Source organism: Spiroplasma endosymbiont of Nebria brevicollis, assembly GCF_964030895.1.
Lineage (GTDB): Bacteria > Bacillota_I > Bacilli_A > Mycoplasmatales > VBWQ01 > Spiroplasma_E.
Genome location: NZ_OZ034986.1, coordinates 230,685 through 346,027, shown reverse-complemented (window position 1 = coordinate 346,027; position 115,343 = coordinate 230,685). Strand labels below are relative to the sequence as shown.

The window sequence follows — 115,343 nt, the reverse complement described above, 5'->3', positions numbered from 1 at the left end:
TTACAAAACAAACAACCCCCTTCCCATCATTACTAGCAGCAACTAAAGACCAAACAGTAATGACTATGAACAATGTCAGTGGTGATATTGTCGGATTTTGAACTCCTAAATTTGCTAGTGCGATCGGTGTTTCTGGTTTTCATAGTCATTTTATTAGTTCTTCTAAAACGCAAGGCGGTCATGTTTTTAATATAATTAGTAACAAAATTAATATTGAAATTAGCTATTTAAATAATATGGAATTACAATTACCAACAAGTAATAGCTATTTACAATATGAGATTGCTGAGAATGATTTACAAGATGCAATTAAACAAGCAGAATCACAAAGAAAGTAATGATTATATAAAACTATATGTTAGAATAATAATATGGAAAGATTGCTTAGCGTGTTAAAACAAGGTAGGTAGTCTTTGTTTTATTTAAATAAATTTGTAATAGGAGTTAAATATGAATTGATGAACAGTAGTATTAATTATTAGTGGTGTTTGAGCGCTTATTGGTTTTATAACAGTAATTATTATTTTAAAATTAAAAAAAGTAAAACCTATTGTACAAAAAGTCATTAATTATCATCTTAAAATATTACTACAAAATACTGTGGTTACTAAAAGTAGCAACTATAATTATCATTTAGTAAAAAAAGGTAAAAACATTGAGGATGCTTTGTTATTTTTACAATTTAAGTATGAAGTTGCTGTACTTAATCAAAATAATCAACAAATGATTAATTGAATAGCTGACATTAATTATTGTTATTTATTTAACCATAATCATCATCGTTTTACTGTTACTAATATTTTAAACCATGGTATTAAACATCATATTAATATTTTAAAACCACTACATTGTTTAAAAAAATTATTTGATAAGTGTCATAATAAAATGAATAATGATAAACCCTGTCAAAAACCAAAAAATCAGAAAACAGCAACTAATGGCCTTAATAATCATTACCAACATAATTTTAATGAAAATGCTATTAATAACTTTGCATCAACAGTTAATTATCAAACACAAAATATTCATCATAACGCCATGTAGTAAATAATATAATTAATAAGTGTTATACTTAATATAAGTGTGACATTAAAAGAAAGAAGGAGTATTATGTTTAAAGACACAACAATCTTCAAAGATTGAAGGTTTTATTTTAAATTAGGATTTGGTTTCCTATTTACTATTACTTTATTATATGGATGACTATCTCCCATTATCAATGGTATTCCAGTTAATGATTCGCAAAAAAATGATGCTGTTAATTGAAGTTGGTTTACACAAGATAAAGGTGATTTTAGTTTAAATTACTTATCATTCTTTACCATTCAAACCAATATTTTAGTGGCCTTATGATTTGTGTTTGGTGCAATATTTCATAATCGTGAAGGTAAAGCTGATAGTCGCTGATTTGGTCATTATATGACATTAGGAATAACTACTTTTATTGCTATTACTGGGATTATTTTTAACACTATGTTATTACCTGCTTTGCACAAAGATATTCACGGTTTTTATGGATGATTTACTAATGTTATTCAACATATGGTTTGTCCAGTAGTAACAGTAATTTATTTTGTATTTTTTATGAAACGTGATCAAGCATCTGTCTTACCAACAAAACTATTTTGAAAAAAATATTTATGAAGATATTATGCTTATCCTCTTATTTGAGCAGTAATAATGTTAATTCGTGGGGAGTTTCGTCATAAAGCTGGCAAGGTATGAGCTTATCAATATTTCTTTTTAAATATTCATAAGTCTTCATTTGGCATACCAGGTGTGGTATGATTACTAATTGCTGCAGTCTTTATTACGTTAATTGTTGTTGGGATTTCTACTTTATTTAACACATTTACTTATCGTCAAGTAAATAAAAATAATCAATAACTATAGACAAATTTGTTTTTCTTTTCTATACTATCTATAAACTAAATATAGTTTTTAACCTATTGCTTTATTTTAAAGTAAATAGGTTTTCATTTTGAAAAGGAGAATAGAAAACAATGCTTACAAGAAGTCAAGAAAAATTAACAAATGAAGAAATTTTAATTCTCAATGGTTTTAATGAGGTACTTAAAAGCCATAGTTTGACCTTTAAAGAAGTAAAATTAAAAGATACTATTACAAATGAAAATTTAGAAATACCAGAAGTATCAAAAATAGAAGAAAGTAATAATAAATATGGTTTTAAAGCATGAGAAATAGAAATATTTGATAAAATTATTGAATATGAAGAAGAAGTTGAAAATATCAAGGAAGAACATAATTACTCCAAGCCTTTGTCATTAAAAATTAACTAATACAAGAAAACGCCAATTAGAGCGTTTTTGTCTATTGAATGTTATATTTTGAATTAAACTAAAGTACCTTCTTAAAAAGCATTTTAATTTAATACTTGCTACACTCTCAAGCATTAACCAGATAATTAAACAATATCTCAACTTTGATAACCATCACTACTATATTTGTTAACACTTTTAATAATAATTTTACTACCACTATTTAATGTTAAATTTTTAACATAATAATTACAACTAGTAGTTTCACCTAAACGGTAGTAGTTACCATCTTGTTGTAAATAAATTTCATAATAATCAATATTTTCTTTATTAATGGGATTAACATCTCAGTTTAATCTAACACTTGTTAAATTATCACGAGTAATAGCATACTCACTAGCAAGTTTCTTAATTGGTGGAATAATGTCATCTTTACTATTACTGACACTATCAGGACAATTAATTCGTAACTCACCAACATCAAAAGTAACAGGTGTTGTTGTAATACGATTATGAGGTTTAATATCTAATCCTAATTTAGCAATCTTAGTATTAGTAGGGATTGTTAAAGAATCTAAGTTGACAGTCATACTAACTCAGCAGTTACCATCATCACTATTAACAGGTGCTAATGAATGATAACTACCATCATCAAAAGTAACTCCTAAGTTGACATCAAAATCACTATTATGATTACCACTAACTTTGTATTTTCAATTAATAATTTTTTTATTATTACTATAGTTAGTACCCATAATATTTCATTGTTTTTCACTATTAAATTTAACAGGTAAAATTTTACCATTTTGATCAAAACCACCACCTAATGCTAACGCATTACCTTTACGATAAGCATGATAGTAATCATAAAAACCAAAGATATTTTTATCATTATCATTAGTAGTGCTATCTTTAATATCTCATTTGTAGGTAGGTGTCGTATCAGCAAGGCGGCGATTATTTCAAGGATAATTATTAATTTGTTTACCATCATCATTTACAAAGATTTGACCGTTACCTGTCGAAAAGTTAGTTTTAAATTGTTGTAAAGCATGAACAACATTATCAAATAAAACTGTATTTTCTAATTCCTTATCCCCAATACCATAACTTAAACTACTAACATCAGTTTTTGGTAATCATGAAGTAGTGCCTTTATCATCATTACTTAAATGACGATTGTGACCAGTATAAACCATATCATCAAGATAGTTAGCATAAACTGTGGCATATGTATCATCAGCGATGGTAATTGGATGACCTAAATTTTCTAAATACATACGTGCCAAATCAACAGGAGTTGTTGAAGCAAACATACTTATGGAATTAATATCTTGACCACTAAATGTTCATTTATTGTTTTGATAATCATTTTGTTCTTGAATCGGGTCATGATAACGATTGCCAGCACTGTCAAAATGTTCTTGTGTTAACTCATTAATATTACGAGTTCCCATTCGTGTTTTATTGTAAAAAATTTGACCCCCTACTCAACCACCAAGATTGTATAAATTGTACGTATCAAACTTGTTATATTGCCGATGATTAGCATTTCACTGGGCACTATCATTAGGATAAGTATAGAAATCTTGTAAAAAACGACCAGTAGCAGCTTTTGATAAATTATCAGCTTCGCTATCTAAGAGTTTACCATTAGATAGATATTTTAGATTACCATCATTTTTATAAGTAATCATTTGTAAGTTTTTAATCGATTCATCACTACTATTTTTAGTTTTGTTTGTAAACTGTCGGACAATATTGATCGAGTTTTGACTATCCATAACTAAACCATTGGGTGAACCACCATTAGGTTCATTATTATAAATTCAACCATCAAATCCCATATATTTAGCCATGTTAATTAACACATCAACAATTAAGTAATTACCATTGTTGTCAGTTTTAACATAATCTTTTAAATCACTTTTACTTAAACCATGAAAACCATCTAGGAAAATGGTTCCCAAAATTCTTGTGCCATTAATATGGGCTTGGTTAATATCATCAGCAGCAGGAGGGACAATAATCCCTTCATTAATTGCACCAGCTCATGCAACAAAAGTATCAACATATTGTCAATTATTAAAGTTATAATCAAAAGTACGTTTCGTACCAACTATGGTATTAGCACCACTAGTTGTTTTAACGCTTAACCCTAAGTCAAGTGTCTTGAGGTTTTCATTTTGGCTATTAACTCATTTGGCAGCAACTTTTTTAGTCGCAAGTAATGGAACATCACTTTGGTTATATTTAGCATCATGGTCAGTAGCAGGACTTCAATCAAGAATACTATTAATCGGTTCAAACATTTTATTTTTATCAGTTTCACCAAAATCTTTTCGCTCGTTACCATTAGGTAAAAATGCTGAGTTTAATGGGATACCAGTAACTGCTTGTTTTTTAATGCCCGTATCATTTTTGAAACCAGTATTAAAATTATGATAATCAAGATAACGCTGATTATGTTTAATATTAATATTACCCATATTAGTGACATTATTTGCTTCATTAACAACTTTTTGGTAATTAGAACCGTAAGGTTCTTCAAGACTTCAGTCATAATTAGGTAATGTACTTAAATCAATCCCTAAAAAATCAAAAGCACAACTAATAGTCAAGGCAGGGGCAGTTAAAATGCTAACTCCTAATAGCGCATAAATTTTCTTTTTCATAATTTTCTAACCTCGATTGTTTCAATTAAACGTGAATAATGAAGCAATGTATAAACCAATGCAATAAGTGATTCCACCAAATAATGGGCCATAAATGTTAGCAAAGCTAATAGTTGCTAACTTGGAAGTAGGGTTATCAATAAAGTAATTAATATTACCTACTGAGGAACTATAAAACACTGTCCATACGCCATATTTTTGAGGAATTAAATAACTAATATAAACCACAAATGAGGACTTAGAAGTAATTGTGGGACTTAAAAATAAATCTGATAGCATAATACAAGCACAGATTATTAAAATGGTTAAACTTTGACACAATGATAAATTTTTAAAAGCACCAGCAATTAGAGTAGCAATTCCAATTCCTGACAAAGTAACAATACTAGCAGCAATAAAAAAACCAAATCACGATACAAATACCTCACTAGCACTCCCATAACTAAAGAAACTAAAAGTTTCTAGAAAAACATTACTAGTACTACTAATTAAAGGTGCTATTCCTAACATCAGACATGAACCTAAAAATATTGAAGACATTCCAAGTAAATAACCAACAATTCAAATTGATAAAATAAATTGATATTTACTTGTCCCAATAATATGAATTCGTTTTAAAAAGATGGAAGCTTTTCATTCTGAGATTAAAGTATTAAGCAAGATGGTAATTCCAAACCCAGGAATTAACAAATAACCAGCAACAATGGGAGGTAACAATTTATTAATACCACCAAATGATTGGAAGGTATAAATAATTAATAATAAGGCAATGGGAATTACATAAACATAAATATATGTTCGTAAATTTTTAAAAATGGAAGCCAATAACAAACTTAAGTTTTTACCTAAGAAAATATTAAACTCTTTATAGTCTTTCTTGAATTGTGGTCAACGCAAGATGGGCAAAGTAAATTTTTTGGTTTTAATTTCTGAATTATCACTACCATTCACTTGTTGGTTATTGGTTTCTGGTTTAGATTTTTTCAACTTACTAAGTATTTTCATTGTCAACCTCCTGCATCTCATAATATGTACGCATAAATTTACGAACTGTACCAAATTCTTTTTGAATTTCTGTTAAGGATTTATCGTGGATGATATTGCCTTTTTCTAGTAGAATTACACGTTGGCATAATGCTTCAACTTCCTCAGGAATATGGGAAATCATTAGCAAAGTTTTGTTATTATCTTGCAAGTAAGTTTTGAAAAAATTAATTAATTTAACTTGCATTTTCAAATCTAAACCAGTAATTAACTCATCTAAGATTAAAATTTCAGGAGCATTAATAATCGACAACATGGCATTAAAACGTTGTTTTTCACCACCTGATAAATTATTTAAATCTTTATTAATAATGCTAGCAATGTCAAAAATATTAATGAGGTTAGTGACAGGTTGGGTCTTTCAAACTTTTCGTCCCACATAATATTTAATGATTGATTTGGGAGTTACACCTTTCGGTCAATATCCTTCTTGAAATTGCAACCCAATCCGTTTTAATTTTTCTTGGTCACTAAAGATTTTAATAGTACCTGTACTTGGCGGAGTTATATTAGCTATTAATTCAATCAGCGTTGTTTTACCAGAACCATTAGCACCTAGGATAGCAACTCGTTCACCACGAAAAATATCAAGATTAATGTTATTAATGATGACTAATTTTTTAATGCGTTTAGTTAGGGAAGAGATTTCAATTATTTTTTTCATAGTAAAGATGATTATACGCAAAATAAATAAAAATACAATTATAATTTAATTTTACAATAGATAGAATGATTGATGGGATACATGTTAAGGTTAGAGAAGATAATAAAGTTACTTCTAAAGTATTATGTCTTTAGTCTTTAAAAAAGTTCAGTTTCAAAACCCTTATACGATACCCACTGTTCCTTTAAAGAAAAAATAGTGTAAATTTTAATTAAATCATTACGTTTGTATTGACAATCCCATTGAGCGAATGAAGTTATTAACGAAGATATTATGTAACAACAATCAAAACTAAATAATGCTAATGGTATCGTAGGAGCAGTTGTCCATTTAGATGAAAGAAATGTACATATTCACTTTTATTCATTTCTCTTAACTGATAAAAATAAAATGCAACATACCAAGTTATTTGCTAATCGTAAAGACTTAAGTAATCGCTAACGGTCATTTTGAGATTGGTCATACGATAATATCGATTGAACGATATAAACCAAAATCACAAACTGGTGTCACTAATAAGGAATTCAAGCAATGACATTTAGAACAAAGATTGTTAATGAACCAACAAACGCTGAAATTACATAGTGAAAATCTAATTCATAAAACTATTTATGACAATTTACAAAATCAAAAAAAAGTTAATCCAAAAGTACTTGTTACTAGACATTACTAGTGAACAACGTGGTTTAATTCAAGCATGAAGTAATGCTTTAGATAATGTGCAGAAATATCACTTATCAATAAATCTAAGTAAAAATAATGATGAAAAGGCTAAATGTCAAGAACAGATTTCAGCATGAAAAGCAAAAGCAGAGAGTTTACAATCAAATTTAGCACCAATTATGTTAGTGTTAAAACAACATTTACCAAATAGATAAATATATTTTTTAAATACACAATACAAATAATAAAATCAATATTTAACTTGTTCATTGTAAAATAAATCTACAACCCAAGATTTCACTAACTAATAAAGTAAAAATAAAAAAGAACCATAAGGTTCTGAATACTGAATGGTTAATACTAACCACCAACTGGGGAGCTAATCTCCCTCGCAAGATAAACTAATATCTTACTACACACTAATAATATCATATTTAATAATTAATGTCAAAAAAATAGGAGTATTTATTTATGAGAAAAAAATGATGGGAACTTTGAAAAGGAACAGGTGTTATTGTTTGTATTCCAGGAGATGAACATAATGGTGTCCAAAGTAAACAACCTGGAATTGTTATAAAAACTCATGCAAAATATATTACTGTTCAGTTATTATCTACAACAAAAAGTAATCATGACATAGGAACGACAAATATAAATTATAAAACCCAATAACATTAGGCCTATATATTTAAAACATATTTTACCTAATCAAATCATAGGTCTTTGATATGATTATAAAAAAATCCTATTGTAATTCCTGAAGAAACTAAACTAATGAAAATAATTGTATCTAATCCCTATAACGCTTATTCTATAACATTGGAACTAAACGCATTTTTACAAATTAATGAGAATATTGAAAGTTTACAACAAGAAAATAATACTCTTAAAACGGATTTATTCAATACTAAATATCAATTACAACTTCTACAAAAAGATAAAGAATTATTTGTAAAAATTGCTAATGAGAAGTTTAGTATCCTAGAACAAAAAATTGAAAATTTGGAAAAAAAATTAACATTAATTTATTATTAACAACCCAACAACTAAATATTACATCTAAAGTCTTTAGTAAAGATATTTATTCTAAAATGTTAGATATCCATATTGCTAAGGTTAATGCCATTAATCTTATTGATTTACTTAAAGAACGTACTTAATATTTATATTGCTTTTCATTTTTTGCTGTTATATAATGGTTTTAATCTTTTGATAAAACTTAATATTTAATAATAAATAGTTTAAAAAAGGTTATAGATTTTTAAAAGGGGTGATAAAAACTATGCTATTAAATAAAGTACTTTTAATAGTACTGTCTAACAATTCAAAGTCAATATCGTACTGCTGTCACTGCTGGTGTATCATTAGAAAGTGATGCTAATTTTATTTTTTTTGATGCAAAAATTAAAATTAGTTTAAGTGGCACTATTGAAAAAACAGAAAGAAACAGTCAAAAGTTTACTATTCCCGCACAAGAAATAAAAGTACCACCACATTCGCAAATAATAGCAAAAGCATATTGAAGTCAAGTACAAATGAAACAAAAAGTTAGCATAAGTGCAGATATTTCTGGAACAGTGTCAGGAACATGTAATGTTACAAATTTAGAAACTGGTAACAAAGCAGTCTGAAATGATACTTTTCCTTTAGGTCAAACATTATATTCTTATTTTCAAGGTTATAAAACTTATTGACCAGATTGTCCTAAATCAATTACAGTAAATAAAGATGACAGTATTCATTTTGAGGGTGCATTAGAATGTTGAGGGACAGGTGCTGGCAGTTATCATGAAATAGATTTTGGTCCTTCAACGCCAATTGAAAATTAATAAGGGGGTAAAATAATGAAAATTAGAAAAATATTATCAATAATTCCACTACTTAGTTTATCATTACTAACTATTGTTAGTTGCCAAGCATGTAGTAATCAAACAGATAAAATCTCATTTTTAGATACGAATATTGCTTCTAAACTTAATTTATATGATGAGTTTGGTGAAAGTAAAATTGTTCAAGAATATGGTGTAAACCAAAATAATGAAGTTAGTTTTAATATTGATACAAATTTAACAAGTGACTATGATAAGCATAATTATAAAGAATTAAATTTTAACAATATTGCTTTTGATAATTTATTTGACAATAATAATTTTGTTTTTGCTAATGCTAAAACATTTGTTACTAATGTTTTAAAAATAAAGCATTACCATATATTGATAAAAAAGATATTACTTTTACTAAAGAATTTAATAGTACTAATCATCTACTAGCAACAACTTTTAACGATTCTATTTCATGAGCTCATAATACAAGTTACTTGGGCATAGACGCAAAAAATTTAAGCATAACACTGAATAAAAACATACAATTTAAAATATGCCAAATATATAGTGAAAAAGAAATTAAGATTATAATGCCAGGAGAATTGTTACAAAAAGATGTTGTTTATAATATTGCTTTTTTTATTGGTAAAGTATTTATTAGATCAGATATATCTATTGGAAAACGATAGTTTTATTATTTGTCAAAAACCATACCACACTTAGTTTATTTTTGAAGATAATTACTTTAATTTTTAAAAAAATAGTGAAAAACAAAAAAGGTATCAATATGACCTAAAATTTGATTTTATTGAATTTTAGGTCTTTCATTTTTTTAATTTAAGTTATCCAATAAGATAACGACAATGCAACAAGTCTCTTATCGTAATATAAACAAAATAATATATTGATTAATAAATTTGTTATAATTTTACTATAATTTATTTTGAAAAATGTTAGGAGTAAAAATATGAAAATTGGTATAATAACAGATTCATCAACTGGATTTTCACTTGAAGAAATGAAAAAATATCCTAAACTAACAGTTGTTCCGTTAATTATCAGTGACCCTAAAGGCTTAGTTTATGAAGATGATAATAAACAAATTGATAGTGACTCTATATTTCAAAAAATGATTAAAGAACACGCTCATTTAAAAACTAGTCAAACTAATCGCGCTGTCCTTGCTCAATATTGAGAACAGGCACTGACTAAATACGACAAAATTTTATTTTTACCAATTGCTGATAATGCTTCAGGTCAATATAAAAGTGCTATGGTCTTACAAACAGAAGATAATTTTAAAGATAAAGTTCATGTTTTAGAAACTGGTGCTGCTATGCTGCCCCTAAAATATATGTCACTGATCGCCCTAAAATTAGCCAAAGAACAAAAAAGCATTGATGATATTTTAAAAGCATTAACTGAATTTCGTAAAAACTACGAATGTTTCATCGCCCCTAATGACTTAAAATTTTTATCTCGCGGTGGCAGATTACCAAAAGCGAAAGCACTGATGGGAAATATTCTAAAATTTAAACCTATCTTGAAATGTAAAGAACAAATTATCATGACTAAAACAGTTAGAACGTTAAGTGGGGCCATGGATAAGATACTGGAAACTATTACTAATATTAAAAATGCAACCAAAGAAACTATTTATATTATTGATGGTTGATGTGATAAAAAAATTCTTGATATTGCGATTAGTAAAGTGCAACAATTAGGATTTACTAAATATAAGATTGAACCACTATGTAACATTTTAAAAACTCATACTGGCAACAATACAATTGGTTTCACTCTACTTCCCAATCAATGAATAACAGAAGTATAAACCAACTATATTAAAAACGGAAAGTTTAACTTTCCGTTTTTAAATACACTATCCCTTTTTAACAGGTGGAACGTATAAAGTTGTTGATAAATCATAAAATTTACCTTTAATAATATAAACAATGGTTTCACAAATATTAACTAAATGATCACCTAGGCGTTCAATATATTTTAACTGTTGCATAGCTGATGTATATTGCGAAAACTGTTCTTCATTTTTATTTTTTTTAAACATACTAACAATATTGTTCATTGCTCCACGAAAATGAACATCAATATATGCATCAAACTCAGCTGCTTCATATGCTTTTTTAATATCATTCGTATCAATCGCTTGCGCAATCAAATCCATCATAGTAAAAGTTTTTTTCATCAATCCCGCTAATTGTGAAGTTAACTTTGTTTCAGGACGATATTTAACATTAAAGACCGATATATTTTTGGCATAGTTAGAGATACGTTCTAAATCACGAATGATATTCATATAACCAATAATAGTTCTTAAATCACGAGCAAAAGGATTTTGCTGCGCAATATTTCACACAGCAGTAATCGTTAAACTTTCAGCAATATTCCTAATTTCTTTATCAGTTTGAATGATTTTTTTAGAAAAATCATAGTCACTATTTTCCATAGCCACAAGTGCATCTTCATGTTCTTTTTTAACTTCTGTTAATAAACTTAATAAATTTTGTTTTAAATTTTCAATATCTAAATCAAATCGCCGATTAATAATATTCATTATTTTCCCCCTTTGCAATACACAATTTAATTATAGTTGTTTTTAGCCAAATCTACCAGTAATATAATCCTCAGTTCTTTTATCCTTAGGACGTGAAAAGATTTTTTTTGTATCATTATATTCTATTACTTCGCCATTTAAAAAGAAAGCAGTTTTGTCAGAAATCCGTGCTGCTTGTTGCATGGAATGGGTAACAATAATAATAGTAAAATCATTTTTTAAATCATTCATTAAATCCTCAATTTTAGCAGCAGCAATGGGGTCTAGTGCCGAAGTTGGTTCATCCATTAGTAATACCTCAGGCTTTAAAGCAATAGCACGAGCAATACATAAACGTTGTTGCTGACCACCCGATAATGATAACGCTGAGTCAAACAAGTTCTTTGCTACTTCATCTCATAAAGCTGCCTTTTTTAATGAGTCTTCAACAATTTGGTTTAAGACTTTTTTATTTCTAATACCTTGGTTTCTAGGGCCATATGCGACATTGTCATAAATTGACATCGGAAAAGGATTAGGTTTTTGAAAAACCATTCCGACTTTAGTACGCAATAAAATAATATTTTTTTTATTTTCATAAATGTTTTGATTATTAAAAATAACCTCACCATTAATTTTAATACCATCAATTAAATCATTCATACGATTTAATGTCCGTAGTAATGTTGATTTTCCACAACCACTGGGTCCAATAAAGGCTGTGACTTGGTGACGAATGATATTTAAATTAATGTTAAATAACGCTTGTTTTTGACCATTATTATAAAAGAAATTTAAATTGTTGATATTAAAAACATAGCTTTCTGACGATAGTTCTTTTCCCTTTTTGCTTGATGATTTGGTTTTTATGATTGCACTATTAGTAACTACTGGTGGTTGTGCAATAACTACTGGCATTGTTGTTTGTTTTTTAAAGATATTTTTAATTTTTTTAAATAAGAATTTAATTTTAACAATTACTTTCTCATTTCACTTTTGAGCTGTTTTTTTATTTGTTGTTTGTTGTGGTGTTTGTTCTTCATTACTATTATTTTTTCCTTGATTAGTTCCATCGAGCATTTTGTTTTCACCCCCACTCCTGTTGTTAAACTTTTTTCGAAATGTTTTGCTAAGAAATTTAAGATAAAGATTAATGCCACCGTTATTAGCGCAGTTTGGTACATCATTCCTAGTTTATTAGGGTCATTTGATTCTTTATTAATTAGTAAAATATGAGTCGTTAAGGTTTGACCCGAACTTAAGAATCCTTTGTCAGGGAACCCAACCGTACTTCCTAATGTTAAGTATACTGGTGCTGATTCTCCAACAATTCTTCCCATTGATAAAATCATACTCGTAACAATCCCACCAATCGCATTAGGAATCACTACTTTTCTAATGGTTTCAAACTTACTAGCACCAAGAGCTAATGAAGCTTCACGATATTCCACAGGTACTGATTTTAGCGTATCTTCTACTGCTCTAATAATAAGTGGTAACACAACAATTGTCAACGTTAAACCTGCCGTAATGGCACTAAAACTCATTCCTAAAAAAACAATAAACAAACTAAAACCAAACATTCCAAAAATAATGGATGGCGTTGATGCTAAAGTGTTTAAAACAAATCGTAAAATACTTCCAAACTTATTATTTTTAGAATACTCATGTAAATAAATGGCGCCAATAATGCCCAATGGCATGGCAATGGTAATTGCTGTTAAGACCAATAAGCATGTCATCGCGACAATTGATAAATATCCTTCATCACTCGTTGTTTGGAATAGTGCAAGAAAATTAAAATTGAAAGTCCCACTTCCAGCAGTACCACTAATATTAAAGATCCCATTAATAATAATATCACCAATAATTCAAATAATTAAACCCATAGTAATAAAACAAGAAATGCTCATGAAAAAAATCCGAACATAATCTTTAAAATGTTTTCACTGACGGTTTTTAATACTTTTTTCATGAATACTATTAGTCAGTTGCTGATTAGATAACTTTGAAGTTTTTAAATGATAGTTACGAGGTTTATGATGACCTTTTAATTTCTTTTCTGTACGTTTATAAATTAATAATACTACTACATTAATAACTGAAACAATAATAAATAAAAATAAACCAATTCCATATAATGCAGATATTTGTTGAGAACTAACAGCCTCACCGATTTCTAGTCCGATTACCCCTGCTAATGTGGAGACGGAACTGAAAATAAATCCTAAGGGACCATCTTTAAAACCAGGAACTAAAGTACTATTACCAGCAATCATAACAACGGCCATCGTTTCACCAATTACGCGACCAAAACCAAAAATAACTGCTCCAATAATCTTAGGAAGCGCTGCTTTAAAAACCACTTTAAAACTAGTATGAGTACGACTAATACCCAAAGCTAATGATGCATAACGATACGACTTAGGAACACTATTAATAGCATTCACAGATAAAGAAATAATAGTTGGTAGTGCCATCATTGATAAGATAAAACTAGCAGTCATCATATTTTCTTTAGTTGGAGCACCCATTTTGACAAAAATGGGGCCAATGGTCATTAATCCAAATGCACCAAAGACCACAGAAGGAATCCCTGATAATAACTCAACTAACGTTAAAGTTACTTTTTTTAATCGTCGTGGTAAAAATTCACAAATAAATAATGAGGTTAATAAACTTAATGGTACAGCAATCAACATCGAAATTAATGCTACTCAAAATGTTGCTACTACAAAGGCAATCACACCAAAGTTATTGCTACTAGGTAACCATTTGCTGCTGCCCAACATTTTTAATCAGGTCAAAAAATTCATATCGCTAAATGTTTGACCAACAACAAAACCAATTAATAACGCAAGAACAATTAAGGCTAATGATGATAAACCTAAAATCGTAATTTTAACAATTAAATCTTGGATATGTTTTTTTTGTTCACTGATGATAACATTTTTTACTTCATAATTTTTATTAAAACGATTGAAAGTTATTTTGTGTCAAAAGTTTTGAAAAGATTTGGGCTTCATTGACTATACCTCTTATATTACAGGATTTGATGGGGATGGTGTATGGTGGGGGTGTAACCACGCATATAACTTATCATTGACACCACTAGGGTCATCATCTCATGGCACTGCTGCTTGGGCATAGTTGTCTTCATTAAAAGCAGTATCAACAATATTATGATTGGGATTTGATGGGTCAAATAAGAACTTTAAAAATTTAACTAATGTATTCATTTGTTTATATTTTGTATTAATTAAACCAGTAAATGGTCGTGCTAAAGTATAAGTTTTATTTTTAATAGTATCTAAACTTGGAGTAACATTGCCTCAATCACCCATACGAACATTGGTAAATAAAGGATTACTAATTAACTGTTTTTTATCAGAATAAGAACTATAACCAATCCCACCAGGTGCCATATTAAACATTTGTGTACTTGAATTGACAGTTGTGGCTTGGGGATAATATGCAGCTTTATTACCTAATACTTTTTCATTAAAAACATCACGTGTTCCTGAACCGTTTTCACGAGTATAAGTTAGAACTTTTAAAGTTGAAGTTGGTTTAATTCATCCCTGTTTATCTTGTTGAATAGGATCTTGCGGTTTGGGAAATAAATCTTTTCAATAAACATTACTGTTTGTTAAATACATTTTTTTAACAATTGTTTGGTTAAAATTTAATGGTATATTATTACCCAATTCAGAAGGTGGTAAATTATAAACTAAAATCATACCATCAAGTGATAACACAAAACTAATCTGGTTTGGATTAGTAGTAGTATACTCTTTTGATAATCAACCAATCCCAAACATACCTTTTTCAACAGGAATAATGGCTGCATCAGAGCCTAAACTATTATATGTGAAGTCAGCATCTTTATGATTTTCCGTATAATCAGCCATTAAAGTATTCATTAACGGCGAGACAGAAGTCGAGCCCCCCATAATAAAATAGGGTTTATTATTAACAAATGTGACAATAACAATAATAAGCATTGTTATAATCCATAATGAACCTAAAATTCGTTTTTGCCACATATATATTCACCTAAACTTTGAACTTTAATTATTATATAAACGTATTATAACAAGATAATTAACAAAAATTAAAAAAAATATTACATTTTTTCAATTCATTAATAAACTTAAAGTATGCTTTTGTATAAAATAAATCGTAAAAAAATAAAAATGATAAAATAGGCATAACTAATTATCATATTTTTAAACTACTAAATTATTATATTAGATAAATTTTGTACAGGAGGATAAAAATGAATAAAGTATATAAAAATTGTCAAAGTTGTAATATGTCTATTAAGAAAGATAATGATAAAGGAATAGAGTGAGATAAGTCACTAAGTACTATTTATTGTAAAAATTGTTATGATGCTGGTAAATTTAGACAACCAAGTATTACTGTTAGAGAGATGCAAGAACAAGTTTATAATATGATGAAAAAACACATCCCATCATTTTTAAGTTTTTTGGTAAATCATATATTGCAAAAATACCATTTCTATTACGATGAAACCCCAACCTTATTGATAATTAAAAATGTTAGGAATTAGTTCCTAACATTTTTATACTCACATAATTCTAAAGACTAAAAGCAATTATTATTTACTATTACCTAAAGCATTATTTCTCTTTAAAGTTTTTAAAGTACGAACACTAATCATTAAAGTTTTTCCACCAATTTTTACTGGTTGCAAGTTTGGGTTTCATTTTCTTTTAGAAGAGTTCATTGCGTGTGAACGCGTATTTCCAGAAAGCGGTCCAATACCACTTAACGCACATTTTCTTGCCATAGTTATTTCTCCTTATTAATGTTTTAACTAATTAATAATATCATATTTATTTACAATTTAGTAAAAAATAAATAAATTTCTTTTTAACTCTTACTACTGTACAAAAGCATAAGCAATAAAATAACCAATAAATAAAACATCAAGCATATAAGTAATGATATGAACATCCTTATATTTCTTGTTAACTAATACTGTTAAAGTATAAGCCAAATAACCAATAGCAATCCCATTAGTAATTGAATAAGTGATAATCATCGTAATAATTGTGAAGAAAGCAGCAATACTAATTTCAGGAATTATTCATTCAATATCTTTTAATTGTTTTATCATTAAACTACCAACAAAAATTAAAGAAGAACCAGATATACAAGGCGTAATCAGTTTAAATAATGGATATAAAACAATAGCAACTAAAAACATGATTGCTATTATTAATGATGAAAAACCAGTTCTTGCTCCTTGAGCAACACCAGTTGATGACTCAACATAAGTAGTAATTGGCGAACAACCAATTAAACTACCAGTAAGTGTAACAAAAGAATCAGCCATTAAAGCATTTTTCTTTAATTGATATTAATACCAGTTTGGTCACTAATTTGATGAGAAATTGAAAATAAAGTACCTGTGGTATCAAAGAAAGATACGAATAAAAACACGAATATAGCAATATACATTGTTGGTGACATTCAAATCTTAGGATTACTAATAGCATTATAAGTATTACTAAAATTAATTTTTCATGAACTAAAATCACTATAACTTCAATTTGTTCAATGGGCAAAATTTTCTTTAATAAAATCACTTTTCCCAACATTACCAATGATTAAAGATATTACTAAACCACACCACATAGGATGGCAATAGCAATAGCACCAGGTATTTTTTTAAAATACAAAATAAAAATTAAACTTAAAATAGCAACTCCTATTAATATTAATGGTCAAGTATTTTTTAACTGTGACAGTGAAGCAATTGGTAAACCACTATCAGTAGAACTTACTAAACCAATATCTTTAAAACCAATGTAAGCAATAAAAAACCAATTCCAGCACCAATCGCTAATTTCATTGATTGTGGTATTGATTGAATAATTAATATTCTAATTTTAGTAGCTGATACTAAACAAAATAAAAGCGAAGAAATCATTACGGCAATTAAAGCACCTTCATAGCCAATACCGTTCTTTGCAACATTAAAGGTAAACACGGCATTTAAACCCATACTTGGCGCTAATCCAACAGGCATATTAGCAGATAGTCCCATAATCGTTGTTCCACAACAAAGGTAGCAATTGCCGTGGCAATAAAGATACCACCAAAGTTCATATTTCCATTAGTTGGGTTAATACTTGGTGATTGTGAAAGAATACTTGGTTGTACTGATAAAATATAGACCATAGCTAAAAAGGTTGTTAAACCACCAATGATTTCTTTTTTAAAAGTAGCATTAACACTATCAAATTTAAAAAATTTACTAATTTGTTTTTTATAAAACATTTTGTCCTCCTAATCTTTATAAAAATAAAAATCAACATTTCCTTAGAAGTAATGTTGATTTATTTATGAAAAAAATTCATAAATAAACCCATAGTGTTTAAATTTTTGGTTAAACGTAGATACACTAGTCCATATTACTAGTTTATAAGGGTACTGTTGTTTAGATTTTATAGTTATTTTATACTACATAAATATTTTAAAGTCAATAAGTGGGATTAAAGGAAATAAAAAACATATAGATATTCATTTTTATTATAAAACAAATAAAATAGCCTATTAAAGTTTAATAGGCTAAAATGATTTTAGTAATTATTTTTTATTAGTTATATTAGTATTGCTAACATAAGTATTTCCAGCATTAAATCCTTCATTAATTAATTTTTGTCAATCTGCTTGATATTTTTCATCAACAGTTGATTTTAAAATAATTTTAATTGTTACTGGTACATTTTCGCTAATATCTACTTTTGTTTTATCATCACTGCTAATTTCTTTACCTTTGTACCATACTGCAAAATCAGCAATGGCAGCAGCACTATCATCTTTACTTAATTGATAAGTACTTTTTAAATAACTATGAAGATTATCAAAAATTGCTTTTCCTGTAGTTGCATCTTGAATGGCAAAATCACTTTTAATAACTCCAAAATAAACATTAGTATTTAATGATGGCATGTTAGTTACACCAGAAATAACAGCAGCAAGTGGATCATGACCTAAGAAGCTTTTTGATCCAGGCAATCAACTAACATTAGCTGATGCACTATTAGTTTTATCAGGCAGTGTAACGACTAAATAATCATTTACTTCTTCATTACTAAATGATTTTAATTGTGTTTGATTTTGGTCAATAATTGCTTGTTTTATTGTTGCTAAATCAGTACTTGCGGGTTTTTTCAAATCAATAGTTTTAATTGCATTATCAATGCTTATACGATTATCAACATTAATATTAAAATTAAAAGTTACCTTATTACTAAAAACTTTATGTAAAGGATTCTTTGTAGGATTAGCATCAATAGTTAATTGATTTTTATCAAAATTTATTATACCGTCTACAAATTGAACTCCTGCAACTAAATCAGTAAATTCTTGTAATAAACGATTAGCATCACCAATATATTCTATTAAAAATGCCTTAATTGCTAATGCAGAACCTGATTCTTGAAATTCATCTATTAATTTTTGTGGTAAATAAACATCACCAAGATCGGTATTAGTAAAAATTTGAGCAATATCAAGATTTTTATTTAAAATTACTGGAATATCTGTTCCTTGATATTGCGATCCTGGTTTTGCTGTAATTGTAGCTGATGTTGCAACAGTATCTTGATTAGATAATGTAACTGTAACATCTTGTAAAGTTAAATTTAAACCATTTAAAGCATTAACTCCATCTAAAACATCTTGTTCCTTGATTTTTGTAGGATTAGGAAATATTCCTTCTAAATTTCTACTAGCATAGACATTTTTTACCGTAATTAATTTTGCTAAATCTTTTGAGTCAATACTATTAAAAATAACATTTAATGTCCCTTTTTTAAAATTAGTATCATATTGATCAGCATTAATAATAGCTGTTTTATTAGTAATATTTGTTATTTTTAATGTATCATCTTTAATATTAGGATTCTGTTTTTGAAAAGCAGCTAAGATATGACTAGCATCATTTTTAATATTACCTAAGTTAGTAACTTTAACTTCATGATATAAGAATGGTAATTTACTTTGATCTGCAGGGTTTAATTGTGGTTTAGAACATGCAACAACATTTGTTGTTGTTATACTTCCTAAAGTTAGTACACCTAAAAGGCTTAATAATTTTCTCATGATTGTTTTCTCCCTTTATTTAACATTTATTTTGCGATTTGGAACTTTAGTGTAATATGACCACTATAATATTGCGAATCTTTAATAGCACTAAGTTCAGCACTGTCGTTTGTTGGATTAGTAATATTTAAATTATTAACAATTTCTGCTAATAAGTCAAGTTGAGTAACGAAATTTCTAATAATAACATACATCAATATTGTATATTGACGATTATCAGGAATATTTCCTAACTCTGGAGTTTTTATTACTGACTTAAGGTCAGTTGGATATTGCGGTGATTTTTTTAGTTTAACAGTAAAATTAACTGTAATCGAACCATAAAAATAAGGTTCTTGAATAGAACTAGCAGGACTAATTAAAGTCGCTGTACCATTAATTGGACTATCATAATTGGGTTTGCCATCAGTTTTAATTTCAATATGATTTAAATATTCATCAGCAATTTCATTAATTTTACTTACTAAGTTCATATTCTTAAAAACACAAGCAATTAAGATCGTTTTATCATTAATATCATCAATTTGATTTAAATTAGCAATATTCATATTATCAGCAATATGATGAGAACTAGTAATAGTAATTATAAAATTAGCATCACCTGGTAAAGTAATAATGTTTGACTTAACTTCAAAAGTATATTGAGCATTACGATTTAAATCAAAAGCATTTAAATCAGTAATTACTTTTCCATCTTTAGTTCCTGTTCGAATAGTGGCTGTTTCAGCTGCTCATGGACTATCTTGTAATTTATTTTTAATTGCTAAAAATAAACTAGCAACAGTATCATAATCTTTAATGTTCATAGAAGCAAAGTCAACACCTTGAAATCCAGTAACTTCAATTGGAATTTGAGGTGGTGGAATTGGAATATTGTCTCAATTTGGTTCATTACTACATGCTGTAACATTTAACATAACAGGAGTACTAACAATAAATATTGATAGTACTTTTAACATTTTTTTCATTAATTATCAACTCCTTTAAATCTCAGTAATAATGTCTAAACTATTAACTTTAGTCATAATTTTTCAACTCATTAAATAAGCTAAAGCATATAATAAATAACTAATAGCAATAGAAATAAATGGTAATCACCATTTCATAATTAAAGGAATAACAATCGCATTATGCAATAAGAAACTGGCACCAAATAATAATAAACCTCACCCTAGAATAAAACCAATGATGGTTGTTAAAACAACAATTGGAAAATAAATTCCTAATACTAATTTAGTAATAGATTTATTACTATATCCTAAAACTTTCATTGTTGAAATAACTTTTAAATTCTCAGCAATAATGACATTACTTGTTAAAATAATTATCAATAAAGCAAGCGAACAAGCAATAGTAATTACAACAAATAAGATAGTATTAATAATTTGATAAATATGTTCTAAGATTCCTTGTGCTGTTGTTATTGGTAATAAATTATTAACACTACTAATCTTATAAGCATTATATTGGTTACCACTAATATCACTGCCTCCAACTAAACCATTAACTGAGTAATCACCATAAACTTGACTAGTACTAATGCCATTAGTTAAATCATCAATGGCATTAGATTGTGATAATTTATAATTAAAAACAGGATATTCGTTATTAAAGATTTGTTGTCATATGCGAATAGTTGAATCATTACTGTTAATAAAATCATTATATTTTGCTGGGTAATCAGCTAGATTAGGAGCTACAAAACCACCACTATTTAAAGCCTGAACTTGGGATTTAACGGTTTGTGAAGCACTAACATCGTATGGTTTAGTTCATTCTTTTAAGAATGTTTGAAATAAAGTAGGTTTAATTTCGTTATAGCCTGTTACTTTTTCTGCTTGTGTTTCTTTAACTCAAGCTTTATTATCACCATACTGATTAGTAATTCCTTTCACAACATAAGTATTATTAGCAAGTACTTTTTCACTATTAATTATTAAAGAACCTGATGAAGCATCTTTTTCTACTGAAGTAGCTGTTACTGGAGTTGGATTTGTTGGATCAATATTTGATTTTAAAACAAAATCTTGATTATTATTAATAATATCTTTATTAATTCAATTGACATTATAGTTCTGATGACTACCTGATAAAGTGCTATATAAGTATTTACTATTAGTGTAACTATTATTACCTAGTGGATCATTTGCACTTAGTTTTCTCGTATCCCAACTATTTGGATTAATTACTTGATTGTTTTGTTTTAAAACATTACGCGATTGGTTTAAACTAATAGTTTGACCAACTGTAACATTTAATAATTTAGCTAAACTAGCATTAAGAATAACCCCATTATCATTACTATTATATAGTTGTGATAATAAGTCATCACTATTATTGTTAGTTAATTTTTGGGTTTTACTATTTTGTTTAATCCCATAAACTTTAAAATTTTGGTTACGACAACTAGCATTAAAGTAAGTACCTAAATCATCGCTAACAGGATTATAAGGAACAACACCAAATAAAATATTGTAATTAGCATTTGGATTTTTAAAATTCTGAGCAATTGCTGCTCGTAAACTATCAGGTGCTTGACTATAAATCCCTTGAATAAATCCTTGTTCAATATTATCAATGAAATAAGCCTTATATCAATTATAAATATCATAGGTTAACTTTTCTACTGTATCATAACCAGCAACTGGATCACTAACAATTTGACTAAAAGGTGTATAAATATTATTCTCATCTGTTAAATGACCATCTGTTAAATCATTACCAGGAAGAATGCCTTTATTAAGGTATTCAGCATTTGTAAAAAAATCATTAGGATTCTCATTAATTTTAATTGTACTTTTATCAGAGGAAAAATACTTTGGATTTTGGAGATCTAAACCAATAGTAGTACGATATTTTAAATAAAAACTTCTCAATAAATCTAATTGTTTAACATTTTTTTGAGCATCGAGATAAGTTCCAACAATTGTTTCAACTGATGATTTATTATTAAAATTATCTAAACCCATACTATGATAATCACTTCAAATGCTACTAATAATAATTGGTGTTAAGATTTGTGATGTTTGGGGGATAGTAATTTTATTACTAGTTAAATATTGTTTGCTAATATTTTTATATAATAAACTAGTTAAATCAGTGGCATTAAAAGTTGGACTGTAAGTTTCACTATTGATTTTCCCTGTTTGATATTGATTCATTAATTGATCTAAATTATCAATCATGTTGGTATTACCATCTGCAAAGTGCATATAATAACTATTATTATTAATAGTTCATGCTGGTTGTGATGGATCATAGGTTTTATAAAAACTAGTTGGAATATTATAGGTTGGATTATAGTATTCAATCTTGGTTTGATAATTATCACCTATATATGAATATTTCAAATTATCTTGTAAAATCATGGGAATTGTGGTTGTTGCTGCTATTAAAGCAGCAACAACAATCATTGTTAATGACACTCCTGTCATTTTCCCAATTGAATTACTAAATAAAGCGGCTTTAAAACGACTATTAAAATTATTTTTAAAAGTCATTTTCTTTTTAATTTTTTGTTTAATCATAAAAGTAGCATTAATCACATCACCATTAATCATTACCACTGGATTTTTCAACATCATGATAGCACAAGTAATCGTAGTAACTAAACTTAATAAAATAAAGATAGCAAAAACACAAACTATTAAAGAAGTTATAGTAAAAACAAATGGTTGAAAAACAAAATTAAAATAATTTTGAAAGAACATTATTACTAATTGTTGTGATGCTAAACCAATTACATATCCACTAATTCCTCCAATTAAAGCAATCATTAGCGGATAACTAAAATAACTTAAAATAATATTATGTTTATGATAACCAAGACTTCTTAAAATTCCATTTTGAACTCTTGTGTTTTCAATTTGTTTTTTTAATACCAGCACTAAAGCAAAAACTGATAATAATAAAGTTGTAATAATAATTAAATACGAACCTAAAGTAAAAGCTTTTAAAGTTGTTTCTAAAAATGTAATTCGACTTGCTAAAGGATACTCGCTATCATCTTTATATGTTGCTAAAGGATGATTAGCATCACCAATTTTCACAAAATGTGAACCTAATTTAATGTTGTCAATTTCAGCATTTGAATTAAGCAATTGCTTAATTCTAGTACTTGCTACTTCTGGATTTTTATTATAGTAAAACTTACCAACATAATAAACTTCACGATCACTAGAACTAGATGTTACTAATCGTTGATTAGGATTAGTGCTAATAATATCAACTTTAGATCCATCAAGTAAAGTAATAGTTTTTTGTTCTAATCCAAATAAAATTGGATCAAGATAAACTAAACCTTGATTTTTCATATCAGGAATAAGATGAAAAGCATCAATAATTGGTGTGATTAAATCAGCTGAAGCACCAAATCCAACAACACGAAATCAATTAGCACTGGCGTAAGGTGAATTAGGTAATCATTGGTTAATATCTTGATTTTGATATTTACTAATATCAAGATCATTTTTAATTAAAATGGAATTACCATAATTATCACTTTGTAATCTAATAATATCATTAATCTTAATGTTATTATTAGCAGCAAATTTAGGATTTAAATAAACTCACCGTTCTGAATAACGATTAACAGCTTGCTGGTATTTACTTCATAAACTTAAAGGCATTCCTTGTGTCACAATAAACTTATCAGTTTGTTGTTCTGGATTTAAAGTAACAGCTTTTAAAATTTTTTGATTATTATTACCAACATAAAAAGTTCTTGCTTCTACTCGCTCATAAGCAAAACTATCTATAGCATTATTGGTTTTTAATTTTTGATTAATATCATCAAGTACTGCATTTTGATGTTCTTCTAAACTACTGACATTACTAAAGTTATCTTTACCATCAACAACATAACTAGTATTAGAAAAATCAACAATAAAATCGTGTTGATTACTTTGTTCAGCAGAAATAAAATCATTATAACTATTAGTAACACGAGTTTTAGAAGTTTCAATAATACTAAAAACTAGTGAAGTTAAAAAAACTAAAATAACTAAACTAACTAGTTGAATTTTATTTTTGGTTGTATTTTTAAAGTTATTTTTAAATAACAATTTAATTTTAATCATATAATTCTCCCTATTTTTAAAACGATTGGACTGTTAAAAACAGGGATAATTCCAGGAGCGCAGGCCTTTTTAGTATTATTTAGTTTTTGTGATTTACGGAAAATTTCTAATCATTGTAAAGTATTAACTAAAATATAATTTACTTTAAAATTATTAATTAATTTTAAAGTAAATGATTTTAAATTAAATAACATTTTTAGTTTTATTTTCTTTATTAAAATCAAAAATAGTTGAAATGACTTTTTAATTGAAATATTAATTTTTATTTTTTTATATAATTTATTAATAAAATTAGAAAAATTTACTAAAAAAGTATAAAATATTACGCTTAATAGTAATACTACTAAATTAATAATTAGAAAACTTCTAATCAGTGGCGATAGAGTTTGTGATATATTATTAATAAAAGAAATTTTTAAAAATAAAATAATTATTGAATGAACTAGTAAAATAATTAAAACTATTAATAAGAAATAATTCAATTTACCTTTGATTTGTAAGTCTTTTTTTATTTTTAAGGACAACATTTTAATTTTTTGGTTAATTTTTGATAAATAAACTAAAAAAACTACAATAAAAATCATACTAACAATTAAATAAACACTATTTAATTCACTAATAATTTTTAAAACATTGTTTTCATCATAACAGTGGATAATACTAACTTTACAAACAAAATAAATAATGCTTAAACTTATACAAGTATAAAAGAGAGTTTTAGAAAATTTAAAATTACTTTTAATCATTATTTTTTCTTCCTTAATCAATAATTTTACAACTCAGATATTTAATTATTAATCAAATTCTGATGTCGGAAATACATACTTATCAATCGCTTTAGCAACTCCACCACAAGTATTTTTAGTAGTTATATCATAAGCTGCTAATTTTAAGTTAGGGTGGCCATTCTTCATAGCAATTCCATATTTTACTCATTGAATTAATTTGTAGTCATTCATTCCATCACCGCATGCTAAAACTTCATCTGCTTTAATTCCTCATTTTTTACATAAGAACTGAACTGCTGCTGCTTTATTAACACCAAGTGGATTAATTTCAATAACACTATGTGAAGATGTGGCAAGTTCTAAGTCTTTAATAGCACTTAGTTTTTCTAAAATAGGATTAACCCGTTTTTTCTTTTTACAAAATAATAGAATCTTATACATACCTTCAGTAGTAGTTTCATCAATTTGTTTACTTGGTAAATGATTAAAGTTTTCCATAATCTTTACTCGTAATGAACTATGGTTAATAAGTCCTGTTTTATTATTAGTACTATATCCTCACATAGCTAAGTTATTATCATTAGCAAATTTAATAATTGCTTGGATTTGTTCTGTACTTAAAGATTTTTCGTATAAAATATCCATTTTATTCTCTTTAGTAATATCAATAATATTACCACCATTATAACAAATAATATGTCCTGTTTGTTCATGTATTAAACATGTTTTAGCAATATCAATAGTTGAACTAGGAGCTCGTCCAGTGGCAATGATAACTTTAATTCCTTTATCTTGGGCTTTTTGAATAGCTACTAAATTTTTAGGATGTACTTTTCAACGGCTTTTTAATAATGTTCCATCTAAATCAAGAACAATTAACTTAATTGGCATGAATAATTACCTTATTTTCCTTTAGCTTCTTCAATATTACTTGTAATTTGTTGTTCATTTACTAAACCAGACACACGACTAACAACATTCCCGTGTTTATCAAAATAAATTAAAGTGGGAATTGAAGCAATTTCATATTGTTCTGCTAAAGTTTTAGCATGGTCAACATCAACTTTAATGAAGTTGATATTACTATTAGTTTTATCATTAGCTACTTTTTCAAATCTTGGGCCTAATGCTTTGCAAGGCCCACATCATTCTGCAGAAAAATCAATAACTGACACTTTACCAGAGTTTAAAATTTCAGCAACTTGCTTTTTATCATTAATATGTTGTACACTCATTTTTTTCACTACCTTTTCTAAATTGTTTACCAATTAATTTTATCATTACTTTACTTTTTTCTTATAATAAAGATTTAAGAAAAAAAATATTTTTAATTTATAGTAAAAGTAGCATAAATATTAGACATATCATATCATATACAGAAGTAAAATATTCAACTTATCTAACTAAAAAATAATTGTCATGAATCAAGGGTAGAAAGAAAAACTTTCATCCTTGATTTTGTTATTAATTTAGATACTTTAATTCATGCCTATTATTAAAGATAAAGCAATCATATTTTAATTTAAAGTCTCCTAATTAATGAACACCATTAAAAGGTCTTAAAAATAATTTTAGGCTGCTATGTAAAGAATTAATTTTTTGTAAATTCGATAGATTGTCAATACAAACCTATTTGAATTGATTTCATTAATATTCATTTTTTTTTAATAAAATATCAAAGTTTTCATAAATAGTTTAAATGTTTTAAACTAAATATTTAAACTTGAATTAGGTATTCCTCTACTTGTTGTTGGTTGTATATTTGCAAAATTGTATTTCATCTGGATTAAAATTTTGGTTAATTAAATGATTGGATGTGTCCGATTTTTTTATACCCAAGTTTCTTTTGACGAAAGAGAATTAGATGTTTGAGAAGGGTTAACTGGTACATTATTACAGTTAGTTTTAATTGATTCATCAAATGGTTGTTGTGAATTTTGTTGTCTACTTATTAATGCACCATCATTGTTTGTTTTTTCCTTACTTTCCTTTGGATATATTAATTTATATAATAGTGTCTTTTCCTTATTTCCATGTCATCCATATTGAGCACCACTAATACCGAAAATAACAGGGCCAGCAACTACAACACCAACAGAACCACAAATGCCACCTGCAATTGCCTTACCAGTTTTTTTGACTAATTTTTTTTGTTTTTCCTTTTCTGCTTTGACTTTTCTTCGTTCATTTTAATCTTCCTTTCAAAATAAAAACTCATTTACTTTTAAATAAAGTACCTGAGTTAAAAACTTATATTAAGTTTATGAACAAGTATATAGGGGCTTTGCCCCTTGGGTGCTACGCACCCACACCCCACTAACTTTTTAAAAGTTGGACAAATGGCGTAAACGCCCCGCCAACCAAACCAAAGGTTCTTGGTTGGCACCGGCAATACATATACATTTTACTTCTTAACAAACTTTTTATTTTTATCATAACTACGCTTACCACTAACCTTAACAACATCTTTTTTCTCATCTTGTAAAATATTATCTAACTTATCTAAACCAACTGCTCTAATATCATCAACAGTAAAATCCAAACCTTGTGACTGTTCATACTCTTTAACACTACTCAACTCACTTTTTAAATCATGAATATAATGCAAAGCACGACTATTATATTTTTGTAAATAAAACCTAGGAAATCACAAACTAAAATTCATAGTCTCACCACTATAACTTGGTGGAAAACCACCCTTTTTAATTATTTTCTTAGTTTGTCTTTTAGATAAAACAATCTTATTATAATCATCAACATTAGTATAAATATTAAGTTTAAACTTAACTAAAAATAATAAAATACGCATTCTCTTAACTTGAACAATATACTCTACTTTTTCACGTGCTTGTTTTGGTATTCTATCGGGGTGTTGTTCAATCATACACATTATTCCATTAAAATTATGACCAATTAATTTACAAAACATTCCCAAACTTTCTTGTGTTTTTTTAAATTCCGGTGATAAATCATTACTATTAATCTTTAAACCTAATTCATCTAAAACAACCATATCATTCTCATTAAAAGCATAATTACTATTTAATTGATTAAATTTAAAAACATCATCATAAGAACAACGATAACTAAACTCATTACGCACTTTAATAGGAATAGGACTAACTACTCTACCTTTATGTCTTTGTGCCAAACAACAAGCAAGCGCTGACTTACCAGTACGTGGTGGCACTGAAATAATATAAAAAACAAAACTAACATTTATTAAAGCAAGGATTGGCAAAGGCAAAGTATACAAACTATCATAAAAGAACGACTTAATAAAAAGTGTAACAGTATGCAATCCAGTAAATGAACTTAAATACTGCATATAAATAGTTTGAACTAATGTATTAACAGTTGGTAAAAGTTTACCTAACAAAGGCAAAACAAAAACTAAACTAAAAAATAACTTTACCATTTGCTTATTCCTTTCTAATTACTAATGAGTTCCATGAATAATATGACGCACAAATTGTTTAATAAACACTACTACCATAAATACAATTGAAATTAGCACTGGTCAATTTGTAAATGTTCCACCATCACCAGTTGTAAATACTCAACCAAAAATATAAGTAAAACCATTTAATAATTGTTGTCCAACACCACCTATCATGGTTAATAAGGCACTTAATCCTGTTGGCATATTAATCACCCCCTTTCTCTAATTCTTTTTGTTGTTTTTCCATTTCTAATCTACGCTTTTTCTTTTCAAAATCTTTACGACAATATAAACAATCAGGGTCACTATCATTTTCCTTTACATGTTTTTTATGTTTTCATTTTTGAATACCTTCACGTATTCAATTACGAGAAAATCAAAGAATAAGACCAAAACCACCCATATATGCTAAATATTTAACTATCTCTTTCATATCCATTATTTTCTACCCCCTAAAAAATCATCATAATTCATATTTTCATTTAATCTTTGTTCAAAATTTATTTTTGCTTTTTTCTTATGCAATTTCTCTCTTGACATATTTTTTCACTTTATCTTTTTCATTTTAAACACCACCTAACGTATAAGCATAAGAATAATCCCAATTTAAACTTGCTCTATATAAATTAATTTCAGACATACTATCGTTTAAATCAACATCAACCATACCGTCATCTGTACTTTGATAATCATTAATACTAGCATTAATTAATCTTGCTCTTTCATCAGTAAATACTTCTTGTAATTCTGTATTATTATGTGTATTTCCCAATGGTAATAATAAAGTATTAATAATCTCACTTGCTCCGGCAATAATCGTAGGAATAGCATAAGCATTATTAAAATCATTATTAATACCCATTGCTACACCACTACTAATTAAACACCCACCAGTTGCCATATTACAAATCTTTCTTATACTCTCAAAACGATTAGGAATTAATTCACTTAGACCACTAACAACATTTGCTATACCAAAACTATTTAAAGATATATAAGTATCTCAATCTACAAAAGGCACATCAATTATTGGTTTAACAGTTGTAAATGGTGGATATGTTGGTCTTGATGGTTCAGTAGGACAAGGTGGTCAAAAACAAGGTTCATCTTTTAATAAAGACACAGACTTATCTACATATTGAACAAACTTAGCATAATTAATTAAACCAATTGTTCCCAAACCCAAAAATATTTTTTTATAACTATTAATAACTTTATTTCTAGTAGTTGGTCTTTGATTAATATTCCATATATCAATTCCTAATTTCTTACTAAATAATAAAGAATTAATACTTCCTAAATTGGATCTTTTAAATATTGACCATAATAAGCACCAACTCCTACCATTGCACTTAATGGACTTAATCCAGTTCTTACTATCTTTGTTAAAGTATAATTACTAGTTTGCTCTAATTCATTAGGCATAAATAAAACTCCTTACTATTAATAAGGAGCATATTTATACCAATTTGTATAATTGGGAGTAAAGTACACAAAAAAGTATAAATATACTCCCTATTTAGTTTTTTTAATTTTCTTTTTGTTGTAATTGTCCTTTTTGTTTAACCAAAGCAATATCTAATATACAATTTGGACAATAATATTGTTTAGTATATAAATTTTGTAAAACTTTCTTAGGACAAACAACTTGGTCACAAAGTTTACACATATACATTGCTAAATGAAAATGTTGTTTACAAGCACAATTATTAATTTTTGACATAACTTAAATCCTTTAAATAATTATTTAACAATTACCCTATAATAAATAACTATTTAGTTTTTAAATTATGTATGTCAATAATTTTTGCTTCTCATGTTATTTCAACATCATAATAATAACCAAGACTTAAATTCATTTTAGCAAGTTTAGTAAATAATTCACTATCATGTAAAACTCATTTATCCTTAGATTTTTCACCAGTTGATATTTTAATACCTTTATCAGTAATATAAAAAGGCGAAAAAGTAAGTACATCATAATTTTTGGACTTACCACTTTTCTCATCTTTAATTACTTCATTACTTCTAATTTTTGTCAATTGACATAAAAAATACATCTTAACCTCCTCGACAGAGACTTAATTAAAGTCAGATTAATAATGTGGGTAATTAACATTATTAATTATAATATAACATAAAAAAAATAAAAAACAACAAAAAAAGCCATAAAGAAAAATAATGTCTGTCGAGGACACAATAAATATCTTTATGACAATAACCATTATATATATATATATACATACATACAAGTGCTAACTATAAAATTTATTAAAAATTAATAAATAAATTACTGTTTAACTACATTAGTAACTAAAAAATCTGCTTGATTAAAACCTATTTCAATTTTTATACCTCTAATAGATTGTTTATTTACCATATAAATTTTTGAAAAATTATTATAAATAACAGTTGATAATCTTTCATAATCTGCCTCATTAAATAACAAATCTTTTTCTTTATAAAAGGTTTTAAGTAAATTATTAATTTGTTCAATTGCTTTTAATGGTAAATTCTGTAAATAAATATTTTCAATTTTTAAAAAAGTATTATTATTTATATAATCATAAAACTTAATATCATATACTTTGTCACCAATATAATCTTTTCCGTCAATATTAACAATATTACTTTTAGAGTTATTTAATTGAAATAAATTTACTCCCGAAGTAGTTGCTATTGTTGTAGTTGTTAAAATAGTTAATAATGTTTTCATATATTATGCTTCCTTTATATAATTTTTTAATCTTATCTCTATTAACCTATTAATATTATAATATATATTAAAAACAATTAAAATATTAATTTTTAATGTAAAATTTTTTTTATAAAATTAGTTTTTAAATAATAACGTAATCGCATACTTTCTAAACTTACATAAGGTTCATAATCTTTAAAATTATCACCAAAAACAGTAGTATCAAAACTTCCACCAAAAAGTATAGTACGACCTAAATTATCAATTTTCTTTTTAAAAAATTGTGTATGTAAAGCGTTAACAGAAGCATCAATTAAACGTTGATATAACATTATTTTTTGACCTTTAATCACTTTTGGATTAGAACAATTACGAGAAAAAGCATAAGCACGCACACCTAAATCATACTGATTTTGAGATTTTATATCATTTTGTAACTTTTACTACATATTTGCTTAAATATTTAACTATATTTTCATTTGTACCTTTTTTAACTACTCTTACATCATTAAAACCAAATGGTCATCATTGGGGTAACATGCTTTTATGGATTTTTCTATTAAATAATATATGAAAATGAATAGCACCACGTTTTTGATATTCATAAACATACATATATTTTAATTCACCTAAATATTTAGAACGCTTAGGGTCATCTCATCAACACTTTAAACGTTTAAAGAATATAGCAATATCATGTTTTGCTTTATTAATATCTTGCATATTATCAGCATAAGTTAAAGTAACAAAACTTAAAACTTTTGAATTATAAAAATTATGAAATGCTTTATGTATTAATCTTGTTTTAGTACGAATAGTAGAATTACGTAACTTTTTATCATTAATACCTAAATTTTTAATACCAACTTCATTACGTTTATTATTTAATATAGCACTCATCGGTAAAATTATATTTTTAACATAAGCACCATAATAAACTTTCTTAATATAAAAATTTTCTTGCATATATAAAAATCCTCGACAGTATTATTAATTTTATATACTTTAATAACAAAATAATCATAACACAAAAAAAGAAAATAATTAATAAATTATCTTGCGGTGAATTGTGTTACTTAATTTAATTGAATGTTATTATATCATAATTTCTATAATGAATATAGATAAATCTATTAAAAATCTAATATATTTACAAAAAATAAGTGTTTACTTTTTAAATTTTTACATTTATAATATTAATCATTAAATGTTAAATGCGTTTGTAAAAACTCTTGTTAGAATATAAATTTATATTCTAACAAGAGTTTAATTTTAAGATTTTAACAATAACTTACCATCATCATTAAATTACCATCTAAAGTAAAACTATTATAACCATTAGGTAAAATAAATGAATCACCTTTTTTAATTAATTCACCATCAATTGTTCCTTTACCATCTAAAACAGAAACTTGTAATCATCGCACATCAGGGTAACTATAATCTTTAATACCATCATTGGTAATTTTACTTAGTTTATAAAATTGATTATCAACTAAGTAATTATCATGAGCATTAGCATCACTACTATCTTTGTCAGGAGTAATAATAATATCTTCTGCTGCTTTTAAATGTAAAGCTCGCGGATTGCCAAAATCATCAGTACGGTCATAATCATATAAACGATAAGTAATATCTGACGATTGTTGTAATTCAAAGACCATAGTGTGGGCTAACAATCCATGAATTTTTAAAGAAGGAACATAAATAAATTGCCCTTCCTTAATTGGAACGTATTTCAATAATTTATTCCATTGACCTTTATCTACTCATTGTTTAAATTGGTCTTTTGTTTTAGCAAAGTGACCTAAAATAACTTGACCTTTTGGTGCTGGCAAACAATCTAAAATATATCAACATTCAGTTTTACCTAAACTTTGATGGTGTTTTTGCGCATATTCATCGTCAGGATGAATTTGGACACTTAAACTATCATTAGCATCCAAAATCTTAGATAATAATGGATATTCAGTTTCGTGGGGGTTACCAAATAATTGAGGGAAATCTTTAAACAGTTGTGCTAAACTTAAACCTTTATGAGTACCATTTAAAACGTAACTCATACCATTGGGATGGGCACTGATTAATCATGCTTCACCAATAGAAGTATTCTTTGGTAAATCAAAGTTAAACTTATGTACTAACTTTTGACTACCTCAGATTTTAGGGATAAAAGCAGGAATTAAAAAAATTATTTGTGGCAAAGGGTTATTACCCATAATACATTCTCCTAAATTTATAATTTATTTTGTGCTTGGGTTATTAATTATTGTTGGTTTCTTTTTAAAAGTTTTATTAATTTTATCACTCATGATTTTAAAAACACGGATGTTACGTGATTGGATAATTAACAATCCACCATACATAAAACAAGTAATAAGTGCACCAACAATAATAGCTAGGAAGAATAAAGCAATCCCAATTCCTTGATGATAATGTAAAGCACCAACAGCACCTAATACCGCAACAATAGGACCACCATGAGCAGCAGCGTCAGTTAAGAAGAATGCTCCAGCAATACATCCGGCAACTGCACTACCAACAATGTTACTAATAATAGCACGTTTTGGGTCTCTTACAGCAAATGGAATAGCTCCTTCTGAAATCCCAATACACCCCATTAATAAAGCTGTTAAACCTAAAGTTTTTTCACCTTCATTAAAGTACTTACGGAAAATCATTGTTGTTAATCCCATTCCAATTGGAGCAACTGGAATCGCTGCAGCAACAGCACCCATGAAAATTTGGGTATTTGGGTCACCTTGACCACTAGCAACTAAACCAGAAGCAGTTAAGAAGGCAATTTTATTAATTGGACCACCCATATCAAATCCAACCATCGCTCCTAATAATAATCCAATCGCAGCCATAGCAGCAGTTGGTAATTTAGTTAATCCATCTTGTAGTTGTTGCATTAATCAAGCAATTGGCGCACCAATCGCATACATAAACGTAAAACTAATTAAGAAGGTAGCAATAATTGGAATAACAAAAATTGGCATAATTGGGGCAATTGTTTTTGGTACTTTTCAACTAATCATTCATTTTACTAAATAACCAGCAACAGGGCCGATTAACAAAGCTCCTAAAAACCCTGATGAAACATTAGACTCAAGACCAGCAATAGGATACACCAGACCAACAGTATTAGCAATAAAGGCACTAGTCATCGCTGGTACTAATGCAGCCCTTCCAGCAATTGAATAAGCAATATATCCCGCAAGAATCGGAATCATTAACGTAAACCCAGCAACTCCTGCTTTAAACATGAAATATAAGAAGTTAGGTTCTAAAGTAGCAGGGTCGACACTTGGACCGTAAATAGCTTTTGTTAATCCAATTGATAGCGCAATCATAATTCCACCAAAGACAACAAAGGGAACCATATAACCAACACCGGCCATAATATGTTTCATAATTCCTTTTTTGTCAGTAGTAAACATATCTTCGGCAGCATCGCCTGAACTGTTTTTACTATTTCCACCTTTAGTTTCAAAAGGTTTAGCTTCAGCAAACGCTTCGTTCATAGAACCTTCAGGGTCTTTAATGACTTTGGTAATTTCTAATTGATATAATGGTTTACCAACAAAACGCTCTAAACCTAAATCAGCAGCTCCAGCAGCTACTGCAATAATAACTAAATCAGCACTAGCAATATCTTCTTTTGTTAAAGTGCCTTTAATTCCAATACTACCATGGGTTTCCACTTTAATATTATGACCTAAAGTTTTAGCTGCTAATTCCAATTTATCTTGGGCAATATAAGTATGTGCTACCCCCACTGGACAAGCAGTAATAGCAACAATTTTTTTCTTACCATCTTTACTTGTTGTTGATTCTGGCTTCATAGTATCAGTTTTTGAATCTTTATCGTCAATAGCAAGACCAGCAATAATAGCTTCTATATCACTTGATTTTAACAGTAGTTCTTGAAAATCTGGTTTAGCTAATTTTTGTGCTACTTTAGATAAAATTGTTAAGTGTTCATTAGAAGCAGATTTCAACGGAACAATTAAAGCAATAATAGCTTGCACAGGTTGTTCATCCATGGCTTTTCATTCAACAGTTTTTTTAAAGCGCACAATGAAAATTCCTGCTTTAACAATATCTTCATTTCGAGCATGCGGTACAGCTACCCCATCACCAAAGCCAGTTGTTCCTTCTTCTTCACGAGCTTTAAAACTTTTCACTAACGTATCGATACTAGAACCTTTTTTCAAAAGTCCTAACTTTTGCGCTTCTTGGGCAAGTTTTATAAATACTTCATCTTGTGTTGTACAAGAATCATCAAGAAAAACTTGTTGTGATGTTAAAATATCTTGTTTAGACAATTTACTTCATCTCCTTGGGGTGTTATTTTTCTAACATATTAATAATAACTTAATTTAAGGCAAAATGATTAATTTTAATTAAATTTTTTAATAGCTTTGTTAGTTTTAATACGATTTTCTAAATACCAGTCGCGATTTTTCGATTTTAATAAGTATGTTGTAATTAAATCATTAAAATAGGTAATAGCAAATAATGGTGAAATAAATATTTCTTGGGCTTCATAAAGTCCAGATGAAACAATATTAAAAGTTCAATCAGCATAAGTTGATATTTCTGATTTATCTTGTGATGTAATAACAATAATTTTAGCATTATTCTTTTTGGCTAATCTTGCAGCTTCAACAATGGCGGCTGTTTTTCCTGATAAAGAAAATAGAATCAATACGTCTTCGGCTTTAATTAATGAAGCATGCATTAAAATACTATCATCATCTTTATTTAAGCAAATAGAACGTAAACCAAAACGATATAATTTATTAGCTAAATCTTCAGCACCTAATCCTGAATGACCAACTCCTGCAATATAAAGGCAAGCTTTACTATTGTCATCTAATCAATTAATAAATTCTTGCAAATCACAATAATTAATGGTTGAATCATTTAAATCAATTAGTTTTTTATAGTGGTCTTTTAGGACACTACGGTCACCAAAAAATTCACGATTTAAAGCTTTAAAAGTTGTTTCTTGTGCTGCTAAACTAATAATAAATTCACGATATCCTTTAAAACCTAGTTTTTTAATTAAGTTATAAACAACACTATAGCCAACGGCATTATCTTTGGCTAAAGCACTAATGGTAATTGAATCCATTTTTTGACTATTTTTATTAATATAGTTAATAATAATCTTTTCTTTCTTAGTAAAATTATTTTGTTCTTTTGATACACGCGATCAAAAATTATCATTGATAAGCATTAAAGACTCCTTTGTTACTATAAAATATTATTAATGGGTTATGCTTGTGAAAAAGGATAATTAATATAACACGGTTGTAACTCATCAATTGATTTAATCTCAGTAAAGTGGTGCACTAAAGATTGAAAATTACTAATGATATCACAATCTTGTAAATCTTCAATTATTTCGAAATTTGATAAATCATTAACAATTCCAATTTTAGTATTATTATCTACTAGTTGTGGTGTAATTATAGTTTTACCTTGATCATAAACTGCTAAATAACTTTTCTTATTATATGCCAGAAGAATACTAACTGCTTTTCGTAAGCCTACTTGTAATAATAAACTATTAACGATAAAAGTGAATAATAAAGGATTTAAAATTTTCAAAGTTTTAACGAAAGTAAGTGCTACCCTAATTCCAGTATAACTACCCGGTCCAGCAGCAATTACTACTTGATTAATATCTTTTAACTTTAATTGACACTTAACCAGTAACTCATTAATAGTAGTGAGTGCTAATTCTGTTTGTTTTTGTCAAGCGTCAAATGAAGTGCTTTCCAAAATATTATTATTTTGTAATAGTACTACTGTTAATTTCCTATTTGTTGTATCTAAGTATAATTGGTACATATTCCACCTATTGTTGTTATTTTAAAAGTTATACATGATATTATATTACATACTTAATATAATATCATGTATAATGTAATAAAAAACAATTAATAATTAGATAAAATATAGAATTGTGAGTTGATAAATATGGGCTTCAATAAAAATGTGGGCTTTAAAACAAAATTTTCTGATTTTTTACTATGAACTGGACTTATTGTTATTATTATTGATTTAATTGTTCAGTTTACAACAATCCTAGTTGGGTATACAAAAATACCACCTACAGTAACAAATCCCCATAATCTTTGAATTCCTCCAGATGGTGCTTGAGTAGGAATATGAACATTACTTTCTGAATTTACTATTCAAAGTAATCTATTGCTTTTATTCTTTTTTTGTTTTGTTTTAACTAATCGTTTTTATGAGAATCGTTGTTTATTTGTTCATGGTAGATTTAGTTTAGCTATTACAACATATACTACTATAACTGCTATTGTATTCTTTGGTGTTTTATTTGAACCCCTGTTAAAGAATTTAGATACAAATAATGCGATTAGTGTAACTAACTTCGCTAATACTTTCTTATTAGATTTAATCACCCCAGTAATTATGATTTTATATTACCTATTAACTGTTGGAAAATACTATTGAGGATATAAGAAACAAGCTTATTTATGAACACCAATTATTTCTATTTACATGTTTGTATACTTAGGATATGCGCTTGCTAAAGGTAATTTTGTAGGAATGTTGCCAAATGGTAAAACTGAGATTGATTATTCATTCCCATATTCATTTTTAAATTTTCATGAAAGTTTATCAAAATTCTTTATTTATATTAGTCTGATTTTGGCTTTATATTTAGTTTTGATTGCATTGTTTACTTTATATAATAATTTATTATATAAAAGAAATAATAAATCAATGGCCTTATTAAGAGATACCAATATTTAATACAAAGTAAAAAAACGATAGTACTTTAAAATTACTATCGTTTTTTTACTTTGTATTTCAACAACTGTTAAGTTATGATTAATATCATAAAATTGATAACTTTTAATCTGTTTACTTTACATAGGGGTAATGTTGTTTAACAACAAGATAAATTATGAAGTTTGTTGTTCTTTATTTCTGAAATGTTTAATGAAAGGGTCACCTTATTCCCCTTGACTTCAAAACCCAACGTGAAACTTTCGCCTCAGGTGAGTAGACCAGCGAAACTTCCCCACAAGAACCTCTCAGAACTGTACGTGACACTCTCATGTCATACAGCTTCCATTATTCAATCTTTTGCATACCTTTATACTGTTCAATGATAAAAGAAACTCGGAAACCTCTTTTTGATTTTGGATATAAATTTACATGAGTGTTTTACTTTATTTCGAAAATTCTTACATTTTGCCCTAACTCATCTTAAAAGATAGTTTTCTATGTTTCAAATCATTATGTACATTTCTGATTTATAAAATCTACCATAGTATTGGACTCAACCTCTTACTATGGGATTTATTTTCTCTGCTATTCTCTCCAATGTTGTGCCAGTTCTTTGATGTAGTCTTCATGCTCTTATATTTTGCTTTATTTTCTTTTTAGCCTTATTACTAATTGCTGGTAAGAATGATGTGAATGAGCCTCCCCCTTTTTGGCTTCTTGCTTTTCTTGGTCTAAATGTATAACCTAAAAAATCAAAGGTATATTTAGAGAAAATTTCTGTTCTAGCATTATCCTTACAATAGACTATACTTGTCTTTTCCATTTGTAACTTTAAACTAAATTTAAGTAATCTTTTCCTAATTACCTCTTTCATAAAGCTTGCTTGTTTATAAGTTTTGCAATGTACTATTACATCATCAACATAACGTTCAAATGGTATTGTTGGGTATTCTTGTTTCATTCAGTTATCAAATACTAAATGCAAAACTATGTTTGAGATAATGGGGCTAATAGGACTTCCTTGTGGAATTCCTTTATTCCTTTCTATCATAGTACCATTTTCTCATTGCATAGGGACTTTTAATCACCTTTCAACATATAATATTACTCACTTACAATTTGTATACATCTTGATACTTTGTAATACTAAGTCATGGTCTAAACTGTCAAAGAATTCTGCTATATCTAAATCTATTACTCAATCATATTTCCAACATGTTTTACGTGCCATATCTACAGCATCTAATGCCGATTTATTTGGTCGATAACCATAAGAATTCTCATGAAATGTTGGTTCAACTAGTGGTTGAAGGTACATGGCCACTGCTGTTTGTGCTACCCTATCATATACTGTTGGTATACATAGTATTCTATGTCCCCCTGTATTTTTAGGTATTTTCACAACTCTTAGTGGTTTTGGACAATAACTGCCAGATGACATCCGATTTCATAATTTATATAGATTTCCTTTTAAGTCCTCATTAAATTTTAGTATCGTTATGCCATCTACACCTTCTACACCCTTGTTTTTGGATACTTGTTTATACGCTTTTCCTATCAGTTGTTTTGGTATATCAAAAGATTTTGTTTTATTCATTAACTCATCCCTTTCTGGTTGATTAATACTTAAAACTGAATAACGCAACCCCTTTGCTCCATTTCCATTACAGAAACTTCATCACTACTACGAGTTGCTCCGTCCCTGTTTTGCACATCGGTACTCTCATTCTTAGAGTTTTGCTCTTTGAATTTCTCCCTTAACATTGCAACGACAAGTTCCCATAGTTCCATGTAATAGCCTAAAATAAATTCACGCCACCTTTATGCCGGATGCCACCTACTCAGTAAACCAGTTTCCGGTAAATTTATCCCAGATTGCTGACGATCACTCTGGTTTTGACATCTTCTTTGAACCTTTCGACACTTCATCAATGGTTCACTTCCGTTCGTCTCTTTATTCCACACCTGACACTTTCAATTAGTGCCTTTTCCATAACGCTCACTACCTTGACTCTTTACCAACGCAACTTATGGTGGTTTGAAACCTGTTCTTGTAAACCGGTTTCGAGGGGTCGGTTCCCTCATCTATCATATAGCTTCAAAACATTTTATGTTTCTAAGGAACACCATCAGTGTTTATTTTACTCTATCAGTAATAGTAGGTATACCTAATGGTCTTTTTCCTGTTTTATCAGGTTTTGGAATTCAAACGCGCCTTGTTGGTTTTGCTTTCTCTCTTATATTTAGAGAATATGCTAGTTGTAATCTTTCTTTTTGATTAAGATTTGCTTTTCCATCAATTCCTGCCGTTTTCTTTCCTTTGTTGTCTTGGGTTACTTTTCTAACGGCTAGTAGTTTAGCACTGATTGAATTTAATAATAATCTTTGAAGTTTATGCACTTTGTTAATATTTTTACATTTTTCAGCTTGATAAATTCGTTTTTGTAACTTAAAAACATTCTTTTCCAACTTTGGTCAAGGAATATTTTTTTATTTATACCTAACAATTTCTTGTTGGTTCATAACATTTGTATTACTATTCACTACTTTACCTTCCAAATTAAAGTGTCTACGTCTGCATATCCCAAGCATTACTTTGGGCATTGGCTTTTTCCACATAAATGCATACGGTTGGCACCTGCTTATATTAAAATAAGAGCATTTATGTTGTTACCCCGTTCCATAATTTTGTTTCGTGTCAAACTTAGATTCCTACTATTTGCCAGAAACTGAGAACATCCATAATCAAGAATATAAAACTTGATTCCTCTTTTGCTTCATACCATTTTGGTTTATGCGTAACAGCCTTTTCGCATATTATTGTTAACGACAATTCGAACATAGGTTTCTTGCGTAATCATATTTGGCTTTGCTTGCAGGGATATCATTATTAGGCTAAATGAGTTCCCGCTTTTGTCTCATGCTTGCACCCTAAAGGTTGCCAATCTTTAAAATGTGAGACATGCTTTATCTCTGATGTCTAGAGAAAAGGGAATTGAACCCTTAAAGCTACGACTTTCGGGTCGCACTCATATTTACAATTCAGGAAAAATAAAAAATGTGTCATACACAGATATTAGAGTTATGACACATAATGATTATTTTTTGAATTTTTTTGAAAAGAATATAGAGTATGTTTAATAAGTTCAACATACTAAGGAAATAAAAATGGTAGGGAATATTTTTATGAAAAGTAAAAATTTGAAATTGTTTGATATTAAGTTGAGATTTAACTAATTTCCTCCTTTTTTATAAAAATTTTTACAAGGTAATTTATAAAACATATTGTGCAAAAAACTTTCTATAAAATAAATATTATAGAAAGACTTAAAGTCAAATATTGAATTTAAATAACAAGTAACCTCTCTAAATATTTTTTAAATATCTATAATGGTCATATAAATTATGACTCATATAATGTTAATATTCAATTATTTTTACTAGCAAAAGGTGTGTTTTTGTCATTATTTTATTCATCTGATTTTAATAATTCAATTAAATTCATTTTATTTAATTCACTATTGTTAATAATAAAGGTTGAAATATAAATACCACCAATCACCACAAATGATACAGGCAAGATTCATCACGTAATAGTAAATGGCAATGCCAAAGAAGTAGCAGCAGTAATAGCTGTTACTAAACCATATACAACTAAGAAACCAATAGCACATCCTGCTAAATATCCTAATAATGCTCATGGCGTAAAGATGCCTAAAGTAAAGGAGTTAATTTCACGATTAGTATATCCTTCTGCTTTCATATGAGCCATAAAGCGTCGGAATTGGTCAGTAAATAAATCTGTAATCATAATAACAATTAAGATTGAACAAATAATGGTTGTCACAATAAATAATGCACTAGCACTAAAGGAAATATCAGACATTTTATTAAGCATAGCTTGTTTTCTTGATAGTAAGTCATTATTAGCTACTAACGGAACAGTTTCGTTATTATTTAGACCAACTGTTCCATAAATACTATAGTCATCAACGTTTTGCTTAAAACTCATCCGCCCAATCAAGTCAAAGATATTATCATCGGCACTTAGTTTACCGCTAAATCATTGTGGAACTGTTGTTCCATCATAGTATGGATTATCATCATAAGCACTATAACCAACAATTTGATTAGCTCATTTTTGGTCAACATAAGCTTTTGGTGTATCATAAGAATCTTGAATTCCAACAATTTGATAGCTATGAATAGGGTTAGCATTACCAGTAATATTTTGTCATCATAGTGGCATATCATTAATCGCTTGTTGTAAATTACCCTTACCACTTAAAGTATTTTGTTTTTCAAGGATACCACGATCAATCATTCCCATAAATCATTCTGGATTGCGATTAGTTAAAAGTCCTACTGGATCAAGGGGTTTTGGTGGCTCTGGGGTTGCACTATCAGATAAACTAAATGAGAAAGGTTTAATTCATTTACTATCTTTTGTTTTTGCAATACTATTAATATCAAATGGATATAGCGTGCTACCATCAGTTTTTCTAATGGTTCCCTTTAGTGCACCTTTATCAATCTTATCAGGTACTTTTAATCATACTTTGTTCATATCATTTCAGGTTTTAGGATTATCTTTATCAAGGATAGGTTTACCATTGTTGTTATACATTCCACTATATTCGTAACCTTGAATATCGGTATAAGCTGTATTTCCTATTTGTTCATTCTCGCGATAATTTCATTTGGTGCCATTTTTTGACCAAATACCACCATTATTAGGAGCAGTCTCGGGGTTATTACCATAGTATCAACTATCTTTTGGTAATGGGATCATTTTACCATCTTCATTTTTATAACATAGGGTATTAATATCAGGAGCACCATCAAATGTTGAACCTACTGATAAACCATATTTAGATTGAAAGACTTTATTAATAATCATAGGAATCGCAGTAGCAGTACTATTGTAATGTAGTAAGTTGGCTTCATTATTTTTTAAGATAATCATTTTGGTATCAGGATTAATACCAATGGTATCCATTAATCCTTTTGATGCTAAATCTGAATTATTAGAACCAATTTTAAATTGAGTTACTAATTCTTCATCTGGACCATCCGGACCATTTTTTTCCTTACTATGATTAGGATTAAAGGCAACTGTATTGTGACCAATAGCAAAATAGTCATATGGGTCTTGATCGCCAATTTTAGGTAAACCATCTAAACTTTGACGAACATAACCAGGCAAGGTTTGCTTTAAAATTTCTTTAATAGCATCTGGACCAGGGGCAACTCCAGGGTTAGAAACACCAATAATACTTGGTAAAGCAGTACTTGCAAAATCAGTTAATGAACTAGAAAAGGCACTTCCAGGCGTTTGGTCTCTTTTACTTAATTCAGTTAATAATTCATTACTAAAAGCTTTACCACCTAATCAACTATATGATCAAGCTAAATCATTAACACTGAGTGTTCCATTTGAAAGACCATTATAATAATTAGTCATAGCAGTTGTGAAAGTATTTTTGTCTTTCCTATAATTGGTATCAAAAGTAAAGATATGAGCAAAATCTTGTTTTGGATCATTGGCTTTAAATTTTAAAGGATCATATCAGCCAACACGACTATCACCATCATAAACAATTTTATCTTCTGGCCATGGCATTGCTCCATAAACAGGATAAAATTGTTCATCTTGTGGTTTATTGAAAAAATTTCAAGCATATAAACCATATTTACTTACAGGTAAGTTAGGGATAGGAGTTTGATATTCATAATAATTTTTATATTTTTGTGTTTTAAAATAACTATTTTTTAAACTAGAAATAGTAGCAGGGATAGCAGTTGTTGCCACAATTGATAAAGTAGCTAAACTAATGACACTAGAGGTCACAAGAATTTTCTTTCAACTAGTTTTTGATAAAGATAATAAAAAACGTCAACGGAAATGATTTTTTAAAAACCCACTTGCCTTTTGTTTTGTGTTATTAGAAAGAGCTAAAACACTATCTTTCTTGATTAATAATAGTGGGTCTTTCTTTAAAACACGAAAGGCGGTTAATACTGTGGCAATGGCAATAAAACCAATAATTAAGGTAATAGAAACAAATAATGGTGCCACATTAAAATTAAAAACATTATAAGGTAAAACAAATAAAGTATTAAAAATTTCAGTTAAATAAACTTGGACAAGTAAACCAGCAATCCAACCAATAGGAATAGCAATTGCTAAAGCAATTAATGGATACGATAAATACGAAACAGTAATTTGTCAAGTTTTATAACCAATAGACTTTAAAATCCCCATTGATACTTGTCCATGCTGAATAGCTTTTTTAACAATTAATGTTGTAATAAAAATAACAATTAACACTAAGAATAAAACAGCAATAATGGAAGCATATAAAAAACCTTCTACTGAACTTTCAAAAATTTGTTTACGGCCACTATAAATAGAAAACTGATTATTATCACTAGTAATAACTGGGTTAGGAACAATGTGATATATAGTTGTTGGCGATTTATCAGCAGTATACTTATCAATTAAATACTTATTGTAGTCAAATTGATTGTGCTCACTATTACCATTATCACTGAAAATAGTTTTTTGGAAAAAATCATCAAAATAACCAGTGTTAAATACGGATTTATTATCTCGATCACTTCATGGTGTAAAATACATTAAAGATGTATCAGTTTTTTCTTTACTAGGATATCAGTCGCTATTACTTCATGCTATTGGTGGGGCATAAGCAATAAACTCTGTTCTTGTATTAGGAACTGGGTCTAAATCATTAATAGTAGGGTAAATATCATAAGCATCACCACCAATTCCTGTAATAATAAAACTACTATCATTAATAACGATACTGTCACCTGGTTTGTAATTAAGTTTTCGTGCATATTGTGGAGTAATAGCAATTTCATTTCTGCTTGTTGGTGCTACTCCTTCAAAGATTTTTAAATTAGCATGGTTAATGGCACCAGGCATACCTATATCAATAACTTTAGTATTAGTTTGGACAGTATTTTCAGTTTTAACAATAGCGTTAAATTGATTACGAACATAAATATCACGTTCTTGTAAAGCTGCTGTTGCACGTGCTAAATAAAAAGAATAAGTATCAGTTTCACGGCCATCTCCAATTTGATTATACCCAGCAGGAGAAAAATAATTATGAAGATTAGAATAAATATCACTTGTAGCAGAATTATCAAATTTACGACCAATACGCATATAGTGACCATTCATACCAAATCTAGCAGCAGGAGCGACCCGAGGGTCGGTATTATTATCAAAATCAGTTTTATTAGGACCTATTCCTTGTTTAATAGTAGTAAATAAACTATTTCTAGCAGCATCATCAAACAGATTAGTTGCATCAGGAATAATAGTAGAATCAAGACTAGCACTTTGGAAATTAACTTTGTTCTCTAAAATTCATTTAATAAAATCAGCATCTGTTTTTTTTAATTCTTGTACTGTGGGGTTTTGAACAATTCAACTTTTAATAAAATCTGAAACGGCCATGGTAATACTAGGTACTGACAAGCGCATAAAAATATCACGATACAAGTCTGATGCCGCTTGTAAATAGTGATTTTTTAGGTTTAAAGTTGTTGCAGCAGCCGCTTTAGTTTGTAATTGACCATAAATACTAGCTTTCACTTCGGAATTACTTAAATTAAATGTTAATGGATTATTAGGATTAGCTCAGTTAAAACTGTTAAGACCAGTAATTTTTCCTGTCATATCATGAGCAAAATCTACAATCACATCACTGGCAGTAATAGCGTTAATTTGTTGGTTATTACCAATCACAGTATTATCAAAGTAAAGGGCTTTACTAGTACTCTTCCCTGTTTCTTGATAATATAAACGTCCTAATTTTAAACTAAAAGCTTGATTGGCAATTTGTTTAATTCCTTGGGGGACTGGTGAATAGGGTAAGGCAGCATCAAATTTAAGATCATCTAATCCCATTTCTTTGCTACTATCAATCATTCGGTCATAAGAAATTCAGCAACCTGTAACTAAAGAAGTAGCAAATGCAGTTAATAAAAGTAGAATTACTAATTGTAGTTTGCTTTTTCAAGTTGCTACTAAAGTTTGTTTTAGTAGCAAAGTATTACCACTAAAAATTCTTTTTTTCCCTTTACTGCTAACAGTTGTCCTTGATTCTGCTTTGCTACTACGTTTCTTTAATTTTGGCATTTTAATTCTTCCTTAATCCGTTTTTAGGTTTTAAATTTGTTAATAATCAATCTATATGCATGTTAATAATAGCACAACTAGACCAAAAATAATATTTGGATAAATTTTAACATTAAATTTATAGTTTCAAAAGTTATTATTCAATGTTAGAATATAAATGGTGATAGTTTTTAATTTATTAAATTAGATTATCATATTAAACGCAAAAGCAAAAATTAGGAAATAATACTTTAACACTTTTTATTTTTAACTTTCTAAAAAAGGAGAAAGACACTATGAAAAAATTATTAACTAAATTAGGTGTCATTTTAATAGCCAGTACCAGTAGTATGCACTAATTGCTTGTAGTTTTAACTTTTATGTGAATCGTAGTATTAATGGTAGTGCTAAAGAATTTGCTAATGAAACATCATCAGTTATTAAATGTCGAAAGATTTAAATACCGATACTATTAGTACTAATGATGATATTATGAATCAAACTAAAAATAACACTATCGTTAATGCTACTTCTGGTAAAACCTTAAATAACTGAGGTGTCAATGAAAAAATTAATATTAACGGTTTTGATCCTAATCAGTTTTTTGTTGCTTCGGGAACTGGAACATTAACCAAGACAATTAAATTAATAGCAAAAAGAAGATTAATAATATCTTAGGTTATGCTAAAGAAATTAAGACTATTGAACTTAATTAGTAATGGTAATTTGAATAGTTTAATTAACAGTCCTATTTTGCAAGGACCAATTATGACATTTTTAACTACGCTGCAAGATAACTTAAAAAATTCAACAGCAAGTATGAAACTAGTTAGTAGTTTACTTAATCATTATAGTGATCAATTTTTGCCTGCTATTACCCAATTACTAAATAATTTGACTACTGGTGACTGAAATCAAAATCATAGTGTACATACTATAATGTTAGAGATTTAACTATTTTTATGACTAATTGAAAAGATGTTAATAGTACTCCTTACAGTCAATGAAATCAAAATGGTGGATGAAGTATTACCAATAATATCGGTCATCAAGTTCAAGATTGAACTCCTGAAGCATATAGTTTATACCGCAGTGGAGTTTTAATTAATCATTTATTTTGACAAATAGGTAATGATAATCCGCAAGTTGGACGAAAATATTTGGGAGAAATTATTAGTAAAAATATTGATGGATTAAGTATAAATACTGATCAATTAATAAAAGACATTACCCCCTATTTGAATTATATATTAACTAACCCGACATATCTAATTACTATTGTTGAAGCTGTAATCCTGATTGTTAAAAAATGACTTTTAGAAATGCCTAATATTAATTCAGGAATTAAACATTTAATATTTTCTGATAAAGCAAGTGATCCAAGCAGTGGCCGTTTTAATTTATTAGAAGTTATTAATACTATTAAAGCCCTAGTGCAAAACCCTGAACAAGTAACAAATACTATTAAAGAACTGCTTGGCATTAAAAAAATAGTTGCGATACCTTTACTTATGATATTATCGTAAAAATCGGTGATGAACAGTTACCATTAGGTGCAGTATTAAAGATAATCCCTGAAACTTATATTAAACCTTTAATTGATAAAATTACAAATATATTAAGTTCTAGTACTGTTACTACAACTTTAGATACTATATCTAATTTAATTGCTAATGTTTCACAACAATATCATGGCGATGACATGATTGATATAAATTTAACAAAACTAACACAATTCTTAACTGACAAAAGCACTGGATTACTAGTAATTTTACAAGCAACAATTGAAACATTAAAACAAATTGTCGACCCTAATCACAATATTAATCCTAATGACATCAACAAATTGTTTTATGCTTTAGGTTGTCAGCCAGATTCTAATAAAGGTTTTAAACCTAACTCACCAATTAGTGCTTTACAAAAACAAATTAATGATACTACTAGCCCCTTATCCAATCTTATTGACATCATCATTGACAATAAAGATAAAAAAGGATTAGCAACAATTATTAGTAAGCAAAATGATGAATGAATTAAAGAACACTATACTAAATATCTTAGTGAAAAAACTAATACTATTACTAATATCGTCATAAATGAAAAAACTAATGACAATATTCAAACAATTAATTTAAGCTATGATTTTAATTATACTGACAATGATACTACCTATCATTTTGTAGTTAGTCTTATTGATACTGAAAGTTTAAATACATTTCAAGATATGCGTAACTTTAAATTTAAATCTATTACACTACTAAACAAATAATCTGATTATAATATGACTGTACTTATTAGTAAAAACCACAAAATAAGTATTTTACAACTTAAAATCTTTGGGCGTATCCAAAATAGGTATAGATTTAATAAAAATATAAATGAGAGATAATACTCTCATTTTTAATTGTTAAACAATTATAATTAATTATTTTGATAAATCTGTACTTTATTAAAGTAATTAATTATTACATAACTTAATAAAAATTATTAAAGGCTATAGTGCAGATATAACTAATAGTAATTTTTGTGTTGGTCTTTTATAACTTTATATTTTTTTTGGTTCCCTTCCCCCTAGAACCCCCTACCCTCCGAGGCTTTTGCTACTTACAGTAGCAAAAGCCTATACGTAGTAGATAGTAAATATTTAGTATATAAGCCTTATCACTTACAGTGATAAGGCTTATACATAATAGAAAGGTTAGAAAGGAATATATGACAACTATTAATTTAGAATTAAAAAGTAAAATTAAAGAAACAGATAAAGGTATATTATTAGAAATTGGTGAATATGAAACATGATTTTCTATTCAATATACTAATATTGATAATAAAAATAAAAAAATAATAATAAAAATTTTTGAAGATTGAGATTATAAATTAGGTAAAAAATCTATTATAAATGATATTTCTACTATTAAAGGTAGTGAAATTTTAAAATATATAAAAAATATTCCAAATGTTACTGCTAATGAAAATGAATTAATATCTTGTGAATTTTATAAAAAATATAATGGTTATTATATTGGACAAATAAAAAATGAAGAATGTTTTAAATATAATATTACCTGAGAAAAAGATAGAAAAAGTTTTAAAATAAATAATCCATATAATCATAATGATTTAGTAATAAATTATATAGTAACATCATTAAAAGATTTAGTAACTCATAATAATAAAATATTTTATTTAAAATATTAAGAAAGGAATTAATATAAATGCTTAATTGAAATATTATTACTCATAACTGTGATATTTGTTATAAAAAATCTTCATTTGCTAATAGAACATGTAATAACTGTTTTTATAAATTAATAGGTAAAAATAATGAAATGTAAATTACATAATAAAAAATATATTTGAATTAGTAAATGGTTTTGAAAAAACTTTATATATGTCAAAAGAACAAATAGAAAAACATTTTTTAAAATATTCAAAAACTTATGCAAAAAATAAAGAATTTATTGTTAGTGATTTTGATAGTATGGCATTAAAAACTGTACTTACTCAATTATTAAGAAAATGAGGAATTATGAGTACTGAAATGCAAACAGCGTATGAAAGTGACCAAGCAATTATTACTGAAACTGAAAAAATATATATTGATAATCCAAATAATGATAATAAAGAAATTAAATTAAAATCTATTGAAGAACCAAAAGAAGAAATAAATATTAATTATGAACAAATACAAACTAATATTGATAATTTAGATAAGGTAGTATTTAGTAATGAATAATTATTTACTTTCAATAGATCCAAGTATGAAAAATACTGGGTTTACATTATGAGAAAATAAAATACCAATATTAATAACTAGTCTTAATTTTTCTAAAAAAGATTATCATTATTTTACTGATTTTATTAATATAGTTCTTCTACAATGTCAAACTAATAATTTAGGTGTAATTGATGATAAAACAGATTATAGTTTATATTTAGTAATTGAACGTGGGATATTTAATCCAAAATTTGGTAAAGGTAAAGAAACATTAGACCATTTACGTGGTTTTATTGCTGGACAATTTAATAAATTATTAACTAAAGATATGTTAGTTAGTAGTAGTGAATGAAGAAAATGATATCAAAGTTTAGATGAAATTAAATATAATTGAAATTATAAACCTTGAACTAAAGAGTTATCAATTGAACTTTCTCAATTCATGATTAAGAACCATAATTGAAATATTAAAATTAAAGACCATGACCAAGCAGAAAGTTTATTAATTGGTTGATATTATTTAAATAAGGAAGTGAAATAATGAGTTGTGTATGTAGCGCAGGAGATTGTTATGATATATGTGGATTTATTAAAAGTCCTGATATGAAAGATATAAATGGTTTTTGTCAACATATTTTTGAAAAAAATAAAGATGGAATGATAGAAATAAATAAATTATATAATTGAATAAATAAAAATAGTTATGAAACTGATACAGGTTGATTATATATAGATAGTTTAAAGTTAATACAATTTATAAAAAAGGAGAGTGAAAAACATGACAGTATATTGATGTAATAAATGTGAAATTGACTATATAAATTGTGAATGTAGAAACCCTAGAAATTGAGAAAAATTAGACTAAAGGAAAAAATAAAATGAAAACTAAATTAAAATGTATTTGTAAAGATTGTAATAATAAAGTATTAATTAAATTACAATCTACAGATTTAGAAAATACTTCTGTTCAATTTTTTAAAATGTGTAAAAAACATCAATTAGATTTTAATAATAAAGTAAAAGAAATAAAAGAATATTATGATAATAAAATTAAAAATAAGGAGAATAAATAAAATGAAAAAATATTTATTTATTTGTTCTTGTGATAATGTTTATCTTAGTTTATGAAGAGCAATGTTACATCAAAATTTTCATAAAAGTAAAATAACAATTTATTTAATAATATAAATTTAAAGATATTTGAAAGGAATTTAATAACTAAATTATCTATATTTAGTATAGAAAATATGATATAATTAATGTGTTTAGATGAGTATGAAATTTAAACTATTTTTACTACTTTATGAAAGTTTTGTCTGTATTGTGCATGATATTGACGTTTGTATATATGAAAAGATTAGAACATATAGAAAGTAGTTGTTTATAATCTAATTATTTTTCGGTCACTAGTAATTGGTTTTTTGTTTTTATATATAGTATAATTAATTGAGAACTTAATATAAGTTTTTTATTTTGAAAGGAAGATTAAAATGAATAATTTACCAGAAACAGAATATAAATGAATTAAGGGTGAATTAGAAAAAATAATTGCGAATAAAAATCAATTTACTCCAGAAATTATTAAGCAAAAAATTGATGTTGCTATAACTACAATTATTGATATTGATGAATCATTAAAAATTAATAAATTAAAAAAAATTGGTTATTCAATATTAAAAATATTAACTTTCGGAAAAATTGATAAAAATAAAATTATTAAGAAAAAAAATGATTTTTTTATTGAAATGAAAAATAAACTTAATAAAAATATTCAAAAAATAAATAAATTATATATAATAAAATCAAATCCAACAAACATAGATGTTAATAAAATTAATAATAACTTTAATAATGGATCATTAATAAATGCAAAGAAATCTAATTTATTAAAAATATAAAAAAAGTTACCTGTATGGTAACTTTTTAATTAGGTGCCAACCTAATGTTTTTCTTACTTAAACTCTAAGTAAGAATTTTTATATTATACACTATTATTTAGATTGTGGGAGAATAATATTTTTTTTATGTTTTCTTTTAAATTTAATTTTTCATTTAAACATTTTTTTAATTTTATTTCAAAAACTTTTTCAAAATCTAAACTCTGGATATTGATTTTTATATAATAAAATACATCCAACTATAGTACCAATAATGTTTAAACCAATAGTTAAAATTAAAACACCAAAAGGATTATTATTTTTACATTTTTCTATACCAGTTAAAATAATTGCTAATATAATAGGAGTGGACATAATTAAAATAACAAATATTTTAATTATTAAAAATACATAATATACCATATATTATCACCTTTTTTATTATATTATAACAAATTATCTTGCATTTAAAACAATTTTATAAATACTTGCATTAATGTTTGTTATGTATCTCATACCATAACTATATGTATTAACATATTCTCCTTGAATTACACCTTCAATTTTTCCTAATGTTCCTTGTAAATAAAATGTTCAATTTAAACTATTATTGTCTTTTATACTAATACCAATATTTGAATTATTAGTTAATTTATTATTAATTGAATATCTTGTTTCTAATAACTTAAATTCATAAGTACTAAAATTATAATCCATATCTGTTGCTCCATAAACAAATGAAAATCCAAAAGTATTTCCCAATTTTCCATTATTTCAATCAGCTTTTCATGTTTCATTAAATGGTTCCTTTTTTCTTAATATTAAATCTTTTAAATCAATAGTAATGCTTGTATCTTCTATTTTAGCAGGATTAAAACTTTCTGTTGTAGAAAAATTAATTGGTAAGAAATCATGCAGGTTGTGTATTTCTTCTTTAGTTTCAATATTATAACTATAATATATTGTTATACTTTTATAATATCTTTGTAAATCATTAAAAGTATTAATTAATAACGTTGGGTCTAATAAAGATTTTAAATCTATTGTTTTATTATTTATAATATTTTTATTATTAATTCATCAATTATAATCATTACTTTTGTATTCACGAACATCTGTTGTATCTGTTAGTGCTATATTATTTGCTGTCATTTCAATATTTAAAGTTGGATTAATAATTATTGGTTTTGCTATATTTTGTGGACTTGGTGGTAAGATATTTGCTGGATAACTAAATGTAGTTTCTTCAGTTTCTTTATATTCATCATGATTTAATTTATATAAAGTAGTTCAATTAAAAGCATTACTAGTTAATGCTCCTTTATTTTTATATCTAAATTTTGCTATTGAAAGTTCATTATAATCACCTTGATAAGTAAATGGATTATCACTATAAAATGTATGTCTTTCTTCACCTTGATGTAATGATTGAGTTACAATTGTATCAATAATATAAGCATAATTAGAACCATCACTAACACCATTACTTGTTGGATTTCATTGCATTTCTGTATCTAAGTTAGTTAATGGACTTGCTATATCTAAAAATTCAGTATCTTCTGCTAAAATATAAACTTTATTATTTTTCTTTTGTGATAAATCAACTGTACTTATTTGTTCTTTTGTTTTTAATTTATGACCAGTTTTAGGGTCTCATGGATATACTGATATTCTATCAGTTAATTTCATAGTCATAGCAGTTGTAGAAACATTAGCACCTAATAATTTACCAATAGCAAAAGCATTTAATGGAATTAAACCACCATTACCAATAATATTTTCTAAATTATTTGTAAAAAATGCTGACATAAAACCATTAAAATATAACATTTTTTTTATATTGTTGATTATTTTGATTAATAATAAAACCAATTGGAATACCTAAACTTAAAACATTTAATAATTTACCAATTAATGGTATATCACTTAAAGCAAAAGGTAATCATTGTACACTATCATAAGGCATTTATTTGTATTAAACTACTAAATACTACTGAATTAAAATTTAATATAGCACTCATATATTTTTGACTTATTTTTGAATAATCTACAGTTGGTGAACCAATAATTAAATTAGTATCTGGGTCTTTATATTTAAAATTACTAGACATATCTACATTATAATTACCAGAGATATTATTAATATTTCATTCACTATCTCAAAAGAATTTAGCTTCTCCAATTGCTGTACCATTACTATTAGTTGCTTTTGTTTTATCAAATGCTAACATACCTTTAAAATCTTTTGTAACAAATAAATTTGCTTGTAAATTTAAACTAGTTGATAATCATTCTTTTCAATTTTTAAAATTAAGATATCCAGTAGGTTTTGCATCCATTAAATTATAAAATGTAGTTTCTGGATGACTATTAGTAGTTATTTTATCATTAATACCTGCTAATAAACCACCATTATTTTTAACTGATGTACTTGAATGGTCATTATTACCAGCAATAAATAATCTTCTTGAAGCAAATACTTTTTGTTCAAATATTTCATTATTATTAATTTGATTAGGTGCTTGACCTTGTATTATAGGTCTACCATAATAATAACAACTAGATAATAATTCTAAACCATAAGATTGTCTATGACTATATCTAACTCCAATATCACGCATTAAAGTACGATTTAACGTTACTAAACTATTTTGAATAGTAGGGGAAAGCATAACCACTACCTGGACTTGCATATTGTACATAATCAAGCGTATTTTGACCACTTGTTACTGCTCTATCATTAACTGAACTAAAAGTTAATACTTGCATACTAAATTCACCATTATAAGGACTATAATAATTAGTTACATTTGAAATATATAATAATTTTCTATCTTGATTTTTACCAGTATTACCACCAATATTTTCATTTTTATCATTAAATACACAAAAAAATTGTAAATAATCATCTACTGTAATTTGTTCTTCAAACATAACTAATATATATTGTCTTGTTGTAGAAATTGTTTTAAATAATTGATTATTAGGTAAACCACCAAAATCTACACCACTTGTATCATCAATTAAATAAGCATTTCAATAATCACCAATTTTATATTGTTTAGTATAATATTGGTCTTGTCCAGTAGTTTTATGAGTAGTTGGGTCTGTTATACCTTTATTTTTTTGATAGATTTTAGTACTATTTTTTCAAATACATACAACTGGAGTATTACCAGAAAGTATTAATTCATATTGACCAAAATCACTAATTTTACTATTAATAGGTTTATAACCAGTTTCAGTTAAAGGTATTGCTCCATTATTAATTATAAATGGAAATATTTTTCAATGACTTAAACGTTTAATTATTGCTTGTTGTCTCTTTAGATTTAGATGTGCGTGTTTCATTAATTGAATTCGTTGATGATTGCTCATTTTCACTATCTCCTAATTCTTTATTTAATTTTTTATTTTCTATAATAATATTTTCTAATTTATTTTCTGCCATAAGTTGGTCAATATTATCATATTCACCAATTGCTTCACTTACTGTCATAGTACCATTATTTAATCTTGAATTAATAATTTGGTCTTGTACTATTTGGTCAGTCATTGCTATAGGTATAAATTTAAATGAATAAGGTCTTTCACCAATACCATTTCATAAATTTTCACTAATAAGAAGTAAATCAAATATACGATAAAAATAAGCACTATAAAATGCTATTTTAATTTCTGTTGTTTCCATATCAAATTTATTATTAAACATACTTTGTGTTTTATTAGTATAAACATCATTACCATGTTCATCATAATCATAACCAGAACCATTAAATATTGCTTTAGCAGTACCATTATAATCTAATCAATATTCACTAAATTTTGGGTCATCTTGTATAATTTGCATACTACCATTACCATTTTTATCATATCTAGCACTACCAACATTAACTATCATATCTTTTTTAGGATTTTCAATAATATTACCATTTTCTTGCATTTCTTTAACTGTTTCATTATCTAATACAGCAAATAAAGTAGTAACATTAAATTCTCTTTCTAATCTTTTTTTCTTAATAACTTGATTTAAATCTCATATTAAATCTCATACTGCTGTACAATCTGGATATGCATTTAAAGTAGTTGTATTACCATATAAATTAATAATTGGTAAATTAGTTATTTCAAAAATAGGAATATAATTAAATGAATTTTTAATTTCATAAGTTTTTAATGGTATTATATTTGGTTTTAATTTAGTTCTTGTAGAACCTAAAATAATATCTTTATTATTATCTTTATATGTTTCATATTTAACTTTTCCATTTTGTATTATTACTCAAGTTAAAGTAGCACTATCAGCTTGTTCATTAATAAAATAAAATTCTGCTGATTGTTCTTGTTCATTATATTTAGCAACTCTACCACAAAAACTATTAGGTAATATTTTAAGGGATTTACTATTATCTTCATTAATTATAATCATAATAAATACTTTACCCATTAGTGAATTTTGTAAACCAAATTTATAAAATTTTTCTAATCATTTATCTTTTAAATTCATTTCATTAAGATAATCTAATATTTCTTTTTTACTTGAATTAAATAAAATTACTTTACCTAATCATAATTTAGTTGATTTTTGAGCAATAATCATTGGTATATCAATATATCAATCTTTTTTATCACAACTTAAATATTCCATTGTATTTATCATATTAATCACCACCAAAATTATTTTTATTAATTAATAATTTATTATTAATACCATTAATTAATCATTTCATTTCATGCATTAATGCATACATATCACTATCTCAAGTATCATCATGTAAATCTAACATTTTCGGACTATTATTAGTATCTAATTTCTTTTTATCTAATCATTGCATTAAACTATATTGTCTTTTAGTTTCTGGACATCTTTCTCAATTAAAACTAATAATATTTTTAAGCATACAAATTGTTGTAAAATCAATTCTATCATTTAAATATAAAATTGATTTATCTACTGCTATAAATTTTAATCATGTTATATTACGTTTTTTAACTCAACTTTTTAAAACATCAATAAATACTAACCCACCATTACCATAATCAACATAACAAGTAAAACCAAATAACATTGCTATATAACGTTTACTTTCATTAATATAATAATTAATAATATCATTTGCTAAAGTATCAGTATCTTTATATTGCATAGTAACATTACTATGATAAAATTCACTTTCTTTATGTGCTCTTCTACCATTATCATTTTCACCAATAAATCATAATGAAGCAGATGTAGGATGACCACTTGGACTTGTTGCCATACCTATATCTAAACCACCAGTTAATCTTTGTACTTGAAAATCTAATTTAGTATTAACTTTATCTAAATATCTAGCAAAAATAGCACCTTGTAAAATACTTGGTACACCATAATATCAACTTTGTGCTTTAATTGGATCTAATACTTTTAATTCTTCTAAATCATTAATCATATCTAATGTAAGATTATGAGCATTTACTTTTCAATTACTATAATGAAATAATTTAAAAATATTATTATCAAATATTGATTTAATTTGTTCATTTTTTTCTTTCATTATTTCTAAATTAAAAGGTACAATTTTATTCATATATTCAATATAATATTGATAAATATTATCTGGATTACAACTTTTTATTTTTATTCTTTTTTTAGCATTACCTAATGCAAATGTTATTGCTTGAAATTCTTGTTGACTAAATTCATTTGCTTCTTCACATCATTCAATTGCTAAATCAAAACCTTTTATTTCACTACGAGAAAGACCTTTTAAAGGTATTCTATCATTTGAATTACTATATACACCCACATTACCCTAATAAATGATTTAAAACCTTTAAAACGAAAGTCTGCTTGCTTATTAGGGTATTTTAAAGTAAAGTCTTTATAATCATTCAATCCAATTATTATTAAAGCATTATATATTTCTTTTACTAAATCATTAATATCTTTATTTAATTTTCTAAATGCATAAATAGCAATTGATTTTTGTACTTTAATTGATATAACTATTAATATTGCTAATTCTTCTGCTATACTATATGTTTTACTAGAATATCTACTACCACTAAGATTATATTCACTATGAGTAAAATCACTTTTATTTAATAATCAATAACTAATTTCATTTAAATAAGTAAATTCTTTATTCATAATATTATTCCTGTAATTCTTCTAGTAAATATAAACCAGATGAATTATATAAATCAATTATAGTAACACAAACAATTTTTCTTTCTCGTGTACCAACTGGAATACTATTTAAATAAATTGCACCAGTAATTCCATAATTTTCTTTAACACTTCCAAAAAGATGACATATTTTTGGAGTAAGTGGTACTTGGTCTGGTAATAATTGTGGTGTAAATATAATTTCTAATTTTGGAGCATAACTATAATAAGGTTCAAGATTACTTACATTATTATAAGTTAATTTATATTTTTTATTAGGTTTTAATTCATATTCTATTTGTGTGTTATTTTTTATTAATTTTCCTACTTTTTTTCATTTTGGAATTCTCGGAGTAGGATTTGGATTATTTTTAAATTCAATATCTCAATAATTTTCTTCTATTTCATTAGTTTCTAAACTACTTGATTTAAGTTTTAAAGGTTTAGTTCTTTTATTTAATTCATTAATAGCACCAGTAATAGTTTTATCAGTAGTTTGTAAATTATCATCTTTAATATTTTGTTTTAAAACTATAATATTCATATTATTAGTTACTTCAGTATGAAGTTGACTAATTTTTAATTTTACTGATTTTATATCATTATTATGATTTTCAATACTTTCTTTTTTATCTAATAAATTATTAGTTTCTTCTTTTTTATAATAATCAGTTAAATCTGGTGGTTCACTACCACCAGTAGCACTAATAATATTATCTTTAATAGTTATATTAGTACCTGCAATTAATTTATCTTGTTTTAATAATAATTTATCATCTGCATATTTTTTTGGAATTAAAGTTCCATTTAAATAACTTGAGTAATCTTCTGTAAACGGATTAAAATTTTTATAAGCAACTCATTTATATATAAAATTAGGTACTAAAGTATGTTTTAAAATTTCAATAGCATTTTTTTTATCATCAAGGTCATCAAAATAAATTACTTTATCACTAACATCACTATTAACTATATGAGTTTCTTTATCATATTTAATATTAATAGTTTTTTTTGGACTTTTAAATTCAGGTACTGTAGTACTTGTATTAATACCTCTAGTATCAATATTAACAACTGGTCTTAACATATTTTGTGTATTAGTAATAGTAATTTTAGTTCTAATATCTAATGATTTTATATTAGTATATGGTATATATGCATTTAATGGACTATCTTCTCCACAATTTGAAATAAATTTATTAAAATAATTATTTTTTTGTGGTTCTATTCCTTTTAAATTAAAACCTTTAATATTTGGATATTCTTTAATTTTTCTTAAATAATTAAATACTTCGGGTGGGATAAAATAAGGGTCATCTGGATTAGTTTCACTATAAGTTAATCCACCTTGACTAATTGAACCTTGACCACGTAAATAATCTACATCTTTAGTTAATAAAAATCTAACATAATTAGTAGTTGCTGTTTGAACATTATCTGTAAAATCTGTTGGTGTTATTTCTGGTCATTTTTTACTAATAGTAAAACCACTTAAATAATCAATATTACTACTAGCTACAGATATTGCAAATCAAATTTCATTATCTGGAGTAGTTACTTTATCAAAAAATAATTCATTAAAATATTTTGATAATTTAAATTCTTCAACTGTAATAAATAATATTGGGTCTTTATAATTGCCATAATTTACTCCTTAATGTAAAAATAAAGGGTATTTAAACCCTTTAAATTTTAATTTTAGTTACTTTTTTCTTATCTTTATTTGTTAATTCTTGACGTTTTGCTTTTTGAGCAATAATAAAATCTTCAAAATCTTTTTCATCAACATCAAAAGCATCTAATTTTTGTGCAATAGGAGTTTCTGTTAATTGTAATCTATCATTTAATTGTTTAATATTTAAAATAATATATTCAATTAATTTATTAATTTTAAGTTCTTTAGCAACTATATCTTGTTTATTTTTTTTAATTTTTTTTGAAATAATAGATAATACAAAAGTAATAATAACACCACTAGTAACTGCTCCTCCTATAATTCCACTTAATAAATATACTGTTAAATTCATTTTTTATTACACCTTTTCTATTTGAATTTTATTTGAATGATTTTTACATAAAATACATTCTTTTTTATGTTTTTTAATTTGTTGATATTGATAAATTAAATAAGGACTTGTAATAATAATTGGAATTATTATTAATCCAAATTTAAGTAATTTTCCATAATTACCTAATTTAGTTGCTAGATTTAATCCTATATGACTAAACATTGGAAATAAAGTTAAAACCAAATGGTCAGGTCAAGTAAAATTATATTGAGTTGTATAACTTCCAATTCCCATTTCTATTGGTATTTTAGGTAGTAATCATGGTGTTATTGTAAAAAATAATGTTATTAATATACCAATAATATGACTAGTTATTTTTAAAATATTAGATATTAATATTTTGATTTTATCTATATGAGTACTATTTTTATTAAATCAAATTTTATTTAATTTTTTATATTCTTTATTATCTTTTGATATTGGATTAATAGTATTTCATATACCAATTGGTTTAATAGGTTTTGTTAAATCTATATCCATATAATCACCTACTTTCATGTTTTATATTTACTTTTATTTTTATAAATAGAAATACCTATATTTTTAGTAGTACTACTTGTTTTATGAAAATTTAAATATTCTTTTCTTTCTACTCTTCATGCTCTACTACCTAATTCAGTTTTTGGTAAAGTTTTAAATTCTTTAAGTTTAAAAAATCCACGTTCTAATCTATTAATAAATGCAGTTGTTTTTAATACATTAATATTAGTTGATTTAAGCACATTATAGCGTTGTTTACCTTTACTAATACCTTTCCTCTTCTTTAAGTTGTTTCTTAACATATTTACGTATTTGTGAAGGTAAAAAACCCCTTAAAAAATATCTTCAAAATATTGTTCCAGCACCACTACCATTTTTACCTTTTTGAACTTTCATTAATTCTCAAGTCTCTTCATTTACATTAGGATAAGTATATGGACCATATCAACGTTTATTTTTATATGTATCAGATTGTATTAAAACTTGTAATAATCCTAATTTAAGTGATTTATTAGATTTATAAAATAAACCTTTTTTTAATCATGAACTAGATAATATTACTCAACCTTTATCATCTTTATTATCAGTTTCTTTTACATCTTTATTATTTAAATAAATTATTAACTTTTTTAATTGGATTAACAAATAATTTATCTAATTCAGTTTTTAAAATAGTTAATTCATTAGGTTTTAAAATAGATAATAATTTTTTAGCAATATTAGGATTAAAAACTGAATAAGGTTGATTTAATTCTTCAATAGAAACATTTTCACTATCTAACACTGATTTTAATCCATTATCTTTACTATAATTTTTTAATAAACTAACAATTAATACTCGAATATCATCACTAGCTAATGCAGAATATATTAATCTAATAATTAAAGGTAACATTATAAAGTAAATAAACTATTACTACGTTGAATATTAGGGTCATAATCATTAATAGTATCTCTTGTTTCATAGTTATCTCAATCAAAATTATTATCATCTGATATTATTGGTTGAGTTTCATTATCAATAAATGAAGTTTCTTGCATTTCTCTATCATGATTTGTTTTCATTGGTAATAAATTATGTATAATTTCACTAGCACCCGCTATTATTGTAGGAATAGCAGAAGCATTATTAAAATCATTATTAATACCCATTGCTACACCACTACTAATTAAACACCCACCAGTACCCATATTTGCTATTTTTCTTATTGGTTCAAATCTATTAGGTATTAATTCAGTAATTCCACTAATAAGATTTGAAATACCATAAGCATTTAATGAAATATAAGTATCTCAATCCATTAAATTATTAGAATTATTATTAAATAAATTATCTGGAAATGGATTAACAGTTGTTGATGTTGTACTTGTAGTAGTTATAGGAGATATAGTACTTGTTATTGGATTAATTGTTGTAGTAGATTCTATTGGTGTAATAACAGTATTTAAAAACTTACTATAATTTGCTAAACTAATTGTTCCTAAACCTAATAATATTTTTTTACTACTATTAATAAATTTAGTTTTAGAAGAAGGTCTTTGATTTAAATTTCATATATCTAAACCTAATTTTTTACCAAATAATAAACTATTAATTGAACCTAACACTGGATTACCTATTAATTGACCATAATAAGCACTGGTTCCAATCATTGCTAAAATTGGATTATACCTGTTCTTATTAATTTTATTAAAGTATAGTTACTCAATGGTATAGTTTCAGCATGTTGTGGCATGTTTATTTTCTCCTTTTAATAATTTAGTAGATTTTTTAATTTGAATTAATACTTTACCTTTTAAATTAACATTATCTCCAACACATACAGCAAAATTATCATGTACATTACTTACTCTTATATAATTTGGATTTAATGTTGGAAATTCATAAAGTAATATTGCTAATATATCTTGTGAACTATTTAAATCTTCTGGTTTTAGGGAATTTATAATAATATGTGATTTATCATTAAAATATTTATATATAAATTCCATAATTTAAGCCTTAGTAAATGTTAATTTAGCTGTTCCATAATATTCTTTATTATCACCAGTCATAGTTGCACTTGTATTAGTAATATTAGTATATGTTGCTTTTTTAGGTTCAAATCCAACATTACCTATTTTTACTATTGCTATATCTAATTCATCACTAGTAGGATTATCACTAGCAATAGTAATTTTTCCTAAATCTTTATAATAAATTATATTTTGTAAATCTAAAATATTCATATTATCATAATCTGTTGATTGATAAGTAGCATTAACATTAGTTGGGTCTGTTTTATAATTTTTTGCTCTTGCTGTTTTAATTTCATCAATTGTTGGCATTTTTTCTTGAATAATATACATTAAATCTGGTCTAATTGCACTTGGTAATGCATATAATGCTTTCCCAATAATACGAATATTATCTGTTGCATTATCTAATTTATTTCTTACTTTTGTAAATGAAATAGGCATACCTCACATATATCTGTTATAAACTACACCAAATAAATTTAATAAATTATAATCTTTTTCTAAATGCATACCAGAAACTGTATCATGAATAAAATCTTGTTCTAAATAAAAACTTTCATAAAATTCCATACCCATAATTTGATTTGTATATCTTTTACCAGTTGCTAAAGTATTTGCAGCAATTTGACCATAATTTAATAATGTAAATGCTTTTGCCAAATTAAAACTACTATAAATACCACAAGCACCAGTTAAATCTGCTTTACTAATACCAACCGTAATATCATCTACTTTTTTAATTAATTTATTATTTCTTTCTCCAATTATATAATAAGCATTTAATGCTTGTTCTTTAGTCATATTATTTAAATTTAAAGGTAATACTAATGATTTAGCAATTGCATAATCTTTGGTACCTTGTAAAAATATTAATTCAAAATTTTCTCTTAAATTTCTCATAAATGAACTTGTTCAATTTGAAACAATTTGAGTTGCTACATTTGCTGGTGAAGTCATAAATCTTTCAATATCAAATTCTGGAATATTAAAATCAATTTTTAATTCTTTATCAATAATTAATGTTGTTGTTTTAACTGTTCCTTTTTGTCTTTTAGTACCAGTAAATTCATCTCATGTTGAACCTCATAATACACGAACTGTTGCTCTATATATTGCCATTGCGACACCACTAATATTTGCTATTTTTGGTCAGCAGTAACAGTATTTCTCATAAATAAAGTACTTATTTCAGCAGTTAACTCACCACGAACTTGTGCTTCAAGTACACTTAAAACAGCATTTTCAGTAGGTGTATTATCACCAATAATAAATGCTTTAGGTATTTGTGGAATTGCCATTTTATCCTCTTTCTATTTAATAGATTTAAGTGCATTTCCTCTTGCTAAATTTACAAGTTTTTCTAATTCGTTAGGGTCAGTAATACCTGTAGTTTTTGCTTTTTCATTTAATTTTCTTTCTAATTCTTCTAGATTAATACTATTTGTATGTAAATCTAAAAGAGTTTTAGGATTAAAATCATTTGTATTAGGTTTATTTTCTTGTTTAAAAGATTCTGATATTTTATCAATAAGAAATTCTTTATAATCTTCATTTATTTTATTAAATGCTTCTTGTTTAGATAAAGATTTATAATTATCAGTACTCATTAAATTTTTAATTAAATTTACTTTTTTAGTATCTTTAATATTAGAAAATAATTGTTGCTCTTCATAACTATTAATTTTAGTTTCATATTCTTTTAATTTAGTTTGTTGTTCTTGTAGTTTTGGATTTAAGATTTTATTTTTCATAAATTCTTCATGTTCTTTAACTAATCTTTGTAAATTTTCTGGTTTAGAATAATCTACTTTATCATCTCATTTAAAATTTTCCATTTTAAACTCCTTATTAATAATAATTCCTATTATTAGGCAAATAGTCAAGCCATATTTCATAATAATTATATCATTTTTACCCTTTAAAATAAAGAAAAAATCTATATTAAATATAGATTTTCTAATTATTATTTTCAATTTTTCTTGGTTCAGTAATATTAATAATTATATTACTATTATTTGTTTCTACATCTTGATTATCTATTAAATCATCAAACATATCTCTATGATTTGTTCTTAAATATAATCATTCATATTGTGCAACTTTAGTTACATTTTTTAATCGTGCAATGCCTATTTTAAGGCATGCTTTATCATATTCGTTAATAAAATCTTTTTGTCATTTTGTCGGTCTTCTTCGGCAATCAAATATGTATTTATTATCAACCTTTAAAATATAATTTAATTCTTGTTTAGTACATTTTTTAAGATTATCTTTATTTGTTCTTAAATACTCTTGTATTTTTTCTTTATAATTACCTAATTCTTTTCTTTGTTTTGGCATATTATTCACCTTTTATCCTTATGTATATTATAACATTTACTATTATTCTTATATATAATCATTTTAGATTAATAATTAAGAAAGGAATTAATATCATGACTTTAATCAATAATGAATATGATTATGATAGTTTAGATATTAAATATACAAATTTAAAAATAAAAGAATATGAACAAGATTTATTAAATTATGATTATAATTATTTTAAAACTTATGATAAAAATAAATATAAATATATACAAAGAAGACAAAAATTAATTATTAATCCTTTTGGAAAATCTTATCTTCCATTAAGAATATATAAAAATTTAGAAACTAATGAAAATATATGTCCAGTAAAAAATTTTATTAGTTTCTAAAATATAAAAATTATACTAATCGTTTATTAAATTTTATATTAAAACAAATACATAAAGGTAAAAGACAATGTGATATTAAAGATATGTTACCCGATTGTCCTATTTCAAATCAAACTATTAGTAATATAATAAAAAATAGTAAATTTACTATTCAACCTTTAAAAGAAAAAATTAAAGTATTAGATAATCAAAAACTTCATATTGATATTGATGATTGTTATGAATTTTTAAGAAATGATTATGGAATAATAGAAAAACATTGTATTAAAATTTTTAATCTTTATACTCATAAAATTAATATTAGTAAAAATAGAAATAAATTATTAAATAAAACAACAGCATTTTTATTATATAAAAATGATGATAATATGTCACAAGATAAAGTATATAATTTTGTTTTTGAAACTATTAATAATAATTATGATATTAAAATAAATAGTTTAAAAGATTTAGAATCTCAAAATCTTAATTTAATAATTGCAGGTGATGGTGCATTATCAATAAGAGCAATGGCTAAATTATTAGGTGGTTATTATATATTAGATAAATTTCATGCTTTTAGTTATCTTTGAAAATCATTTGTTGGTAAAAGGGGAAAGAAAAAAGAATCTACTGATTGAACTAAGTATATAGATTCATCTGCTTCTTTTAAAAACGGTAATTATAATCAATTTATTAATATTTTAGAAAATAATGTTGATAAAAAAACATTTAATTATTTTAAAAATAATACTCAAGGTATTATTAATCAAGGAGCAGATTGAAATATTGGTTGTTATGCTGAAAGTACTGTTTTTCATTTAGTAAAGTCATTAAAAGGAAATGGTGCAAAAGCATATAATTCTAAAACATTTATTAATATGTTAAATGCAAGAGTAGCATATCTTAATAAACAAAATATTAGTTTTTAGTTAATATAAAATTAAATAAATATTTACCTAAATAGTTAGGAATTTTTAGATTAAAATAGTAAAATTAAAGTGATATTATTGTTTACAAGAATGATAATATATGGTATAATTACACTAACAATTAAAGATATATTTCTCTCATTGAAAGTATCTATACGTATATTTTATTCGCCCAAATCTTTAAAATTAATGCAATTGATAAACGCTAATAAACTCTATTAAGGAGCCAGATTATGAGAAAATTGTTTACTAAAATTGGAATTGTATTATTAGTAACTTCATCTGCTAGTCCCCTAGTCGCTTGTAGTTTTAACTTTTATGTTAATCGTGCTACTAATGCTATAGCTCATAGTTTTGCTAATCAAACATCATCAGTACTTAAAAGCCTTGTTATGTCCAAAGTCATTGACAGTGATACTAATAGTACTAATGATGAAATTATGAATCAAAAGAAAAATGGAAGTATTGTTAATGCCAGTAAAGGGCAAACCGTAAATAATTGAGATGAGTTTGCTCAAAAATGAGGGAGTAATAGTAGTATCAATATTAACGGTTTTGTTCCTAATCAGTTTTTTGTTGCTTCAGGAACTGGAACATTAACAAAAAATGTTAACACTCGACGAGCAATTACTAATGGTTTTAATACTGCTAGTCAAATTAGATTATTAACAGCGCTTAACAACCCAACTTTGTATAGTTTAGCAATTGCTCCTAATGGGATTGCCCATGGACCGATTGTGGAATTTCTTAAAACCTTGCAAGGTAATCTAATAGACAAACCAGCAACTTTACAATTAGTAATTAATTTGATTAATAACTATACAGATTTTATTCCAGAGATTAGTAGATTAATGGGTAACTTAGTTAATGGTAAATGAGATATAACAGGACAAAAAACACCAAATGACCTAGCAGCATTAAAAAATTTCATAATTAATTCAAAAGATAGTAGTAATAAACCGTATAGTGCATGAGTAACTGGTACTAATTGAAACTTAAATAGTGGACTTACACCAATCATTATTAGTTTTACTAATGGTCATAAACTTGATTCATGGTCACAAAATGATTTTAATTTATACCGCGGTGGTTCATTAATTAACTATTTATTTTGAAAAATTAGTAGTGACCATCCTGAAATAATTAATCTTGTTCCGCCGGTGCAGCCAGCACCAGCACCAGCACCACGTTATTTAGGTGATGTTCTTAGTGATCATATTGATGCTAACAATAATATTGACACAGATGGATTATTAAAAGATATATCACAATTTGTACCTTTCTTATTATCCAACCCTTTATACCCTTTATTAATTGTAGAAGGTATTATCCCAATAATTAAAAAATGACTTTTAGAAATGCCTGATATTACCCTTGGTGTTAAACATTTAACAGTTGGAGATACTCCAACTAACCAAACTACGCAAAGTTTTAACTTGTTAGATATTGCTAATACTATTAAAAATTTAGTAAACAATCCTGAACAGTTAAAAAGTATTATTAAAAAATTATTAGGGTGATCTGGCACTGATAAAACATTAGATACTTTTACTTATGACATAAAAATAATGGTTACTGTTCCTATAGGAACAATTAATGCCCCACTTGGTTCAATTTTAAATAGTACTTATATTGGTGACGACACTAAGAATAGTTTAGTTGATAGTGCAGTTGGATTCTTAACATCTACAGGTAAAGAGACTGTTAACACGATTGTTAATCTTATTACTCAACTTGGTAACCAATATTCTGCAGGAAAATTCGTTGATATAGATTTAGTTAAAACACAATTATTTTTATTAAACACTACTAATGGCTTATTAACTAAACTAACTGATGCCATGATTACCTTAAAAGATATTATTAAAAATAATGATCCCATTCAAGATCGTGCTATTGAACAATTATATGTTGACCTTGGTGGTAATAAACCAGGAGTTGACTATAATATTTTTACTCCTAATTTGCCCATTGACATTTTAGAAAAAGCTATGTTTGACCAAAATAGTGAACTGACTAAAATTTTAAACTTAATATTTGGTACTACTGGCACTAATAAAAAACTTGGTCTATCAGATATTATTAGTAACTTTAATAACCAATGAATTAAAACTAACTATGACGACTATTTTGATGTTTCTAATGCTAAATTAGGACATACTTATAATATTAGTATGCAACGTAATACTGTTAATAACATTGAAACCATTAATTTAAAATATGATTTTAATTATACTATTGGTGGTACTACTTATCATTTTGTAGTTAGTCTTGTTGATAGTGAAGATTTAAATGCTTTCCAAGGAATTCGTAATTTTAAATTTAAAACTATTACACTTATAAATTAATAATTCAATCTTTTACAAAAATAGATAGTCTTTAGACTATCTATTTTTGTAAAAGATTGTAATAACAAAGAAAAGGAGTAATAATTATTATGAGAAAAATATTATCACTAATTGGCATTCTTGCCCTGTCTTCAACTACGATTTTACCAGTAGTAGCATGTAAAACAAAAGATAATGGTACCCCATCAAGCACAAGAGTTATACCGGTTATGACCAAGTCAAAAAATGAGCACAAGAAAGTAGTGTTGTTACTAAAAGTTTATTAACAAGTAAACAACAAAATATTAATACTAACAACTTATTAAATGATACATTAAAAAATAGTGACAATAATATCAAACATGATACTAACGAAACTATTGATGGTAATAGTTATCAAGACTTTGTCAATGACTGAGGTTATAATAAAACCATTACTGGTAATGTTGGAGATATAAATTTTATTAAAAATAGTCCCATTACACCCGCTGATAATTTTAATAAAGTAAAGGATAGTATTTCAAAAGTTAAGAATTTTTTACCAGTTATTCAAATTGCTACACCAGAAATGGTTGTTGCTTTACTAAATGATGAAAAAAGCAAGCCAATAATTGAACAAGCATTAGTTCAACTATTTAATAATAACTCATTAGATATTCCATCATTAGTAAGCAGTGTTGGTGGTTTATTAGACTCGTTAAAAGGTTTTGATCCAACAAAAGATTTAACAGTTAATAGTAAAAACTACTACAATGATGGTCAAGGTGATATTGCAAAAAGTATTCAACTTACCGTTTTAGGTCCAAACGGAAATGATGGCTGACTTACTGCTAGTGGTTCTGATAAAAAAGCGCAGCTGCATCAGATAGTGTCAAAACAAATTTATTTACCGAAGAAAATATTAGTAAAATCACTAGTTGAGATAGTTTCTTTATGGCTAAAACAAGTATTGAAATCAATGATTTATACAAAACAACAAGCGGTCAATTTCTTGGTAAAGTCTTAAATGATGCACTAGTTTACAATGATAAAAATGAATTAGTTGATAATGATACAAGTAAACTATTAAACGTTATTCTTCCGTTTATTGGAGATCCAGTAAAACTAATTTCTTTACTAACTCCTGTTATTAAATGACAACTATTAGGTTTTCCACCAACAACTACTATCAAATCAATTACTGATGGTACAACACCAAGTAATCCTGCTGAAGGGATTTTAAATATTAAAGATGTCATGACAACTATTAAAAATCTAATCGCATCACCAGAAAATTTTGCTAATTTCTTTATTAGTTTACTTAGTGCTAACGACAAAAACCAAGGAATTTTTAGTGATGTTGTTATTAATACAACTAAAGATAAGGACCCAATAACATTTACGCAAGCAATGGAAAGTTCAAAACCATTCCATGATGCTATTAATAATAAATTAAAAGATGCATTTAATAAGCTTTCACCATACTTAACACAATATAATATTAATGATTGATTAGAAGCTATTATTAAAACCTTCACTAGTGATGATAAACTAAATATTGATTTTATTGACTTTAGTAAAAAAATAAAGGACTTATCTAGTAATAAAGATTTCATAGATGCTTTAGATTTAATTAATAATTCTGATAAAGATACTATTGACAAGAATTGAAATAAAATACTATCATTATTAGGAGTCAAAAATGATACTTTTACTGCTGATTCACCCTTAGGTATGATTTTAGACTTCCTAAAACTTATGAACCAACTATTGATACTATCCTAACTAATGTTGCTTAAACAATTGATACCTACATTCCTTACGTTTATGCACGTGCTGAAAAAACCATTGATTTTAATAATGATACTAAATTATGAAATACAACTGTAGACCATTGTACATACGATGAACAAACTCTGCAATCTACAATTTTTTATACACTAACAGAAGGGACAAACACATACAATATTGTAGCTGTTATCGCTGGAGATGCTAGTCAAAAAAATGGAGATAATAAAAGCCAAATTTGAATTAAAGACATCACACTAAAATCATAAAAAATATATCAAAAAATCAATTTTTTATTATACATTCTTTTAATTAATGCTATACTTAATTAAGTGCTTATAATCATATTACATCAGATATTATTATCAGATTTATCAATTAGGCGCCAGAAAGAAGAGGCATTGTTAATGGAAAACAATCAAACAATTGAAGCATTATTAGGTGAAATTAAAGCCTTAAACGAAAAAGTAGTTGAAATTAGTAAAAACTTATCAACACTTGTAAAAATTACCGAAGACCGTGAAAAACGCTTCGCTGAACGTGGAGCAAGACCACAAGGTGGAGACAGAGGCGGAGATCGTGGAAGCTTCAGACCACGTAGCGATCGTGGTGGCGACTCTAGTTGAGGAAACAACACTGGTGGATTTGCTGGACGCGGACGCGATGACCGTAACCGTGGAAACAAAGGATAATTAAAAATAATTCTATTAAAAATTCCCTTATTGTGAAAAATAAGGGAATTTTTAATATTTACAAATTCAACTAATCTATTAATTGTTCAAAATCCAATACTCCATCAATTCAACTATTATTAAAATTAGTATCATGAGTAGTAATTAAAACTGTTCCTTCAAAATTTTGTAATGCCTTTAATAATGAATCTTTAGCAAGCACATCAATATGATTAGTTGGTTCGTCTAATATTAATAAATTACAAGGTTTTAATGCCAAGGATGCTAAACGCACTTTCGTTTGCTCTCCCCCTGATAATAAGTTCATTGGTTTCATTACTAAATTACTACGTAAACCAAAGTTAGCTAAAAGTTTACGTACCTCACCATCAGGTAACTTAATATCTAATTCTTTTAAATAATTAAACGGTGTAACGCTACTCATAACTTCAGTTTGATGAAAATATGCGACCTGCATTTTATCACCAAGATTTATATTTCCAGAAATAACAGGAATATTACCAGCTAATGTTTGTAAAAAAGTGGTCTTACCAATTCCATTATAACCTTTAACTACTCATTTACTACCAGTTCTAATGGTAAATGTTAAAGGTTTAATTAGTGGCTTATCATAGCCAATTTCTAGCTTTTCTGCTTGCACGGCAATTGATGCTGTTGTTTTGTAATATTTAAAATAAAATTTTGGCGGTGCTTGAATTTGCTGTTTATCCATAACATACATTTTTGCAAGTTGTTTTCTTCGTGATTCAGCACTTTTAGCAGTTGATGCACGGGCTGCATTTTTACTAATATAAGTTTCTAATTTTTCAATTAGTTTCTTTTGATTTGTGTATGCTGACTCGTATTGACGATGATGTAAACTTTTTTGTTCTAAAAACGATTCAAAGTTACCAACATAACGCGTAATCATACAATTATCAATATCAAAAATAATATTACACGTCATATTAATAAAGTTACGATCATGCGATACTAGCAAGAAAGCACTAGGGTAGGTTTGTAAGAATTTTGCTAACCAATTAATTTGTTCAATATCCAAGAAATTAGTTGGTTCATCTAATAATAAGAAGTCGTCTTCATTAAGCAATAACTTAGCTAATAAGACTTTCGCTCTTTGGCCACCACTAAGATTACCTAATGTTTGTTCTAATAATTGCATATTAATTCCTAACCCATCAACTAGCCGTCCAATTTTTTTACTAATTGTATCAAAACCTTGATTAGTTAATTCATCTTGAATTTTCATAGCTTTATTTAACAGTTCTTCTGTATATTCTTCTGCCATTTTAGCATAAAGGGCTTCCATTTGTTGTTCTCGTGCAAAAAGATGTTGATAACTTTCACGCAAATACTGTAAAACTGTTAATTCCAAATTAACTTCTTGATGTTGGTCTAAATAACCAATTTTAATTTTAGGATGAATATTTAAATCAATATTATCGGCTGATAGCGTACCATTAATGATGTTTAACAACGTAGTCTTACCCCTACACCATTCATACCGATTAGTGCCACGTGTTCGCCTTTATTGACTTGTAGCGATGCATTCTTATATAATGCTTTACCACCATTAGCATGTGTTAAATTTTCAATTGTAATGATACTCATTTTTCTACCTCATTAGTACTTTTTTTTATTACTTAAATAATAATAACATGAATATTAACGTTAACAAAACGAATAGCAAATTTTATCAGTTTTTATTAGTAGATTTTATATTAAAAACCTATAGTGAGTATAGTTTTTTAATATAAAAAATTCAAAATTATAATTTATTTCTAAAAATAAGAACAAATTTCCTTGCAATTTAATTTTTATTTGTTATTATTCTTATAAGGATTTAGATAGCCTAGGTCCTATTAAAGTTAAGATGGTATGTCAACATTACTCAATTATAATATTTTTTAATATAAAAAAAATTCAAAATTAATCTATAACCCCTAATTTAAACTCTATAACCCCCAATAACCTTAAGTTTTATTTATAAATATAACCCCCCCTTTTTTATAAATGACATATTATCTTAATAATAATTCTTGTGTAGGCAAGAGCCGAAAGGCTCTTGTTTTTTTATTAAAAAAATAAATTAAATTATTTTAAGAAACATGACATAAAAGTATATTTTAAGTGTTATAATTAAAATAGGGTTCTATAATATATCCTTATCTAACATAATTATTGGTACTGTAGCAAATCGCTTATTATTAAATTAAGTATCATTTTTCACCGCGAAGTTTATTTTAAGATTAAATTTGATATTTTTTTTATTTTTTTATGATATGATTATTAAAGATTTGTATTAGTTTATAAATCATTTAATTTTATTAAAAAATTCTTGTCCGGGATGTTTTATAAATGAATATTTCATATAATTTTTATGTTAAAAAGATTTTTTATGCTTGTTATGTTAAGAATGTTGTTTTGCCAATTGATGTTTTGAATAATAAACGTAATGAGAATGGTATTAAGAATGTTGGTAATGATAGTAAGTTAAGACATAATAATGTTCGTACTAAGTCTAAATTAATTCAAAAAGCATTACATAATTTTTATGATGCTAAGGTTTTAAGTTTTTTAACTTTGACTTATCAGCAGAATGAAACTGATATTAGAAAAGCAAAACATGATATTTCTATATTCTTTAAACGTTTAAAGCGTTGATGAAATGACCCTAAGCGTGCTAAATATATGGGTGAATTGAAGTATTTTTATGTTTATGAGTATCAAAAGCGTGGAGCAGTACATTTTCATATAGTTTTTAATCGTAAAATACCTTATAGTATGATATTTCAGTGATGACCATATTCTCAAAAATCGGGTATTAAATTAATTGTTGTTAAAAAAGGTACTAATGAATTTGTTGTTAAGTATTTAAGTAAGTATGTAACAAAAGTGCAAGAGAATATTAAGTCTTTAAATCAAAAAGATGTTGGTGTTCAGGCGTATTCTTTTAGTCGTAATTGTAAAAATCCGATTATAGTTCGTGGTGTTAAAAATTTACTTTTACAAGATTTAATTAAAGCGTGTGAAAAGGCAAAAGAGTTTTATTTGTTTAAAACTAAGAAAAGTGAACAAGGTGTTACTTATTTAATTGGTGGAAGTTATGATTATAATGTTACTGATGATTATTTTAGAGATTTTCAGCAATATGTAAGTTTAGAAAGTTTACGGTTTAGGTATTGATTGAAAAATAAATTTAATAGAAATGAAATTTTAGATTTTCTATATAAAGTTTTTGATAAAAGTAAAATTGAAAAAGTATTTTTGCAAAAAAGAGTTTTACATTAATTAAAATTTAATTTTGTTGTTTTTAATATTTTCATTTTTGATTATTTAATTTTTATTATTTGTAATATTTGTATTTTTTTGTGTTTTTGTTATACTTTAATTGTGCAGATACTGTTGTTGTTCGGACAAGGAATAATGGTGTCTGCTATTTTATTATTAATTTGTTGAAATTTTTATTTATTATGTTATTATAATATTGTAAGTAAATATTTTTTAAAACTAGTTTTTAAATAGTATTTAGCTTATTTGAATTGGTAATACAATTCCTTGTCCGGGATAGTTAAATACTTCATTTAAAAACTTTTTTTATTAGATTATTTTTTATTTATAGTTTAATTACTTATTGTTTGCCAATTCTTTTATTAATTTTTTATTAAAATTTTTAGAAAGGATTGGCAATTTTTATGTTTAAAACTCAGTTAGTTAATATTGAAAAAGATAAGATTATACCTGATAAAAATAATCATGGTAAGTTTTTAAATTTTGATGTTTTGACTTTTTTAGAAATTAATAAACAAACAAATATTCCTACTGGTAAAGTAAGAGATAAGTGTATAACCCATTAGTAGTTAATGATTTTTCAAAATATTTACATAAATTAACTTTAAAAGTTGGTAATTATTATAATTTAGTTTTGGATTTATCCGGTATTATTGTTGATATTATTGAATGAAAAGATAAGTAATTATGTCAAAGATTAATAATTGTGCTTGTGAACAGTTATTTCATTTGTCAATGTATATGTGTAAACTTTGTGACCAAGTTATTTGTCCTAAGAAAGTTTTACAAAATTTATATACTAAACAATATTATTGTCCAAATTGTATATTAGATATTGCGTTAAATAAAACAATGAGAAAAGAACAATTACAACAAAAAGAAAATTAAAAAAACTAAATAGGGAGTATATTTATACTTTTTTGTGTACTTTACTCCCAATTATACAAATTGGTAATTATACTTTAACAAAGATAGTAAGAATAGGATTAAGTCCATTAAGTGCTATGATTGGAGTTGGTGTTTATTATGGTCAATATTTAAAAGACCCCATATTGGGAAGTATTAATTCTTTATTATTTAGTAAGAAATTAGGAATTGATATATGGAATATTAATCAAAGACCTTCTTCTAAAACTAAATTTATTAATAGTAGTAAAAAAATATTATTAGGTTTAGGTACAATTGGTTTAATAAATTATGCTAAGTTTGTTCAATATGTAGATAAGTCTGTGTCTTTATTAAAAGATGAACCTTGTTTTTGACCACCGTGTCCAACTGAACCACCTAAACCAACTTATCCACCATTTACAACTGTTAAACCGATAGTTGATGTACCTTTTGTAGATTGAGATACTTATGTGTCTTTAAATAGTTTTGGTATAGCGAATGTTGTTAGTGGTTTAAGTGAATTAATTCCTAATCGTTTTGAGAGTATAAGAAAGATTTGTAATATGACAACTGGTGGGTGTTTAATTAGTAGTGGTGTAGCAATGGATATTAATAATGATTTTAATAATGCTTATGCAGTTCCTACGATTATTGCCGGAGCAAGTGAGATTATTAATACTTTATTATTACCATTGGGAAATACACATAATAATACAGAATTACAAGAAGTATTTACTGATGAAAGAGCAAGATTAATTAATGCTAGTATTAATGATTATCAAAGTACAGATGACGGTATGGTTGATGTTGATTTAAACGATAGTATGTCTGAAATTAATTTAGATAGAGCAAGTTTAAATTGGGATTATTCTTATGCTTATACGTTAGGTGGTGTTTAAAATGAAAAAGATAAAGTGAAAAAATATGTCAAGAGAGAAATTGCATAAGAAAAAAGCAAAAATAAATTTTGAACAAAGATTAAATGAAAATATGAATTATGATGATTTTTTAGGGGATAGAAAATAATGGATATGAAAGAGATAGTTAAATATTTAGCATATATGGGTGGTTTTGGTCTTATTCTTTGATTTTCTCGTAATTGAATACATGAAGGTATTCAAAAATGAAAACATAAAAAACATGTAAAGGAAAATGATAGTGACCCTGATTGTTTATATTGTCGTAAAGATTTTGAAAAGAAAAAACGTAGATTGGAAATGGAAAAACAACAAAAAGAATTAGAGAAAGGGGGTGATTAATATGCCAACAGGATTAAGTGCCTTATTAACCATGATAGGTGGTGTTGGACAACAATTATTAAATGGTTTTACTTATATTTTTGGTTGAGTATTTACAACTGGTGATGGTGGAACACTTACAAATTGACCAGTGCTAATTTCAATTGTATTTATGGTATTAGTGTTTATTAAACAATTTGTGGGTCATATTATTCATGGAACTCATTAGTAATTAGAAAGGAATAAGCAAATGGTAAAGTTATTTTTTAGTTTAGTTTTTGTTTTGCCTTTGTTAGGTAAACTTTTACCAACTGTTAATACATTAGTTCAAACTATTTATATGCAGTATTTAAGTTCATTTACTGGATTGCATACTGTTACACTTTTTATTAAGTTGTTCTTTTATGATAGTTTGTATACTTTGCCTTTGCCAATCCTTGCTTTAATAAATGTTAATTTTGTTTTTTATTTAATTTTAGGATTATTTAGATTTACAAGACATTAGGAAGTGCAATTATGTTTATACCTTTTATTACAACAGTAATGAAATTATTTAGTCAAATATTTATGAAGTTTTTTAGTTTTCCTATTGGTGACTTAGGTTTTAATTTAGGTACATTAATGGTATTTTTAATTTTGCTTAGATTTGCATTTAGAGTGATTTTACCCGAATTAATGTTACCAACATTAGGATTAGGTTATGGTGTTAAGAAAATTGGTAAGGCTTCTGTTTCAGTTGGTAAGTCTGTTGCTAACGGTTATAAACAAACACAAGATGTTAGTGGAATTAATGTAGGTGATTAATTATGTCTGATTTTGTTGTTAGTATTTTGCATTTTATTTTTATATTTTCTAATAATGATATTTCTATGTTTTTAAATCAAACGGTTGATGTTACTAATGAAGTTTATATTTTGTTTAATTTAACTTTTTGACTTGTATTAAGAGTATTTTTTAATTTTATTTATCGTAGTATTAAATTTATTTTTAGGTCATTGTTTGGGTAGGTGTTTTTTATGAGTGTTTGAGATATTTATAATCAAATACATCAATGTATAGTTGATTATTGAACTATGTTTATAGGTAGTCCGGTTGATGCTTTTACTATTATTTTATGAAATTTAGTAGTTTATGGAACTCAGTTTTTTATTGGATTTGTTTTATTTTATGGTTCATGGTGAATTTTAAAGTGTTTATTTGGTAAATAATTATGTGATTTAAGTTTGCTAAATTATTTTTAATTATAAATACTTCTGTACAAGCACCTACTTCTTTGATTGTTTCTAATGACCCTAATGTTGTTAATTATGATATTACAGATGATATGGTTAAGCATGTTAAATATCATAGTTTTGATGATTGAGCAACAATTCCATGAAATTCTGCTTATTTTGATATTGACCAACCTGATTTAAAATTAGTAAGTGGTTATTTTTATGATTATTTTCATCCTGATTATCAATATTTTTTAAATTATGTTAGTGATGTTACAGGTGTTTTACAAAAACATGTTGATTTTACTAGTCATTTGATTTTTGATGATGAACAGTTAAATGCTTTTTCAAGGATTATTTTTAATCATAATTTAGTACAAACTAAGCAAGATAATTATATTGAATTTGGTGGTGTTGTTGGTCAACAAAAATTTAATGTTCAGTTAGAATTTGAAATTTCTAAACCTTTAAGTTTTTATATACAAGGGTTTATGTTTTATTTTAATTTTCATTATATTGGTTCTAGTTTTAATTTTTCATTTTTAGATTATGAAGGTAATACAAAATATGTTTTTAAAGGATTGGTTGATAGTCATTCTTATTTACAAGATATGTATAATTTTATTACTATGCCTGTTCGTGTTCCTAATTTGAAGTATTTAACTATAACTTTTTCTATTAATTCTATTATTGAAAATCCACAACAGTCGGTATCAGTTAGATTTGGTCAAATTAATATTTTTTCAAGTGAAAATATAACACCAGTACCCCCAAATAGTCCTTTTAATCCTGAATATGAACGAGTTAGTTGATATGATGTTTTTGGTCATTTACGTAATGCTTTTAGATGAGTGTTATTTGGTGTAGTTGGTAAACTTTTACCAGTAGAACCATTAAGAGAGTTTTTTGCTAAGATTGATGGTTTATTAAGACATATTTTTGATGATACTATTAGTTCTGTTTTAAATGTTGATTTTACTAGTGGTTTAGAACAAGTATTAACTTTATGAGTATTTTTAAAATCAGTAGGGTTTTTAATTGGGTAGGAGTGAAAGATAATGCCTTGATATGGATATTTAATTTTAGGAATTTTGTTAGTTATAATTTTTTATCCGTTTTTAATAACTAGAAAAAATATAAAGATATTGCAACGTGTAGGTAGTTATATTATTTCAGCACCACCACGTACTGGTAAGTCAGCACTTGCTTGTTGCTTAGCACAAAAACATAAAGGTAAGGTAGTTAGTCCTATTCCTATTAAGGTGCGTAATGAGTTTAGTTATCGTTGTTCTTATGATGATGTTTTTAAATTTAATCAATTAAATAGTAATTATGCTTTTAAAGAGAATGATATGCTTGTTTTTGATGAATTAGGTTTAAAGATTAATAGTAATGATTTATCACCGGAATTTAAAGAAACACAAGAAAGTTTAGGAATGTTTTGTAAATTAATAGGTCATAATTTTAATGGAATTATGTATATGATTGAACAACACCCCGATAGAATACCGAAACAAGCACGTGAAAAAGTAGAGTATATTGTCCAAGTTAAGAGAATGCGTATTTTATTATTTTTAGTTAAGTTTAAACTTAATATTTATACTAATGTTGATGATTATAATAAAATTGTTTTATCGAAAAGACAAACTAAGAAAATAATTAAAAAGGGTGGTTTTCCACCAAGTTATAGTGGTGAGACTATGACTTTTAGTTTGTGATTTCCTAGGTCTTATTTACAAAAATATAATAGTCGTGCTTTGCATTATATTCATGATTTAAAAAGTGATTTGAGTAGTGTTAAAGAGTATGAACAGTCACAAGGTTTAGAATTTACTGTTGATGATATTAAAGCAGTTGGTTTAGATAAGTTAGATAATATTTTACAACATGATAAAGCAAAAGATGTTGTTAAGGTTCGTGGTAAGCGTAGTTATGATAAAAATAAAAAGTTTGTTAAGAAGTAAAATGTATTTAAGGTCTGTGCCAACCAGAACCTTGGTTGGTTGGCTAGGGCGTTTACGCCATTTGTCCAACTTTTAAAAAGTTGTATGCTACGAAGTAGCAAGGGGCAAAGCGCCCCTATAACTTGATATAAAATTCTCTATACCCCGAGTTTTATTACCCTCTACATATGATGAGCTATCCACTACATAATTATCTTTAGCAAGAACCGCATGGTTCTTGCTTTTTTAATTAATTGTTCCTATTATCTTAGTGATTAACTATCCATTATCAGGTAAATAAATTATTTTTAATGTTAACTTGTTATTACTTATTGTTATAATAAATCTATATTTGAAAATAGGTGAAACAATATGAAAAAAGCATTAATAATTGATGGTAACAATTTATTATTTAAAGCATACTATGCTACTGCCTATCAAGGTGTAAATCTTCATTCATTGCAAGGCATTCCAACCAATGCCGTCTATGCATTTATTCGCATGATAACGAAATTTTTGAAAAATAATAACTATGATAGTGTTTTTGTGGCATTCGATGCTGGAAAAAAAACATTTCGTCATCAAATACTAGACACATATAAAGGAAAACGTAGTGCAACGCCAGCGGAATTAATCGGACAATTCGCATTAACTAAAACCTTTTTAGATTTAGCACAAATTTCGTGAGGGCAACTCAGTAACTATGAAGCTGATGACATTATTGGCACAATTGCTAAAAATAACATCGCTAAAGATTACGAAATTGATATTATGAGTAGTGATAAAGATTTATTACAACTACTAGATAATAATATTAAAATTTTAAATCCGCAAAAAGGGATGAGCGACTTAAAAATTATTACTACCACTACCTTTGAGAGCGAATATGAATTACTACCAAGTCAAGTAATTGACTTAAAAGGATTAATGGGAGATACTTCAGATAACTTACCTGGCATTAAAGGTATTGGACAAAAAACTGCTACTAATTTATTAAAAGAATATAAAACCTTAGAAAACATTATTGATAATGTTGAAAAATTAAAACCTAATATTAGTAAACTAATAAAAGCTAATTTTAATAATGGCATTATTTGTAAACATTTAGCCCAACTTAATTTAGAAACTCCCATCACTGGTAATCTAAATACTTTTCAATATAATCTTAATAATTTAAATAGTAACCAATTACAATCATTTTACAATCAATATGATATGAAATCATTAATGATCAGCGATATTAATGGCGCACCAAATAAACCCAATACTAATACTAAAATTAAAATTATTACAACATGAGATGAACAATGAAACTGTGATATTAATTATTTATGATTAGAAGTTTTTGGTGATAATTATAATCGTGATAACCTAATTGGATTTGCTATTAAAAATGATAAAGGTATATTTTATATTAATGTTGCTCATGCTACTAAGTGTCAATTTTTTCATAAATTTTTACAAGATAAAACGTTAACTAAAATTACTTGAGATTTAAAAAAAGTTATTAATGGTGCTTTAAGAATTGACTTAATTATTAATGGCATTATTTTTGACCATATGTTAGCAGCATACTTACTCTACGCAAATGAAAAAATTATTCCAGAAAATATTGCTACTATCCTTGGTTTAAACAATTTAACATCATTAAATAGCGATGATTTTTATGGCAAAGGTGTTAAGAAAACTATTCCTATTCAAGAAATGGCAATCGCACAATTTCTTGAATCGCATTTAAATTTTTTACAACAATCTTATACTCTCCTTATTAGCAAATTAAAAACCACTGATAACTGAGAATTATATCAAAACATTGAACTACCTGCTGGGTTTGCTTTAGCTGATATGGAACGTAATGGAGTAAATGTTGACCAGCAACAACTAACAATTTTAACTGACAAAACATTATTGAAAATTAAAGATTTAGAATTGCAAATTAAATCTATGGCGAAAAATGATTTAAACCCTAATTCACCAAAACAAATTAGTAGTTATTTATTTGAACAATTAAAACTACCTGATTACAAAAAAGGTAGTACCGCCTTTGAAGTATTAGTTTCATTGCAAGATATGCATCCCTTTATTAACATTTTATTAGAATACCGAAAATTACAAAAACTATATTCAACCTATTTATTTGGTTTACAAAAATATATTTTTCGCGATGGCAAAATTCATAGTATTTATAATCAAGTACAAGCAAGTACCGGCAGATTATCATCATTAGATCCTAATATGCAAAACATTAGTATTCATGATGAAGAACAACGAGAAGTTCGTAAAATCTTTATTCCTAATATCAAGGGTAATAAAATTTTATCATTTGACTACTCACAAATTGAATTGCGAATTTTAGCTCATATTAGTAATGATGAAAATTTAATCCAAGCCTTCTTAGAAAATAATGATATCCATACAGAAACTGCTAGCAAAGTCTTAGAAATTTCCAAAGAACAAGTAACCAAAGAACAACGTCAAAATGCTAAGGCTGTAAACTTTGGGATTGTTTATGGCATTTCTGGATTTGGTTTATCACAACAATTAAAAATTAGTGTTAAAGAAGCGCAAAACTTTATTAACAAATACTTTATGGTATTTCCTAACATTAAAGTTTATATTAACGATGTTATTGGTTTTTGTGAAACTAATGGTTATGTCCAAACCATTTTTAATCGAAGAAGAGCAGTTACTGAAATTGTCAATAAAAACAAAAACATTCGTGATTTTGGAAAAAGAATAGCTATGAATATGCCGATTCAAGGTAGTGCTGCTGATATTTTAAAACTAGCCATGAATAAAATCTACACAGAAATTTTAAACCACAAAATTAAAGCAACTTTAATTGCCCAAATTCACGATGAACTAATCTTTGAAGTAGCACTTGAAAATGTAGAAGAAGTAATTACGAAAGTAACAAATATTATGACTAATATTACTAAGTTAAAAGTACCCCTAGTAGTAAATAATAGTGTTGGTGATAATTGATTTGAGTTAAAATAAAATCATCAATTTCTGGGACACTCCCGACATCCCCTTGAGATTCTACAAATCTCTTTCTATTTCTGTTTTTTTCTTGAATTGTTCCAAATTGGTTTAAATCAATAGGCATATACATACTTTATTATTTAAATCACCTATGTATGCCATGATCAAAATTATAAAGTCAATTTTTGTCCTTGTTTCTGCACTTTCTCCCTTGTCTTTTTTGCTGCTAGTTCTTCTTTTTGTGCTAATTCTGCAACATGAATAGCATTTCCAGGATTGTGAGGAACATTTGCAGGTTGTTTAACAAATGACTCTTTCATAGAGACCGTTTCAGAAAGTGGGGGCAGTTGTTTTTTACTTGTACTAGGAATATTAACTGTTTTATTTTCTGCTTTATCTATTTTTAGTCGCTTAACTTCATTAGTACATCATAAGCCATCATTATATATTCACTACTTGTGCTGGGCATGTTTTGGTATTGTTGCGGTTCTACAAATTCTCCTGTCAAATTTTTTTCTTTTTCTTCTCTTGATTCTTCCAATTTTTGTCCTAATTCTTGATTATTATTTAATAATTCTTTAATTAAAGGATTAGGATTGGTTTTAGCTAAGTCAAAAAATGTTTTACCTTCACTATTAGCGATACTTTTATTAGCTTCTAAACGTAAGAGTGGTTCAGCATATTGAGCAAGGTCATCATATTCAGAATTAACAGCATAATGTAAAGCTGTATTTCCGTCACTATCTTTAGCATTAATGTCATAACTATTTTTAACTAATTTTTCAATCATTTTAATATGTACTGCTTGATCTAATTCTTCGCTAAATCCATTATGAATTAAAATTTGAGTTAAAATAGGAGTACTGTTATCATCAACAAGACGATTTAAATCAAAATCTTCAACGTTATCAAGTACAAAATCAAGTGCTTCTAAATTACAACTTTTTATAAGGTTTTCAAAATTATAATCATTGATATCATTAAAGTTAGTATTATAATCAGAAATTAATTTCTTAAATAAAGAAAAATTATCTTTTTCAAGAGCAGCAGCTAAAGCAGTATCACCTACGAAAGTTTCAAGGTTAGTATGTAATTCTTTGGTTAATAAATAATCAATTATTTCAGGATTATTAACTTCAATTGCGCATATTAACGGTAATTTGTCTATTTCATTTTCAATAATCATGTCTTGAGTTGTTTCAATTTCTGCACCTGCTTCACAAAGCATTTTTATTACTGGTAAATTTTCTTTTTCAATAGCTTTAATTAATAACTCATGATTAGTAAATGTTATTTGTTCTTTTGAAAGTTTATTACTAATTAATAATTGTTCTAATTCTTGATTTTTTTCTGAGCCTTGCTCAAGGTATTGTAATGCTTGTTCGAATGCTTGTAGTTTTTCATCTTCAGAATATTGTGAATTAGCAGTAAGGACAACAATTCTTTTATCAAATTTTATCTATAAAATTTGATAAATTTGTCGTTGACGTTTCAATTTCTTGATTTCGATTTCTTTCTCAATTCATGGAAGATAATGGTTTTATTATTCTTTTTTTTGTTTCATAATCTGTTAAGTCTTTTCGAGTTTTATCACAACTTTTTTTTAAATCTTCAAGTTTTTCTTTTTCAGGAGATAAATAAAGATAATTGTTAGCATCTTGATTTAGTTTATTAATTTGTTCTTCTATGTTTTTTGGTATCATTTTATCATCCAATTCTGTTCTTTCTTTACTATTTTTAAAACCAATATTTTTTGATACAGATTTTTTAATTACTTTTATTTTTTCTTCTTCTTTTCATTCTAAATTAGTGGGAACTGCAATATTAGGATTATTATCTACAGTAATTTTTTCATTCATTTGTTGTATTTCCTTAAAAGATAAGGCAGAAATTTTTTCAACAATTTCTGCTCCGCTATTACCTAGCATATAAGTTTTTTCAAAGATTTCTTTCTTACATGGTGTTATATCACCTTCACCGTACTCAATAAGATAATCTCCAAAATCATAATCTAATATAGTTTGTCCTTCTATATCTCAGCTTGGTTTAATTTTACCTGCTTCTTTAGCAATTTCATAATTTTTAAAAACCTTCCCTGAAGGTCAAAATATATTTTCACAACAGTCAGTTGAACTATAACCATTAGGAACGTGCTTATTATTTTTATCAGGTTTAACAGGTCATTGTTCATTGACAATACCAGTAACAATAAAGTCACCTACCTTATAAGACGCTTTTCCTTCTAAGGTTTGAATTACACCATCTACTGTTTGTTTCTCTGCTTTTACTAAGATAAAAGGATTTTTCATACATAATAATTTACTGTTTGGCATTTCTTTATCTCCTGACTAATCTAGTTATTTATTACACACTAAACCTAATTCCTTACTTACACATAAACATATTTTATCTTAAAAACACTTTAAAACGATTATATTTTTATTTTTTATAAAAATATGAAAAAAAATAATTATTTTATTTATAATAAGAATAAATTGCTTTACAATATTTTAGTTAGGAGAAAATTAAGATGCCTGAATTACCAGAAGTTGAAACTGTTCGTAAAACCTTATATCCACTTTTAGTACATCATAAAATTATTGATGTTCGAGTTTTTATGAACAAAATTATCAAAACCTCAAAACCTCAAATCTTTATTGACCAAATTATTGGCCAAACAATTAATGATATTCAACGTATCGGAAAACTAATAATTTTCGTACTTGATGATTATGTCTTGTTAAGCCATCTGCGTATGGAAGGTAAATACTACTATCAAAAACAAGACACCCCCACCAATTGAAAACATATTTTATTAGTTTTAGAATTCGAAAATAACTATCAACTTTGTTATCATGACACAAGACAATTTGGAACTTTTCATTTACAACCCCTTAGCGCTTATCAAACTTCAAAACCATATACTAATATTGGCCCTGAACCTTTTAACAAAAACGTTACAACCCAATATTTACAAAATAAATGAAAAAATAAAAAACAAAATATTAAAGCTTCGCTCTTAGATCAAGGAGTAATGAGTGGATTAGGAAATATTTATGTTGATGAAGTACTTTTTTATGCTAATATACATCCAGAAAGTATTACTAATCATTTAACATTAGTACAACTACAAACTATTATTGATAAATCAATTATGGTCCTTACTAAAGCCATTAAATTAGGTGGCTCAAGTATCAATAGCTACACTTCTAGCCTTGGTGTTAAAGGCTATTATCAAAATTCATTGCAAGTTCATACACGAACTAACCAACCTTGTTTTGTCTGTACAACTAAAATATTAAAAACTAAAGTTAGCACACGTGGAACTTACTTTTGCCCGCACTGTCAAATCAAATATTAATGTGGATAACTCCCAAAATTAATGATTATAAAGTATAATTTTATTATTTAAATGTGAATTTAATGTGGATAACCATGTTACTTAATCATTTCACTTTAAATATATGTTTGATGTGCATATAATTATCATACAATTGTAAAAATTGGTTAGTAAAAGAGAAAGATAGGGAAATAATTATGAATAGGATAATTAATGACATTGATATTTTTAAATTAATTCAACACGAAAACATAAATACTGAAAGTTACCAAACTATATTTATGTTATACCAACCACTTATTGGTATCGAAGCTACAAATTTATATTTAACTTTAATCCAAGAAAAAACATTAACAAAAAGAATTAATCTCGATTTTAACCATGGTCGACTTAAATCTTTATTAAACATTTCTACTACTCAATTATTAGTAGCATTCCAACAATTAGAAGCTGCTAACTTAATTAAAACTTATTACTATCCTTTAAAATCAACTTATATTTATGAAATTTTTAGTCCTTTAGAAGCTGATGATTTTTTTGCAAATACTCATTTAAACGAGAAATTACTAAACCAGCTAGGAAGAAACAATTACGAACGTCAAAGATTTTATTTTCTAAACAACAATATTGAGATTACTGAAAACTATATTAATATTAGTCAAGAAGAAAATACAATTCCTCAAACTGTTTCTCTAAAATCTGCCTTAAATAATATTTATTCTGTCCAAAAACAAAAACCAATTCCAACTCCTATTTATTCATTCATGAAACCTGAAACACCGACAGTTACGAAAGTTAATCTAAATGCGACACCAAGTGACTTTATTGCTAAACATAACTCTCCAATCATTAATGATACTGTTGGTTTAATGCAAACTAAATCACCTGAAGAATATTTAGCATCATTAACTAAAAGTACTATTACTAGCAAACTAAAAATGACATTATCAACATTAAGCCATGATTTTCATTTAAGTACTGCTGTAATTAATTGTTTGATTGAATATGTATGATTTAAAAATAATAAACGTTTAGAACCAAACTATATGATTAAGATTGCTCAAACTTTCCAAGAAAATAAAATCATTAATATTGAAGATGCTTTAAAACATTTAAAAATGGCTTTTGCTCGCAGTAAAAAAACACCTCAACATCAATTCCAACAAGAATCATTATGAACATCGCAAACAAACAATTCTAACTTTAAACCAACAAATCACACACAACAAACCAACAACAATATTAAAACTACAACTATGTCCCAAGAAGAAATTAATAATCTTTTAAAGGAATTTGATGCTCATTAGTTTAATATAACAATGAATATTTTATAAGAAGGAAAACATTATCATGAAACTAAAAGCAACGACAATTTTAAAAGAAAATGCTAGTAATGCTGAACTTAATGATTTTGTAGCAAACCATAAATTAACTAACAGTGCATTAGAACCTTATGTTCATTTATTAGGTAAATATGTTAATAGTTATAATTTATGTAAGAAACGTGAAACGTTAAATAAATGTTTACAAGATGTTAAAGGTTATCGTTATAAATTAGTTTTTTTACCTAATGGTAAAATTAACTTAGCATTAACTGACTGTTTACATTCAATTAACCATTCTGATCAAAAACAAGTTTATAATAATTTTTGAATTAAGTATTATGATGACAAATTATTATCTCTATCTTGAAGTAAAAATTTTAATGTCGTTGGTAGTGCTCGTATTCAAATTCTCCAATATCTAAATCAATCTTTAAAACATAAAAGTTATCAGGGATTATATTTACATGGTGATACAGGCAGTGGCAAAACTTTTATTTTTATTTTACTAGCTAACAAACTAATTCAAAAAAATCAAACTGTTTGTTTTATTGTCTGACCAGAATTTGTCATGGATATTAAAAAAAGCTTTAAAAGTGAAACAAATACTAACCAGCAAATTGAACAATTAAAAACTTGTGATTTATTATTCATTGATGACTTAGGTGGTGAAACAGTTAGCGCTTGGGAACGTGATGAACTATTATTCAGTATTCTTAATGCTCGCGTCTTACCTCTAAAAACCACTTTTATTAATTCTAATTATAGTATTAATGATTTATATGAGCATTACCATTTACGAAGTAATAAATCCGAAGAAATTAAAGTTAAACGTTTATTAGAACGAATTCAAACTTTGACTTTACCGATTGAATTAAATCGTGAAAACTTGGATATTATTATCACTAAAGAAGATAACACTACACAAGTAGAAATAGTTAGTCCTACCACATAAAACCTCTTAATTTTGAGAGGTTTTTATATTTTGTAAATTTCTTAAAAGTTTGACTTGGAAAAAAATAGTGCTATAATAGTGTTATTCTACTGCCAAAAATATCCTTTTTTAATTAAAGGAAAATAATAATATTTGGTATTAAAAGAAGATATGGGTAATAGAAAATAAAATTTAAGGAGGGGAAAAATGTTTTTAACCAAAACGTTTTTAATTGTGGCTACTACTGGTGCTTTAAGCAGTAATGTTGGAATATCACTTAGCCACAGCACAACACAAATTACTACTATTAATAAAATAAAAACTGATGCTAAAATAATTGATTTTAATGCAACTATGTTAGAAGCTTTCAAAACTAGTTTTATGTTTAATCATCCAACTGAATCTCAAGAAATAGACAGTATTAGTGATTTTAAAATAAATAATTTGTCACAATCTAATATTGAAATTAAAAAAGTTGGTGATCAAATTTTAGATTTTGATGATAATAAATTCAACTTTATAGGTGAAAATGAATTTATGAATAACAGTAACATTGAGCAAACTTATCAAACAACAAGTTTTACAAAAAAACTAATTTCAGAAGTAGGTGCTACTACTAGTCTGGGAATATCATTAGGTATTACCAAACAGATTAATGTTTTTAAAACTAATGCAAAAATTAGTTTTGATTTAACTACTAGCGAAAAAGTGAGTATTGAAAAAGACATAACAGTTCCAACACAAAGTGTTAGACTATCTCCACATAAAAAAATAAAAGTTCATGTCTTTTGAGGACAAACTAAATTTATTCAAAATTTAATATTAAAAGCTAATATTTCTGGTAAATTAGTTGGTTTTTTGCATTTTAAAAATTCAACATTAAATCAATCATTTGAAGTACCAATTTCCACTGCTGTTTACTACTTAAACTTATCAAATAAATGCCCTGAAGGTATATCACTTGATGAAAATACAAATATTGTGAATTTTAATGGTATTGCTCAAGCATGACAATCAAGTGTTGCAAGTAGCGAAACTGTTATTACTGATAAAGAAATTGATATACCTCCAACTATTTAAAATTTGAAAGGAATAAAATAAATGAAGTCATTACTTTTAGTTACTACTCTATTATCTTCTTCAACAGGAGCACTTATAAATAAAAATACTAATCACATAAATTTAGCAATAGAAACTAATACTATCTTAGAACAATTAACAGGTTCTTATAAAAATAAAGATATTAAATCTGAGCAAATTAGTTATTTTAATTACTTAAGTACCATTCAAAATTCAAAAATTCTAATATCACTACAGAACAATATCAATGTTAATCTTGATTTAAAAAAATTTAAGGATTATAGTTTTTATAATCCTAATATTTGAACAGAACATACAAGTTATAATTATCAACAAGCTGAAAATCAATATAAGGTAGCATTAAACTATGCAATAACTAACATCTTTAATAAAATCCTAATCCTATCAATGGTTAGTGACATTACTAATTATTATAAAAATAGTGATAATATCAATAAAAATGAAATTATAAAAAATAATATTAATATTATTAAGGATTTGACTAGCGACATAAATCATGAAAGTGATAGTGAATTTGAACATAGTCTATTTAATAAACAAGGAACTTTTATGACAAGTATTAGTAATTTTAATTTAAATCAATTAGTTACCGATTACCAAAATGGTAAAACTGATGTTCAGTTAGAAAAATATCGCACTATAAATTATAATACTAATAATTTTACTGTTGACAGTACACCTCTATTAAAACAACTTATGAGTGATACATTTAATGAAGCAGCCAGTCATCTTGGATTAGAAACTTATGCAACTAAAGCAGGTAGTAATACTATAAACTTAAATGACTTTAATATTAATTTAAGTTTTAATGTCAAAGTTTATTTTTCTATTTTTTCTCCTCCAACTCCGTGAGGTGAACGACCTCAAGCACCACAAGTTGACTTTAGAACAGTAATGCCTTCATTGTTTGATATAAGTTTAATTTAAATTTAAAGGAGTTCGTTAAATATGAGATTTAAAAAACTATTACAAATAATTAGCAGTTTAACACTACTAACACCATTAATTACATTAACTATCGCTTGTCAACAATCAGATGATAAAACTATTACTTTCCTGAATCCTAATATTACCCAAGCATTAAAATTATATGATGATAAGGGTAATTCCTTAATACAACAATACCTATTTGATCAATATGATAAAGATAATATCGAAAAATATCGCATTCAAGCAGGAACCCGCTGTTTAGATTTTAATAGTTTTCCTGATTTTGACCAAAATAGTTTGTTAAATTTACAACCACAAGACTATATAACATACCCAGAACTCAATGACTACTTCATGACTAATGTTTTAAAAATACCTAAAAATGCAAGCCAATTTTATGATTGAACAACTTCTTCCTTAATCAAAATTAGAGTAGTACCTGAAAGCTATGTTGTATCTAATGATATATCTTTAAAATTTAATCATAAAGATAAAATTGTTGATTTTCAAGCACCAGCAACGACATGCAACATTGAATTTTATAATAGTGAAACAAACCAAGTATTAGTTACATATAAAATTAATGTTAGTAGCAGTTTTCTTAATATTGCTAATCAAAAGTTTATTATAATAGATGAAAAGGATATTAGTTATGATTCTATACACTTTCATAATCAAAGTATTGTTGAAACTGGAAATTTTTTTAATGAAAGAATATTTCTAAAATCTTATGATTTAAATAAAGATACAATTAATACACAAGATTTAGCAAAAATACTACATGCGCAAATAACTTTTAAGCTTTATGATATGGAAAAACAACGTTTAGTGTTTGACCAAGAACCGCTTAATAGTATTACTAATTATGAAATCGGATTTGAATTAAACGATATATATGTTAATACAATATTCAAAGTTGGCCAAAGAACTGACCCAATTCCAAATATTTAAAATTTTTATTAAACATTTATAGTATTAAAGTAAATATTATAGTATAATTACAATACAAATGAATATTTTAATTTGGAATTTAATCTAAGCAATAAATTTAAATACCAATGAATTATATTGCATTTAATTATACAAATCCCTAGTGTCTAGTGAGTTTTAATAAGCTCACTAGACACTTTGTGTTTAAATACAAAATGAAATGACAGGAGAAAGAATTATGCCATATGTAGAATTAGACCAAATTGAAGCTAAACTTAAGAGATCAAGAAAAGCATATGAACCAGAGCCAGAATTTACCGAAAAAGAAATAAAAGATTATGAAAAACAAATTAGAGATATTAAGAAAAAAGCTAAAAAATTTCACAACTATTAGAAAAACAAATTGATAAATCATTAAGTCCAGTACTAACAACTGATGGTGCAACACTTTTAGATAAAAACTAGAATGATTACCTTTAAATGAGCTTTAAAAAAAGTAGTAGAAAATTTAATTACAGAATATCAATGTTTAATAGAAGTAACAGAAAAGACTAGCAATGGTCAAAAAAAAATATTACTCAACTATTAGAAATTTTCACTTTATTCAATTCTGAATTTAAATCCGCCAAAAATATAATTAATAATCTTGTACAAGCAAAAACTAAAAATACTTTAATTTCAAAAGAAAACTTAGAAAAAATAAAAGATTTTGATGATACAATGTTTAATTCTGTCAAAGAAGTTATTAACACCATGCGTTTATTAATAGATACATTAGATAACGATTGACATAATGAGAATTACCGTGAAAATGTTAAAGTTTTAATAGAAAATATTAAAAATCTATTAAACAAAATGAAAATCAAACTAAGTTATTAATAAAAGGTTCTGAAAAAAAAGAACATCAGGAACTTCAAACAAATTATAAACTATTAAAATCTAAATTAAATGTTGTTACTAAGAAACTGAATTCCTTATTGACAGGTGAAGAATCATATACTGACCTTAAATTTTCACAAGTAATTTTAAAGGGTCAAATGGAAATTAGGGATTATTTTGAGACAACCACCTATTATACGCATGAAAAAACAAGAATAATTGAAAGATCACCAGAAGTAAAAGTGACAGAAAGAAAATTCCAAAATCCAGTTTTCTTTAAAACTTATTGTGAACCAGTTGATTGTAAACTAGGTGAACCCCAAGCTCTCCCAATAGTTGCAAAAAACAGCTATACTAACTCAAGTGATAGTCAATTAAACTTTTTACCTAATTCCGTTCCTAATAATTATTCTGATGCTAAAGGTATAGAAGATTGGGCAACTCTCCTATTTCAACAACTGCCGCGGGCATAACTTTTGCGTGTGTAGCAGGTGCAACAGGACTTGTAATAGGTGCAGGATTAGCAGCAACTTATTGTTATAAGAAATTTAATAACAATATACAAGAAAAATGCACAGAATTGGAAGAAGGTCAACCTGATAGTAACCAAAAACTATTAACACCACGTAATCTAAACATCTAACTTCTCTAAAGGTTTTTTAATACCAGAATTGTAATCTCTTCACCATCTAATAAACATGGCAGATTATCAATACAAACTAAAACTTAAATGCTGTTTTCATTTTCTAGTCCAAATTAATTTTTTCTATATAAAATCCATATTTTGTAACAAATATTTACGATATTAGTTATAATATACCTAGTCATTAATCAATATATAAAAAAACAATGAAGAAGGAGTGATTTTATAATGGCAACAAAAATTGCAATTAATGGTTTCGGTCGTATCGGTCGTCTTGCCTTTCGTCAATTATTTGACAAAAAAGACACTGAAATCGTAGCTATTAACGACTTAGGAAATGTGGAGGCTCTAGCATATTTATTACAATACGACTCAGCCCACGGAACATGAAAACATGGGAAAATTAAATTTGATAAAGCAAAAAATACTATTACTGTTGATGGTAAAACTATTAAAGTTTGTCAAGAAAAAGACCCAAAGGCATTACCATGAAAAGCTAGCAATGTCGACTTAGTTATTGAATCAACAGGGCGTTTTGCCACTAAAGACTTAGCACAAGCTCATATTGATGCAGGAGCTAAAAAATGTGTTATTTCAGCACCTGCTAAAGGTAATTTAAAAACTATTGTTTACAATGTTAACCATGATATTTTAAAAGCAGAAGACAAAATTATTTCTGGTGCTTCATGTACAACTAACTGTCTTGCTCCTGTTGTAAATACTTTAGAAAAAGCATTCGGTCTTGTTAAAGGATGAATGACAACTGTTCATGCTGCAACTAATGACCAACGTTTATTAGACTTAGAACACTTAGACTTCAGAAGAGGACGTAGTGCTATGGCTAATATTGTTCCTGCTGGTACAGGTGCTGCTGCTGCGATCGGTTTAGTTATCCCTTCAGTTAATGGTAAACTAGATGGTTCAGCGATGCGTGTTCCAATCATTACTGGTTCAATTGTTGACTTAACTGTTGAATTAAAGAAAAATGTTACGGTTGATGAAGTTAACAAAGCTATGAAAAAACATAGTAATGAATCTTTTGGTTACAATGAAGACCAAATCGTTTCAACTGATATTATTGGTTCAAGTTTTGGTTCAATCTTCGATGCTACATTAACTAAAGTAGTTGAAGTTGACGGAAAACAAATTGTTAAAGTATTTGCTTGATATGATAACGAAATGTCATACGTATCACAATTAGTAAGAACAGTATTACACTTAGCAAAGCTTAAGTAATTTTATCAATAGTTTAATTTGATTAATTAAACTTCATAAAAATGCATCTTTACTAAAAAAAGATGCATTTTTATTAGTATTGCTGTATTTTTTACAAAAAGTAATAAAATATCTTATAATATGGGGAAAGCAAAAAAGGAGATGAAATTATGAATAAAAAGACTTTAAAAGATCTTGATTTTAAAAATAAAAAGGTGCTTGTTCGTTTTGATTTTAACGTACCATTAGATAATGGAAAGATTACCGATGATACGAGAATTAATGCCGCAATTGAAACTATCAAATACCTCCAACAACAAGATGCGAAAATTATTATGTTGTCACATCTAGGACGTGTAAAAAATGAAGATGACAGAGTTAAAAATACATTGGCACCTGTTGCTAAACGTTTAGGTGAAATACTAAAACAACAAGTAGTTTTCATTAACGAAACTCGTGGTAAAGAATTAGAAACTGCTATTAATGCATTACAACCCAAACAATTACTATTAATTGAAAATACTCGTTTTGAAGATTTAAATGGTAATAAAGAATCTGGTAATGATCAAGAGTTAGGAAAATATTGAGCGCACTTGGGTGAAGTTTTTGTTAATGATGCTTTTGGTACTGCTCATCGTGCTCATGCTTCTAACGTTGGCATTGCTGCTAACATCAAACAAAGCTGTGTTGGCTTACTAATTGAAAAAGAACTAACAATGCTTAACAAAATTACTATGCAACCTGAGCATCCATTTGTTGCTGTTATTGGCGGAGCCAAAGTATCAGATAAAATTGATGTTATCAAACAACTATTAATTAAAGCCGATAAAGTGCTTATTGGTGGTGGCATGGCTTATACCTTCATGAAAGCTTTAGGTTTTGAAATTGGTGATTCATTACTAGAAAAAGACAAAATTGATACTGCTAAAGAAATTATGAACTTTGGAAAAGGGAAATTAATATTACCTGTTGATTTTGTGATGGCCAAAGAATTCAAAGATATTAAAGGTGAAATAACTAAAGACCAGAACATTAAAATTGGCTTTGAAGGAATGGACATTGGCCCTAAAACTTTAAAATTATTTCAAGATAGTTTAATTGATGCGAAAACTGTATTCTGAAATGGACCAGTTGGTGTTTTTGAAATGAGTCATTTTGCTAAAGGAACTGAAAGTATTTGTAAAACTATTGCTAGTTTAAAAAATGCCTTCACTTTAATTGGTGGTGGTGATAGTGCTGCTGCTGCTGTTAAATTTGGTTATGAATCTAAATTCAGCCATATTTCAACTGGTGGTGGGGCTTCTTTAGAATACTTAGAAGGTAAAAAACTACCTGGCATTGAAGCCATAGAAAACAAGTAATTTTTAATATGTTACAATATGATGAAACAGTTATGATTTTTGTGACCATTAGTCTTTTCTTAGTTACCGTGATTCTTATGTGTCAATTAATACAACTTTGCTTTTGATTAATTGTTAAATTAAAGACTAAAAACAAACATAATCTTGCACCTTATTATCAAGAATTATTAGCAAATGAAGACCTTAACTGTCAAGTTGTAAAAAAGAAATTTATTATAAAATACTTTAACTATAATGTTAAAACCAACGTTCTAAAATTAAAAACTAATGATTTTAATGAAACTACAACTTGAAACAAATATCAAACGCTATGTAGTGTTTTATGTATAAAATGAAAAAACAAATACCAACCACGAAAAAATCTAAGTTTACCAATTATTAATTTATGCTTATTAATTGGGATTATTAATACAATTATTTGTGCATTATTGTTTTATATTCCTACTTGAACTAACACAAGTACCAATATTAACCAAGAAGTATTAGCTATTTTTAGTTTTGCTGGGTTAATTATTATTACTGTGAGTTGATTATTTTGAACTATGTTTTATGAAAAAATGCGCAAAGAAATTATGAGTTTATCTTCTGGTTTAGAGGACCATGATGAAGTGAAAATTATTAAATACATCACTTTTTTTAAATCCTGTTTTCCTGCTGCTGACTTGATGTTTTAAAAATTAAAATCTGTTATTAGAGGTTTCCAATAACAGATTTTTTTCTATACCTCGACTAGTCGAGGTACATTTTTTAATTAATTCTATAATTTCTTATTCATTTCATGAATGCCCTATTAACCTTGACCTTACAGGTTAGCTTTTATAACATTATTACCACTTTCTAACTCTTTTACTTCTTGTTGTTAATTAATTTTATCGACATTAAATAAATTATCAATAACACCAATTAAATAAACACCAATAGCGCCTACTACTACTGCTATTAAATCATCGCCAACAGTATCAGCAAGCATTAATACTTACTAATTTATTATCGCATGAAAGAACAGCACTACCAAAAATAGTTGCTAATGCTACATTACAAGCAGTTTTTGAAAATTTATCATTTCCCATTTTTCATTCCTCCTTAATTAAACTTTGCAATTAAAAACAAAAAATACCCTTCAATGATACTACGACCTTGAAAATACTTTTCAAGGTCAGTTTACAACCTGATTCTTTTAAAAATTGATTTATCAAATCAGCACGTAATGTTTCATCAAGCACAATAGGATCAGCTAATTTCTTTCCTGGTGTTCATTTAGCAGTTCCAAGTGTACCAGCATCTTGGCTAGATACTAATATCTTAATTTTTTTATTAGTTAAATTTATTAATGAAGTGAATGTATTAGTATTATTAGTAGGAACGTTATTTAAATTAATAACAGCTCCAGATACACATCCAACAGGAACAGTAGTATCATTAACAAATAATGTATTTGAATTAATCACTACATCTAAATCATTAGTATTGAACGAGATATAATGTCATTAATTACACCTCTTGTGTCATCAGGTTTAACGTTAAAAGAATAAACAGGTGACTTAATGTTATCTTTATCATCTTTAAATTGAAAATCAAAAGTTCCAGCAGAAACTGTATAATCTTGTAACTTTTTATTAGCAACTAATGATATTTTTGGATTTGAGGCATAACCTTTAATGTTATTTAGTATTGTAATATCAAATATTCCGGTGGCAAAATCATTTCCAGAAATTGGTTTCACTCCTAAAACTGATGTAATGAAGTCATAACTTTCTGTATTAGCAGCCCTAGAATTTTGTGTTGAATCAGTTAACAACATAGTAGCACTACTTCCCTGTCCAGAAATATATCAATATACAGAATCAAAACTGTCAGTGTTTTTAACACTGACCCTTTTTACTGGTACTATACCATTACTACTAGTTATTTGGAACTGATCTGATACTTTATACCATTCATTGTTCCTGTTGGTGTTGTTGAAGGATTACCGCATGCAATCATTGGTAACACAGATAATCCAGTGAAATTAATCGCAGTTAGCATTCTTAATATTTTTTTCATAACTACTACCCCCCCCTTTAAGTTTTTAATTTAATTATCTAAATTATACATGATAATTAAATTTTAAAGTAAAAAAGGAATACTATTGGTTTCAAAAAAGAAATAAAATTGATTTTATTAAGTATTAAAAAAGTAAGTATTTTTATTGATACTTACTTTTTTAATACTATGTTTATTATTTTCTTTCGCTTTGAACATACATCATAATACGGAATATTAATTGTAATACTTCATATATTGTTCTAATTAAATAATAAATAAATTTAATTTGGAAAATTCAACCAATAGCACGAATTTCTTTTTCATTTAGAATTCCTAATAGATTGGCACAAATTTCTTTACGTGATTTAGCGTAGAAAACTAATTGCATACTAGCATAAACAATTAAAAAAATACTTCCTAAAATTGATAAAACTATTGATAAGATATTAGCACCACTTGTTGATAAAGTAATTCATGAATTAATTGGTGAAATCGCAAATAATAACGCTAACACAATGGGAATTAAAATAAAGAATAACGTTAACTTACGAGAAAAATCTCATCAAAAAGTATTAAAACGACTACTCTTAGAACTACTTACTGCCCAACTACTCTCCATAGCCATAGCTAATGAGTAAATTGAACGACGATGATAAGTTCAAGGTAGTAATCGTAAAGTGAAATGACCATTATTAATTAAATATGGTCGTAAATAAAAGAACCTTGGTTCAACAGTAACCCCATTAACATTACCAAATCCTTTAAACTTAATTCTTGGAGCATTAATACCATACTTTTGTATATAAGTTTTAGCTAACTCACCACCAGTTAAATTAGCACTATTTTCACGATGAAATCATGAATATTTAATTCATGTTACAAATCAAATCATAGTTACTATAAATAAAATAGCAGCAACAGTAACTAACATACAAGCAACAACAATTAAACTAGTTGATCATGTTGATGGATTACCAGGATCAACAGCACATAAAAGTGAATAATTCATAATTTAATTCCTTTCTAAAATAATTTCAACTTATAACATTGTAGCATATAATCCTACTCAACAACAAATAAAAAATTATAAATTTCTTGTTCACCACTCACAAATTCATATTCAATATTATAATCTTCATCTAAAATCTTAATTACATAATTTAATTGTTCTTTAGAAGCATCCTTGCCTTTAAAAATAGTAATGATTTCAGCACCAGTTCAAATTAATTTACTAAATAAACCACGAATGGTAGATATTATGTCTTTATTAGAACTAACAATTTTTACCTTAGTATCTTTACGATTATTAACAGCGCCAAAATAATGGTTCTTTTCAATAGTTACACCATCAATTTCAACATCACGATCAGCGACGGTAATGTAGCCAAATGCTACATTTTTTTTAATTTCACTTCACATATTATTGTAGTTATCTTTAGGATTGTCTTCACGATTAAAATTTAAAGCAGCACGCATACCATGGGCAATGTTTTTAGCTGGTAAAACAAAAACTTTTGATTTTTTTTCCAATTTTTTAGCTTGTTCAGCAGTTAAGAATAAGTTACCATCATTAGGCAAAATAAAGACAGTTTTGGCATCAGCTGCTTCAATAGCTTTTAAAAAATCATCAGTTGAGGGATTAACACGTGATGAATATGCAATAATATGGTCAACATTTAATTGCTCTTTAAAAAAGACTTCTACACCTTTACCGCTAACTGCAGCAATTAAAGCAAAATCATGAATTAATTTACGAATTGGTTTAATAGTTTGCGTATGGGCTTTAGCTTGTTCAGTCATATTTTCAATTTTTACTTTTAAAATTTCACCAAATTTTTGAAAGTAATTTAAAATTTGACCAGGTTTCAAAGTATGAACGTGAACTTTAAGTAAGTCTTCATCATCTACAACAACAATTGATTGACCATCCATTGTTTCTAAATCATTGCGAGTTTTATTTAAATTAAAATCTGACTTGTTAGTTTTACTTAATTTAACAATTACTTCTGTACAATATCCAAAATCTTCTTGGTTTAATGACATTTCTAATTTAGTACCATCTTGAGTTAATTTTTTCTTTGGCATAATAGGTTTACCATTCTTTAAACCATAAACCATACCTTCAATAATATATACTAATCCAGCACCCCCTGAATCTACAACACCAACCCTTTTTAAGATTGGTAATAAGTCAGGAGTTCTTTTTAGTGACTCACTCATGCCTTCTAATAACTTTTCGAAAATAAAGAGAGCATTTTTATTTTTATCAATATTCTCACTAATAAAATTAGTCCCTTCTCTGACAACCGTTAAAATAGTCCCTTCTACTGGTTTCATAACCGCGCGATATGCATATTCTTGCGCACTCCTTCAAGATTTAATCAAATCTTCATTATCAATCATACTATCTTTATTTTCTTTTGCTATTAACACTTGAAAAAAACCACGAAAAATTTGCGACAAAATAACACCAGAATTGCCACGAGCACCCATAATTAAACCACGAGAAAAAGTAGTACCTAATTCTTTTAATGTTTCATAATCTTTGCCATTTAATTCTTTAATTCCATTCATCATAGTTAAATTCATATTAGTTCCTGTATCACCATCTGGCACTGGAAAAACATTTAATTTATCAACTTCAAAATGGTGATTATAAAGATTATTAGCTCCGCTAATAAGCATGACTTTTAAGGTTTTAATATTCATTTTTTTCATTTAAATCCACCTAATATTTTTCTTATTCTTCAATTAAATCACAAGCAATAATATTTAATTTCACATTATCTTGGTGCTTAATTATTTTTTCTACAACATACGTTAAATTTCTTTGTGCTACTTTCATAATGGTTCAAATATTACTATTAGCAAAACAAACAATATTAATATCAATACTTCATCCTAAGTTATCCTTAGACACAGTAATTCCCTTAATACCACCTGATTCATAAATACTAGCAACACCTGGCACAGATTTTATGTTATCATATAATGCCTTTTCAATAATCCTCATAACATCTGTAACTGTTTCCACACGCTCACCCCTTAAAGTTGAACTTAAAATAATCCTTGCAATTTTAAAGTCTCTTAAATTATACCTAATATAATAATACAAGACAATAAATAATAATTTTTGCTCGTTAAAAACAGATAAAATAATTTAACATCTCAAAACTATTAAATTTAAGATGGCCTTATACTTTTTACATGGTAAATATTAAAGTTTATGATAAATTTTTTTATCTTTAATTATTACATTGATTGACATTCAAAGATACTTTTAGGTTAATTAACTTAGTATTAATATGAGTCTTAATTTTTTTTAGAAGCCCCCACATATTGTATAATAAAGTAATAGTTAAAAGAAAGTAAAAAGCAAAAATAATTTTTAAATTATAGTGAAGCGAAATGATATATTACTATTGTAACAAATGCTTTAAATTACTAATACTACTGCAGCAATTAACTCATGGCGAATATGGTTGTTAGAAATTTAGACATTTTAATTTACACTTAAAATTGTTTTACACTATGTCTAATATCTAAATATTATTTTTTTTTTAAAATGAAAGTTATTTTTTCTTCTCATTTTAAGGCGCAAGAATAAAACAATGTTTTTATTTTAAAAATATTGCTTTAATATTAACAAAAAGTTATTATTATATATAAGGTTTTTAAAACTATATTACAAAGAGGTATCCACTAATGAACACTGAAACTATTTTATTAATTGTGATGTGAGGATTGCTTGCCATCACATGTGTTACTATTGAATTATTAACAACCAATCTAATTACCATTTGATTTGCCCTAGGCAGCATTGTTGGCTTAATTGTTGGCGCTTTTAATGTAATTTGATATTGACAAATTATTATTTTTTTAACAACAACTATTATTACATTAGCAGTTGGTTATCCATTATTACAACAATATATACATAGCAAACCAACCTTAAAAACTAATCTTGATGGATTAATTAACCAACAAGCAGAAATGATGAATGATTATCCTAACAATCATAAAGTACCAGGAATTGCCAAATTAGATGGTAAAACATGAACCGTTTTTAGCACTACTAACGACAATTTTAAAAAAGGTGAAATAGTTTTAGTCACTTCAATTATTGGTGTCAAACTTGTAATTAAAAAAATATAAGGAGATAACCATAAAATTTTACCAATCAGTACTATTATTGCTATTATTTTAGCTACCATTATTATTGTTTTATTGATTACTATGCTCTGTTTAGCTATCAAAGTAGTTCCTCAATCTAATGCCTATGTAATTGAGAGAATTGCTAAGCAAATTTCACTAAAAGAACAGGTAGTTAGTTTTACACCACAAACTGTAATTACTAAAGATAATGTAACTATGGAAATTGATACTGTTTTATTTTTCCAAGTTACTGATACTAAATTATATTCTTATGGTGTTGAACGCCCGATTTTGGCCATTGAAAACTTAACTGCTACAACATTAAGAAATGCAATTGGTGATTTAGAATTAGATAAAACATTAACATCACGTGATGAAATTAATGGTCGTTTACAAATTACTTTAGATGAAGCAACTAATTCATGAGGAATTAAAGTAGTACGTGTGGAAGTTAAAAATATTCAACCACCACGTGAAGTAAAAGAATCAATGGAAAAACAAATGCGTGCTGAGCGTGAGAAGCGCGCTGCTATCTTAACTGCTGAAGGTGATAAAGCACATCACGTATCTTAATGGCAGAAGGAAAAGCACAAGCTTTACTAGTTCAACAGCAAGCATTAGCTTCTTCAATTGATATTTTAAATAAATCAACTCCTAATCAACAAGTACTATTACTACGTAGTTTAGAAACTATGGAGAAAGTAGCTGATGGAAATGCTACTAAAATTATTATTCCGTCTAATCTACAAAACTTAGTAGGGTCATTTGCAACACTTGGCGAAGTATTTAAAGAAACAACTGCTGTTGGGACAAAACAAAAAAATGATAACTTTGGAACTGATGTTATTAGTGTTAAACCTAAACCAAAAAAATAAAGATATTTAATTAAAAATGATAAGCGTGTTCTCTTATCATTTTTTAAATTTATTAAATTTTATCATAAAGATTCTCTAACTCAAATATTTCATGAAGACCAGCGTCATGAATAAACAATGCTGCTAACATTGGTGTATTATCGCTCATTGTTAAATATCAAATCATAAATGAAAAGTTTAAAAACGAACATTTTTCCTTTTCTTTAAACAAGAACTTAATCATAAAACTACTAATCACAATAATTGGTAATGAACTAGAAATTCACCCTATAAAACTAAACATAAAAGAAAAACAGAAAAAAATAGAAACATATTTCAAAAAAGAATAGTTTAATGATTTTGCTAATATTCCCATGACAAACGCTGTTATTAATAGCAACAATAATATAAATATATCATTCATTTAATTCTTTTATAAAATGTAATAATACCAGAATGATTATATTTTATTTGATATACATCAAATAAATCAATAATATTTTTACTTTTAAAAACACTAATAATACCTAAAATATTTAAAGTTAAAATATCAATTATTAACAAGTTTCTAGAAATAATATTCACCAATGAACATCATTACGTGGTTCATTGGTGAATATTAAATTTAAAACAATTATTATTAATTGAATTTTTCATGCAAGAAAAAAATCTCCTTCTAGCAAACCAATTCAATAAGCAAAATTTAAAGTTACAATAAAAATAGTAAATGTGCTAATAATAACAGATATTATAATATTAATCATTCACGAAATAAAACTAATTTTAAAAAAACTTTTAGTTTCATTACTAAAATAACTACTTTTTCTTATTGTTTTTCATCGATAAAAAACTGAAATTTTTAAATGACTCTTTATTTTATTTACATCATTAAATATTTGTTTTTTATTTAAAATAAATTTCATTAGCAACCAACGGTAAATTATTGATAAATAAAACATAGTTACTTTTCCCCTTAAAATTTATAATTTGAAATCAGAATTAGTTCTGATTATATTAAAATAGTCGACCCCATTGCTACTAATCAATTTCTCATTTGATTAACCTCCATAAATAACATTATTCATAACCACAATTATTCTTGCAAAAAAAAGTTTAGAAATATTAAATTTTATTATGTTTACCTCAAACAGTTAAGAATAAACTTTGTATATATGATTAAGTTTATTATATACCTAATAATAAGAAGGAGGACTGCTTAATAGTCAGTCCTCCTTTATTTAATATTCATCTTCAGATGGAATATCACTAATATCAACAATTACTTCTGTGTTTTTAACTGTTGTTTCTTTATCAATAATCAAACCCACACTTTCTTCACCAGTATGTTTAGCATTGGTTTTTAAACGATGCAATTGTTGTTCTAATGGTACTAATATTTTTCTAATACCAACATACAAATCATAATCTTCTACTGAACATTGTAAATAATTTTTATTTAACATTTGAATATGAACTGAAATTTTAAAAGTATTATTACTATGTCTTTCAATATCAACTTTTGCCACCATATCGTTTTTAATATATTTAGTATATTTTGATTCTAAATGAGTTAAATTTTTCTCAATCGCATTATGAATTGCATCTATTATTTTAATATTTTTGCCATGAATAATAAGTTGCATAATTTTATTGCTCCCATCTATTTATATATTGTGATTAAGTTTAAACTTGTAAAATAATTAATGCATTACTATTTTCGCATAAATAGTCATTTTTTAAAAGCATTACTTAAAAAAGATATAACAGTTAAAAAATATTATTTTAGGTTTTTATTTTACGTAACTTACGTTTATCTTTTCATTTTTTATCTTTAAGAACATTTTCGCGTCCATTAAATGTAATAGTAGTTTTTCATTTAGGATAGTCTTGACCTTTAGCAAGGGCATTCATACAATTTAATGGTCATAAATTTCTTGCTTCTTCAGTACCAACAGCAGCTAAAGGGCATTGGTAAACAATAGTTCAACTATAACTACGGACATTATTATTTTCTTCAGTATTAGGATTAGCAATAAATGAATCTTTAAACATTAAAGCGCCAGCATAATCACTACGATATGCTTCTGCTTCATAAGTTGGAGTTACTAAACCACGTTCTCAAGCAGTATTAATTTGCTCTTTTGTTCATACTTTTAATGGGAGCGTTGGTTTTGTTGGTAGTTGAGGATTTATTGTTTGTGAAACTTGGGCTTTTAATACTGGCATTTCCGTAACACCAATAACAACTGGAGATTCTTGATTAACTGATGATGGTAGTGGAGGAGGAGGTGGGACACCTTGAACAGGTGCTTTTAATGGATAAACGTTTTTTACAAACTGTTCATTAGGTTGCTCTTGTTGTACACTAGGTGTAGAATCACTACTAAATATTTTTAAATTAGCAGTCTCATCTGTTGCTATTGGTTTTGGTTCTGGTAATTTATGAATTGATTGATTAATTACATGAGGAGGATTTGCTGATGAAGGCACAACTGATTGCGATGTTGAAATATTATCTTGAACAGGTGTTGGTTGTTTTGTAACAGTTTGGGATTTTAATACTGGCATTTCCGTAACACCAATAACAACTGGAGATTCTTGATTAACTGATGATGGTAAAATGGCAGGTAAAGCATTTGGTTGTACTTGTAAACGAATGTTTTCTAATGATTGGAAATATCCTGGCTCATCATCATTCTTTTTACGCATAGGGCGTTTATTAGTAGGAGGGATAGGGCTAGTTATTTTTTGTTGGTCAATAGAAGATAATGGAATTGGTTCACTTTCTACTTCTGGTAACAATTCATTGTTTTCCATAGTCATAAGTGTACTACTATCACTAATGTCATGCAAATCATGACTAACTTCTGATTGCTGTTTTTTGATAAGATGCTGTTGATTTAAGAAAACGCTTTTTGAATTATTAGAAAAAAAAATAGTTATTAATCAGCAAGAAAATCCAATAGTACTACCAGAAAAAATAATCGTAAATACTCAAGGAATAATAAAAAATAAAATACTAATAGCGCCATTCTTAGTGATATATGCTCGAAATCCAGCACTAGCAATGCCACAAAAACTAATCATAAAAATTAATAATATTCCACTAACTACTAAACAAGCCACAGCAATCAGAATTCTAATTGCATCATATTTTTTAGAAAAATAAAAGGTAGAACAAGAATACCCACAAATACTAACATAAACACGCATATTGATAATGTTAAACCTACAAAATTAAAGTTAAAACCATTATTACTAATTTCAATCAATAACTTATCAATATTACTACGATAAATACTAATAAAAAATATTCATGTTATAAAAAGTGTTATTGTTGTCAATCCACCACTAACCACTAAACCCCAACGATTAAGGAACTTAATATTTTTTCATTTTGATTTAAAAGGAATATTATCATATTTTTTTATTCCCACTTGTTCTGTCATGTTAAAAACCTCATATCATCTTTAACTTTATATACTAAAATATTAACATAAAAAATATTTTCATACTTAAAATAACTTAAATAACTTAGGAGAAGGTCATTGCTAAGTTTTGTTCAATTTAGTCGTAACCCAAACTCCTTAACCTTTTTACAAAATTAAAACAAACTTCTCTGAATTATTGTTTATCAAATCTTTTATACACCCTGAATTATTTTTTTGTTTTAATTTTAATTTACAACTACAAATTGGCCTATTTTTTAAATAAAAATTTGTTTATTTGTTAAAAAAAGTTTTTTTACAGTAATTAATAATATAATATAAATACGGAAAAAGTGGGATATTTATTATTAATTTAAAGCTTTAAAAAGGGGACACAAACGATGCAAACTATCGAAAAAAAGTAAAAAAATAAAGTATTATCAAAATCATCAGCAGAAAAAATAAAAAGTGAAATTAAATTGGTACCTCAATGAAAAATTTTTCCTTTTGTAATTAACAGCGGAGCGATTGGCCTGAGTGAAACTGGATATAAACCTATTAATAGCAAAATTACTGACTTTGGAAAATATGAACTAATTATTACTGGCGATGCTCCTGTTGTTGTTATATGGAAAAATAGTACCAAAATTTATCAAAAAAACAAAGGAACAACAGACCCTAAAACGAAAATTACAACTGGTCAAGATCAATTTTATACTAAGAGATATCAAGTCGGTGATTACTGAGAGGGTGCATTAATTGAAGATATTAGTGGTGTTGATTTTTCAAGGGAGTGTAACAAAAATCCGGAATTAATTATTCAATATTGTCTGATTATCATTTGAGACGAGAAATAATTAAGAATTTTTATGTAATTGTAATTTAATAGTACTCTTAATTATAAATAATTACAACTAAAATACATATTATAATTATTTTCAATAGTTTAGTATATTAAAAAAACACAACAAAAATACTTACTAAACAGACATTTAATAAGTTTTCAAGATTTAATTTAAAAATTATATTATGGTTTTAAATTAATTTCTTGACATTTAAAGACAATCATTTTTTTATATGTTTTAATACTATACGTACGATTACCAAGCATTGATTTTAAAATATGTCAAACATTACTTTCAGCAAAACAACCAATATTTTCTTTACAAACTTGGTTAGTAATGCCTTCTTTATTATTAAGAAAGTATTTTTTCTTTAGTTTTTTATGTTTTAAAGTTTTAAGATAATCAAGTAATTTATCATATTCACCATTTTCAATAAAATTTCTACAAGTATTATATTCTTGATAATACTTGCCGTTATTACCGGCAATAATGCCAAGATATAATACTTTAATTAAATGAAATTTATCTAAAATAAATTTAGCATTAAGATGTTCAGCAGTTTTTTTAATTCAACCAGCACTATCACCACAAATGATTACTTGTGCTGGGTCAAAATTTTCAAAAAATTGTTTTCCTTGTTCTAAAATAAAGTCAGCGGTTTTCTCAGCACCAAGCACGGTTTTATTAGGTCTTATAATGACACTTGCTCTTTTATTAACTAATGTATGATTAATATTATCTGTATAAAATACTACTAATCGCATGGAATATTTATTAATTTTACGCTTGTATTCTCAAAATTTTCGATGACCATCATCAATACTAATATAAATAGGTTGGTTTGGTTCTAGTTTAATTTTACTAATATTTTGTATGACAATTACATATTTCTTAAATATACGACAAATAGTCATACGATTAACATTTGCTTGTAACATGGTATGACAAATATCTTTGTATCTTTTTCCATCAGCAAAATATGCAATAACATTTTGTTCGATATCTTCTCCAATTCTCTTATATTTAGGTAATTTTAGTTTTTCATCAACTAGACAAACATATACTAATTTGTTTAATTCTGTGTTATAATATTTGTAAATACGTCGTTTATAAATTACTACACCATATATTGTGTTTCTTTTTCTTTTTTCAAAATCAACAACCATATATTTGCTTTTATCTCGTGTTTTAAATAATTTTAGGTCTAGTTTTTCTCATCTTTTTTTGATATATTCTAAATTTAATTGATTAATTTTTTGGTATTGTTCTCGATAATTTCAAGACATTGTATGTCTCCTCCATTCTATTTAATGTTTGATACATTAAAATTTTAATTTATAAGTAAAGGTTTGTGAATAAAATATGACACTTATTAGTAGTTATGCACAATTAAATAAAAAATATGACCTTAATTTTAGTGATAATAATTATGGTTTTAGTTGAGAAGTTTTTAAAGAGTTTGTTGGTGAGCAATGAGCAGAATTTTTTACAACAAATTGTTTTTATCGCTTTGTACCAACAGCACGTTTAACAAGAAAAACATGAAATTGTTTAGCGTTTGACTTATTTGTGTGCTGTAATTTTAGTGATAGTTCTGTTCAAGAAGTAAGACGTTATGAAAATACTCATAATGAAACTACTATTGGTTCTTTAATGGATGTTTGTCAATATTTAGAAGATAAGTATGATATTCACTTAGGAGTTAATAATCCACATGGTATTAAATGAAAAATCACTAAGGATGGTGGTTGTATTATCTTTCCTAATAATCAACAAATAGATTTTATTGGTTATGCTAATGGTAATAAGATTTTTGGTAAAGCCGTTGGTGGTTCTAGTTATTTATGTTCAAGAACAGATGAAATTATTATGGCAGAAGAAAAAGAAACTTTAAGTGAAAAACAATTAACGCAACGTTATGAACGTTTAAAATTATCAATGTTTCGTAGTAATCGTATTAAAGTATCTAATGAACCAATTCAAGACTGAAGTTGAACATTTATTGATAGAAATATATTTAGTCCAACTTATGGTAAAAAAATTACTCGTTATTTTTATAAAAATCACTTTATTGCTTTTACTTGTAATCCCTATGATAAATACCACCCCTTTTATTTGCTCTATTGCACACCCTATTTGCCATTAAATGATAAAGTTATAGAGAGATACCCTTAAAAAAATTGGTAAGGTCTACTATGAAGATACGGAAGCGTTTAGTGGGCTTGGATTATTTATTTTAAGATTTACTTTATTGCCGTTTTGAAATAAATTAGAACCAGTAACACAAAAATTAATTTTAGAATTAAAAAAGAAAAATCCTGATGAATTTAATACTGTTTATTATGGATTTGAATATTTAGATAGTGATGCAACTGTTTTTCCATTTCTAAAAGCAATAAAATATTGACAACCATATAATTTACAAGAATTCTATAACAAAGAAAAAGATACTTATAAATTTGATTTTTATAGTGTTGGTGTTGATTGAGCAACAGGTTCCAAAGACCATACTGTACTTATGGTAACTGGTTTTAAAGAATACAATAATAGTGGTTATTATGACCCTTATATTATTTGTGAATTAGTAGTTACTCCAAATGATTTTATCAATGAAAATGAAAAGATTAATGCTTATGTTGATGAAATTTGCGGATTACTTGATAATTTTGAAAATTTTGACCAAGCAATTTACTATTATGATGATAAAGCAAAAACCGCTATTGATTGAATAAGTCAAAAATTAGCAGATGAACATAATATCTTAATTATGAGTCAAGTTGCAATTAAACATGCTTCCAGTCTTAATCAAGAAGCAGGATTAACTGACCGTTGTGTATGAATGCGTAATATTATGAGTTACGGTAATTTTTATGCTAATCAAAATGATTTATCAAAAACTACACAATGTTTAGAAGAATTACGCTATGACCAAATCAAAACTAACATTCCTGATAAAACTATGTACCAAGACCCTTATGATGCTTTGTTTTATGCGCTATATCCATACAAAAACATAATTAGGGGTAAAAATAATGGTTCTACTAAAATAAGTGTTTTTTCTTATGCCATATAACCAACGAAAACAATAATAGTAATAGTAAAGTTCACAAAAAATTAACGCCTTGTATTTGGCGTTAATTTAACTTTTAAATGGTATTTGCAAAAAATATAAAAATTAAGTACAATTTAGTAGTAAAATTAAGAAAAAAGGAGTCATTTAGTATGAAAACATGAATAAAAACAAATTTAAGTAAAATAACATTAGCATTAGCACTAACTGGTGCTTTAACTGGAACAATTGAATTAATCATGGGGGGTGCTTACCCATAATTTCGGTAATAATGTTAAATATTATTTAGACCATAATAAACAAATGGTTTTTGGTACTTCAACAATATGAGAAAGAAAAAATAATGGTAAAGATATAATGGACTTATACTTTGCTATTAATAAATTTACAGATGATGCAATCAAATGAGATGGTACATATCCTGATGGATATTTTATAAATAATTTAAATTTCTAAATTTATATAAGAAATATTTTCATTATATTTATCAAATAAATTAATATTATTTAATTGTATTTCTTGTTTTTCAGTCATTAAAATTAAATTATAATTTCCACCGCCAAAAATGCCACTAATTTCAATCCGATTTAAATTATTAATCGGATTTTTAATTTGTAATTCAAATTCACTATTATTATCAATTTTTAAAATTTCTTTATAGAATTCTAATTTAGAAAATAGACCAGATTTGCTTGAACCATATAAATTTAAAGCATTTTCAATTTTAGTTTTATCAATAATTGCTCTTGTAAAATACTTTCCATATTCACCATTACCTAGTGTTCAATCAGCAGGAATTAATGAAGGTATATTATTACTTTCTAATTCATTTGTAATAGATAATCAATTAAATTGATTATCATCTAACTTAAATAATTCATTTTGACTAATATCATTATTTTTTAATTTAATATTATTAATATCTGTAAAATCAAAATATTGGGATTTTAATATTACCCATGCATTTAAATATTTTCAACTATCATTTTCATCATGATGTATTGGACTTGATTTTAATTCAAAATAATATGGCAATAATATTTTATTATCATCATTTAAACCTTTATTAATAGACATATTAGAATAAATATTACTTGATAACATAATTACTATTTGTTTTAATATTTGCACTTGTGGTAAACTTATATAATTTGGATAATCTAGTTTTCACTGTTTAAACAAATTAGTAATAACATCACTTGGTTTTTGTCCCTCAAATTTAGCACGCATTTTATCCAAATTATTAATTTTTGTTGGGTCATTAGTCAGTGATGCGCCATCAAAATTCCTATTGTAATTATATGTATAACTTAACATGTCTAATAATAATTGTTGTAAACTATCAATAGTTGGTGCGTCTTTTATTTCTAGTTCAACATCTCTAAATATAGCATTAGTAGAAATATGTTCGCTTTCACTATCTGTTATACGAAAAGTTCATATTTCTTTATCGTTTAATTCTTTTTGTCCATTTAATGGTCAATAACCAGGACTATTAGTGAAATCATGGCCTAATCAAACGTTAGTTACTCTTGCATTGTTAATAACTTCTTTTCTTGTTTTTTTGCCACCACCAATAGCAATTAAATCTAAAGCTGACTTTTCTTGTCCGATAAATTGTTTTGCTAAATTTCAAGGTAATATTTGTTCACTAAATCATTGTTCTAGTATTCTAACTTTTGGTTGAGTTTCAATAGGCATTGATAATAGCGGAAATGCTATCTTATCTTTAACAAATAACTTAGGGTATACTTCTTCCATATTATCAACTTCACCAAGTACCTTTATATTGCCAAAGAGCATGCTTCTAGGTGCTTTAATTTTTAAACCAATAACTTTTGTATCTTTATCTAATGGTTTTTGTAATTTAATAATGATTGGATAACCATCTCTTGTTTTAAAATCTTTAATTTTTATTATAGTAATACTTTTCGTACTTCTTAATTTTGGATTTTGATAAGGTTGTGAATAACTATTAATAATATATAAATTATCAATATTATTTTCAGTTAAAGTTTCATTAATAGATACAGCATATAACTTAAATTGATTTAATAAATCTATTTCTTGAAAGATTAAATTTTTAATATCAGTCATACTATATTCAATGGCATTATCATTAATATTAGTACTTGCTCTTTGATTTAGTTGCATATTAAAGTCTGATGTTTCAGCAGCATTAGTAGTTAATACTTTTTCAATATCAATAAAACCAATCTTAATAGTATTAGGTGAGAATTTTAAAGTATTGTTTGTACTATCTTTAAATAAACGTTCAATTTCATAAATATAGATTGTTCGTTTTTTAAATTTATCGTATATTCTATTAATATCAGGGTCACTAGTATTACCCATAAGGTTTGAAAAATCATCAGGAATATTATCTATTTGATAATCATTTGCTTGATTAATTTTAGTTTGCTTTTGTGGAAACTTAGTTTGTGGTTTGTTGTTGTCCATTGTCATTTTCTCCTACTAATTGGTTATTTACTGGATTAAATAAATTTAATTTAATTGTTAAATTTTCAATTGCTTGTTCATCATTAATTTCAAATGTTTTACTATCTAATAAATCTTTATCAATACGTACTAATAATTGAATAAATTTAAGAGTATCAATATTAAATTGTCATAGTTTTTGTTCAATATAATTAACTGTTGAAATATTTACTGCTGTACTTTCAGGAACTGATTGTTGTGCTGACTTCTTTTGACTTGGTATATGTAAACCACAACGCTTAGATATTTCATTAATTAATCAATCATAAACATCACTTAATGTTTTACCTTTAAAATTACCTTGAATAATAGTTACTAAACCATTAGGAGCATCATTAGGACTTTTATCAGTAAATAAATAGTTTTTAGCAATTAATTTTTTTATAGCATCATCAATTAATTGTTGATTATTACCATAAATATTATTAAAAACAAATTTAGGTGAGTTTAAAATGACATCTAAAATGATTTGTTCAAAGAAAATATCTAATGCTTTAATTTTATCCATTACTTTATTACAATCAGGTTCTTCATTAGCACGATTACGCATAATTGCTATTGATATATAATTAATGTTTAATACTTGTTCTTGTTCTAAGTTAGGGTTGTTATTATATGTTTTAAAATCTAATATAAATTGTTTTTTATTATCACTAATACTATAAATTTCACGATTAATTGTTACTTGTTCATTATTAAGAGTATAAATTTCAAATAATCTTACTGTTTGAGAATTTTTTTGATAATTCTCATAAAAAATAGTACATTGAATTAATTTACCAGTAATATCATAATTTCTTTGTTGTATATCTACTAATTGAAAATATAGATTATCATTAGCAATATAAATTAAATATCCACTAATTCCCAATTTACTTAATTTAAAAATAGAATTTCAATTTTTACGATAGTATTCTTGATTAATTAAATATTGTTTAATTTTGTCATTATTAATTTCTAATGGTGCATTATATAAATTAGCATTATTTTCTGCTACAAAATCAGTAAAATGAGTTTCATGATTAAAACTATTAAATCCAAAAAAATCTAGTATGGAAGCATGTATTGTTTTTTCTTTACTTAAAATAAATAACTTTATATTATCATTTTCAGTTAGTTTTTCTTTTCTTTTAAATATTTTCATAATGATTTACCTTTCTAAAATATTTGATTAATTTTTAATATGATTTTTACAATAATAAATATAACTAGACCTGCTGTTGCTGATGATAATACTATTCCAATTAAACCTAAAATAATTTTTATAATTTTAAAAAACATAATATTATTCTTGTAATTCTTCTAATTTTCAAAGTGTACCAAAGTCCGGTCTTGTTGTTGAAGGTAATAAATTATCTGAAATTCTTAACATGCTTACACTTGATGACATACCCCAATAATATCTTAAAGTAATATTTTTCATCATACCTATACTAATAATTGTTTCAATAATGATATCTTTCATAGAAGCTTCGTTTTTATCTATTTTTTTAATATTGAATAAGGCTTTTCTCCCTTTATGTACTATTAAATTTTATCACATAAATGCTGAGAAAAGCCTATCTACGGACTTCTCCCCACAGTTTTAAATCAAACATAGCATTACAGTTTCAAAACTAGGTATGTTATTGAATTTATATGCTGATTCTTTTGCATATAAATGAACATGATGTTTTGCAACTTTGATATGTGTTTTAAATGTTCTTCGTATATGTTTTCATACTGATTCAATTTGGTTGGTATTTACACCAGTTTTTGAAACATAGCCATTTTGATGGTTAACTGTTTCATGCTTAGTGAAAACCGATTTCAAATCGCGATATCCTTTTCACAAATCAGTATGTACATCACACTTTGAAGACATGTGGTTTCTTGCAAACTGCAAAAGATTTTTACTGTTTGCGTTTTTCAATACTTTCACAATTAAATTATTGGTTGTTTTTTGATAAATGCCAACAATCAAGGTTTTGTTTAACAAGGATCTTCCTTGTTTTTTAAAACCCATATGTGAAAGATACATTTCATCTATTTGCACTATCCCTTCAACAATGAATTGAGGTTTTTGTTTAGCAATGGCACTTCGGATTTTATGACCCATTCTTCAAGCTGTTTTCAAGGTCACTCCCAATTCTTTTGCAACATCAGTTGATGGAATTCCATGTTTGGTGTTTATTCATCTAAAGATGAGATAAAACCAAGATATTAAAGACGTTTGGGACTTTGAAAATATAGTGCCCGTGAGAATACTAAATGTTTGATGACATTTCAAACATCTCATTCTTTTTAAATCAGAAGTATTCAAATTAAAACTAGAACACCTAATACATTTGCTTTGTTTCAAACTTGCTATATATGCAAGACATTGTTTTTCAGTTTGAAATATTCTGTTGAATTCATTTCAATTCATTTTTTCCTCCACAAGTACATGTGGGGAGAAGTCCGTTGAATAATTCAATAACTTTATAAACTCCACTCTCTAAAATCGTAACTGGTATTTTAGAACAATTATAATAAATACGATATTTTGTATTTTCTTTTAAATCATATTTTATAGTAAAACCATCTGTACTAAGGGCTACTTCTTTTCATTTTGGACATGGACAAGGTGTTGGTGGTATTGGTGGAGTTATTGGTAATATTTGTTCACTATAATTTTTAGTATTTGTATTTTCTGCTTCTTCTAATGAAAGCAAAAAACCAGTTTGGTAATTATATTTTTTTAAATAAATCATTGCTGATGTAACACCTAAATCAACATAATTAGTTACTACCTTTTGATTATTTTCTGCTTGAAATGTACTATCTAATATAGCAGGTGCGCCTC

141 protein-coding genes, 2 pseudogenes and 1 riboswitch (2 of these 144 cut by a window edge) are annotated in these 115,343 nt (G+C 26.4%); of the genes and pseudogenes, 65 read left to right on the top strand and 78 right to left on the bottom strand.

The genetic code is table 4. The features are described from left to right. The 4 genes from budA to AAHM98_RS01970 form a co-directional block, all read left to right on the top strand. On the top strand, window positions 1–338 hold the end of the coding sequence (gene budA / locus AAHM98_RS01985; protein ID WP_342276834.1) for an acetolactate decarboxylase. The gene continues 385 nt to the left of window position 1, outside the view; only the last 338 of its 723 coding nucleotides appear in the window; its start codon lies beyond the left edge, outside the window; it ends in the stop codon at window positions 336–338. A gap of 112 nt (window positions 339–450) precedes the next feature. Next, window positions 451–1,044 (top strand): hypothetical protein, encoded by a 594-nt coding sequence (locus AAHM98_RS01980; protein WP_342276833.1) that lies wholly within the window; start codon window positions 451–453, stop codon window positions 1,042–1,044. A 66-nt stretch (window positions 1,045–1,110) separates the two neighbouring features. Further along, window positions 1,111–1,887 (top strand): Pr6Pr family membrane protein, encoded by a 777-nt coding sequence (locus AAHM98_RS01975; protein WP_342276832.1) that lies wholly within the window; start codon window positions 1,111–1,113, stop codon window positions 1,885–1,887. Window positions 1,888–2,003: 116 nt separating this feature from the next. After that, window positions 2,004–2,300, top strand: a complete 297-nt coding sequence (locus AAHM98_RS01970) for a hypothetical protein (RefSeq protein ID WP_342276831.1) — start codon at window positions 2,004–2,006, stop codon at window positions 2,298–2,300. A 125-nt stretch (window positions 2,301–2,425) separates the two neighbouring features. Here AAHM98_RS01970 and AAHM98_RS01965 read toward each other — a convergent pair whose 3' ends face one another. From AAHM98_RS01965 to AAHM98_RS01955, 3 genes are read right to left on the bottom strand one after another with little or no spacing between them, the layout of a single operon-like run. After that, on the bottom strand, window positions 2,426–4,954 hold the full coding sequence (locus AAHM98_RS01965) for an endo-beta-N-acetylglucosaminidase (RefSeq protein WP_342276830.1): 2,529 nt from the start codon (window positions 4,952–4,954) through the stop codon (window positions 2,426–2,428). A 6-nt stretch (window positions 4,955–4,960) separates the two neighbouring features. Further along, the gene (locus AAHM98_RS01960; protein WP_342276829.1) at window positions 4,961–5,959 is read right to left on the bottom strand and encodes a hypothetical protein; all 999 of its coding nucleotides are present in this window, start codon (window positions 5,957–5,959) and stop codon (window positions 4,961–4,963) included. After that, on the bottom strand, window positions 5,946–6,662 hold the full coding sequence (locus AAHM98_RS01955; RefSeq protein WP_342276828.1) for an ABC transporter ATP-binding protein: 717 nt from the start codon (window positions 6,660–6,662) through the stop codon (window positions 5,946–5,948). Before AAHM98_RS01955 ends, AAHM98_RS01960 begins: the two co-directional genes overlap by 14 nt. 309 nt (window positions 6,663–6,971) lie before the next feature. On the opposite strand from AAHM98_RS01955, the gene AAHM98_RS08995 reads away from it, so the two are divergent. From AAHM98_RS08995 to AAHM98_RS01925, 7 genes are all read left to right on the top strand, one after another. Then, on the top strand, window positions 6,972–7,103 hold the full coding sequence (locus tag AAHM98_RS08995) for a plasmid recombination protein (protein WP_425289600.1): 132 nt from the start codon (window positions 6,972–6,974) through the stop codon (window positions 7,101–7,103). A gap of 212 nt (window positions 7,104–7,315) precedes the next feature. Then, window positions 7,316–7,540 carry a hypothetical protein gene (locus tag AAHM98_RS01950; RefSeq protein ID WP_342276827.1) on the top strand — a complete coding sequence of 75 codons (225 nt, stop codon included), beginning with the start codon at window positions 7,316–7,318 and terminating at the stop codon, window positions 7,538–7,540. A gap of 256 nt (window positions 7,541–7,796) precedes the next feature. Then, window positions 7,797–7,997: a hypothetical protein gene (locus AAHM98_RS01945; RefSeq protein ID WP_342276826.1), complete on the top strand. Its 201-nt coding sequence runs from the start codon at window positions 7,797–7,799 to the stop codon at window positions 7,995–7,997. A gap of 102 nt (window positions 7,998–8,099) precedes the next feature. Next, complete coding sequence (locus tag AAHM98_RS01940) at window positions 8,100–8,360, top strand: hypothetical protein (protein WP_342276825.1); 261 nt, start codon at window positions 8,100–8,102, stop codon at window positions 8,358–8,360. A gap of 287 nt (window positions 8,361–8,647) precedes the next feature. After that, window positions 8,648–9,154, top strand: a complete 507-nt coding sequence (locus tag AAHM98_RS01935; protein ID WP_342277245.1) for an ETX/MTX2 family pore-forming toxin — start codon at window positions 8,648–8,650, stop codon at window positions 9,152–9,154. Between the two features lie 15 nt (window positions 9,155–9,169). After that, complete coding sequence (locus AAHM98_RS01930) at window positions 9,170–9,595, top strand: hypothetical protein (RefSeq protein ID WP_342276824.1); 426 nt, start codon at window positions 9,170–9,172, stop codon at window positions 9,593–9,595. 520 nt (window positions 9,596–10,115) lie between these two features. Next, window positions 10,116–10,982, top strand: coding sequence for a DegV family protein (locus tag AAHM98_RS01925; protein WP_342276823.1), 867 nt, complete (start codon window positions 10,116–10,118; stop codon window positions 10,980–10,982). Window positions 10,983–11,030: 48 nt separating this feature from the next. On the opposite strand, the gene phoU is transcribed toward AAHM98_RS01925, so the two are convergent. Genes phoU through AAHM98_RS01905 form a run of 4 tightly spaced genes read right to left on the bottom strand, consistent with a single transcriptional unit; the run spans window position 11,031 to window position 15,748 of the window. Beyond that, the gene (phoU, locus tag AAHM98_RS01920; protein WP_342276822.1) at window positions 11,031–11,723 is read right to left on the bottom strand and encodes a phosphate signaling complex protein PhoU; all 693 of its coding nucleotides are present in this window, start codon (window positions 11,721–11,723) and stop codon (window positions 11,031–11,033) included. 42 nt (window positions 11,724–11,765) lie between these two features. After that, complete coding sequence (gene pstB / locus AAHM98_RS01915) at window positions 11,766–12,620, bottom strand: phosphate ABC transporter ATP-binding protein PstB (RefSeq protein ID WP_425289599.1); 855 nt, start codon at window positions 12,618–12,620, stop codon at window positions 11,766–11,768. Between the two features lie 59 nt (window positions 12,621–12,679). Further along, window positions 12,680–14,728, bottom strand: coding sequence for a phosphate ABC transporter permease PstA (gene pstA, locus AAHM98_RS01910; RefSeq protein ID WP_342276821.1), 2,049 nt, complete (start codon window positions 14,726–14,728; stop codon window positions 12,680–12,682). A gap of 12 nt (window positions 14,729–14,740) precedes the next feature. Then, entirely contained in the window at window positions 14,741–15,748 is a 1,008-nt protein-coding gene (locus tag AAHM98_RS01905; protein WP_342276820.1) for a PstS family phosphate ABC transporter substrate-binding protein, read from the bottom strand. Window positions 15,749–15,981: 233 nt separating this feature from the next. On the opposite strand from AAHM98_RS01905, the gene AAHM98_RS01900 reads away from it, so the two are divergent. Beyond that, window positions 15,982–16,278, top strand: coding sequence for a zinc ribbon domain-containing protein (locus AAHM98_RS01900; RefSeq protein WP_342276819.1), 297 nt, complete (start codon window positions 15,982–15,984; stop codon window positions 16,276–16,278). A gap of 48 nt (window positions 16,279–16,326) precedes the next feature. Here AAHM98_RS01900 and rpmB read toward each other — a convergent pair whose 3' ends face one another. The 3 genes from rpmB to AAHM98_RS01885 form a co-directional block, all read right to left on the bottom strand. After that, window positions 16,327–16,518: a 50S ribosomal protein L28 gene (gene rpmB, locus AAHM98_RS01895; protein WP_342276818.1), complete on the bottom strand. Its 192-nt coding sequence runs from the start codon at window positions 16,516–16,518 to the stop codon at window positions 16,327–16,329. Between the two features lie 93 nt (window positions 16,519–16,611). After that, entirely contained in the window at window positions 16,612–17,067 is a 456-nt protein-coding gene (locus tag AAHM98_RS01890) for a solute carrier family 23 protein (RefSeq protein ID WP_342276817.1), read from the bottom strand. A 14-nt stretch (window positions 17,068–17,081) separates the two neighbouring features. After that, a complete protein-coding gene (locus AAHM98_RS01885; protein ID WP_342276816.1) occupies window positions 17,082–17,369 on the bottom strand; it encodes a hypothetical protein in 288 nt (95 codons plus the stop codon). Between the two features lie 3 nt (window positions 17,370–17,372). Here AAHM98_RS01885 and AAHM98_RS01880 point away from each other — a divergent pair, with 3 nt between their 5' ends. Beyond that, window positions 17,373–17,546, top strand: coding sequence for a hypothetical protein (locus tag AAHM98_RS01880; protein WP_342276815.1), 174 nt, complete (start codon window positions 17,373–17,375; stop codon window positions 17,544–17,546). Here the strand turns inward: AAHM98_RS01880 and AAHM98_RS01875 are convergent. The 8 genes from AAHM98_RS01875 to AAHM98_RS01840 all read right to left on the bottom strand — a co-directional run bounded on the left by AAHM98_RS01875 (window position 17,518) and on the right by AAHM98_RS01840 (window position 26,885). Next, window positions 17,518–17,763, bottom strand: coding sequence for a hypothetical protein (locus AAHM98_RS01875; protein WP_342276814.1), 246 nt, complete (start codon window positions 17,761–17,763; stop codon window positions 17,518–17,520). The genes AAHM98_RS01880 and AAHM98_RS01875 overlap by 29 nt on opposite strands. Then, the gene (locus tag AAHM98_RS01870) at window positions 17,748–18,014 is read right to left on the bottom strand and encodes a hypothetical protein (RefSeq protein ID WP_342276813.1); all 267 of its coding nucleotides are present in this window, start codon (window positions 18,012–18,014) and stop codon (window positions 17,748–17,750) included. The genes AAHM98_RS01875 and AAHM98_RS01870 overlap by 16 nt, the downstream gene beginning before the upstream one ends. A 71-nt stretch (window positions 18,015–18,085) precedes the next feature. Then, window positions 18,086–18,184: riboswitch (purine riboswitch) on the bottom strand. 139 nt (window positions 18,185–18,323) lie between these two features. Continuing rightward, window positions 18,324–19,844 (bottom strand): lipoprotein, encoded by a 1,521-nt coding sequence (locus AAHM98_RS01865; protein WP_342276812.1) that lies wholly within the window; start codon window positions 19,842–19,844, stop codon window positions 18,324–18,326. Between the two features lie 26 nt (window positions 19,845–19,870). Continuing rightward, the gene (locus AAHM98_RS01860; protein ID WP_342276811.1) at window positions 19,871–20,812 is read right to left on the bottom strand and encodes a hypothetical protein; all 942 of its coding nucleotides are present in this window, start codon (window positions 20,810–20,812) and stop codon (window positions 19,871–19,873) included. A 15-nt stretch (window positions 20,813–20,827) separates the two neighbouring features. Next, window positions 20,828–24,922 carry an ABC transporter permease gene (locus AAHM98_RS01855; RefSeq protein WP_342276810.1) on the bottom strand — a complete coding sequence of 1,365 codons (4,095 nt, stop codon included), beginning with the start codon at window positions 24,920–24,922 and terminating at the stop codon, window positions 20,828–20,830. Continuing rightward, entirely contained in the window at window positions 24,856–25,668 is an 813-nt protein-coding gene (locus AAHM98_RS01850; protein ID WP_342276809.1) for a hypothetical protein, read from the bottom strand. Before AAHM98_RS01850 ends, AAHM98_RS01855 begins: the two co-directional genes overlap by 67 nt. Window positions 25,669–25,716: 48 nt before the next feature. Further along, window positions 25,717–26,541 (bottom strand): HAD family hydrolase, encoded by an 825-nt coding sequence (locus AAHM98_RS01845; protein WP_342276808.1) that lies wholly within the window; start codon window positions 26,539–26,541, stop codon window positions 25,717–25,719. Between the two features lie 11 nt (window positions 26,542–26,552). Beyond that, entirely contained in the window at window positions 26,553–26,885 is a 333-nt protein-coding gene (locus tag AAHM98_RS01840) for a thioredoxin family protein (RefSeq protein ID WP_342276807.1), read from the bottom strand. Window positions 26,886–27,456: 571 nt separating this feature from the next. On the opposite strand from AAHM98_RS01840, the gene AAHM98_RS01835 reads away from it, so the two are divergent. Further along, complete coding sequence (locus AAHM98_RS01835) at window positions 27,457–27,843, top strand: hypothetical protein (protein WP_342276806.1); 387 nt, start codon at window positions 27,457–27,459, stop codon at window positions 27,841–27,843. 211 nt (window positions 27,844–28,054) lie between these two features. Here AAHM98_RS01835 and AAHM98_RS01830 read toward each other — a convergent pair whose 3' ends face one another. The 15 genes from AAHM98_RS01830 to tsaB form a co-directional block, all read right to left on the bottom strand. Continuing rightward, complete coding sequence (locus AAHM98_RS01830) at window positions 28,055–29,068, bottom strand: hypothetical protein (protein ID WP_342276805.1); 1,014 nt, start codon at window positions 29,066–29,068, stop codon at window positions 28,055–28,057. A gap of 21 nt (window positions 29,069–29,089) precedes the next feature. Beyond that, window positions 29,090–29,296 carry a hypothetical protein gene (locus tag AAHM98_RS01825; protein WP_342276804.1) on the bottom strand — a complete coding sequence of 69 codons (207 nt, stop codon included), beginning with the start codon at window positions 29,294–29,296 and terminating at the stop codon, window positions 29,090–29,092. Between the two features lies 1 nt (window position 29,297). Next, window positions 29,298–29,531 carry a hypothetical protein gene (locus AAHM98_RS01820; protein WP_342276557.1) on the bottom strand — a complete coding sequence of 78 codons (234 nt, stop codon included), beginning with the start codon at window positions 29,529–29,531 and terminating at the stop codon, window positions 29,298–29,300. Then, complete coding sequence (locus AAHM98_RS01815) at window positions 29,531–29,656, bottom strand: hypothetical protein (protein WP_342276803.1); 126 nt, start codon at window positions 29,654–29,656, stop codon at window positions 29,531–29,533. The genes AAHM98_RS01820 and AAHM98_RS01815 overlap by 1 nt, the downstream gene beginning before the upstream one ends. Window position 29,657: 1 nt before the next feature. After that, window positions 29,658–30,278: a hypothetical protein gene (locus AAHM98_RS01810; RefSeq protein ID WP_342276802.1), complete on the bottom strand. Its 621-nt coding sequence runs from the start codon at window positions 30,276–30,278 to the stop codon at window positions 29,658–29,660. A gap of 110 nt (window positions 30,279–30,388) precedes the next feature. Further along, window positions 30,389–30,517, bottom strand: a complete 129-nt coding sequence (locus tag AAHM98_RS01805) for a hypothetical protein (protein WP_342276801.1) — start codon at window positions 30,515–30,517, stop codon at window positions 30,389–30,391. A 103-nt stretch (window positions 30,518–30,620) separates the two neighbouring features. Beyond that, complete coding sequence (locus tag AAHM98_RS01800) at window positions 30,621–30,815, bottom strand: hypothetical protein (RefSeq protein WP_342276800.1); 195 nt, start codon at window positions 30,813–30,815, stop codon at window positions 30,621–30,623. 49 nt (window positions 30,816–30,864) lie between these two features. Then, window positions 30,865–31,152 carry a hypothetical protein gene (locus tag AAHM98_RS01795; RefSeq protein WP_342276799.1) on the bottom strand — a complete coding sequence of 96 codons (288 nt, stop codon included), beginning with the start codon at window positions 31,150–31,152 and terminating at the stop codon, window positions 30,865–30,867. Window positions 31,153–31,382: 230 nt separating this feature from the next. Next, window positions 31,383–31,808 carry a hypothetical protein gene (locus AAHM98_RS01790; RefSeq protein WP_342276798.1) on the bottom strand — a complete coding sequence of 142 codons (426 nt, stop codon included), beginning with the start codon at window positions 31,806–31,808 and terminating at the stop codon, window positions 31,383–31,385. A gap of 92 nt (window positions 31,809–31,900) precedes the next feature. After that, window positions 31,901–32,185 carry a hypothetical protein gene (locus AAHM98_RS01785; protein ID WP_342276797.1) on the bottom strand — a complete coding sequence of 95 codons (285 nt, stop codon included), beginning with the start codon at window positions 32,183–32,185 and terminating at the stop codon, window positions 31,901–31,903. After that, window positions 32,160–32,756 (bottom strand): rolling circle replication-associated protein, encoded by a 597-nt coding sequence (locus tag AAHM98_RS01780; RefSeq protein ID WP_342276796.1) that lies wholly within the window; start codon window positions 32,754–32,756, stop codon window positions 32,160–32,162. Before AAHM98_RS01780 ends, AAHM98_RS01785 begins: the two co-directional genes overlap by 26 nt. 314 nt (window positions 32,757–33,070) lie before the next feature. Then, window positions 33,071–34,009: a type I phosphomannose isomerase catalytic subunit gene (locus AAHM98_RS01775; protein ID WP_342276795.1), complete on the bottom strand. Its 939-nt coding sequence runs from the start codon at window positions 34,007–34,009 to the stop codon at window positions 33,071–33,073. Between the two features lie 24 nt (window positions 34,010–34,033). Beyond that, a complete protein-coding gene (locus AAHM98_RS01770) occupies window positions 34,034–36,121 on the bottom strand; it encodes a fructose-specific PTS transporter subunit EIIC (RefSeq protein WP_342276794.1) in 2,088 nt (695 codons plus the stop codon). A gap of 74 nt (window positions 36,122–36,195) precedes the next feature. Then, a complete protein-coding gene (locus tag AAHM98_RS01765) occupies window positions 36,196–37,038 on the bottom strand; it encodes a MurR/RpiR family transcriptional regulator (RefSeq protein WP_342276793.1) in 843 nt (280 codons plus the stop codon). Window positions 37,039–37,076: 38 nt separating this feature from the next. Then, on the bottom strand, window positions 37,077–37,655 hold the full coding sequence (gene tsaB / locus AAHM98_RS01760; RefSeq protein WP_342276792.1) for a tRNA (adenosine(37)-N6)-threonylcarbamoyltransferase complex dimerization subunit type 1 TsaB: 579 nt from the start codon (window positions 37,653–37,655) through the stop codon (window positions 37,077–37,079). A 129-nt stretch (window positions 37,656–37,784) separates the two neighbouring features. Here tsaB and AAHM98_RS01755 point away from each other — a divergent pair, with 129 nt between their 5' ends. Next, entirely contained in the window at window positions 37,785–38,591 is an 807-nt protein-coding gene (locus tag AAHM98_RS01755) for a hypothetical protein (RefSeq protein ID WP_342276791.1), read from the top strand. Between the two features lie 346 nt (window positions 38,592–38,937). Here AAHM98_RS01755 and ltrA read toward each other — a convergent pair whose 3' ends face one another. The 3 genes from ltrA to AAHM98_RS01740 form a co-directional block, all read right to left on the bottom strand. Continuing rightward, on the bottom strand, window positions 38,938–40,215 hold the full coding sequence (gene ltrA / locus AAHM98_RS01750) for a group II intron reverse transcriptase/maturase (RefSeq protein ID WP_342276790.1): 1,278 nt from the start codon (window positions 40,213–40,215) through the stop codon (window positions 38,938–38,940). Window positions 40,216–40,706: 491 nt separating this feature from the next. Then, window positions 40,707–41,039 (bottom strand): reverse transcriptase N-terminal domain-containing protein, encoded by a 333-nt coding sequence (locus AAHM98_RS01745; RefSeq protein WP_342276789.1) that lies wholly within the window; start codon window positions 41,037–41,039, stop codon window positions 40,707–40,709. Between the two features lie 1,000 nt (window positions 41,040–42,039). Beyond that, entirely contained in the window at window positions 42,040–46,743 is a 4,704-nt protein-coding gene (locus AAHM98_RS01740; protein WP_342276788.1) for an ABC transporter permease, read from the bottom strand. Window positions 46,744–47,166: 423 nt separating this feature from the next. Between AAHM98_RS01740 and AAHM98_RS01735 the strand changes: the two genes are divergently transcribed. Genes AAHM98_RS01735 through AAHM98_RS01725 form a run of 3 tightly spaced genes read left to right on the top strand, consistent with a single transcriptional unit; the run spans window position 47,167 to window position 48,248 of the window. Next, a complete protein-coding gene (locus AAHM98_RS01735) occupies window positions 47,167–47,400 on the top strand; it encodes a hypothetical protein (RefSeq protein ID WP_342276787.1) in 234 nt (77 codons plus the stop codon). A gap of 3 nt (window positions 47,401–47,403) precedes the next feature. Continuing rightward, window positions 47,404–47,676 (top strand): hypothetical protein, encoded by a 273-nt coding sequence (locus AAHM98_RS01730; RefSeq protein WP_342276786.1) that lies wholly within the window; start codon window positions 47,404–47,406, stop codon window positions 47,674–47,676. 8 nt (window positions 47,677–47,684) lie between these two features. Beyond that, the gene (locus AAHM98_RS01725; RefSeq protein WP_342276785.1) at window positions 47,685–48,248 is read left to right on the top strand and encodes a hypothetical protein; all 564 of its coding nucleotides are present in this window, start codon (window positions 47,685–47,687) and stop codon (window positions 48,246–48,248) included. Between the two features lie 55 nt (window positions 48,249–48,303). Here AAHM98_RS01725 and AAHM98_RS01720 read toward each other — a convergent pair whose 3' ends face one another. After that, on the bottom strand, window positions 48,304–48,426 hold the full coding sequence (locus tag AAHM98_RS01720; RefSeq protein ID WP_342276784.1) for a hypothetical protein: 123 nt from the start codon (window positions 48,424–48,426) through the stop codon (window positions 48,304–48,306). Here AAHM98_RS01720 and AAHM98_RS01715 point away from each other — a divergent pair. The 7 genes from AAHM98_RS01715 to AAHM98_RS01685 all read left to right on the top strand — a co-directional run bounded on the left by AAHM98_RS01715 (window position 48,425) and on the right by AAHM98_RS01685 (window position 52,338). Beyond that, a complete protein-coding gene (locus tag AAHM98_RS01715) occupies window positions 48,425–48,991 on the top strand; it encodes a hypothetical protein (RefSeq protein WP_342276783.1) in 567 nt (188 codons plus the stop codon). The genes AAHM98_RS01720 and AAHM98_RS01715 overlap by 2 nt on opposite strands. A gap of 443 nt (window positions 48,992–49,434) precedes the next feature. Next, on the top strand, window positions 49,435–49,920 hold the full coding sequence (locus AAHM98_RS01710; RefSeq protein ID WP_342276782.1) for a hypothetical protein: 486 nt from the start codon (window positions 49,435–49,437) through the stop codon (window positions 49,918–49,920). Window positions 49,921–50,062: 142 nt separating this feature from the next. Continuing rightward, on the top strand, window positions 50,063–50,458 hold the full coding sequence (locus tag AAHM98_RS01705; protein WP_342277243.1) for a recombinase RecT: 396 nt from the start codon (window positions 50,063–50,065) through the stop codon (window positions 50,456–50,458). Beyond that, window positions 50,451–50,981: a hypothetical protein gene (locus AAHM98_RS01700; RefSeq protein WP_342276781.1), complete on the top strand. Its 531-nt coding sequence runs from the start codon at window positions 50,451–50,453 to the stop codon at window positions 50,979–50,981. The genes AAHM98_RS01705 and AAHM98_RS01700 overlap by 8 nt, the downstream gene beginning before the upstream one ends. After that, complete coding sequence (locus AAHM98_RS01695; protein ID WP_342276780.1) at window positions 50,981–51,238, top strand: hypothetical protein; 258 nt, start codon at window positions 50,981–50,983, stop codon at window positions 51,236–51,238. The genes AAHM98_RS01700 and AAHM98_RS01695 overlap by 1 nt, the downstream gene beginning before the upstream one ends. Before the next feature lie 80 nt (window positions 51,239–51,318). Continuing rightward, window positions 51,319–51,513: a hypothetical protein gene (locus AAHM98_RS01690; RefSeq protein ID WP_342276779.1), complete on the top strand. Its 195-nt coding sequence runs from the start codon at window positions 51,319–51,321 to the stop codon at window positions 51,511–51,513. A gap of 417 nt (window positions 51,514–51,930) precedes the next feature. Next, window positions 51,931–52,338: a hypothetical protein gene (locus AAHM98_RS01685; protein ID WP_342276778.1), complete on the top strand. Its 408-nt coding sequence runs from the start codon at window positions 51,931–51,933 to the stop codon at window positions 52,336–52,338. Window positions 52,339–52,431: 93 nt separating this feature from the next. Here the strand turns inward: AAHM98_RS01685 and AAHM98_RS01680 are convergent, their stop codons facing one another. From AAHM98_RS01680 to AAHM98_RS01585, 20 genes are all read right to left on the bottom strand, one after another. Further along, window positions 52,432–52,740, bottom strand: coding sequence for a hypothetical protein (locus AAHM98_RS01680; RefSeq protein WP_342276777.1), 309 nt, complete (start codon window positions 52,738–52,740; stop codon window positions 52,432–52,434). Window positions 52,741–52,773: 33 nt separating this feature from the next. Next, entirely contained in the window at window positions 52,774–54,147 is a 1,374-nt protein-coding gene (locus AAHM98_RS01675) for a hypothetical protein (protein WP_342276776.1), read from the bottom strand. Continuing rightward, the gene (locus AAHM98_RS01670) at window positions 54,134–54,283 is read right to left on the bottom strand and encodes a hypothetical protein (RefSeq protein WP_342276775.1); all 150 of its coding nucleotides are present in this window, start codon (window positions 54,281–54,283) and stop codon (window positions 54,134–54,136) included. Before AAHM98_RS01670 ends, AAHM98_RS01675 begins: the two co-directional genes overlap by 14 nt. Continuing rightward, window positions 54,270–55,010, bottom strand: a complete 741-nt coding sequence (locus AAHM98_RS01665) for a hypothetical protein (protein WP_342276774.1) — start codon at window positions 55,008–55,010, stop codon at window positions 54,270–54,272. Before AAHM98_RS01665 ends, AAHM98_RS01670 begins: the two co-directional genes overlap by 14 nt. Beyond that, on the bottom strand, window positions 54,964–55,668 hold the full coding sequence (locus AAHM98_RS01660; RefSeq protein WP_342276773.1) for a hypothetical protein: 705 nt from the start codon (window positions 55,666–55,668) through the stop codon (window positions 54,964–54,966). Before AAHM98_RS01660 ends, AAHM98_RS01665 begins: the two co-directional genes overlap by 47 nt. Then, the gene (locus AAHM98_RS01655; protein WP_342276772.1) at window positions 55,622–56,977 is read right to left on the bottom strand and encodes a hypothetical protein; all 1,356 of its coding nucleotides are present in this window, start codon (window positions 56,975–56,977) and stop codon (window positions 55,622–55,624) included. Before AAHM98_RS01655 ends, AAHM98_RS01660 begins: the two co-directional genes overlap by 47 nt. A 1-nt stretch (window position 56,978) precedes the next feature. Further along, entirely contained in the window at window positions 56,979–58,106 is a 1,128-nt protein-coding gene (locus AAHM98_RS01650) for a hypothetical protein (protein WP_342276771.1), read from the bottom strand. Continuing rightward, complete coding sequence (locus tag AAHM98_RS01645) at window positions 58,067–58,450, bottom strand: hypothetical protein (protein ID WP_342276770.1); 384 nt, start codon at window positions 58,448–58,450, stop codon at window positions 58,067–58,069. Before AAHM98_RS01645 ends, AAHM98_RS01650 begins: the two co-directional genes overlap by 40 nt. A 4-nt stretch (window positions 58,451–58,454) precedes the next feature. Beyond that, the gene (locus AAHM98_RS01640; RefSeq protein WP_342276769.1) at window positions 58,455–59,555 is read right to left on the bottom strand and encodes a hypothetical protein; all 1,101 of its coding nucleotides are present in this window, start codon (window positions 59,553–59,555) and stop codon (window positions 58,455–58,457) included. 598 nt (window positions 59,556–60,153) lie between these two features. After that, complete coding sequence (locus tag AAHM98_RS01635; protein WP_342275748.1) at window positions 60,154–60,495, bottom strand: hypothetical protein; 342 nt, start codon at window positions 60,493–60,495, stop codon at window positions 60,154–60,156. Between the two features lie 6 nt (window positions 60,496–60,501). After that, entirely contained in the window at window positions 60,502–61,017 is a 516-nt protein-coding gene (locus AAHM98_RS01630; protein WP_342275917.1) for a hypothetical protein, read from the bottom strand. A gap of 8 nt (window positions 61,018–61,025) precedes the next feature. Continuing rightward, window positions 61,026–61,319, bottom strand: coding sequence for a hypothetical protein (locus AAHM98_RS01625; protein ID WP_342276768.1), 294 nt, complete (start codon window positions 61,317–61,319; stop codon window positions 61,026–61,028). After that, the gene (locus tag AAHM98_RS01620; protein ID WP_342276767.1) at window positions 61,282–61,662 is read right to left on the bottom strand and encodes a hypothetical protein; all 381 of its coding nucleotides are present in this window, start codon (window positions 61,660–61,662) and stop codon (window positions 61,282–61,284) included. Before AAHM98_RS01620 ends, AAHM98_RS01625 begins: the two co-directional genes overlap by 38 nt. Beyond that, a complete protein-coding gene (locus tag AAHM98_RS01615; RefSeq protein WP_342276766.1) occupies window positions 61,622–61,912 on the bottom strand; it encodes a hypothetical protein in 291 nt (96 codons plus the stop codon). Before AAHM98_RS01615 ends, AAHM98_RS01620 begins: the two co-directional genes overlap by 41 nt. Then, on the bottom strand, window positions 61,912–62,670 hold the full coding sequence (locus tag AAHM98_RS01610; RefSeq protein WP_342276765.1) for a hypothetical protein: 759 nt from the start codon (window positions 62,668–62,670) through the stop codon (window positions 61,912–61,914). Before AAHM98_RS01610 ends, AAHM98_RS01615 begins: the two co-directional genes overlap by 1 nt. Window positions 62,671–62,718: 48 nt before the next feature. Then, window positions 62,719–63,009 (bottom strand): hypothetical protein, encoded by a 291-nt coding sequence (locus tag AAHM98_RS01605; protein WP_342276764.1) that lies wholly within the window; start codon window positions 63,007–63,009, stop codon window positions 62,719–62,721. 3 nt (window positions 63,010–63,012) lie between these two features. Then, window positions 63,013–64,155, bottom strand: coding sequence for a hypothetical protein (locus AAHM98_RS01600; protein WP_342276763.1), 1,143 nt, complete (start codon window positions 64,153–64,155; stop codon window positions 63,013–63,015). Between the two features lie 20 nt (window positions 64,156–64,175). Then, window positions 64,176–64,334 (bottom strand): hypothetical protein, encoded by a 159-nt coding sequence (locus AAHM98_RS01595; RefSeq protein WP_342276762.1) that lies wholly within the window; start codon window positions 64,332–64,334, stop codon window positions 64,176–64,178. A gap of 12 nt (window positions 64,335–64,346) precedes the next feature. Next, window positions 64,347–64,871, bottom strand: coding sequence for a hypothetical protein (locus tag AAHM98_RS01590; protein WP_342276761.1), 525 nt, complete (start codon window positions 64,869–64,871; stop codon window positions 64,347–64,349). 121 nt (window positions 64,872–64,992) lie between these two features. Continuing rightward, on the bottom strand, window positions 64,993–65,376 hold the full coding sequence (locus AAHM98_RS01585) for a hypothetical protein (protein ID WP_342275810.1): 384 nt from the start codon (window positions 65,374–65,376) through the stop codon (window positions 64,993–64,995). A 95-nt stretch (window positions 65,377–65,471) separates the two neighbouring features. On the opposite strand from AAHM98_RS01585, the gene AAHM98_RS01580 reads away from it, so the two are divergent. The 7 genes from AAHM98_RS01580 to AAHM98_RS01550 all read left to right on the top strand — a co-directional run bounded on the left by AAHM98_RS01580 (window position 65,472) and on the right by AAHM98_RS01550 (window position 71,432). After that, complete coding sequence (locus AAHM98_RS01580) at window positions 65,472–65,735, top strand: hypothetical protein (RefSeq protein ID WP_342276760.1); 264 nt, start codon at window positions 65,472–65,474, stop codon at window positions 65,733–65,735. Between the two features lie 23 nt (window positions 65,736–65,758). Then, window positions 65,759–66,646 (top strand): Mbov_0401 family ICE element transposase-like protein, encoded by an 888-nt coding sequence (locus tag AAHM98_RS01575; RefSeq protein WP_425289598.1) that lies wholly within the window; start codon window positions 65,759–65,761, stop codon window positions 66,644–66,646. A gap of 233 nt (window positions 66,647–66,879) precedes the next feature. Next, window positions 66,880–68,994, top strand: a complete 2,115-nt coding sequence (locus tag AAHM98_RS01570) for a hypothetical protein (protein WP_342276758.1) — start codon at window positions 66,880–66,882, stop codon at window positions 68,992–68,994. 89 nt (window positions 68,995–69,083) lie between these two features. Next, window positions 69,084–69,260 carry a hypothetical protein gene (locus AAHM98_RS01565; RefSeq protein ID WP_342276757.1) on the top strand — a complete coding sequence of 59 codons (177 nt, stop codon included), beginning with the start codon at window positions 69,084–69,086 and terminating at the stop codon, window positions 69,258–69,260. Window positions 69,261–69,541: 281 nt separating this feature from the next. Further along, window positions 69,542–69,979, top strand: a complete 438-nt coding sequence (locus AAHM98_RS01560) for a hypothetical protein (RefSeq protein WP_342276756.1) — start codon at window positions 69,542–69,544, stop codon at window positions 69,977–69,979. Next, window positions 69,907–70,737: a hypothetical protein gene (locus AAHM98_RS01555; protein WP_342276755.1), complete on the top strand. Its 831-nt coding sequence runs from the start codon at window positions 69,907–69,909 to the stop codon at window positions 70,735–70,737. Before AAHM98_RS01560 ends, AAHM98_RS01555 begins: the two co-directional genes overlap by 73 nt. Before the next feature lie 410 nt (window positions 70,738–71,147). Further along, on the top strand, window positions 71,148–71,432 hold the full coding sequence (locus AAHM98_RS01550; RefSeq protein ID WP_342276754.1) for a hypothetical protein: 285 nt from the start codon (window positions 71,148–71,150) through the stop codon (window positions 71,430–71,432). A 70-nt stretch (window positions 71,433–71,502) separates the two neighbouring features. Here AAHM98_RS01550 and AAHM98_RS01545 read toward each other — a convergent pair. After that, window positions 71,503–73,040, bottom strand: a pseudogene (locus tag AAHM98_RS01545) (ABC-F family ATP-binding cassette domain-containing protein). 747 nt (window positions 73,041–73,787) lie between these two features. Between AAHM98_RS01545 and AAHM98_RS01540 the strand changes: the two are divergent. From AAHM98_RS01540 to polA, 14 genes are all read left to right on the top strand, one after another. Beyond that, window positions 73,788–74,720 (top strand): rolling circle replication-associated protein, encoded by a 933-nt coding sequence (locus AAHM98_RS01540; protein ID WP_342276752.1) that lies wholly within the window; start codon window positions 73,788–73,790, stop codon window positions 74,718–74,720. A 404-nt stretch (window positions 74,721–75,124) separates the two neighbouring features. Beyond that, on the top strand, window positions 75,125–75,286 hold the full coding sequence (locus AAHM98_RS01535; RefSeq protein WP_342276751.1) for a hypothetical protein: 162 nt from the start codon (window positions 75,125–75,127) through the stop codon (window positions 75,284–75,286). A gap of 121 nt (window positions 75,287–75,407) precedes the next feature. Beyond that, window positions 75,408–75,608, top strand: coding sequence for a hypothetical protein (locus AAHM98_RS01530; RefSeq protein WP_342276750.1), 201 nt, complete (start codon window positions 75,408–75,410; stop codon window positions 75,606–75,608). Window positions 75,609–75,640: 32 nt separating this feature from the next. Further along, window positions 75,641–76,507 carry a hypothetical protein gene (locus tag AAHM98_RS01525; protein WP_342276749.1) on the top strand — a complete coding sequence of 289 codons (867 nt, stop codon included), beginning with the start codon at window positions 75,641–75,643 and terminating at the stop codon, window positions 76,505–76,507. Between the two features lies 1 nt (window position 76,508). After that, a complete protein-coding gene (locus AAHM98_RS01520) occupies window positions 76,509–76,634 on the top strand; it encodes a hypothetical protein (protein WP_342276748.1) in 126 nt (41 codons plus the stop codon). After that, a complete protein-coding gene (locus AAHM98_RS01515; protein ID WP_342276747.1) occupies window positions 76,634–76,867 on the top strand; it encodes a hypothetical protein in 234 nt (77 codons plus the stop codon). Before AAHM98_RS01520 ends, AAHM98_RS01515 begins: the two co-directional genes overlap by 1 nt. Before the next feature lies 1 nt (window position 76,868). Then, window positions 76,869–77,075: a hypothetical protein gene (locus AAHM98_RS01510; RefSeq protein ID WP_342276746.1), complete on the top strand. Its 207-nt coding sequence runs from the start codon at window positions 76,869–76,871 to the stop codon at window positions 77,073–77,075. 21 nt (window positions 77,076–77,096) lie between these two features. Then, a complete protein-coding gene (locus AAHM98_RS01505; RefSeq protein WP_342276745.1) occupies window positions 77,097–77,351 on the top strand; it encodes a hypothetical protein in 255 nt (84 codons plus the stop codon). Window positions 77,352–77,362: 11 nt separating this feature from the next. Further along, window positions 77,363–77,650, top strand: coding sequence for a hypothetical protein (locus tag AAHM98_RS01500; protein ID WP_342276744.1), 288 nt, complete (start codon window positions 77,363–77,365; stop codon window positions 77,648–77,650). A gap of 2 nt (window positions 77,651–77,652) precedes the next feature. Next, complete coding sequence (locus tag AAHM98_RS01495; RefSeq protein ID WP_342276743.1) at window positions 77,653–77,853, top strand: hypothetical protein; 201 nt, start codon at window positions 77,653–77,655, stop codon at window positions 77,851–77,853. Between the two features lie 9 nt (window positions 77,854–77,862). Next, complete coding sequence (locus AAHM98_RS01490) at window positions 77,863–78,054, top strand: hypothetical protein (protein WP_342276561.1); 192 nt, start codon at window positions 77,863–77,865, stop codon at window positions 78,052–78,054. Between the two features lie 2 nt (window positions 78,055–78,056). Then, window positions 78,057–79,106, top strand: coding sequence for a hypothetical protein (locus AAHM98_RS01485; RefSeq protein ID WP_342276742.1), 1,050 nt, complete (start codon window positions 78,057–78,059; stop codon window positions 79,104–79,106). Window positions 79,107–79,118: 12 nt separating this feature from the next. Further along, the gene (locus AAHM98_RS01480) at window positions 79,119–80,024 is read left to right on the top strand and encodes a hypothetical protein (protein ID WP_342276741.1); all 906 of its coding nucleotides are present in this window, start codon (window positions 79,119–79,121) and stop codon (window positions 80,022–80,024) included. A 351-nt stretch (window positions 80,025–80,375) separates the two neighbouring features. Continuing rightward, window positions 80,376–83,003: a DNA polymerase I gene (gene polA / locus AAHM98_RS01475; RefSeq protein ID WP_342276740.1), complete on the top strand. Its 2,628-nt coding sequence runs from the start codon at window positions 80,376–80,378 to the stop codon at window positions 83,001–83,003. Window positions 83,004–83,158: 155 nt separating this feature from the next. Here polA and AAHM98_RS01470 read toward each other — a convergent pair whose 3' ends face one another. The 3 genes from AAHM98_RS01470 to AAHM98_RS01460 all read right to left on the bottom strand — a co-directional run bounded on the left by AAHM98_RS01470 (window position 83,159) and on the right by AAHM98_RS01460 (window position 85,321). Then, entirely contained in the window at window positions 83,159–83,308 is a 150-nt protein-coding gene (locus AAHM98_RS01470; protein WP_342276739.1) for a hypothetical protein, read from the bottom strand. Between the two features lie 83 nt (window positions 83,309–83,391). After that, window positions 83,392–84,216: an ankyrin repeat domain-containing protein gene (locus tag AAHM98_RS01465; RefSeq protein ID WP_342276738.1), complete on the bottom strand. Its 825-nt coding sequence runs from the start codon at window positions 84,214–84,216 to the stop codon at window positions 83,392–83,394. A gap of 217 nt (window positions 84,217–84,433) precedes the next feature. Then, a complete protein-coding gene (locus AAHM98_RS01460) occupies window positions 84,434–85,321 on the bottom strand; it encodes a hypothetical protein (protein WP_342276737.1) in 888 nt (295 codons plus the stop codon). 197 nt (window positions 85,322–85,518) lie between these two features. On the opposite strand from AAHM98_RS01460, the gene mutM reads away from it, so the two are divergent. The 13 genes from mutM to AAHM98_RS01395 all read left to right on the top strand — a co-directional run bounded on the left by mutM (window position 85,519) and on the right by AAHM98_RS01395 (window position 96,317). Next, a complete protein-coding gene (gene mutM / locus AAHM98_RS01455; protein ID WP_342276736.1) occupies window positions 85,519–86,349 on the top strand; it encodes a DNA-formamidopyrimidine glycosylase in 831 nt (276 codons plus the stop codon). Window positions 86,350–86,525: 176 nt separating this feature from the next. Then, window positions 86,526–87,635 (top strand): DnaD domain protein, encoded by a 1,110-nt coding sequence (locus AAHM98_RS01450; protein ID WP_342276735.1) that lies wholly within the window; start codon window positions 86,526–86,528, stop codon window positions 87,633–87,635. A gap of 43 nt (window positions 87,636–87,678) precedes the next feature. Continuing rightward, on the top strand, window positions 87,679–88,605 hold the full coding sequence (locus AAHM98_RS01445) for an ATP-binding protein (protein ID WP_342276734.1): 927 nt from the start codon (window positions 87,679–87,681) through the stop codon (window positions 88,603–88,605). A gap of 186 nt (window positions 88,606–88,791) precedes the next feature. Further along, window positions 88,792–89,664: an ETX/MTX2 family pore-forming toxin gene (locus AAHM98_RS01440; protein ID WP_342276733.1), complete on the top strand. Its 873-nt coding sequence runs from the start codon at window positions 88,792–88,794 to the stop codon at window positions 89,662–89,664. A 21-nt stretch (window positions 89,665–89,685) separates the two neighbouring features. Further along, window positions 89,686–90,612: a hypothetical protein gene (locus tag AAHM98_RS01435; RefSeq protein ID WP_342276732.1), complete on the top strand. Its 927-nt coding sequence runs from the start codon at window positions 89,686–89,688 to the stop codon at window positions 90,610–90,612. Window positions 90,613–90,633: 21 nt separating this feature from the next. Continuing rightward, complete coding sequence (locus AAHM98_RS01430; protein ID WP_342276731.1) at window positions 90,634–91,566, top strand: hypothetical protein; 933 nt, start codon at window positions 90,634–90,636, stop codon at window positions 91,564–91,566. Between the two features lie 217 nt (window positions 91,567–91,783). After that, window positions 91,784–91,939 (top strand): hypothetical protein, encoded by a 156-nt coding sequence (locus AAHM98_RS01425; protein ID WP_342276730.1) that lies wholly within the window; start codon window positions 91,784–91,786, stop codon window positions 91,937–91,939. Window positions 91,940–92,265: 326 nt separating this feature from the next. Beyond that, on the top strand, window positions 92,266–92,424 hold the full coding sequence (locus tag AAHM98_RS01420; RefSeq protein WP_342276729.1) for a hypothetical protein: 159 nt from the start codon (window positions 92,266–92,268) through the stop codon (window positions 92,422–92,424). A 98-nt stretch (window positions 92,425–92,522) separates the two neighbouring features. After that, window positions 92,523–92,897, top strand: coding sequence for a hypothetical protein (locus AAHM98_RS01415; RefSeq protein ID WP_342276728.1), 375 nt, complete (start codon window positions 92,523–92,525; stop codon window positions 92,895–92,897). After that, a complete protein-coding gene (locus AAHM98_RS01410) occupies window positions 92,858–93,067 on the top strand; it encodes a hypothetical protein (RefSeq protein ID WP_342276727.1) in 210 nt (69 codons plus the stop codon). The genes AAHM98_RS01415 and AAHM98_RS01410 overlap by 40 nt, the downstream gene beginning before the upstream one ends. A gap of 228 nt (window positions 93,068–93,295) precedes the next feature. Next, window positions 93,296–94,303 carry a type I glyceraldehyde-3-phosphate dehydrogenase gene (gap, locus tag AAHM98_RS01405; protein ID WP_342276726.1) on the top strand — a complete coding sequence of 336 codons (1,008 nt, stop codon included), beginning with the start codon at window positions 93,296–93,298 and terminating at the stop codon, window positions 94,301–94,303. 149 nt (window positions 94,304–94,452) lie between these two features. Continuing rightward, a complete protein-coding gene (locus AAHM98_RS01400) occupies window positions 94,453–95,643 on the top strand; it encodes a phosphoglycerate kinase (RefSeq protein WP_342276725.1) in 1,191 nt (396 codons plus the stop codon). 8 nt (window positions 95,644–95,651) lie between these two features. Then, window positions 95,652–96,317, top strand: coding sequence for a hypothetical protein (locus AAHM98_RS01395; RefSeq protein WP_342276724.1), 666 nt, complete (start codon window positions 95,652–95,654; stop codon window positions 96,315–96,317). A gap of 426 nt (window positions 96,318–96,743) precedes the next feature. On the opposite strand, the gene AAHM98_RS01390 is transcribed toward AAHM98_RS01395, so the two are convergent. The 6 genes from AAHM98_RS01390 to AAHM98_RS01365 all read right to left on the bottom strand — a co-directional run bounded on the left by AAHM98_RS01390 (window position 96,744) and on the right by AAHM98_RS01365 (window position 100,702). After that, a complete protein-coding gene (locus AAHM98_RS01390; RefSeq protein WP_342276723.1) occupies window positions 96,744–97,091 on the bottom strand; it encodes a hypothetical protein in 348 nt (115 codons plus the stop codon). 5 nt (window positions 97,092–97,096) lie between these two features. Further along, a complete protein-coding gene (locus AAHM98_RS01385) occupies window positions 97,097–97,444 on the bottom strand; it encodes a hypothetical protein (RefSeq protein WP_342276722.1) in 348 nt (115 codons plus the stop codon). Between the two features lie 104 nt (window positions 97,445–97,548). Further along, window positions 97,549–97,686 (bottom strand): hypothetical protein, encoded by a 138-nt coding sequence (locus tag AAHM98_RS01380; RefSeq protein ID WP_342276721.1) that lies wholly within the window; start codon window positions 97,684–97,686, stop codon window positions 97,549–97,551. Window positions 97,687–97,861: 175 nt separating this feature from the next. Beyond that, window positions 97,862–98,677, bottom strand: coding sequence for a hypothetical protein (locus AAHM98_RS01375; RefSeq protein WP_342276720.1), 816 nt, complete (start codon window positions 98,675–98,677; stop codon window positions 97,862–97,864). Window positions 98,678–98,730: 53 nt separating this feature from the next. After that, window positions 98,731–100,386 (bottom strand): DAK2 domain-containing protein, encoded by a 1,656-nt coding sequence (locus tag AAHM98_RS01370; protein ID WP_342276719.1) that lies wholly within the window; start codon window positions 100,384–100,386, stop codon window positions 98,731–98,733. Between the two features lie 22 nt (window positions 100,387–100,408). Then, window positions 100,409–100,702: a hypothetical protein gene (locus AAHM98_RS01365; RefSeq protein ID WP_342276718.1), complete on the bottom strand. Its 294-nt coding sequence runs from the start codon at window positions 100,700–100,702 to the stop codon at window positions 100,409–100,411. Between the two features lie 671 nt (window positions 100,703–101,373). On the opposite strand from AAHM98_RS01365, the gene AAHM98_RS01360 reads away from it, so the two are divergent. Further along, window positions 101,374–101,823, top strand: coding sequence for an NfeD family protein (locus tag AAHM98_RS01360; RefSeq protein ID WP_342276717.1), 450 nt, complete (start codon window positions 101,374–101,376; stop codon window positions 101,821–101,823). 18 nt (window positions 101,824–101,841) lie between these two features. Beyond that, a pseudogene (locus AAHM98_RS08990) lies at window positions 101,842–102,698 on the top strand (SPFH domain-containing protein). Window positions 102,699–102,750: 52 nt separating this feature from the next. Here AAHM98_RS08990 and AAHM98_RS01345 read toward each other — a convergent pair. The 5 genes from AAHM98_RS01345 to AAHM98_RS01325 form a co-directional block, all read right to left on the bottom strand. Continuing rightward, window positions 102,751–102,981: a hypothetical protein gene (locus AAHM98_RS01345; protein WP_342276714.1), complete on the bottom strand. Its 231-nt coding sequence runs from the start codon at window positions 102,979–102,981 to the stop codon at window positions 102,751–102,753. Between the two features lie 253 nt (window positions 102,982–103,234). Continuing rightward, window positions 103,235–103,600, bottom strand: a complete 366-nt coding sequence (locus tag AAHM98_RS01340; RefSeq protein ID WP_342276713.1) for a hypothetical protein — start codon at window positions 103,598–103,600, stop codon at window positions 103,235–103,237. 315 nt (window positions 103,601–103,915) lie between these two features. Continuing rightward, window positions 103,916–104,320 carry a ribosome hibernation-promoting factor, HPF/YfiA family gene (gene hpf / locus AAHM98_RS01335; RefSeq protein WP_342276712.1) on the bottom strand — a complete coding sequence of 135 codons (405 nt, stop codon included), beginning with the start codon at window positions 104,318–104,320 and terminating at the stop codon, window positions 103,916–103,918. A gap of 139 nt (window positions 104,321–104,459) precedes the next feature. Then, a complete protein-coding gene (locus tag AAHM98_RS01330) occupies window positions 104,460–105,803 on the bottom strand; it encodes a hypothetical protein (protein WP_342276711.1) in 1,344 nt (447 codons plus the stop codon). Then, entirely contained in the window at window positions 105,791–106,126 is a 336-nt protein-coding gene (locus AAHM98_RS01325; RefSeq protein ID WP_342276710.1) for a hypothetical protein, read from the bottom strand. Before AAHM98_RS01325 ends, AAHM98_RS01330 begins: the two co-directional genes overlap by 13 nt. 458 nt (window positions 106,127–106,584) lie before the next feature. On the opposite strand from AAHM98_RS01325, the gene AAHM98_RS01320 reads away from it, so the two are divergent. Further along, window positions 106,585–106,962 carry a hypothetical protein gene (locus tag AAHM98_RS01320; RefSeq protein ID WP_342276709.1) on the top strand — a complete coding sequence of 126 codons (378 nt, stop codon included), beginning with the start codon at window positions 106,585–106,587 and terminating at the stop codon, window positions 106,960–106,962. A 170-nt stretch (window positions 106,963–107,132) separates the two neighbouring features. Here AAHM98_RS01320 and AAHM98_RS01315 read toward each other — a convergent pair whose 3' ends face one another. Further along, entirely contained in the window at window positions 107,133–108,236 is a 1,104-nt protein-coding gene (locus tag AAHM98_RS01315; RefSeq protein ID WP_342276708.1) for an Mbov_0401 family ICE element transposase-like protein, read from the bottom strand. Between the two features lie 76 nt (window positions 108,237–108,312). Between AAHM98_RS01315 and AAHM98_RS01310 the strand changes: the two genes are divergently transcribed. The 3 genes from AAHM98_RS01310 to AAHM98_RS01300 all read left to right on the top strand — a co-directional run bounded on the left by AAHM98_RS01310 (window position 108,313) and on the right by AAHM98_RS01300 (window position 110,476). After that, window positions 108,313–109,125, top strand: coding sequence for a hypothetical protein (locus tag AAHM98_RS01310; protein WP_342276707.1), 813 nt, complete (start codon window positions 108,313–108,315; stop codon window positions 109,123–109,125). A gap of 76 nt (window positions 109,126–109,201) precedes the next feature. Then, the gene (locus AAHM98_RS01305) at window positions 109,202–110,023 is read left to right on the top strand and encodes a hypothetical protein (RefSeq protein WP_342276706.1); all 822 of its coding nucleotides are present in this window, start codon (window positions 109,202–109,204) and stop codon (window positions 110,021–110,023) included. 243 nt (window positions 110,024–110,266) lie between these two features. After that, window positions 110,267–110,476 (top strand): hypothetical protein, encoded by a 210-nt coding sequence (locus tag AAHM98_RS01300; RefSeq protein ID WP_342276705.1) that lies wholly within the window; start codon window positions 110,267–110,269, stop codon window positions 110,474–110,476. Here AAHM98_RS01300 and AAHM98_RS01295 read toward each other — a convergent pair. The 5 genes from AAHM98_RS01295 to AAHM98_RS01275 all read right to left on the bottom strand — a co-directional run. Next, window positions 110,465–112,480 (bottom strand): hypothetical protein, encoded by a 2,016-nt coding sequence (locus AAHM98_RS01295; protein WP_342276704.1) that lies wholly within the window; start codon window positions 112,478–112,480, stop codon window positions 110,465–110,467. The two genes, AAHM98_RS01300 and AAHM98_RS01295, sit on opposite strands and share 12 nt — an antisense overlap. Beyond that, entirely contained in the window at window positions 112,455–113,663 is a 1,209-nt protein-coding gene (locus AAHM98_RS01290) for a hypothetical protein (protein WP_342276703.1), read from the bottom strand. The genes AAHM98_RS01295 and AAHM98_RS01290 overlap by 26 nt, the downstream gene beginning before the upstream one ends. Before the next feature lie 141 nt (window positions 113,664–113,804). Continuing rightward, window positions 113,805–113,984, bottom strand: a complete 180-nt coding sequence (locus AAHM98_RS01285) for a hypothetical protein (RefSeq protein ID WP_342276702.1) — start codon at window positions 113,982–113,984, stop codon at window positions 113,805–113,807. A 120-nt stretch (window positions 113,985–114,104) separates the two neighbouring features. After that, entirely contained in the window at window positions 114,105–114,641 is a 537-nt protein-coding gene (locus AAHM98_RS01280; protein ID WP_342275883.1) for an IS1595 family transposase, read from the bottom strand. Window positions 114,642–114,837: 196 nt separating this feature from the next. Beyond that, window positions 114,838–115,343, bottom strand: partial view of a hypothetical protein gene (locus AAHM98_RS01275; protein ID WP_342276701.1) — the final stretch only. The gene runs 1,699 nt beyond the window's last position; 506 of the gene's 2,205 nt are visible here — the last part of the coding sequence; the start codon falls outside the window, past its right edge; its stop codon occupies window positions 114,838–114,840.